Source organism: Cutibacterium granulosum (assembly GCF_900186975.1).
In the GTDB taxonomy this organism is placed as follows: domain Bacteria; phylum Actinomycetota; class Actinomycetes; order Propionibacteriales; family Propionibacteriaceae; genus Cutibacterium; species Cutibacterium granulosum.
The window spans coordinates 1,153,106-1,268,448 of sequence record NZ_LT906441.1 but is presented as its reverse complement, the minus strand read 5'-3'; the positions used below and the strand labels follow the sequence as shown (position 1 = coordinate 1,268,448).

Genomic DNA, 115,343 nt, shown 5'->3' with positions numbered 1-115,343 from the left:
CGACGTTCGTCTCGACTGGTGTGTCGTCATCCAGTTCGTGCAGGCTGGCTGCCTTCACGGCGCTCACTGCCCTGCTCCTTCGAGGGCCGGGGAATCAGACTCGGAAGTGCCCAGGGCATCGACCAGTTCGGACTCGATGCGCTCGATGAGCTCGTCACTCACCGACTCCACACCGATACGCCGCACGATGTCGGTGAAGAATCCGTGCACCACTAGGCGACGGGCCTCGATCTCGTCGATGCCACGGGCCTGCAGGTAGAACAGCTGATCGGCGTCGAATCGTCCGGTGGATGCGGAGTGCCCGGCTCCGCGGATGCGTCCGGTCTGGATCTCCAGGTTCGGCACGGCGTCGGCACGGCAACCCTCGGTGAGCACGAGGTTCTTGTTAGATTCGAAGGTCTCGATGTCCTCGGCGGTGGGACGGATGAGCACGTCCCCGATCCACACCGAGTGGGCATCCTGGCCCTGCAGACATCCGCGGTAGTCCACGTGTGACACGCTGCGCGGCTCGTTGTGGTCGACGAACAGCCGATGCTCGACGTGCTGATCGGCGTCGACGAAGTAGGCGCCAAGATCGGTGAGGTCTCCACCCGGGGCGGTGTATCGGGCTGTCTGGCTCACACGAACCGCCTTGCCGCCGAACGATGCCTGGGCGGTGCGCACGACGGCGTCCCGCCCGATCTCGAAGGCGATCTGGGCACCGTGGACGGCGTCGGCCTCCCACTCCTGGATGAACAGGACGACGACATGGGCCCCGTCGGCGACCCGGAAGGTCCAGTTCTCACCGAGCTGGGCCGACCCGCGGTAGCGCACGATGACCGTCGCACGAGCGTTGTGCCCGATCTCCACGACGACGTTCTGGAATGCTGCCTCATCGACGCCGGTTCCGGTGAGGGTGATCTCGACCGGGGAGTCGAGTTCCGCCTCGGCCGGAACGACGATGTGGCGGGGGGCATGAGTGGAATTGGCCGCGGCCATCATCGAGATGCGATCCTGTGGCGTCTCGGCGAGGTCGTGGAGCCGGGCAGGATCGAGTTCGTCCACCTGCACCGATTCCGGCGCGTCGATCGTCCAGTCGAGGCGCACCGTGGTCGTCTGCTCGGCCAGCACGGCAGCGAATTCGGAGATGGGGGTGAATCGCCAGATCTCCTCGTGCCCGGTGGGCATGGGATGATCGGCAACCTGCCAGGACGGGGTGGGATGGAGATGGGACTCGACGTCGCCTTCAACGGTGACGTTGTGTTCCTTGTCGGTTGGAGCCGACGAGCTCTGAGGTGCGCTCAACGCAATCTGCCTTTCTGAGAATGTCTGATGTGCGTGCCGGCGTCAGCCGACGGCACCTTCCATCTGAATTTCGATGAGCCGGTTGAGCTCGAGGGCGTACTCCATCGGCAGTTCCTTGGCGATGGGTTCGACGAATCCACGCACGATCATGGCCATCGCCTCCTCCTCGGTCATTCCACGCTGCATGAGGTAGAAGAGTTGGTCCTCGCTCACCTTCGACACCGTCGCCTCGTGGGCCATCGACACCTCGTCGGTACGGATGTCGTTGTAGGGATAGGTGTCGGAGCGCGAGATGTCATCGACGAGTAGGGCGTCACAACGCACGGCCGACGAGGAGTGGTGTGCCCGCTTGTTGACACGCACCAGGCCACGGTAGGCCGAGCGTCCACCTCCCTGGGAGATCGACTTGGAGACGATCGTGGAGGACGTGTGGGGTGCCATGTGCACCATCTTGGCGCCGGTGTCCTGGTACTGACCCTCGGAGGCGAAGGCCACCGAGAGCGCCTCACCCTTGGCATTGGGCCCCATGAGATAGCAGGCCGGGTACTTCATGTTGGCCTTGGACCCAATGTTGCCGTCGATCCACTCCATCGTGCCGCCCTCCTCGACGTAGGCACGCTGGGTGACGAGGTTGTAGACGTTGTTGGACCAGTTCTGGATGGTCGTGTACCGGCATCGGGCGTTCTTCTTGACGATGATCTCCACGATGGCGGCGTGCAGGGAGTCCGACTTGTAGATCGGTGCGGTGCATCCCTCGACGTAGTGCACGTAGGAGTCCTCGTCGGCAATGATGAGGGTGCGCTCGAACTGACCGAGGTTCTCGGTGTTCATGCGGAAGTACGCCTGCAACGGGATGGTGCAGTGCACCCCCTTGGGCACGTAGATGAACGATCCACCCGACCACACGGCGGTGTTGAGGGCAGCGAACTTGTTGTCGCCGGCTGGCACTGCGGTACCGAAGTACTCCTCGAACAGTTCCGGGTACTCTCGCAGGGCGGTGTCGGTGTCGAGGAAGATGACGCCCTGACGTTCGAGTTCCTCATTGATCTTGTTGTAGACGACCTCGGACTCGTACTGGGCGGCAACACCGGCCACCAGGCGATCCTTCTCGGCCTCGGGAATGCCCAGACGGTCGTAGGTGGTGCGGATGTCGTCGGGAAGGTCGTCCCAGGACTCGGCCTGCCGATCCGAGGCACGCACGAAGTACTTGATGTCGTCGAAGTTGACCGAGTCCAGGTTGACTCCCCAGGTCGGCATCGGCTTGCGATCAAAGATGTGCAACGCCTTGAGTCGGCGTTGCAGCATCCACTCCGGTTCATTCTTCAGCGTGGAGATGCCCCGGACGACGTCCTCGGAGAGCCCACGCTGGGATGCCGCGGCATAGGCGTCGGAATCGTGCCAGCCGTACTTGTAGCCTGACAGCGCAGCGATGTGCTCGTCCTGGCTCTCCCCGGTGCCGGGCAGGGCGGCGTCGGAGGTGGTGTTGTCTACCTGGGTCATTGATCAGCCTTTCGGATGGATCACTCATCGGTGGAAGCCGGGGTGGCCGCACAATGACGCAGTGTCCTTTGCCACGACCGGATCCGCAGGCTCAGTTTTCACGCAGCCATTGTTGCGTAAATGCCGAGCTCGTCAAAGTTTGCCGCTTGTGGACTGCGGGGGCAACGGATTTCGCCGGCGAATGAGATCGACGTCGATGGGGACGTGTGTGGTGCACACCCCATCGCCGTGCGCAATGGTGGCAAGCCGTTGCACCCGCGAACCCAGAAGTTCGGAGAACAGCTGGGTCTCGGCCTCACACATCTGCGGGAAGGCCTTGGCCACCTCGGCCACCGGGCAGTTGTGCTGGCAGATCTGCTGGCCAACGGCAGCCGGAACCGTGGAGGCGGCGTAGCCATCGGCGGACAGGGCCTCTGCCAACGCCTCAACGGGATCTCGCCGAGGGTCCTGCTCGCGCAGCGTCCGGTACCTGGCCTCGATGTCGTCCACCCGAGCCTGGGCGACGGCGTTGAGGGCGTCGGGACCACCGGCCCGGGCGAGCTGCCGCAAGGCAGCGATGGCAAGCGCGTCATAGGCCGTGTAGTAGTCGGCGCGACCGGAATCGGTGAGGCAGAACACCCGGGACGGACGTCCTCTCCCCCGAGCCCCGAAGACTCGCTGTTCCCGGGACTCGACGACCCCGTCCTCGGTGAGGGTGGTGAGATGACGACGGACTGCCGCGGCAGTGAGACCCAGTCGGTCGGCAAGCTCAGCAGCCGTTGACGGGCCATTGTGCAGAATCGACGAGATGACGCGCTGCCGGGTCGAACCATCCGGAACCACACCATGCTGAGCAGTACCCGGTTCCAGCGTGAAGTGGGCAGAATTCTGCCCACTCGCAACGTCACCAAGGGGCTGTACCGCCGGGGTTGCGTCGGCCGGCGTCAGGGCGTCAGAGGATTCCACAACTCCATTGTTGCGTAATTTGGTTTCTTCGCAACCCGTCCTCGCAGACCAACGCCATCAGCGTACTGGCGAATCCGCCATTCCTCACTCATGTGGTGGTTGACAAGGACGAGGACGAGGCTCTTCGGGGAGCGCTCACCTTCACTGAGCTGTCCACAAACGCTCACCCACAGTGAGCGTTTCCCCTGGTTTTTGTGGCGTTGCCCACACAGTATGCCGAGATCGCTGACACCACGACATCACCCTCCTACCATGAGATTGAACCCCTGCACGGATGCCGGGGACGCGATTTTCAGAGACGAAGAAGGTGAGCCGTATGGCCACGAATTCTCTCCAGGGTTCCAGCGAGCCTGTCATGTCCAGAAATCACCGGTGGGCCGCCGGGCTGGCACTGCTGGCACTTTTCCTCACCGGGTGCAGCTCATCAAGCGGGCGGGCCGGCGGTGGCGGCGAGGCCAACCTCAAACTTCCGCCCCTCGACGAGCAGGTCGGTTCGGTGTCTGGCACCACCTTGTTGTGGATCGGCCTGGCCGTGTGCGTGCTGGGCCTGGTCTTCGGCCTGACGACGTACTCGAAACTACGCAAACTTCCGGTGCACCAGGCCATGCATGAGGTCTCCGAGCTCATCTACACCACGTGCAAGACGTACCTCAAGCAGCAAGCCAAGTTCCTCATGGTGCTCTGGGCGTTCATCGCCATCGTCATCGTCGTGTACTTCCTGTTCCTGGAGCACATGGGTGCCAAGGTGCTCATCATCCTGCTGTTCAGCCTCATCGGCATGGCCGGATCATTCGGGGTGGCCTGGTACGGCATTCGCGTCAACACCTTCGCCAACTCACGCACGGCACACGCCTCGCTCAAGGGTCGCCCGTTCGAGTGCTTCGACATTCCGCTGCGTTCGGGCATGAGCATCGGCATGGTGCTCATCAGTGTCGAGCTGTTCATGATGCTGGCGATCATGCTCCTGCTGCCCGGCGACCTGGCCGGCCCATGCTTCATCGGCTTCGCCATCGGTGAGTCGCTGGGAGCTGCCTGCCTGCGTATCGCCGGCGGCATCTTCACCAAGATCGCCGACGTGGGCGCGGACCTCATGAAGATCGCCTTCCACATCAAGGAGGACGACGCCCGTAACCCCGGCGTCATCGCCGACTGCACCGGTGACAACGCCGGTGACTCGGTGGGGCCGTCGGCCGATGGATTCGAGACCTACGGCGTCACCGGGGTCGCCCTGGTGACATTCATCCTCGGCGCGGTACCCAACCAGTCCGAACAGGTGCAGCTGCTGGTGTGGATCTTCGTGGTACGAGTCGTCATGTTGGTGGCGAGCTACCTGTCATACCTCGTCAACAACGCCATCGCCCGTGCGAAGTACGGCAAGGTTGACGAGTTCGACTTCGAGAAACCCCTGTCGAGTCTGGTGTGGATCACCTCGGCGATGTCGATCCTGCTCACGGCCCTGACGACGTGGTGGATGCTCGGCGGCATGGGTGACGGCACCATGTGGTGGAAACTCACCGTCATCATCTCGTGCGGCACCCTGGCCGGAGCCCTCATCCCCGAACTGGTCAAGGCCTTCACCTCCACCAACTCCCGTCACGTGCGCGAGGTCGTCACCAGCGCCAAGGAGGGCGGGGCGTCGCTGGACATCCTGTCGGGTCTGGTGGCCGGCAACTTCTCCGGGTACTGGCTGGGTGTGGCGATCGTCGCCCTCATGGGTGCCGCATTCCTGGTGTCGGGAACCGGATCGGGCTTGGGTGACATGGGTGCGATGAGCGAGGTGAAGTGGGCCGTCTTCGCTTTCGGTCTGGTGGCCTTCGGTTTCCTCGGCATGGGTGCGGTGACGATTGCCGTCGACTCCTACGGACCCGTCACCGACAACGCCCAGAGCGTCTACGAGCTGTCGACCATTGAGGAGCTGCCAGACATCGACGAGCAGGTGAAGGCCGAGTTCGGCTTCACTCCCCGGTGGAAGGTGGCCAAGCACTTCCTGGAGGCTCAGGATGGGGCGGGAAACACCTTCAAGGCCACCGCCAAGCCAGTGCTCATCGGGACGGCCGTCGTCGGCGCGACGACGATGATCTTCTCGATCATCATGATGCTCACCGATGGCTTGCAGAACACCACCGAGGTGACCAAGCTCGGCCTCACCCATGCCCCGTTCCTGCTGGGTCTCATCACCGGTGGAGCCATCATCTACTGGTTCTCCGGGGCCTCCATGCAGGCCGTCACCACCGGCGCCTACCGGGCCGTGGAGTACATCAAGGCCAACATGAAGCTGGATGCCACGGCCACCAAGGCCTCCGCCGAGGACTCGACCCGCGTCGTGCAGATCTGCACCGAGTACGCCCAGAAGGGCATGATCAACATCTTCCTGGCGGTGTTCTTCTCCGCCCTGGCCTTCGCCTTCGTCGATCCCTACTTCTTCATCGGCTACCTCATCTCGATCGCCGTCTTCGGCTTGTACCAGGCGATCTTCATGGCCAACGCCGGTGGTGCCTGGGACAACGCCAAGAAGATCGTCGAGGTGGATCTGGACGCCAAGGGAACACCACTGCACGACGCCTCGGTGGTCGGTGACACCGTGGGTGATCCGTTCAAGGACACCTCCTCGGTGGCCCTCAACCCAGTCATCAAGTTCACCACCCTGTTCGGCCTGCTTGCCGTGGAACTCGCCGTCTCGATCGGGGCCGGCCCACTCACCCACATCCTGGCCGTGATGTTCTTCCTCATCGCCGCGTTCTTCGTGTACCGCTCGTTCTACGACATGCGTATTCGTCGCACCGACGACGACTTCGTCTCCTTCGACGACGTCCCCCACGTCGATGACGGGCCAGCGGCGGTCGCCGGAGCCGGGCACGAGACGTCGCCCTCGAGTGATCCGAGGCCACGTCGAGTGGATCCGGAGCACTGACAACCGGATCACAAAGTCATCCGTCCCCGTGGCGGGCAGGAGGGCGTGCCAATCCCATGGCGCGCCCTCCTGCTGTCGTGATAGGGGTTCTCGTGACCGGATTCGGTGCCCACCGGATCTGGACTTGACCGCACTGATGTGGGAAAGTCGGTGAATGGTCAGACCTACTCATGCCGTGGGTGTCTGACGCAGGGAGAGGTGGGGACCATGCCGCATCAGCGTGTCATCCGATACCTGTCGGCTGACGACCTGGCTGACGGGCTTGCGCTCCGTCTGGTTCGGGCCATACTCCGTCGCCAGGACACCCAGGGTGAGGTGCATCTGTGCGTCACCGGCGGCCAGGCTGCCATCCGGGTGTACGAGTGCCTGCACGACGTGGACGAACGCACCTCGGTGGATCCGTCCCGACTGCACGTGTGGTGGAGCGATGACGCATTCGTCCCCACCGGCGATGCACAGCGCACATCGTTGCGCACCCTGCCGTTGCTGCTCACCGCCTTTCACCTGGACCCCTCACGCACCCACCCCATCCCGACGATGGATGGCAAGGATGATGCCGACGACGCCGCCTACGCCTATGCCCAGGAATTGGGCAACACCATCTTCGACATCTGCCTGTTGGACGTGGGGGAAAGCGGTGCGGTGGCGTCGCTCTTCGCCGACGATCCCTTGTTCTCCCCACACACGACGGCACTGGCGGTGGGGGTGACGGCCTCGCCCACTCCCGCCACTGAACGGATCTCGCTCACCCTCCCCGAGATCAATCGTTCCCACCAGGTGTGGCTCATCGCATCGGGTGCGCACAAGGCCAAGGCAGTCAATGAGTCCTTGCTGGAAGGGTCGCAACTGCCAGCTGCCCTGGCCCATGGCACCGAGGAGACGCTGTGGTGGACCGACCAGTTGGCAGCTGCGCAATTGCCGAGTTACAACTGCTCGCTGTGAACCCTGCCGCGTGAAGGACCCGCAGGGATCACACGTACCCCTGCCCTCCAGCACTGGCCGACGTCGTACTGCCCCGCCCAGATCATGAATCGACGATCTGGGTGCCAACATGCACTACCGCCTTGGACGCCGGGAACGACTCTGGAAGACAGCGTCTACGATGACGTCATGGACAAGACGACACAGACTCCCCCGGCGCACCAGAAATCGTGGCAACGCTGGGTCGGGCTGGTGGCGCGGCTCATCCTGGGAGTCACACTCATCGTTGCGGGACTGCTGAAGGTCACTGCCGTGGACTCGAGCATCGCCGCGGTACGTACCTATCGCATCGTCTCGTGGGATTTCGCGAAAGTCATTGGCACCGCCATGCCGGTTGTCGAGATCATCGTGGGGCTGGCCATCCTCGTGGGACTTCTCACTCGATGGTCGGCCCTGCTCGGTGCACTGGCCATGGTGGCGTTCATCGCCGGGATTGCATCGGTGTGGGCTCGCGGGATCAGCCTCGACTGCGGATGTTTCGGCGGGGGCGGGTTGCGCCAGGATCCCTGGCCCACCGTGGTCCACGGTTACATCAAGGACATCGTGCGTGACACCGGCCTGTTCCTGTGTGGTCTGTGGTTGGTCATCCATCCGCGTACCGCGCTGTCCTTGGACGGTTGGATGAGCGCACCGGACGCTGCCATGCCGCCCGAGGAGCCTGCGACCCCTGAACGCGCGTCACAGCAGTAGAACAGCGTGGTCGATGGGCGGTGAACACGTGTTTTTGCCGTCTCGTCTATCCTGAACTCGTCACCATGAGTCAACCCCTGGAGCACCAATGAGCCAGAACTCCTCCCGCCGCGAAGCAATGCGGGCCCAGCAGCAGGCCCAGGAGGCTGCCGCACGACGCCGCAAGATCGTCGGCATCGTCGCGGGCATCCTCGTCGTCGCCATCATCGCCGCTGTCGTCATCTGGGCCGTCAATCGGGACAAGGGATCTGAGGAAGCCACCGGACCTCAGGTGAAGCCGCCGAGTGCCACCGGCTCTGCCCATGCCTACGTCGTCAACAAGGGCAAGGCCAAGAAGGGTGCCCCGGTGCTCAAGGTGTACGAGGACTTCCAGTGCCCGGTCTGCAAGCAGGTGGAGGACATCTTCGGCAAGAAGTTCGAGGCCTTGGCAGCCTCCGGTGACATCGAGTTGCAGTGGCAGACCCTCACTTTTCTAGACGATAAAATACCTGGTGAGTCTTCTCAGCGCTCTGCAGTTGCCACCGCTTGTGCTGACACTGTTGGCAAAATCGCTCCATATCACGACGTCGTTTTCGCCCACCAACCAGAAGAGGGCACCGGCTACACCGACGACCAGCTGCGCGGCGCCTTCGCCAAGGATGCCGGAATCACTGGCGCCGATCTCACCAAATTCCAGAAGTGCTATGACACCAAGGCCACCAAGGACTTCGCCACGAATGCTGCCGAGGAGGGGCTGAAGGAAGGCATGAAGCTCGAGAAGAAATTCGGGACTCCATTCATGACAGTTGACGGAAAACCCTGGAATGACTGGACGAACTTGGCAGAAGCCAATCAGAACCAGCTGCTAGACGCCATCAAGAAGGCCGCCAAGTGAACCTTTCACCCTGCCCCACGTGGGTTCGGGTCCACCACTGCTGACGAATGACTCGCGGGTGGCAGGTGAGTGACTGCCACCCGCGAACCCCCACCATGCGAAGCCATCGAGAACCCGGGTCATGACGCCCCTGGACGCGGTGTGGATGCGAACAACAGTCTCAGCATTCACACCGCGTCCGTCGCATTCACTAGACTTCAGGCCATGACGTCACAGACCCACGAAGAAAACGGCACGCCGACTCGCGGCGTGGTGCCCGACAAGCCAGCCCTGGAGGGGCTCGAAGCCAAATGGGGCAAGGTCTGGGAGGACGAGCAGCTCTACGCATTCCATGGCGACCAGGTGGAGTCCCGCGAGGCAGTGTTCTCCATCGACACCCCGCCGCCGACCGTCTCGGGACATCTGCATCCCGGGCACGTGTTCTCCTACACCCACACCGACACCATCGCTCGTTACCAGCGGATGCGGGGCAAGAAGGTCTTCTACCCGATGGGCTGGGATGACAACGGCCTGCCCACCGAACGTCGCGTCCAGAACTACTACGGTGTGCGCTGTGACCCGTCGTTGCCCTACGACCCGGACTTCGAGCCACCGGCCAAGCCGGATCCCAAGCACCAGATCTCCATCTCGCGTCGCAACTTCGTGGAACTGTGCGTCAAGTTGACCGCAGTCGATGAGAAGACCTTCCAGGACCTGTGGCGTTCCGTCGGCCTGTCGGTGGACTGGAATCAGCTCTACACAACGATCTCACCGGAATCCCAGCGCATCGCCCAGTTGGCGTTCCTGCGCAATCACGCCCGCGGTGAGGCCTACCTCAACGACGCCCCGACCCTGTGGGACGTCACCTACCAGACGGCGGTGGCCCAGGCCGAGTTGGAGGCCCGCGACTACCCCGGTGCCTATCACCGACTGGCCTTCCATCGCGACAATGGTGACGACGTCTTCATCGAGACGACTCGCCCAGAGCTCCTGGCGGCCTGCTGCGCCCTCATCGCCCACCCCGACGACGAGCGCTACCAGCATCTGTTCGGCACCACCGTCACCACACCGTTGTACGGGGTCGAGGTGCCGGTGATCGCCCACCCGGCTGCCGAGATGGACAAGGGCGCCGGCATCGCCATGTGCTGCACCTTCGGTGACCTCACCGACGTGCAGTGGTGGCGGGAGCTGCAGCTGCCGACTCGCACCATCATGGGACGCGACGGACGTATCATCCGCGAGACGCCGGACTGGATCGTCAACACCGAGGCCTACGAACAGATTGCCGGCAAGACGGCCTTCACCGCCCGCAAACTCGTCGTGGAGGCCGTGACGGCATCCGGTGAGATGGACGGTGATCCCCGGCCCACCGAGCGCAAGGCGAACTTCTACGAGAAGGGCGACAAGCCCCTGGAGATCATCGGCACCCGCCAGTGGTACATCCGCAACGGCGGCCGCGACGAGGAGCTGCGTGCCCAGCTGCTGGAACGTGGCCGCGAACTGGACTGGGTGCCCGAGCACATGCGGCACCGCTACGAGAACTGGGTCGAGGGACTCAACGGTGACTGGCTCATCAGCCGTCAGCGCTTCTTCGGGGTGCCGTTCCCGGTGTGGTACCGGCTCGACGAGCAGGGCGAGCCCGACTACGAGCACCCGATCGTGCCTGCCGAGGACGAGCTGCCGGTCGACCCGGCCTCCCAGGCCCCGCAGGGCTACCAGGAGGAGCAGCGCGGCCAGGCTGGTGGGTTCATCGGCGACCCGGACGTCATGGACACCTGGGCGACCAGCTCACTGACCCCGCAGCTGGTGACCGGCTGGCAGCGAGACGATGACCTGTTCGCCAAGACCTTCCCGATGGACTTCGCCCCCGAGGCTCACGACATCATCCGCACCTGGGTGTTCTCCCGTATCGTGCGTGCCCATCTGGAGAATGGCGTGTTGCCGTGGAAACGTGCCGCGATCTCCGGGTTCGTCACGGATCCCGATCGCAAGAAGATGAGCAAGTCCAAGGGCAACACGGTGGTGCCCACCGAGATCATCGAGCAGTTCGGTGCCGATGCGGTGCGTTGGCGTGCGGCGATGGCACGGCCCGGCATGGACTCCCCCTTCGACAAGGCACAGATGAAGGTGGGTCGTCGTCTGGCGATGAAGGTCCTCAACGCGTCGAAGTTCGTGCTGGGTTTCGGTGCGGGCGGCAAGCTCACCGACGTGACGAATCCCGCCGACCTGGCAATGCTGGCTGGGTTGCGCCATCTCATCGTCACGGTCACCGAGGCTTTCGAGCAGTTCAACTACACCGCTGCCCTGGAGGCCTCCGAGCAGTTCTTCTGGACGTTCTGCGACGACTACCTGGAACTCGTCAAGGAACGTGCCTACGACTCCGACGGCGCCGATGAGGCCGGTGCGCTGAGCGCTCGCACCGCGCTGCGCACTGCCCTGGACGTCCTGCTGCGGCTCTTCGCGCCGTTCCTGCCGTTCGTCACCGAGGAGGTGTGGAGCTGGTGGAAACCTGGCTCGGTACACATCGCCTCGTGGCCGATTCCCGAGGAACTGCCCTGTGCCGGTGACGTGGAGCTGCTCGAGGACATCTCGGCGGCCCTGGTCGAGCTGCGCGGCGTGAAGTCCACCCACAAGAAGCCGATGCGCACCCCGATCCTGCACGCCACGGTGAGCGCCCCGGCATCCATGATCGAGCATCTCAAGTTGGTGCAGACCGATCTGGCGTACGTCTCCAAGACCGAGAAGTTCACCTGGGTCGAGGGCGGTGAGGAGCTGAGCCTGGAGGCTGAGCTCGGCGAGCCGCCGGCCAAGAGGAAGTAAGGCCGCATCGCTGACGTCCGTCAGAAGGACGCCAGCGCAGAACGGGCGTTGGTGTGAGGTTCGCGCCAACGCCCGTTCCCGCACCACGCACATTTCACGTCCCGGCAAGGCATGTCACCGGCCAGAGACTTTGATCCCCTCCGGGGCCCTGACCACTCGACCTGGTAGGTCAGTGCTGAACGAGCGGTGCGGAACAGCCGAGCGGCATGGGCAATACTCGGTGCGGGACAGCACGAGCAGTGCGGGCAACACGCAGTACGGGACACCACAGGAGGCACAGGGCAACACAGGTATGCAGGGCAGCACGAGTGGTGACCCGCCCCCGCGAGGCAGACGGGTCACCGCTGCATGTGATGGCTTCGTCAGCGCGGCACGACCCCGCCAGGATCGGGGCAGCTTCCGTCAGGGCACGGGGGCTGCCCAGGCGTCGTTGCGACGGTTCAGGGGAAGACCGGCCGCTTCGTCAGTGACGGGGCTGCCTCACCAGGATTGGGGGCAGGATTGCGGGCTTCCTGTCAGGCTGCCCGCGGCTCACTCCTCCACCGGACCACCGAAAGCTGCCGGCGGCATGGCAGGTGGGATGGCAGCCGGCCGCTCACCCAGCTGGGCGATGCAGTAATCGATGGCGGCATCGAGCTGGACGTCGCGATCGGACTCCCAGTCCTCCGGGCGAACGGTCACGGTGATGTCCGGATCGACGCCGTGGTTCTCCACGCCCCACCCGTAGTCGCCGTACCATCCGGCATAGCGCGGCTGGGTGACCTCGGTGCCGTCGACCAGGTCGAAGCGTCCGTCGATACCAACCACACCACCCCAGGACCGCTCCCCCACGATCGGGGCATATCCCATGGCCTGGGTGACAGCCGAGACGATGTCACCGTCCGAACCGGCCCACTGGTTGGTCACCATGACGATCGGACCGCGCACGGCGTTCTGCGGATACGTGGCGGGGGTGTCATACCATTTGCCGAAGTCCCAGCCGAGCACCTGGCGCGACAGCCGCTCCACGACGAGCTGGGAGGTGTGGCCGCCGTGGTTGAAGCGCACATCGGCAACAACCCCTTCGTGGCGAGTGGCCTCGACGATCTGACGGTGCAGCTCGGCCCATCCGTTGGAGACCATGTCTGGTACGTGCAGGTAGCCCAGCCGCCCACCGGATCGTTCCTCGACATAGCGGCGTCGGGAGGCGACCCAGTCGTGGTAGCGCAATGGGGCCTCATCGGCCATGGGTACCACGGCCACCCGACGCGCCTGGTCCCCGGTACGCACGGTGAGTTCCACCGTGTGCCCGGCAGAGCCCTCCAAGGCCTCGCCCAGGCTGAGATCGTGCCCGAGCTTGTTGCCGTCCACGGCCACGATGACATCGCCGTCTCGCACTGCCACCCCGGCGGCACGCAACGGGGACCAGGCCAGCGGGTCCGACGACTCACCGGGCACGACACGCACGATCGGCACCCCATCGTCGGTGGGGACACCGTAGTCGGCTCCGAGCAGTCCAGCGCGCAGACTCGGGTCACCGTCGAGCCCGGCTGGCGAGACGTAGGAGTGTGAGGTGTTGAGCTCGCCAACGGTCTCCCAGAGGATGTCGTACAGGTCGTCGACGCTGTGAATCCGATCGACCAGTGGACGGTACCGACGCAGCACCGCCTCCCAGTCGACGCCATTCATGTCGTCACGCCAGTAGTGGGTGGCCATGAGACGGCCATTCTCGTCGAACATCTGACGCCACTCGTCACGCGGGGTGATGCGTCGACGCAATCGCATGAGATCAACGGCAACGTGGGCGGGATCCTCGGCATCCACCTTGTGATCGCTGGGCACGACGCTGACCTCGTCCTTGTGACGCACGATGAGTCGTTCCCCGTCACCGGAGACGGCGAAGGTGTCGACGGCCTCGACGATCCTCTCGATGCGCCGGGAGGCGAACCCGTAATGGACGAGGGCGTCGGCGGGAGCCTCTCCGGTGACCCCGGCACGGGCGGCTCCGAGTTCACCACCCCGATCGGCCTCCTCGATCCACACGACACCGTCCTTGACGGCAGTCAGGCTGCGATACCGACCCGAGGCAACCGGGAAGGGCACCAGACGCTCCTCGAAACCATCACTGTCCAGTTCGCAGGTGACCGTGGGTGCATGGTCCGAGTCACCAGCGGCGTTGGCGAGGGCCTTCGCCTTGGCGTCCTGCACCTCGCTGATCCGCCATCCTTCGGGAACCGGTCCGAACGGTGAGGGTTCACTCGCCGACAGGGGCGCAAGCCACGGTCGGATGGTGTGCCCGAAGGACAGGTCGAAGGTCTGACCGTCGTAATGCGGGTCGAAGGTGCGTGCGGAGAGCATGACGAGGTACTTGCCGTCAGCTGTGAACACCGGGTTGGAGTCGTCGAAGGTGCCCTTGGTGAGTTGGAATGACTCGCCGAGCCCGTGTTCGTCCCAGCAGAAGATTGCTCCGCAGCTGTCCTCACCGTCGCGTGCCTGACGCCACACCAGGTACCGTCCGTCCGGGGACCATGCCAGTCCGGTGGCCTCGCCCTGTGCGGAGCGACCCACCTGACGTACCTGGCCGGATTCCACCGTGACGATGAGAACACGTCCGTCGTGGCTCACCACGGCGATCTTGTCACCGGCCGGGGAGGGCTCCAGCCAGAGCACCATGCCCAACTGCCCTGCGGCAATTCGACGTGGCTCCCCGGTGTCGCGGTAGCCACTGCCGTCCAGGGCAGCCACCTCCAGGCAGTCGTCGTCGGTGACGTCACTGGCCCACACCCCCAGGCCGGTGTTGCCCAGCGCTTTGGGGGAACGCACTCGGGCCGTGGCGTCGGCGGACAGTGCACGTGCCGGGCCACTGCGATGGGTGAGGTAGTAGGCGGCTCCACGCCACTCGAGCAGGGACCCGTCCCCACCGAAGTCCGAGGTGATCGACTGCAGCCGGTCCGTGGGATCGACCGAGACCGGGGCGGGTGCACCGATGCCCAGCTCCACATCGATCTGGTCGGAATGGGCGTCCAAACCGTCCATGACGTACAGCTGGCCATGCGCATGGTAGACGATCGTCGTGCCGTCGGTGCGCGGGTCACGCACGTAGCCGTGTTCCTCGGAGTGGTGGGTGTGCTGGCGCAGATCGGCACCGTGGGCGTTGACCGACCACAGTTGGGCCTGTTCGGTGGGATTGTCGGGCAGCACCGCCCCCATGTCGGAGCTGAAGATGAGTCTGCCGTCGATCCAGCCGACTCCGTACCGTCCAGCCTCGACGTCAATGCCGTCATGGTCCTCGCCATCTCGCAGCAGACGCGTGAACTCGTCCTGCCCAGCGGCCCGCAGCCAGATCTGCCCGGCGGTGCCGCCTCGATAGCGCTTCCACTTGGAGCAGTCACCGGAGTTCGGGGTGACGGTGGCGATGTCACCCTCCGGTGAGATCGCCAGATCCATGCCGGGTCCGTATTCCAGTCGCTCGATCTGACCGTCCAGACTCACCGTGTACAGCCACATGAGGCCAACGTCATTGGTCTGGTGCGGGGAGCAGAAGACGATGTGGTCCTCGTCGAGCCAGCCGATCGTCAACAGTTTGCGAGCACCGAGCCAGGTGAGTCGGTGCTGTTGCCCACTGGCCAGGTCGAGTACGTACACCTCGGGACGCTGGGCCAGGTATGACGTCCACGCAATGCGCGTGCCCGACGGCGAGAACCGAGGATTGCGTACCGGGACATGGTCAGTGGTGACGCGGCTGGCGCGTCCTCCGGTGACGGGGACCAGCCATAGATCGTCGTCAGCGGTGAACACCACCAGGTCATCGTGAATGTCGGGGTATCGCAGATAGCCAGATGCCATGAATTGAGCCTAGCCGAGCGATGGAACACTTGGGGGGCATCTCTCGATAGAATTGTCGATACCGTATTCGACACTGCTGACCCGTGAGACAAGGAGTGACCATGGCAGGCAAGTTCAAGGCGGCGAAAAGGGCAGTCGGGGCCGCAGCCGCGTTCATTCCCGTGGCCCAACGCGCCTGGGACACCCTCAACGAGAACGACCGTGCCGCCAAGGCCCTGCACACCGGAGTCGATGGAATTCGCCGATGGGCGATGTCTCGCACCCGCACGGGTCAGCTGACCCTCACGGCCAAGGCCATTCGACAGTATGCCCGGCAGTCACGAGATCCCCGGGCCAGCCAGTGGATCGCCAAGGCCGACGAGATTGATCGGCTCGTCCCGGTGCTCGATCGTCAGAACGGCGCTCAGCGCAGGAAGACCTTGGACCAGCTCAGGAGAAGCGCCGATCAGGTCCTGGACGAGGTGGCGCACCACACCAATTTCACGGACGTCTGAGGATCCAAGCTGGACCTGCTGCCACGCCACGTCGGCCTCTCCCCACGACCAGGCGACCCGGTTCATGGCGACGCCGGCGCAGGCACCGGGCAGGCAAGGCCCGCGGGATCGAATCCGTCAGGCAGACGCCTGCTGGGTCGAGTCCGTCAGGCGGACAGCCTGCCGCGGGCCACTCGAGCCCGGGAGGAGTACTTGCACCGAGCGAGGCCACGCACGGCGTCTGCGGTGACGACGACTCGTGCCACGTCCTGACGCGACGGCACCTCGTACATGACCTCCATGAGGGTCTCCTCGAGGATGGCACGTAGTCCACGAGCGCCCGTGCCCCGTTCCAAGGCCTTGTCGGCAACCGCGCCGATGGCCTCCTCGGTGAACTCGAGTTGCACGCCATCAAGCTCGAAAAGTTTCTCGAACTGCTGAGTGAGCGCATTGCACGGCTCGGTGAGAATGCTCATGAGAGCTTCACGATCCAACGGGTCCACCGTCGTGATCATGGGCAGTCGCCCAATGAACTCCGGGATGAGCCCGAACTTGTGCAGGTCCTCCGGGGTCGCCTGGGAGAGCAGGTCGTCCTCATCGACGACGTCGCAGCCGTCATCGACGTTGAACCCGACCGGACGGGCCCCAACACGCTGATTGATGATGTCCTCCAACCCAGCGAATGCCCCCGCGACGATGAAGAGAATGTTCGTCGTGTCAATCTGCAGGAAGTCCTGGTGCGGATGCTTGCGTCCACCCTGGGGCGGCACTGAGGCAGTCGTCCCCTCGAGGATCTTCAGCAGGGCCTGCTGGACGCCCTCACCCGACACATCACGGGTGATGGAGGGATTCTCGGACTTGCGGGCGACCTTGTCGATCTCGTCAATGTAGATGATTCCGGTTTCGGCGCGTTTGATGTCGAAATCAGCGGCCTGGATGAGTTTGAGGAGAATGTTCTCCACGTCCTCACCGACATACCCGGCTTCCGTGAGAGCTGTGGCGTCCGCCATGGCGAATGGCACATTGAGCCTGCGCGCCAAGATCTGGGCAAGATACGTCTTGCCACATCCAGTTGGTCCCAGCAGCAGGATGTTCGACTTGCCCAGTTCGATGTCGTCATCCTCGGCACGCCGGGCGTGGGACACCTCGGTGGCGGCGTGGATGCGCTTGTAGTGGTTGTACACCGCCACGGAGAGGGTACGTTTTGCTCGTTCCTGACCGATGACGTAGGTGTCGAGGAATTCGCACATCTCCCGTGGCCGAGGCAGATCCTCCAAGGAGGTCGTCTGGGACGACTCAGCAAATTCCTCCTCGATGATCTCATTGCACAAGTCGATGCACTCATCACAGATGTACACCCCGGGCCCGGCAATGAGCTTCTTCACGAGTTTCTGACTCTTGCCACAGAAGGAGCACTTGAACAGATCACTGCTCTCTCCCAGACGCGACATGCGGTTTCCACCCATCAGGATCAGATGTATTCGTCACGCGGAACACTGAAGAATACTTTTTACCGTTCAATGAACTTTAGCTCGCGGTGTGGTCCGGACAAAAATCTCGAATTGTCTGTGGACGAAACCACGGCATGGGGTATGCAAGGTGGTGGACAACTCCGGTGCCCACCACCTTCAGCACGTGCTCAGGCCATCACGGCCTCTCAGGCCACTCCGAAGATCTCGTCAATGAGACCGTACTCCTTGGCCTCGGGCGCCGTGAGGTACTTGTCGCGGTCGACGTCCTTGGACACCTGCTCCACACTCTGCCCAGTGGCCTCGGAGAGCATGGTTTCCATGAGACGACGAATTCGCTGGATCTCGTTGTCCAAGATCTCGATGTCGGTGGCCTGACCGTACGTGGCCTGCCCCATCGCTGGCTGATGGATGAGGATGGTCGAGTTCGGCAGCGCAAACCGCTTGCCCTTGGTACCAGCAGCCAACAACACGGCAGCAGCCGAGGCAGCCATTCCCAGGCAGACGGTCTGCACGTCGGGACGCACATACTTCATCGTGTCGTAGATGGCGCTCATCGCCGAGAACGAGCCGCCGGGTGAGTTGATGTACATGCTGATGGTGCGCTCCGGATCCATCGACTGCAGGCACAGCAGCTGGGCCATGACGGCATTGGCGATGTCATCGGTCACCGGGGTGCCAAGGAAGATGATGCGATCCTCGAAGAGCTTGGTGTAGGGGTCGACCCGGCGCACGCCGTAGGAGGTGCGCTCCTCCCACTGCGGGATGTAGTAGTCCATGGACGGGTTCATCGGCGCGGTGCCGGACGGTGTCGACTCGGATTCGCGCAGTGCAGCACCCGCCTGGGCTGCGTTGAAGTCAGCCATGTCGAAAAGATTCATGTCAGTCCTCACTTGCTGGGGGCGTCCTGGCTCAGATGAGCCGCGCTGGCATAGACGTGGTCGATGAAGCCATAGTCGAGTGCCTCGGCAGCGGTGAACCAGTGGTCCCGCTCGGAGTCCTCGATGATCTTCTCGACGCTCTGGCCGGTGTGCTCGGCGTTGATCTCGGCCATCTCACGCTTGGTGTCCTTGAGGAACTTCGCATTAATGGAGATCTCGGTGGCAGTGCCGCCCACACCGCCCAGCGGCTGGTGCATGAGGATCTTGGCGTGTGGCAGGGCGTAACGCTTGCCCTTCGTGCCGGCGGTGAGCAGGAACTGCCCCATGGAGGCAGCCATACCCATGGCAACGGTGACGACGTCGTTGGAGATCCATTCCATGGTGTCGTAGATCGCCATGCCGGCAGAGATCGATCCACCTGGGGAGTTGATGTACAGGTAGATGTCGGCGTTCGGGTCCTCGGCATTGAGCAGGAGCATCTGCGCGCACAGGGCGTTGGCATTCTCGTCCTTGACCTCCGAGCCAAGGAAGATGATCCGGTTGCGCAGCAGGGACTGGTAGACGTTGTCCGTCATGCCGACTCCAGCAGACGCGGCGTCAGCCATCCGGGGCATGTCCGGCGCAGTGGGTGCATTCATCTCGTTCACGCCTACGAAACTACCGCGTCAGATCAACACATTCGACGATCACCCCACCTTTTCGCCACAAGCCGGTTCACACTCGGACCATTCGGGGTGATCGTGGACCGTCCGCATGATCGTGGGCCCTCCGAGCTCGTGCACCTGGTCCGTGCGCACGAGAACTGGTCGCGGCCGAGCTCGTACGCACTGCGGCCAGCCAACCTCGTCACCACCACCCTCGCCGCTCACCGAGCCGCTCGGGCCGAGCGCATGGAGACGAGCACGAACGGCACCTGGTGCATGGCGACGACCTCCGCCCGGGCCGAACTCATGGAGACGAGGGGTCAGGAATGAGTCGAGGGTCAGGAATGCTTCGACGGGGCGGGCGGCCCCACCGCCTCCTCGGGATCGTTGGAGATCAGCGCGTTGACCCACCGCGAGTTGGGATCGTGGTCCAGCAGCAGAGACTTCACGAGCAGCGAGCAGGGCAGGGCGATGAGTGTGCCCAGTGCTCCGAAGCACCACCCCCACAGCAGCAGGGAGACGAATGACATCGTCGGCGTGAGCCCCACCGCATCACCGGCAAACTTGGGCTGGATGATCGACTGGATGACGAAGTTGAGCACGCTGTAGGAGACGATGACGGCCACGCAGGCGACCCAACCGTCTTGGAAGAAGGCCAGCATGGCCGGGGGGAGCAGTCCGACGATGAAGCCGATGTTGGGAATGTAGTTCGTGAGGAAGCTGAACAGTGCCCACACCCCGGCCAGCGGCACATCGATGATGATCAACGCCACCCAGTCGAAACCCGCCACGATGAGGCCGAAGACCGTGGTCACGAGCCAGTAACGGCGGATGCCGTGGGCGAAATCGCTGAGTCCCAGTGCCATCCGGGGCTTGCTCAGGGCGGTGAGCTCAAGGCGTCGGTGCATGGACGGGGTGTCCATCACCATGAAGATCATTCCCGTGAGGATGACGACGATGAGGGTGACGACGCTCGACGTGTCGGAAAGCACCGAGGACGTCACCGAGATGATCTTGCTCGTGTCGATTCCCTTGAGCTTCTCGGCGATGGCGTCCTCGCTGAAGCCGATCTTCGCCAACCCTCGAACGCTTTCCTCGTAGGTGCTCACCATCTGGGGCATGTACTTCTGCAATTCGGTGACGGTGGCAGCCACCGACCATCCCATCCCGACGAATCCCAGGGCCAGGACGATGAGTACCGTCAGCCCAGACGTGAGGGCGCCGAGCCAGGAGGGGAAGGAATGCTTCACCATCCATCGGTGAATCGGGTATGCCGTGATGAGCATGTTGAGCGCAAAGAACATGGGCGCAGCAACGTCGGAGAGCTCGTGCAACAGGCTGAGCACCAGCCATCCGGCAGCAGTGGTGATGAGAACGACGGTGATCGACGGCAGCGGTCGATGGACGACGGCATCGGGATCATCGGCACGACGCTTGTCGACGGCGTCCACCAGGGCAGAAGCCGCCTTCATGATGTCGCGCTGGTTGGCCTCCTCGGTGGCCACGACCTCCGCACGCAGCTCCTTCTTGAACTGCTCGGTGGATTGACGCACTGCCTCGTCCTCGGCAGCCTTGCGCTCCCTGCGGGCCACTTCTCGGCGTCGAGCGTTGTCGTTGATCCGTGTCCCTGACCAGAGGTCTCGAAGCTTCTGAGGCAATTCCATGTGCTCTCCTGCAGCAGAAATAGGGGACGGGACCAGCGCACGTGTGTGGCCGACCCGGTGAGAGATGCGTCATGACGGATACGCCGGTCTCATTCTGACAGAGTGGCAGCCAGTGCCCAAAGCGCGCCAGGTGACAGCTCTCTGACGAGGATTTCCGCACCGGACCGAACCCCTCTTCTCCCGGGAGACGGCACGGGCACCCCACTGTTGTGGGGTGCCCGTGATTCTGCGTCACTGTGCCGAGGGATCAGTCCTTCTCGGCGTCCTTCTTGTCCGCGGTCTTCTTCGCCGTGGCTTTCTTGGCGGTCGATTTCTTGGTTGTGGTCTTCTTGGCGGCTGGCTTCTTGGTCGACTTGGCCTTGGTGCTCGACTTCTTGGCCTCGTCATCAGCCTTGGAGCTCTTGGCGTCGGCAGCCTCGTCAGCGGTGTCGGCCTGGGAATCCTCAGCGGGCTTCTCATCCTCGGCCGGCTCGATGACGGCCCCGTCGGGACCGATGTGCTCAAGGTCGAGGACGGTGCCATCGGAATCCTTGACGGTGGCCTTGGCGACCATGTCGGCGAGGGCCTTGCCGCGACGAATCTCCTGCATCCACTCACCAACGAGGTTCTGCTCCATCATGCGCTGGGCCTCGACCTCCGGGGAGGTGCCATTGGCCTGGGCCTTCTGGAAGAGCAACTGGGTGAGGTCGTCCTGCTCGATCTCGAACTCGCCGTCCTCGGCAGCCTTGTCCAGGATGAGCTGGGCACGCAGGGCGTCGATGGAACGCTTCTCGATCTCTGCCCAGAAGTCGTCCTCGTTGTCCACGTCCTCCTCGGAGTCCTCGAGGTACTGCTCAACCGTGAGACCGGCCTGGGCGAGCTGCTGGGTGACCTGCGTGCGGCGAGCCTCGATCTGGGACTCGACGACCTTCTCGGGCAGGTCGAAGGACGTCTTGGTAAGCAGGGCCTCCAAGACGTTGTCCCGGGCGTCGGCAACCTGGCTCAGGCGAGCCTGGTTCTCCATGGACGTGCGCAGGTCCGCGCGCATCTCCTCGACGGTGTCGAACTGGCTGACGAGCTGGGCGAACTCCTCGTCAACCTCCGGGAGCTCCTGCTCGGACACCTTGGTGACGGTGACCTTGATGTCGGCCTCCTCACCGCGCAGTGCGCCGCCGACCAGGGTGGAGTGGAAGGTGGCGTCCTCGCCGGCCTTGAGCCCGATGACGGCGTCGTCAAGGCCCTCCAGCATGCCCTCGGCACCAACCTTGTAGGTGATGCCCTCGGCAGTGGCGTCCTCGAGGATCTCACCATCCTTGGAGCCTTCGAGGTTGATGACGGTGATGTCGCCCTTGTCGGCGGCACGATCCACCTCGGTGGTGGTGGCGAAGCGCTCACGCAGCAGCTCGACCTGCTTGTCGATGTCCTCGTCGGCGACAGAGAGCACCGGCACCTCGGCGGTGACCTCGGAGGCATCGGGAACCTCGAAGTCAGGACGCACGTCCACCTCGGCGGTGAACTCGACGAGTTCACCATCCTCCAGCTTGGTGACGTCGACCTCGGGCTGGCCCAGGGGAACGATCTCATTGTCCTGGATGGCCTGGTTGTAGGCCTCCGGGAGAGCATCGTTGATGGCCTGCTGCAGTACGGCGCCGCGGCCGAAGCGCTGGTCGATCACCGGGGCGGGAACCTTGCCCTTGCGAAAGCCGGGAACGCTCACCTGGGAGGCGATGTCCTTGTAGGCCTGGTCGAGAGTGGGCTTGAGCTCATCAAACGTCATCGTGATGGTGAGCTTCACCCGGGTGGGGCTGAGCTGCTCGAGGGTGCTGGGCACGAAAGGTCTCCTGAGTGGTCCGATATTTCCTCCGCCGGTTGGGCGGACACATGCTCAGCAATTCTAGCGAGATGGGTGGATGGTATCCAAGCCCGGTACCCACATGGGTCCAGCCATCACAGGACAATTCAGTGTTCGCCGGCTTGACTGGTGGGTTCGTCGGTGCCCACACGTCGCAGACATGGGATGCTCGGAAAACTGGAAAAGGCCCCTTGCGGGGCCTTCTGGAGCGGATGACGAGAATCGAACTCGCGTAGCCAGTTTGGAAGACTGGGGCTCTACCATTGAGCTACATCCGCATGTTCCACACGGAACTTGATCAACTGTACACGACCTGAGCGGACGCGTCACATCGTGGAGCGCCGCTTCATGACTCCTCCAGCAGCGGCAACGATCTCAACCCCCGTTCCAGATGCCAGGTGACGTAGGCCGAGACCAGACCAGCCGCCTCACGGATGACCACCATCGGCACGTCACGAACCGCGGGCCAGTCCCCCACCAGCAGGGCCTGAAGATAGGCAAGGGTCTCTGGACGTGGATGTGGGGTGGCGGGCGGCTGGCAATCCGCACACACCACTCCCCCCAAGCTCGGGGAGAATCCGGCGTGCGGCCCAGGACGCCCACACACGACGCAGTCCTGCAGGTCGGGTGCGTACCCGGCTGCCGACAACGCTCGCAGCAGGTAGGAGTCCATGATGGTCTCCGCAGGGCGCCGCCCGTCAGGGGTCCCATGACCCAAGGTGCGTAGTCCGCCCGCCAACAGGCGGTACTGGACCGGGTCGGGCTCCTTCTCCACCGGTACCAACCGATCGGCGGTCTCCACCATGACCTCGGCGGCGGTGAACAACTGGTAGTCCAGCCGCAGCGGACGTGAGTATGCGGTGATCGTCTCCACCTGCGAGACGACGTCCAGACTGCGTCCGACGACCAGTTGCAGGTCGACGTGGTTGAACGGGTCGAGTCGTCCGCCAAACTTGCTGGACGTGCGACGAACGCCTCGCGCCACGGCACGAATCTTTCCGTGGTCCCGCGACAGCATCGAGATGATGCGGTCGGCCTCACCGAGCTTGTAGGTGCGTAGCACGACGGCACGATCACGATAGGTGGGCATGCATCCCATTATGTGCCCGCACCACCAGCGCACCGCCTGCGTCCTGGAGCAACACCGTCGCGCCACCAATCCACCTTGCCATCAGGAGCGCCACCGGATCATCTGGAATGCTCACCAAGTCATCAGGAGTGCTCACCCATCTGGGGCTTCACCGGAACGGCTGCAATGGGGCGCGGCAGGTCACGAGGAGTCGGTCAACCGCTGTTTGGCAAGTGCTTTGGCCACTCGGAGTCCACCAACTAACATGGCCCCATGTGAATTTCGGTGTTCTTCTCATGCTCGCAGTGTCCATCTCGATCCAACTCGGAAACACGTTCGCCGCAGTTCTCTTTCCCACCGTCGGCCCGATGGGAACCATGACACTGCGCATGGTGATCGCAGCACTGCTACTGGCACCGGTGGCCCGTCCCAAGATTCACAGCCACACCCGCTCCGACTGGATCTCAGTCCTTGAACTTGCCGTGTGCTTGGGCGGTCTCAACATCTGCATCTACTACGCCCTGTCACACCTGCCCATCGGTGTCGCCGTCACCGTGGAGTTCCTCGGACCACTCACCCTTGCTGCCCTGGGCAGCCGCTCGTGGCGAGACGGTATCGCCATTCTCCTCGCCCTCACCGGCGTGGCAACGGTCTCTGGGGCGATCAACGCCGACTGGAGCCAGCTCGACCTCTTCGGGCTGGGCATGGGCCTGGCCGCCGGAGCCTTCTGGGGCCTGTACGTCAATGTGGCCCAGCGAGTCGGACGCACCTGGCCACAGGTCGAAGGGTTGTGGTGGGCCATCCTCATCATCGGTGTCGGCGTGACACCGTTCGGCATCGCCCAGGCCGGCTCCCACCTCGTCGCACCGAAGATGCTGCTCGCCGGCGCAGGAGTCGCCCTTCTCAGCTCGGCACTGCCCTACAGCCTCGAGATGTACGCGCTGCGCCGCATCAAGCAGAAGGTGTACGGGATCATCGTCGGTCTGGAGCCCGTGGTGGCAGCCCTTGCCGGCCTCATCGTGCTGCACCAGCACCTTTCCGGCACCCAGATCGGCGGTATAGCCCTGGTCATCGTCGCCGGCTGGCTCGTCCTGGCCCGTGACAAGTCCGAGGAGCAGACGCTCACCGTCGAGGCCGGGCAGGACGATGGAGGCAAGGACGTGGCTGCGGAGGATCCGGCACCTGCCGGAGCCGCGGCCGCGACCACGGCAGAGGCCGATGCACATGCCCACGCTGACCACTCATCGGCATCTGCCGAGCCGCACAACAACGCATGATCCCCTGTGGTCGTGAGGTTCTGGCCCCAGCCAGTCCGCCCCCGTGCCTGAATCTGCCCCGTGTCTGAATCTGCCCCCGTGCCTGGCGTGACCGACCCCGCGCCTCGCTGCAGTTGACTCCGACCTTGGCCAAGTAGGCTGGCTCCATGCCATCGACCTCTCGTCCTGCCAAGCACGGCCCCACCCCCCATCCTTCGGGTGCCCGTCCGCCGAGACTTCCCGCCGAACTCATCCCCCGCCATGTCGCCATCGTCATGGACGGCAATGGTCGATGGGCCAAACAGCGCGGTCTCAAACGCACCGACGGGCACGCCCAAGGGGAGTTCGCCCTCTTCGACGTCATCGAAGGGGCCATCGAGATGGGCATCCCGTATCTCTCCGCATATGCGTTCTCCACCGAGAACTGGAAGCGCTCTCCCGAGGAGGTCCGCTGGCTCATGGGTTTCAATCGCGACGTCATCCACCGCCGCCGCGACCAACTCGACGCCCTGGGGGTACGGATCCGATGGGCCGGACGCCGCCCGAAACTGTGGAAGTCCGTCATCAGGGAGCTGACGCAGGCCCAGGAGCTGAGCGCCGACAACACGGTGCTCACCCTGCAGTTCTGCGTCAACTACGGGGGACGCGCCGAGATCGTCGACGCCACGCGTGAGATCGCCCGTCAGGCCGCCGAGGGCCGGATCGACCCCGACCACATCTCGGAGAAGACCTTCCGCACCCACCTCGACGAGCCCGAGATCCCCGACGTCGACCTGTTCTGGCGATCGTCGGGCGAACAGCGACTCTCCAACTTCCTGCTCTGGCAGAACGCGTATTCCGAAATGGTGTTCTCCGACAAGTTGTGGCCCGACGTCGACCGTCGTGATCTGTGGGAGGCAGTCGTCGAGTACGCCTCCCGCGACCGCCGCTTCGGCGGGGCCATCCCCAACGAGGTCGCCGGGAGCGCGGACGAACGACGCTGAGTGTTGACCCGGCAAGTGAGTGCTGACCCCGGCATGTGCGTCATCCAAGAACCCCGGTTGCCCAGCGGTTCGGCCTGTTCTGCTCGAGGGGCATCGGAATCCAGTTCACGACAGTGCGCTGCCCGTACCCCGGTTCAGAACCCCAACCGATTGAGGTACCTGGGGTCGGACTGCCAGTCCTCCAGCACCTTGACCTGAAGGTCCAGATGCACGGGGGTGCCCAGCAGGGCCGAGATGTGGCTGCGGGCCCGAGTGCCGACCTCGCGAATGTGTGAACCCTTGGCGCCGATGAGGATGCCCTTCTGGGAATTGCGCTCCACGACGATGTTGGCCACGACGTCCAGCAGCGGGCGATCCTGCGGACGTCCCTCCCGGTTGCCCATCTCGACGATCTCCACCGCCACCGAGTGCGGCAACTCGTCACGCAGATCCTCCAGGGCCGCCTCACGAATGAGCTCGGCCACCAGCGTCTCGGTGGGCTCATCGGTGATCTCGCCATCGGGATAGTACGCCGGCCCCTCCGGCAACAGGTCGATGACGATGTCACGCACCTCGTCGACCTGGCTTCCCTCCAGGGCCGAGCACGGCACGATCTCGGCGAACGTCACGCCGGTCTGCTGCTCCAGCTCGGTGATCGAGGCAAGGTGCTCGGCCATCCGCCCCGAGCTCACCAGATCGGATTTCGTGGCCAGGGCGATGAGTGTGGGCCGGTGGGCGAGTTCGGCGATCTGGGAGACGAGGTAGGCGTCACCCGGCCCGATGCGCTGGTTGGACGGCAGGCACACCCCGATGACGTCCACCTGCGACCAGGTGTCGAAGACGAGGTCGTTGAGCCGTTCGCCCAGCAGGGTACGCGGTTTGTGCAGACCGGGGGTGTCGATGAGGACGAGCTGGGCCTGCGCCGTGCTCACCACGCCACGGATGACGTGGCGAGTGGTCTGCGGCTTGGAACTCGAAATGGCGATCTTGGAGCCGACCAGGGCATTCGTCAGCGTCGACTTGCCGGCATTGGGACGGCCCACCAGGCACATGAACCCGGAGTGGAAACCGGGGGTGGTGGCCTCGGCGACCCGTGCCGCGACGTAGTCGACGTCGCTGAGGCTCTCCTCGTCGCCATCCATGAGATCGGCCAAGGACGGCATCTGCTCATCGGTCATCGTCGTTCTCCTGTTCCATGCTGTCCTCGGGTGCCCGGCGTACGACGTACGTGGCCACCTGGTGACGTCGTCCCGTGGTCTTGTCGGCAGTGATCTGCAAACCCTCCCACACGATGGAGGACCCAGCGATGGGAACCACGGAAAGTTCCTTGGCGACCAGACCACCGACCGTCTCGACGTCGTCGTCGTCGACATCGAGGTCGAAGAGCTTGCCCAGATCATCGACCTGCATGCGAGTCGGCACCCGGAACACCCCGTCCTCGAGCTGCTCGGTCTGGGTGGGCTCGGGATCGTACTCGTCGATGATCTCGCCGACGATCTCCTCCAGGATGTCCTCGATGGTGGCAAGTCCCGCCGTCCCGCCGAACTCGTCCACGACGACGGTGATGTGGTTGCGGGCCATCTGCATGTCCTTGAGCACCCCGTCGACCGGGCGGGAGTCCGGGGAGAACACCGCAGGGCGCATGATGGACGACACGGTCTCACTGCGATCGGCGTCCGGCTTGTCCTGCAGCCGCTTGACGATGTCCTTGAGGTACAGCACCCCCTGAACGTCGTCCAACCCCGCGCCGATGACCGGGATGCGGGAGAATCCGGACCGCAGCGCCAGGGAAAGGGCCTGACGCAGATTCCTGTCTGCCTTGATGAAGACGACGTCGGTGCGCGGAACCATGACTTCCTTGAGCAGGGTGTCACCCAGGTCGAACACCGAATGGATCATGTCGCGTTCGTCGGCCTCGATGAGGTCGCTGGACTCCGCGTAGTCAACCATTTCGCGCAGTTCCGACTCCGTGGTGAATGGTCCGTCGGCAAAACCCTTCCCGGGGGTCACGGCATTTCCCACCAGGATGAGCACCTGCGCCACCGGGGCCAGGACGGTTGCCATCCCGGCCCACAGACGTGACCAGAACATGCACACCTTGACGTCGTGCTGTTTGCCCAGGGTCCGTGGGGTGACACCCCACATGAGGAAGCTCACCGCGACCATGATCGCCCCGCTCACCAGGACCTGCTGCCACACGGCGTCGAACTGTCCGAAGATGACGACGGCCACCAACAGCACCGAGGCAATCTCGGCACAGGTGCGCAGCAGTGTCGAGGCATTGACGTAGGGAGCCGGGTCGGAGGTCATGTCGATCAACCGGCGATGGGAGGCTCTGCCGTCCTCGGCGAGTTCCACGGCCCTACTGTGCGACAGATGGTCCAAGGCAGCTTCGGCATTGGCACACAGACTCGCGATGATCGCGAACAGCAGTGCCAGGACGAGGTCGATCCACTGATTCTGGGTCATTGGCCACCCGCCTGACGGTGTTCGTCCCAGGCGGCGATGATCTCGTCGTTGAGGCCGAACATGATGCGTTTCTCCTCGGGCTCGGCATGGTCATGGCCCAACAGGTGCAGCAGACCGTGGATGAGCAGGTACTCCGCCTCACCGTCGGGGGTACGACCGTTCTCGGGAGCCTGGTGGGCCGTGACGGCAGGACACAGGACGATGTCACCGAGCACCCCGGTGGGTGGTGTCTGCCCGTCGGCCGGGACACGAAGCTCGTCCATGGGGAAACTCAGCACGTCGGTCGGGCCGGGAAGCCCCATGAACTTCTCGTGGTAGGCCGACATGGCCGTCTCGTCCACGAGAAGGATCGACAGTTCGGCACTGGGATGGATCCGCAACCAGTCCAGGGCAAAGGTCGCCAGGCCCACCAGTCGCTGTTCGTCAACCTTCTGGTCGGATTCGTTGATGATGTCGATCATGCATTCCTCCTGGGGGTTGCGTGGTCCCCGTCCTCACTGGTCCGCAGGTGCGTGGTGCCGGACTGACGCTCGGTGATGGTTGCCATGTGGGTCCTGGCATCTGCGATGACCCTGCCCGGACCTCTGCTCCCCGAGTCATGTTCCATCTTCTGTGCATCGTAGTGGTCGTAGGCGGCGACGATACGTCCCACCAGTTCGTGGCGTACCACGTCGGTGCTGGTGAGATTGCAGAAGGCGATGTCGTCGACACCGTCCAGGATTCCCCGTACCACTCGCAGGCCCGACTGCATCGAACCGGGAAGGTCGGTCTGGGTGATGTCTCCGGTGACGACGATCTTCGACCCGAACCCCAGTCGGGTGAGGAACATCTTCATCTGCTGTGGCGAGGTGTTCTGGGCCTCGTCGAGGATGACGAAGGCGTCGTTGAGGGTACGACCACGCATGTACGCCAACGGAGCCACCTCGACGGTACCCGAATCCATGAGCCTGGGGACGGCGTCCGAACCCACCATGTCGCGCAGCGCGTCATGGAGCGGACGCAGGTACGGGTCGATCTTCTCGGTGAGGGTACCGGGCAGGAACCCCATCTTCTCGCCGGCCTCCACTGCTGGACGAGTGAGGATGATCCGGCTCACCTTCTTGGCATGCAGTGCCTGCACCGCCTTGGCCATGGCCAGATACGTCTTCCCGGTGCCGGCCGGGCCAATCCCGAAGACGATGGTGTTGGCATCCATGGCGTCGACGTAACGCTTCTGGTTGCGAGTCTTGGGGCGGATGACGTGGCCGTGATGGCTGATGATGTCGGCCGTCATCACCTGCGCCGGGGCCTCGCCCTTGCGGGTCATGGTGACGATGCGATCGACGTCATCGATGCGCAGTGAATGCCCGGTGCGCAGAATCGTCACCATCTCGGTGAGGACCTCGGTGGCCTCACTCACATGATCCGGGGAACCGGACAGACGGACCTCATTGCCACGTACCAGGATCTCCGCGTCCAGATCGTCCTCCAGCCGACGCAGGAATTCGTCACTGGGGCCAACCAGACTGATCATGGGGACACCGGCGGGAACGGTGAAAACGCGAGTGGCAGGTGCATTGGGTGTTGTGGTGCTCAGGACAATCTCCATGGGTGCTCGCGTGCCAGATACCCTTCAACTGTAGTCGAGTACCGTACAGCGTCGAGAACCCGAGCATCCCACCCGGCCATGACGAGACTCCCGGGGCCTGCACATCGGTGGACGTACAGTTTCAGACGCAGCGACCGGGCAGCTTGGGCTGTGGACGGCATGGGATCCGGCGAGCACTGGACGGGGAATGGAGGCACGCATGGGCATGGGGTGGATCGACGATGCCGCATATGTCCTGGGCAGTGAGCTGTCGGTGGCGCAGACGCTCGGTACGGGGATGCGCACCTCGGTGGCCCGCTGCTGGGTGGACGGTTCGACAACGGCCACTGGCGGTGCCCGCACCGTGATCGCCAAGTGCTTTCACTCCCAGGCCATGTCACACAACTCCGGTGGGTTGGGGATCGTCCGGGAGATTGCCGGGTTGCGCAGTCTGGCGAATGCACCACTGTGCTACGCGGCCGACCAGGACCTGGGCGTGGTGGTCATGGAGGATGTGCCAGGCACGAGTCTGGGAACCATTCTGGCTGGCAACGACCCCTCGGCCGCGCTGGCCGCCGCCGAGATGTGGGGACGGGCGACAGCGACTGTGATGGCGGCATCGAGGCAGGAAACTTCTGATCGCCCGACACGCGACAGGGTCGTCGCATTTCAGGACGCCATCCGTCGCCTCGACCCCCAGACACGCTCAACGGGCGGGCCAGCCTCTCCTCGTCTGCCAGCGCGTGGCCTGACGACACTGTGCGCGGCACTGGGACTCGACGTGCCCGACGATGCCGAACTCGAGATGTTCGCGGCACTACGTGGCAGTGAGACGGCTGAGGTCGTCACCCAGGCCGATCCACGTCCCGGCAATGTGCTCATCACCGATCACGCCAGATTCGTCGACTACGAAGCAGCCTCCGTTCACCACCCGGCAGTCGACGTCGTCAATCTGGTGATGCCGTGGGCCAGTTGTGATGGTCTCGTGGGAGTTCCCACAGAGTTCGTCGCTGCCGTGCGCGACGGATTCCTGGCTGGTTCCCGTCATGCTGGTTCGTGGCTGGCCGATGAACCAATGATCGGCCTGGCGGGGACGGCGGCAACACTTCAGCTGACCGAGCTGTCCCTGGACTCGCTTCGTCGAGACCGCCTGGATCAACGCAGCGACATGGCCAGGGGTGCGATGGTGTACCGCTGGTCATGGACCGCAGCACATGGCACGCTGACACCGATCATCGCCGATCTGTGCGGGCGGATGGCGCAGCGTGCAGTTCGGGACTGGGGATGGCCCGAGCACCTGAGTGTTGCACACTGTTTTTCACCCGAGAATCTCAGGTGCCAGGGACGACCGATGTGATCAAGGCCATGTCCACCCGCTTGGAGTTGGGTGGCGTCACCATCTTCACCGCCCGGCGAACTCGTCACACACCTTGACCAGTTCGGACGTGATGAGCGGCTCGAAGGCGGAGTGGCCGGCCATGACGATGCGCAGGTCCGCCGTCGGCAGGGCACGTTTGAGATCCACCGCCGTGGTCGCCGGGCAGCACATGTCGTAGCGGCCCTGGACGATGACCGTCGGGATGTCTGCCAACAGATTCGCGTTGCGGATGAGCTGGCCCTCCGTCATGAATCCGTGGTTGACGAAGTAGTGGTTCTCGATGCGGGCGAAGGCCAGGGCGTACTCGGGATCAGCCATCTCGTCGACGTGGGACTGCTGGTATCCCAGCGTCGTCGTCGCAGCCTCCCAGCTCGTCCATGCCACGGCTGCCGGTCCGTGGACGGCCGGGCTCGGGTCCCACAGCAGGTCGTAGTAGGCCGAGATGTTGTCCTGGGAGAAGTCATGGCCGGCGCGGCGCAGTGGCTCGCAGAACTTGGCCCACAGGTCCGGGAAGACGTTGGAGGCACCTTCGTTGTAGTACCAGTCCAGCTCGTTCTGGCGCAGGGTGAAGATGCCACGCAGCACGAGCTCGCTCACCGCCTCGGGATGGGTCTCGGCATAGGCCAGGGCCAGACACGAACCCCATGAACCGCCGAACACCTGCCATGTGTCGATGCCAAGTGCCGTGCGCACCCGTTCGCAGTCGTCGACGAGATTCCACGTCGTGTTGGTCGCCATGTCGGCTGACGTCTGGGCCGAGGCGATGTGCGGGGTGGACAGGCCACAGCCACGCTGGTCGATGACGACGATCCGGTAGGCCTGCGGATCGAAGAAGCGACGACGCTCGGTGCCACCACCGCCACCGGGGCCACCATGCAGGAAGATCACCGGTTTGCCCTCGGGATTGCCGCACTGCTCGACGTAGATCTGCTGGCCATCGCCCAGATCCAACATCCGGGTGTCGTAGGGCTCGATCTCGGGATACAGCTGGGCCTGCGGCTTGATGCCGAGTTCGCTCGTGGCGACGGTCATGACTCCTCCTCAGGTGTGCGGTGAGATCGACGATAGCAGCACCACCCGCCAGCCCGGCGAACCCAGCAGAGCCCGTGAGCACCAAGGCGCGGGAACGTCCTCGGCGTCATGCCGGATTGCCCCGAAAAGCGCTGGGAATGGCCCTGAGGAGTGCATTCACCGATGTCTGGCCGCGGGGCCTAAAATGCTCTGGCGTGACAACCAACGAGACCACTCGTACCCCGAGAACTGCCGTGTACGCCGATCGTGGCTCCGGCTACTTCGACATCATCCTGGCAATGATGTGCGTCACCGTGATCATCAGCAACATCGGTGGTTCCAAGGGCGTGCAACTCGGCCCGATCACCACCGACGGCGGCTTCTTCCTCTTTCCGCTCGCCTACGTCCTGGGCGACATCACCACCGAGGTGTACGGCATGAAGGCCGCCCGTCGTGCCATCGCCATGGGATTCATCATGGCCCTGATGGCGGTGCTGTGTTTCTGGGTCATCATCGCCCTGCCCGGATTCGACGACGACTACTCCCGCATGCACGACGCCCAGATCGCCGGGGCCCTGGGGCCCGTCTGGCAGATCGTCGCCGCCGGGCTGTGCGGATTCGTGTGCGGTCAACTCACGAACTCGTTCATCATGACGCGAATGAAGGACCGCTGGCTCGAACGCGGCCTCATCGGGCGTCTTATGAGCTCCACCGGCGTGGGCGAGCTCGTCGACACCGTCATCTTCTGCACCATCGCCGCCCCGGTGGTGGGCATCTCCAGCTTCGGCCAGTGGCTCAACTACGCCTTCTTCGGTTTTCTGTGGAAGACCCTCGTCGAGTACGCCTTCATCCCCGTGACGCGCCGGGTGATCGGGGTCATCAAGAAGCATGAACCGAGCTACCAAGCACGGCTGGCCGAGCAGACTGGGGCGTCCGGGCCGACAGTGCAGCGCTGAGAGGCGTCACCGTGCCGTTGGCACCAGACGTCCACCGTGGGCATTCCATCGGCCCATGAACTCTGCCTCGAAATCGTCGAGTTCGCCACTGGCCATGGCGGCACGGATGCCGTCGACCAGACGTACCGTCCACCGTTCGTTGTGGATCGTCGCCAAGGTGTTGGCGAGCAGCTCCTTGGCCTTGAAGAGGTGGTGCAGGTAGGCGCGGGTGACATGGGTGCAGGTGTAGCAGTCACAGCCCTTCTCCAACGGCCTGAAATCGTGACGGAACGGCGCGGTGTTGACGTTGTAGCGTCCGTCGGCGGTGTAAATGGCAGCATTGCGCGCCACCCGGGAGGGGTTGACGCAGTCGAAGGTGTCGGCACCGGCCCGACACGCGGCGAAGAGATCGTCGGGTTCGGAGATGCCGAGCAGGTGACGAGGACGATCCTCCGGCAACTCGTCGGCGCACCAGCCGACGATCGTGCCAAGATTGGCCTTCTCGATGGCCCCACCAATGCCGAACCCGTCGAAGCGCTGCCCCTCGACGCTCATCGAGGAGAGATCGCGGCAGGCCTTGCGACGTAGATCCTCGTACTGGGCCCCCTGGATGACGCCGTAGAGGGCCTGGTAGGGACGCTCGGCACGCTCGGCGCTCAGACGTCGATGCTCGGCCAGGCAGCGCTCGGCCCACCGCCGGGTGCGTTCCAGGGCCTCCTCCTGGTAGGCGCGGGTGTTGAGCAGGGTCGTGAGCTCGTCGAAGGCCATCATGACGTCGGCCCCCAGCCGGTGCTGGATCGACATCGAGACCTCCGGGGTGAACCGGTGCAGGTCGCCGTTGAGCGGGCTGCGGAAGGTGACACCACCGTCGTCGACCATGGCCTTGCGGTCCCGATCGGCTGCGATGACGTCGGCCTCGGTGAGCTGGGAGACGTCCATGGCAAGGGTCTTCTTGAACCCGGCCCCCAGGCTCAGCACCTGAAACCCCCCAGAGTCGGTGAAAGTGGGGCCATCCCAGGCCATGAACCGGCCCACTCCCCCGGCCTCGTCCACCAGATCGGGGCCAGGCTGCAGGAAGAGGTGGTAGGCATTGGCCAGCACGGCCTGGGCACCCAGATCGGTGAGCTGATCGGGGGTGAGCGCCTTGACGCTGGCCTTGGTGCCCACGACGATGAACGCCGGGGTCGCGATGTCGCCGTGCGGTGTGTGGATGATGCCGGTACGCCCCAACCCGTTGTCCAGCCGTGACGTCACCTGGAAGCCAAATGTCATGGCAGCCATTCTTGCAGGAATGACACCGCGGCCCATCTGGCCAGGGGGAGGAGCCACCGTGTGACGGCGAACACTACACTCCGAATGGTGAATCTCGGTGTGCTTCTCATGCTTGCCACAGCGCTGTCCGTCCAGCTGGGCGGTGCCGTCGCGGCAACCCTCATCCCCCAGGTCGGCCCGATGGGCACCGTGGCGTTGCGAATCACGATCGCCACGCTCATCATCGCCCCCATCGCTCGCCCACGACTGCGTGGCCACAGCCGCACCGACTGGATCAACGTCCTCGTCCTGGGACTGTGCCTGGGCGGCATGAACACATCGTTCTACTTCGCCCTGGGACATCTGCCCTACGGCGTGGCCGTCACCGTCGAGTTCCTGGGCCCGCTCACCTTGGCTGCCCTGGGCAGCAGGTCGTGGCGCGACGTCGTCGCCATCATCATGGCCCTGCTCGGCGTTGCTGGCGTCTCGGGAGCCATCGGAGCTCGCTGGAGCCAGTTGAGCCTGTTCGGTATCGGCATGGCACTGCTCGCCGGACTGTGCTGGGCGCTGTACGCCAAGGCGGCCCAGCGGGTGGGCGGTGCCTGGCGCCAGCTCGAGGGGCTGTGGTTCGCCATGGTGCTGTGCACCCTCATCCAACTGCCCCTCGGCATCGCGCAGGCGGGGGCGAACCTGCTGCACTCGACAACACTGCTCCTGGGGCTGACCGTCGCCATCCTCAGCTCCGCCCTGCCGTACAGCTTCGAGATGTACGCCCTGCGCCGCATCAGCACCAAGGTCTACGGCATCATCGTCGGTTTCGAACCGATGCTCGCTGCACTGGCCGGACTGGTCATCCTGCACCAACGCCTCACCGGTTGGCAGATCGGCGGAATGGCGCTGGTCATCGTGGCCGGGTGGCTCGTCCTGGCACGCGAACGTACGGGCTCGGTCAAGGTCACTGCCAGCGACGACACCATCCAACCCGAGGACTCCCCAGCACCACGACCCAACAGCCACGGTTCCCGGGCGTCCGACCGGCACACACGGCCGTGACGCCCGCCGCCCAACCAGCAAGGTGTGGCCCCCTCCCACTGCCCCCATTCATCGGCACGATTTCATCGCCTGGGCCCCTTCATCGGCCCCGATCGGTGCCGAGCCACCGATTCTCGTTGGCCATTCAGACGTCAGGCACACATTGGGTGGACGCGGATACGCTGGAACCAACACACACCTCGGCCCGGAAAGGACGACTGATGGACAATCGTGGAGCTGCAACCGTCGAGGCGCTCATCGCCAAGGGGGTCGAGATCCCCAATCCCAGCACCGTCGACATCACCGACGACGTCGATCCCGATCTCATCAGTGCCGAGGGTGTCGTCATCCATCCGGGGTGCCGGATTCGTGGTTCCCGTACCGTCATCTCGTCCGGGTCGATCCTCGGGGCCGAAGCCCCGATGACGATCGAGAACTGCCGGCTGGGCAGGAGCGTCGAGCTCAAGGGTGGATTCGCCCAGGACGCCGTCTTCCTGGACGGGGCGTCGATGGGATCGGGAGCGCATGTGCGCGGCGGATGTCTGCTGGAGGAGCAGGCGAACGGTGCACACACCGTCGGGCTCAAGCAGACGATCCTCTTCCCGTTCGTCACGCTGGGCAGCCTCATCAACTTCTGTGACGCCATGCTCACCGGCGGTACGTCACGCTCCGACCACTCCGAGGTGGGCTCGTCGTACATTCACTTCAACTTCACCCCGGACGGCGACAAGACCACGGCCTCTCTGTTCGGCGACGTACCGCGCGGGGTACTGCTCGACCAGCCCCCGATCTTCCTGGGCGGCCAGGGTGGAGCGGTCGGCCCGGTGAGGACTGGCTTCGGGACCGTCGTCGGGGCCGGCGCCGTGTTGCGAGCGGATGTGCCCGATGACGGCATGCTCGTACTGCCCGAAGCCCCGGCGGGAGTGAATCGGCCGGTGGAGACGGCTTCGTACCGCAAATTGGCAGCCGTCCTCGCCAAGAACATCACCTATCTGGGCAATCTGTCGGCCCTGGAATCGTGGTACCGCCAAGTGCGACGACTCTTCCTCACCCGACTCGAGTACGGCGACGCCATCCTGGCTGGTGCCCTGGACTGCCTGGCCTCGGCGCGTGCCGAACGAATCAAGCGACTGGGCCGTCTCATCGAGAAGGTGAGGCCAGACACCCCGGAACGTCAGGAGCTCGTCGACAATCATGCGGAGTTGCTGGCCGCGCTGACGGTTGCCGACGGACCAGCTCCAGCACACGTCATCCGCAAGTTCGGGGCGGCCTCTGGTGACGGCGTGGAATATCTGGATGCCATCGCGACATTGAATGATGAGGAACGTCATGACGTCACCGCATGGTTGAGCGCAATCGTGGCGGAGCAGCACAGGACTGCTGCGCAGACCATCCCTGCCCTGTCGGCACAGTTCTGAACGTCCGCATCATCACGCACGTCGCGTGGCACGATGGAACCACAGCATTTTCACCGCAGGAGGAGTCCACATGTCCTTGTTCAAATTTGTCGCCCGCGCCGCCGCTGCCGCCCCCATGGTCAAGGGTGGCCTCAATGCCGCACAGAACGCCGACCAGCTCACCGGGATCATCGAGGAGTTCATTGACTCCCTCCCCCAGCAGGTCAAGTCACAGCTGAGCGACGTCGAGCCGACCCTGCTCGCCAAGATCAACGGTTGCACGATGGTTGCCGCCTCCGCAGCCATGGTGCTGGGGATCAAGCCGCGCACCGCCGCCACCATTCTTGCCCTGCAGCTCGTGCCGACCACCCTTGCCGGCCATCCCTTCTGGAACTACGAGGGCGACGCCCGTGCGCAGCAGATCGACGAGTTCGTGCGCAACGTCGGCTACGCCGGCGGCCTGCTCGCCATCGCGACCGCTGCGAAGAAGTCCAAGAAGAAGTGAAACTGCGGACGTTGCCCGTCGTCGCGAGTGTGAGTCGAGGACATAACTCGAGCGACTGAGAAACCATGATTCTGGCCCCGGTTGACGCCGGGGCCGGGTCGCACACCGGCCTCTCGACATCCTCACCATCGTACCCCGACCCTTCGACATCGTCACCAGGGGCGGACCCATCACGATCACCGTGGAACCGTGAGACGGTTTTCTGCGAGAATTGACGCGGCGCCCTCGACGAGTGCCGAGCACCATGCTCGGGTGTGCCTGAACCAGGTGTCATGCACACCTGCTCACCTCACAAGGCTTCAGCCGCTCAGTCCCCCGCGAGGATCCTCAGCTGTGCCAGTCCAACCACACCAGCCGTCGAGGTGCGCAGCACCCCGTCGGAGACGAGGATCGGGAGCGCGCCGGCGTCGACGAAGGCATCCAACTCGTCGGGGCTGATGCCACCCTCGGGACCGACGATGAACATGACCTCGCCTCCAGCGGGAATCTGGCTGGGGTCCACCGTGGTCTCGGCCGATTCGTGCAGGACGAAGGTGCGTTCCGTCTTGCGGATGCGTTGGCATATCTGTCGGGTGGTGGCAAAACGCACTGGGGGGATCGTGAGCCTGCGCGACTGTTTGGTCGCCTCACGGGCGGTGGCCTGCCACTTGGCCACTCCCTTGTCCCGTTTGTCCACCGACCATCGTGAGATGGATCGGGAGGCCTGCCAGGCGATGATCTCGTCCGCGCCCATCTCGGTGAGGGTCTCCACGGCACGATCCGCGCGATCCCCCTTGGCCAGGGCTTGCACGGCCACCCAGCGGTGTGCATGCTCGGCGGATCGCAGAGTCTCCGCGACACGCACCTGCACACACCGCTTTGCGACGCCCACGACCGGCCCACGTACTGCGAGTCCCTGGCCATTGGTGACCAGGACGGATTCCCCGACCTCGATGCGTCGCACCACGGCAGCATGATGGGCCTCGGATCCCGTGATCTCCACGAGGTCGCCGACGGCCGGGGGCTGGTCACCCGACGTGGCAGGGCCCAGATCTGCGATGAAGCAGGCGTCACTCATCCGCCGAAGGCCTCACGCAGCCGGGAGAACACCTTCTTGCCCCCCGAGGAGGAGTGCACAGACACGGCCGGGCTGGTCTCCTCGCGCATCTCGGCAAGCCGATGCAGCAGTTCCTCCTGCTCGTGATCGAGCTTGGTCGGGGTCTGGACGATGACCTCGACGACGAGATCACCGCGTCCGGATGCCCGCAGGCGTGGCACACCGCGTTCCTCAATCGTCACCTTGGTCCCGGACTGGGTGCCGGCGGGTATGTCCAGATCGACGCTGCCCAGGGCCTTGTCCATGTCGTCACGATCGGCCTCGAGGGTACGTACCGGAATGGTTGTCCCCAGGGCAGCGGCCGTCATGGGCACCGAGATCGTCATCTCGAGGTTCTGCCCATTGCGACGGAACACGTCATGCCTGGCCACGGTGAGCTCCACGTAGAGATCACCAGCCGGGCCACCACCGGGGCCGACCTCCCCCTGGGACTCCAGGTGGATGCGGTTGCCATCAGCCACACCTGCTGGAATGCGCACATTGATCGTACGAGTGGTGCGTACCCGCCCCTCACCGGAGCACTCCTGGCAGGGATGGGGGATGACCGTGCCGAAACCGCGACAGACTGGGCAGGGCTGAGCGGTGCGAATGTTGCCCAGGAAGGAACGCTGCACCGAGATGACCTCACCGGAACCCTTGCAGTTCTCACAGGTCGTGGGTTGCGAACCGTCCTGGGAGCCGTTGCCCTGACATGTGGGACACACCACTGCGGTGTCGACGTCCAACGGTTTGGTGATGCCGAAGACGGCCTCGGCAAGGGTGAGGCGCAACCGCACCAGAGCGTCCTGTCCGCGCCGGGTTCGGGAGCGTGGTCCACGGCTGGATCCGCCGAACGGGCTGGCATCGCCGAACATGGCGTCGACCAGATTGGTGAAATCGAATCCACCACTGCTGAAACCGTCGAATCCGCCGCCACGGGAGTTGGGGTCACCGCCCCGGTCGAAGACGGCCCGCTTCTGCGGGTCCTGGAGCACCTCGTAGGCCTCCTGAACCAGCTTGAACTCATCCTCCGAGCCCGGTCCGGCGACATCGGGGTGCAGTTTCATCGCCTTGCGGCGATATGCCTTCTTGATCTGCTCGGCACTGGCATCCCGCGGGACGCCAAGGACCTCGTAGTAGTCCGTGCTCAATTCGCATTCATCCTTCTGCCAGGAAACGTCCGACGTAACGGGCCACGGCACGCACCGTGGCCATGGTTGACGGGTAGTCCATTCGGGTGGGCCCCACGACACCCAGGCTCGCAAGCATGTCGGCCTCACCGTAGGGGCTGGCGATGAGACTCGTCGACTGGAACGACTGATCCACGTTCTCCGAACCGATGCGCACCGTCACCTCACCCAGGTCGCCGCTCACCTCGCCCAGCAGACGCAGCAGCACCACCTGTTCCTCGAGCGCCTCCAGGATGGGCCGCACCGTGGTGGGAAACTGCGCCCCGAAGGCGGTGAGGTTCGGCACCCCGGCCACCACGACGCGAGAGGACGTGTCGGTGGCCAGCACCTCCAGGACGGCGGCTGTCACGGCGGCCGTGTGACTGGTGGCGTCGGGATGAGCACGATCCACCATCTGCGACAGCAGGTCGGCAGCCTCGGCCACGGGATGCCCCACGACCGCGGTACCGATCCGATCCCGCAGTACGAGGAGATCCTGCTCGTCATGGGCTGGCAGTTCGATGGTGCGCTGCTCGACGGTGCCGGAGGAGAGGATCACGACGACGAGGACCCGATCGGCCGACAGACTCACCAGTTCCAGGTGACGTACGGTGGCCGAAGTGGTCACCGGATACTGCATGATGGCCACCTGACGAGTGACCTGGGCCAGCAACCGCACGGTTCGGGTGACGATGTCGTCCAGGTCGACCGCACCATTCATGAAGGTGGCGATGGCCCTCTTCTCGGGTGTGGAGAGTGGCTTGACCGTTGCAATACGATCGACGAACATGCGATATCCCTTGTCGGTGGGGATCCGCCCGGCGCTGGTGTGGGGATGGGTGATGTATCCCTCGTCCTCCAGGACAGCCATGTCATTGCGCACGGTTGCCGGTGAGACCTTCAGACCATGCCTCTCGACAAGGGCCTTCGACCCCACCGGCTCCTTGCTGGAGACGTAGTCGGTGATGATGGCCTTGAGGACCTCGAGCTTGCGATCGTCAAGCACTTGTTCCTCCTCATCTGGTGGTCTCGCCCACATGCGCCGACTTCGCGACGAGTACACGTCTCGCACACGTGCACCACAGATTCTGGCACTCAACGTGTGCGAGTGCCAGTCTAGTGGCCCGGGAACGGGATTCCACCCTGCTGGTCCCGAGCAGCGAGCCGTGCAGCCCGGCCACTCACCCAGAGCCGGCGTCCGCATCCCTCTCAGGTCATCACCGTGATCGACGCGGCCAGATGGGCATGAGACAATCCACACCATGGCATCTGACATTCAGTGGTGTGCTGTGAGCTCCCATGTGTGGACGACGAGGGTCGACCCCGAGTCGGTGACCATCGGCCTGGTCATGGGATCGGAACACCTGCTCATGGTTGACTCCGGGTCGACATCCCAGCAGGGGCACGACCTGGCCCTCTCGGCAGCCATGGCCTTGGGCAGGCCGGTGGACCGACTGGTCATCACCCATCACCACGACGACCACGTCGGTGGCCTGCGCGGCGTGGCCCGGTGCGCGAAGGAGTCGGGGGTCGCCGTGGAGTCCTGGATGCACCGCACTGCTGTCGAGCACGGCCCCACCCCCGCCATCGACCATCCCATCTCGCTGATGGCGTACCTGGATCTGGGAGGTGTCACCGCCGAGATCCTGCACCCGGGGGCGGCACACACCGACGGTGATCTCACCGTTCGGGTTCCGGAGGACCACATCACCTTCATGGGTGATCTCATCGAGACCTCCGGGCCACCACAGGCCGACTCGACGACCGACTTCTGGGACTGGGCGGGAGCCATCGACATGGTGATGAACGTCACGGACGCCAAGGACCGCTACATTCCCGGTCATGGCGACCCGACCGACGACCAGGGCGTCATGGCGCAGCGCAACGCCATCTGGGGGCTCGTCAGCGCAGTGCGGGAGGCCATGGAGCATGGCCGGGCACCCGAGTCCGCACTCGACGACATTCCCGCAGGGCTGGATCGTGCCACGGTGACCGGGTGGATCGCACCGATCACAGATCAACTGACTGCCCGGGGAATCACCCGCGAGGGACTGCTGCCGCTCACCAACCGGTGACGCGGGGCGTGCCTCACCACCTCACCAACGAAACGACGTTCGTTCCGCGAGCACCGCAGAGTCGATCATGGACATCCCCTCATACTGCGCGGTGCGGCAGTGACGACCACGTCAGTTCTCCTCCAACGCCTGGGCGGCGATCTGCCAGGACCGCTCATCGCTGGCCGCGATGATGACGCCACGTTGTTTGGTGTGTCGCGCGGTGTAGTCCGCTCCGCCGGCGACGCGCACCACTCCCCCGCACTCGGTGACCATGAGGGATCCGGGCAGATGGTCCCAAGGATGGATGTGGAACCAGCAGGCCACGTCCTGCTCCCCCAGACAGATCAGCGGATAGTCCACGCCACAGCAGGAATGTGCTTCCGCCCACGTGAGTGACGCACTCGACCGCCGGTTGTGGGGGTAGGCCGTCACGGCACGGACCACGTTCCGGTTGGCAGTCACCTGCCGAGCGGAATCCGGGAGGCTGAGCAGCTGGGCCGAGTCCGGAACGTCGGGTTCGATCGTCTCTGAGGCAGGATGCCGCCGATTCGGCGTCACCGGTTCACCGTCGCAGACGAGCCCGTTGCCACGCTCGGCGATCCACATGTGCCCCAGCTGCGGCTGCCAGATCCATGACCGGGTCGTCACCCCGTGCTGCACCTCGGCGACCATGACGGCATGATGCGTCGACCCGTTGACGTAGTTCTTCGTCCCATCGATGGGGTCGATGACCCAGGCCAGCTCGGCGGTGGGAAGCTCCTGCAGCACCGAGGCATCATCATGCACCGATTCCTCACCGACGACGATCCCGCCACCGGCAGAGGTCAACAGGCGCGACAGTTCGCCTTCCGCCTGACGATCGAGGTCCGTGACGAGGTCGCCGGGTGCCTTCTCGTGAATCTGGTCGGGGGAAAGCCGCCGAAACCCCGGATCGATCACTCGTGCGCTGACCCCACGAATGATCTCGGCAACCTCGGCAGTCGTGACACTCACTGCAATTCCTCCAGATGATCGGCCGTGACGAAGTCGATGAGCTTCTCCATCTCCATGTTGAACCTGGGATCGAGATCGTGCCAGTCGCGCACTCGCCCAAGAATCGCCTGCCAAGCCTTGCCGACGTCCTTCTGGCTCTGGTGTGGCAGCCCCAACCGTTTGAGGGTGCCCAGCTTGAAGTCCTCGTCCATGGGCACCTCGGGCCAGGTCTTGCGGCCAATCCGCTCCGGTTTGATCGCCTGCCAGATGTCGATGAAACGATGGCCCGTGATCATGACGTAGTCACCGTAGCCACCGCGTCGCACCTCCTCGGCCACCCGGGACTCCTTGGTGCCAGCGACGAGATGGTCGACGAGCACCCCCAGCCGGTGCCCTTTCCTGGGGCGAAACTGCGCGACGATGTCGACGAGATCGTCCATGCCGCCCATGTACTCCACGACGACGCCGACGTGGCGTAGGTCGTCTCCCCAGATCTTCTCGACCAGCTCGGCGTCATGACGCCCTTCGACGTAGATGCGTGAGGGAAGGGCGATTCGGGATGGCTCAGGCTCGTCACTCACCAGCGACCCGGAGGCGGTGTGGGTCGGGCGAGCCGCACCCTGACGTGGCGGGACGCGCAGGGTGACGGGTTTGCCGTCGATCCAGAATCCCGGCCCCACCGGGAAGGATCGGTGATGACCACGGCGGTCCTCGACGACCACGAGCCCGTTCTCCCAGCCGACGATGGCCCCCACATAGCCCGATGAGGGGTCCTCGACAACCATTCCCAGCTCCATGGGCACGTCGACGCTGGTGGGTCTGCCCGCTTTCTGCCAGCCGGGCACCAACACGTCCTTGCCGTATCGATCAATCACCGTTCAAGCCTATCGAGAGGTGCAGGGTTCAGTCACCGGCAAGGAGCAGGTCGGTGATGATGCGATCGGCGACGAGTCGTCCGTCCAGGGTGAGCTGCAACCGCCCCCCGATGATCTCGCCCTGGCCTCGTTCGACGATCTGTCCGACGAATCTGCGTTCGGCTGGGGTGAGCCGGGACAGTTCCAGCCCGTCGGCAAGTCGGAGCTGCAACAGGACGGTCTCCTCATGGCGTTGCTCGTCGGTGAGGCGTTCGCTTCCCTCGATGGGCAGCCGTCCTGCCATGAGTGCCTCGTGGTAGCGCCTGGGGTGCTTGACGTTCCACCACCGCACACCGTTGACGTGGGAGTGTGCACCAGGCCCCACGCCCCACCAGTCGCGCCCGAGCCAGTAGCCCATGTTGTGTCTGCTGCGGTGATCGCGCCCGGCGCGGGGGCGAGCCCAGTTGGAGATCTCATAGTTGACGAATCCCGCCTCGGTGAGCACCTGCTCGGTGATGAGGTACTTGTCGGCCAGATCGTCCTCGTCGGTCATGGGCAGTTCGCCACGGCGTACCCGAGCCGCGAATCGGGTTCCCTCCTCGACGATGAGCGAGTAGGCGGACAGGTGGTCCACATCCGCCTCCAGAGCCGATTCGAGGCTGGCTCGCCACGAGTCGACGGATTCCCCGGGAGTGCCGAAGATGAGGTCGAGCGAGATGTCGTCGAATCCCACCTCACGGGCCAGACGCGCCATGTGCACCGCCCGTTGTGGGGTGTGGTGGCGATCCAGCAGGGCCAGGACGCGCTCGTCGGCGGACTGCATGCCCATGGACAGCCGATTGACACCACCCTCGAGCAGGCCGTTGAGCACCTGGGCGTCCAAGGTTTCCGGATTGGCCTCGGTCGTCACCTCGGCATCCGGGCACAGACCCCACAAATCGCGCACATGCCCAACGAGCTCACCCAGTTGCGAGGGGCGGAGCATGGTGGGGGTGCCCCCACCGAAGAACACCGTGCTCACCGGGGGCACGTCGGCACCATGCCCATGCTTGTCAGCCCCGTCCGTGGGAATTTCTCCCCTCGGCACGTCGGCCCCACGTCGTTGCATACCGTGGGACAGATGCGCTGCAGCAAGGTCCAGCTCACGATGTGCCGCGGCGAGGTAGTCATCCACCGCAGTACTCCCCATCGACGAGAGCACATAGGTGTTGAAGTCGCAGTAGCCGCACCGACTCGAGCAGAACGGCACGTGCAGATAGACCCCCCACGGCTCGCTGACTGCGAGCTCGACGTCTTCTCCTCTGGCGGTTCCCGAGGATCCGCCAGCGTTGCCGGAGCGGGGATCGGCAGAATCACGGCGGGTTCCCGTCACCGGGGCTTCCCCAGCCATCCGCACCGACGTCGTTGCCCTCTCGCAGGTCGCCGGGACGTCCGGCGCACAGGGCCCGTCATCAGGGCTGGCACACGCCTTGTCGCAGCCAGGATGTCCTCCCGGCAACTGCAACGGCTCTTCAGACATGACGTCTCCCAATCGACGAGGATGCACCCGTGGTATTTCTGCGTGTGCGCAGCGACGATCCCACATCACGTGTCACCACGCGAGTTGACCAACACAAAATCCACACGGGTCATTGAACATGTCGCGGCGCCATTCGGGTTACCCTGTGCACCATGAACATTTCTCGACGTCATCTGCTGGGCGGAATAGCCGCAACCGCCGTCCTGTCCGCATGTGGATCCAACTCCGGTGGCGTCGACAATGGGTCGGCCAATGCCTCCAGCCGAACCGGCACGGCAAAACTCACCCAGTGGTACCACGAGTACGGTGAGAAGGGCGTCCGGGACGCCGTGCAGCGTTACGCCGCCGACTACAAGAAGTCCGAGGTCTCCGTGAAGTGGAACCCGGGCGATGCCTACATGAAACTGCTCTCGACGACGCTGCTGTCGGGATCGGGAGTGCCAGACGTCTTCGAGTCCGAGAACGGCGCCACCCTTGACATGATCCAGCAGGGCCAGGTCACCGATCTCACCGAGCTCATCGGCGATGACAAGGACAAGTTCTCCTCCCGCGTCCTGGATCGCATGACCTTGAACGGCAAGATCTACGCCATCCCGATGGCGGTGGACATGCAGATGCTGTACTACCGTCCGTCGCTGCTGGAGAAGGCCAAGGTGTCGGCTCCCAAGACCTTTGCCGAACTCGCCGAGGCCGCCAAGGCCGTCCGGACCGACTCCATGGGAGGGTTCTTCGCCGGCAATGACGGTGGTCTCGGGGTGCTCGCCAACCAGATCATCTGGTCCTGCGGCCTGGAGCAGCTCAACTCCGAACGCACCGACCTGGGCTTCCTGGAGAAGGAGTTCTTCGACGCCGTCACCGCATTCCGGGAGTTCTTCAACTCCGGCGCCCTGCTGCACAGTGCCTCCAAGGACTGGTTCGACGCCTCCCCGTTCGTCAACGAGGAGACCGCCATGCAATGGGGCGGCCTGTGGTCGCTCAACGACGTGAAGAAGAAATGGGGCGAGGACGTCGGCGCCGTCGCCTTCCCGGCCTTCGGCTCCACCGGACGCCAGTCGGTGCCGTTCGGTGCCTTCGGTTCCTGCGTGGCAACAGTGGGTGCCAACAACGACGTCGAGGCCGCCAAGGCGTTCAACCGGTGGCTGTGGATCGATCAGACCGACAAGCAGGTTGACTTCGCCGACTCCTATGGAACGCACGTGCCCGCTCGCACCGACCTGGTCTCCCAGGCCACCCAGATCTCCGAGGGGATCGGCAAGCAGGCCGCCACCATGGTCGACGAGTGCGGTCACGCCTCCGACCTGTTCTGGACCAGCGCCATTGCCGAGGCCTTCAACGCCGCCCTGACCAACGTCGTCAAGAAGGGTGCCGAGCCCAGGAAGGCCTTCGAACAGGTGCGCCGGACCGCGCGCACCGAGCTGGAGCGCGTCAAGAAGTGAGCCATCCTCATGCAGCAAGGAAGACGCACTCACAACACGAGAGAACCTTGGTTGCCCGTCTGCGCGGTCGTCAGGGACGCAACCTGTGGTTCGGGTTGTTCATCGCACCATTTCTCATTGGTCTGATCGTCTTCGTCTACGTCCCGATCGGCTGGAGCGCCGTTCTGTCGTTCTTCGACGCCCGGGCCACCTTGCACCCGACGACATTCGTGGGGTGGCGCAACTACCGGTACCTGCTGTCGGACCCCCTGTTCCGCGACTCACTGCTGGTGTTCACCGTCTTTGCCCTGTTCATCGTCCCGCTGACATATCTCTGTTCCTTGGCGCTGGCCCTTGCGCTGGACAATGTCACCCGGTTTCGGGCTTTCTTCCGCTCGGCATTCTTTCTTCCGGCAGCCTGCTCGTACGTCGTCGCGGCGATGGTGTGGCGGCTGAGTTTCTTCAATGGCGCCCGGTTCGGGTTCGTCAACTCCATCCTGCACCGGTTCGGCGCCGATCAGATCAATTGGCTCGGCGGACAGGGCTACTGGTACTGGATCGCTCTGGTCTCGCTGCGCCTGTGGCTGCAGGTGGGCTACTACATGATTCTGCTCATAGCTGGGCTCAATCGTATTTCGCCGAGCACCTATGCGGCTGCGGCCCTCGACGGGGCCGGACGGTGGCAGACCCTGCGTCACATCACCCTGCCGCAGTTGCGCGCCACCTCGGCAGCCGTCCTCATACTGCTGCTCATTGGCGCCTTCCATGCCTTCGACGAGTTCTACAACATGCTTGCCAGTGCTGGCGCCTACCCACCGTATGCCCGTCCACCACTGGTGCACCTGTACTCGATCAGTGTTGGCGGGGCCCAGCAGGACCTGGGACTCGGTGGTGCCGGAACCGTCATCCTCACTGCCGTCATCGTCGTGTTCGGAGTGCTCCAGAATCGTCTCACGGGAATGGGTAGGAGGATGTCATGAACATGGTGCGTGGTCATCGTGGCAAGGGGCTGCACCTGGCGAAAGTCGTCCTCCTGTTCCTTCTTGCGCTGCTGTTCCTCCTGCCGTTCTACGTCATCTTCCGCAATGCGTTCACCAGCGAGGAAGGTTTTGTCTCGGCCCAGTGGACGTGGGTCCCGGACAATCTGCACATCAGTGTTCTCTCCGAGCTCTTCGACGATCCGGACCTGGATTTCGCCTCGGCCATGGTGCATTCTGCCGTGCAGTCGGTGGGCCAGACGGTGTTGACGATCCTGGTGAGCTTCATGGCTGGCTACGCTCTGGCCCGATTCGACAACAAGGTGGCCGATGTCGTTGTCAAACTCACGGTGCTCACCCTCATGGTTCCCACCGCCGTCACCTTCGTGCCGAGTTTCATCATGACGAGTCAGCTGGGATGGATCGACTCCTATCGCGGGCTCATCATCCCCATGTCATTCTCCGCCTTTGCCACCTACCTCTTTCGCGCCAGTCTCATGGAATTTCCCCAGGAGCTGGAGGAGGCCGCATTGTTGGATGGGGCAAATCCGTGGACGACGATGTGGCGTATCGTTGCACCCAATTGTCTGGGCATCATTGCTGCGGTGTCCACCATCACGTTCATTGGCGCATGGAATGCCTTTCTGTGGCCGCTGCTGGTGGCCCGTGACAACACCCACACCGTACAGCTGACCCTCAGCTCGTTCATGACGAGTCAGGGGGTGGACTACTCCCGACTGTTCGCCGGAGCCCTGGTGGCCGTCCTTCCGGTGGCCATCGTCTTCCTGTTCCTGCAACGTTTCCTCGTGCAGGGCATCGAGACCTCTGGCCTGGACTGACCTCGCAGCCTGACCCCCACCATGGTTCGGGAAGCTACACGCCCGTCCACGACCACACCGTTTCCGACACACAGCACCGACCGAACACATCGTGAGACCACCCACCCAGTTGAACCCATCACGCACACTGAAGACATGGAGACTGTTGACATGAGCACCTTGACGCCGCGTGAACCTGCGCCGCCCTCGCGCATGCACAATGCCTTGTCCAGTGGGGCAACCATGCTGGGCATCGTCGCCATCATGTGGATCCTGGAGGGGATCGACGTCGTCCTGGGCAACAGTCTCGACAACCTGGGGATCCACGCCCACACCAGCGCCGGGCTGTGGCAGATCTTCCTGGCACCGTGGCTGCACTACGGATGGGCACACCTCACCAGCAACTCCGTGCCGCTGTTCGTCCTGGGTTGGCTGGTCCTGGTGCGATCCAGGCGGGACTGGGCAATTTCCGCCGTCGTCATCATCATCTGCTCCGGGCTGGCAGCCTGGGCATTCAGCCCGCCGGGATCGATCACCCTGGGGGCCTCCGGGGTGATCTTCGGTTGGCTGGCGTTCCTGCTCGTCAAGGGCCTGTTCACACACAAACTCAGTGACATCGTCATCGCGGTGATGGTCTTCCTGGTGTACGGATCGGTGTTGTGGGGAGTGCTTCCCGGCACGTCCGGGGTGTCGTGGCAGGGCCACATGGGTGGTGCCATCGGCGGTGTCGCCTCCGCCTCGCTGCTGCACCGTCATCGAGAGCCAGCAGCGGTGACCAGCTCGTACCCCACCAACCCGTACCGATGAAATACCGATGGTGCCTGTGAAGGACCGACGGGGTCAGGGGTGCGCCAGCCATCTTCATGGATTTCTCTCGCGCCCCTCGAGTCAGCACCTCATGATCGACAGATCTGTGCACCGATGACATGGTCTGCCTCGCGCCCCCGAGTCAACGCCTCATGGGTACGCACCACGCATGTGTGAGCTGCCTCGGTGGGTGACGATGGATCACCGGTTCATCGCCCCACCCGTGCCATGGACTCCAGGCCCATGACCCCCAGCCCCGGTGACCACGGGATCAGGGCGCGACACGTTGATTCCTTGGCCGGGGCGACAGCCGTGGTAACTTCACGAGGGTGAGTAGCCTGCCCTTCGTCTCCGACACCTTTGCCGCCGATCGGTGGCGTCAGATGGACGTCGACCTGACCGACATGACCTTTCACCGTCTCATCTCGCGTGGGGAGGTCGATGGTGCACCGGCAGGTGAGGACCTGCCCGTCATGCGAATCGCCTTCGACCGGCCCAGCCTGCGCAATGCCTTCCGCCCGCACACCGTTGACGAGCTCTACCGTTGCCTGGACATCGCACGGTGTTCTCCCGACGTGGCAGCCGTCATCCTCACCGCCAATGGCCCCTCCCCCAAGGACGGCGGGTACTCGTTCTGCTCGGGTGGCGACCAGCGCATTCGGGGGGCGGCTGGCTACCAGTACGAGACGACGCAGAGTTCCTCCGACGACGACCTGGCCACCTCGGCACGTCGGGAACGCATCGAGAAGGGCAAGCTCGGCCGGCTGCACATCCTCGAGGTGCAGCGGCTCATGCGCGCCACCCCCAAACCGATCATTGCCGCCATCCCCGGCTGGACCACCGGGGGCGGGCACTCCCTCATGGTGGTGGCCGACCTTGCCGTGGCGAGCCGGGAGCATGCGCAGTTCAAGCAGGTCGACGCCAATGTGGGGTCCTTCGACGCAGGGTACGGATCGGCTCTGCTGGCCCGCCAGGTGGGCGACAAGCGTGCCCGTGAGATCTTCATGCTGGCGCAGACCTACGACGCCGAACAGGCCGAGAGCTGGGGCGTCATCAACCGTGCCGTGCCGCACGTCGAACTGGAGACCACAGCAATCGACTGGGGTCTCACGATCGCCGGGAAATCACCGCAGGCCATTCGGATGCTCAAGTATGCCTTCAACATGGTCGACGACGGCATCGCAGGCCAGCAGGCCTTCGCCGGTGAGGCCACCCGACTGGCCTACATGACCGAGGAGGCCCAGGAGGGCCGGGACTCCTTCCTGGAGCACCGCCCGGCGAACTGGTCGTCGTTCCCCTACTACTTCTGAGCTCCCCCACGTGCATCGACTGGAAGGACGGGCATCCCATGGGAATTGAGCTCACCGCTCGGGTACGAGCGATTCCGGTGGCTCGCACTGCCGAGGACGTCGCTTGGCTTGCCGGACGCCTGGAGAAGTTCTTCGCAGGCGCCACGAATGCCATCTACGCTCCGGTCGGAGGCGACGAGAATCCGGTGACCGTGTTGCAGGACGTCGAGGCCCGCACGGTGTGGATGCCCGAGGACGCCGGACTCATCATGCGTACCTCCGGGTCGACGACCGGGTCGGGACGACTCGTGGGTCTGTCGGCGGCTCAGATGCGCGCCTCCGCTGCAGCGACCGAGGCACGGCTGGGTGGACCGTGCAGCTGGGTGCTCGCCCTGGCCCCGCATCACATCGCTGGTCTGCAGGTCGTGGCTCGGGCCCTGCTCAGCGAACGTGAGGTCGTCACCTGCGAGAGCAGGGTGGATGCCGAATCCATCGTTGCGGCCATTGACCGGGCACATGCCGCACATCCCGACGGCCGGGTGGCGGTCTCCCTGGTGCCCACCCAGCTCGCCAGGCTCCTCGCCGACGAGCAGGCGACGGCAGCCCTGGCTCGGTGCACCGCCGTGCTGCTGGGCGGCGCCGCCGCATCACAGGAGTTGCTGATCCAGGCGGATGCCGCGGCAATCACCGTGCTCACCACCTATGGCATGAGCGAGACGTGCGGCGGGTGCGTCTACGACGGCGTGCCGCTGGAGGGAGTACAGGTCGATCTTGCCGCGGACGGGCGGATCGGCATCAGTGGCCCGATGGTCATGAGCGGGTACCTTGACGAGGGACCGGTGGGCGAACGGCTGGTCACCAACGACCTGGGCCACTGGCAGGACGGTCGCCTCATCATCGACGGCCGTGCCGACGACGTCATCAACTCCGGAGCACTGAAGATCCCGGCCGACGTGGTGGCCAGGGAGATCATGGCCACCGGCATGGTGCGTGAGGCAGTCGTCGTCGGAATTGACGATGACACCTGGGGCCAGATGGTGTGCGCCGTCGTCGTACCGGGCCGTGGTTGGAAGGGTTCGCAGGAATTACGCAACCTGGTGGGGCGTCGCATTGGCCGGGTCCGCTCCCCCCGCGTCGTCGTCGAAACGGACGACCTACCCATGCTGGCTTCCGGCAAGGTCGATCGCAAGGCTGCGACCCTGCTCGCCCAGCAGCGGACGGCCGAGGGAATGGCCTGGTTGGCCACCTCGAACGAGAACGACTCCGCCCCTGCCGACACACGATGAGGTACCACATGACCGTTCTGCCCTGTTCCGACGGAATCACCGCACTGCCGGGTGCGCAATGGCTGGCGGAGGTGCTGGCCTGGGTTCCCGATGGTGTCGATCCGTGGGTGTGGTTGGCCCCGGACGAGGACGACGCCCCGGCCATGGTGGCCTGGTACGAGCAGTGCCGCTTCACCGCACGCGGTGAGAATGGGATCGAGCAGGCTTGGCGGCAGATGGTCGACTGGGCCCGGGAACAGCCCGAGGGCACATGCCCCATTGCGATTGGTTCCTTTCCCTTCGATCGGTCAGACGGTGGATTCCTCGTCGTTCCGCAGGTACTCATCATGCGTCGTCATGTGGGCGCCCCGACTCAGGTCTTCGGGGCCGAGGAACCGTTGACACGCGCCAGGACGTGCTGGCCACACGACGACAGTCACGCTGCGGCGCGGCCTGTCGACGGCAACCTCGAGATCGATGGGCTGAGCAGCGAAGCTTCGTCGCTGTGTCGCGAGACCGTAGGTGCGAATGGACACATCGTCACGTCCACACCAGTGATCACCGAGGAGGAGTGGACGACGACCGTCCATCGTGCGGTCGACGAACTCACCTCCGATCGGGGACTGCAAAAGGTCGTCCTGGCTGGGGCGCAGGACCTCACCAGTGACGTGCCCATGAATCGCTCACACGTGGCTGCAACCCTGGCAAGGCGTTTCCCGGGATGCTGGACCTACAGCGCCGACGGTCTGGTGGGTGCCACCCCGGAGCTGCTCGTCGACTGCAGGGACGGCCTGTTCCGTTCCCGGGTGCTTGCTGGAACGCGCAAACCCGAATGGGCCGACGAGCTGCTCGATGATCCGAAGGAACAGCATGAGCACGAACTCGCAGTGACTTCGGTACTGGACAAGCTGGCTGACGCCGGGGTCGGCACGCCTGCGGTTCACGGACCGTTCCAGCTGCGACTGACCAACGTCGTGCACTTGGCGACCGACATCACCGCGCACGTCGACGGGTCGAATGCCGCCCGGATTGTTGACGCCATGCACCCCACTGCCGCGGTGTGTGGTGCGCCCCGAGGTCAGGCTCGTGAACTCATTGCCGAGGTGGAGACGTTGGATCGCGGACGTTTTGCCGGGCCCGTGGGGTGGATGGACACCACCGGAGCAGGCCAGTGGGCGTTGGCGCTACGCTGCGGACAGTTCAGCACGGATTCTCATCAGGTTCGTCTCTTTGCCGGGGCAGGCATCATGCCCACCTCGGACCCGCACCATGAGTGGATCGAGATCGGGGCGAAGATGCAGGCCTTCTCCTCCGTCCTGGAGACCCAGCACTGAGAATCAAGGAGATCTGGCCCACGACTGTCAGCTCGCCCAAGGCGATCAGAAACCTTCTGCACTCACTCTCGATTTTGAAGGTGTAGTCAGGTTTTCGAGTCCGCTCACGTCACTTCGCAGTCATCAGCTGACAGGATCCAGCTCACTCAATCAATGAGACATTGAACCACGTGTTCGGGAAGACAGGCCGAGAGATATGCACGATCGTGCAATGGAGAAGGGAAGACACTGCACATAATATATGGTCTTCCGCATTCACCATCACCACCCACGGATACATATAGCCTTCTCACAGATCTCATCGTCGAGACAGAAAGTGATCCATGAAACTCACCACAGCCCTTCGCAACATCACCATTGCCGCCAGCGCAGCCACCATCGCCTTGGTACCGCTGGCCGGTGCCCAGGCCCACGCTGCCCCGGCGGCCGATGCCTCCGCCCATGCCACGTCTACGGACTCCGGATACTCGGGATACACTCCCGAGGAGGCCGCATTCCTCAAGACCGTGGAGGTCAAGGGCAGCCCGGGCGGCGTCCCCGCCGGCAACGACGCCCCCGCCAAGAAACTCACCTACACCGCATCCCTGTACTCCGCAGCCCACCCCGGCACGAACCCCTCGGGTGCCAATGACTTCTCCTGCAAACCCAAGAAAGGACAGAACCCCGTAGTCCTCATCCCGGGTACCAACACCGATGCATACACAGCCTGGTCGATGTACACCCCACAGCTGCGCGCCCGCGGATTCTGCGCCTTCTCGGCGAACTTCAACGGCCTGCCCTGGCTGTCGAGCGTCGACTACACCGGCGACATCCGCACCTCTGCGAAGGCCACCTCGATCTTCATCGATCGCGTGCTGCGCGAAACCGGCTCCAAGAAGGTCGACATCATCGGATGGTCCCAGGGCGGCGGATCCCAGCCGAACTACTACATCCAGAAGCTCGGCGGCGACAAGAAGGTCGGCAAGATGATCGGCATCGCCCCTGCCAACCACGGCGTTGGCGGCCCAGCCATCTCCAAATGGATCAACGAAGCCCTCCCCCACAAGGCCCACACAAGGATCGAGGACATCGCCGAATCGGTCCACATGGCAGCCTATCCCCAGCAGATGGGCTCCTCGCAGCTCATGAAGGAGCTGTACCACAACGGCAAGGTCACCCGTCCGGGCGTGCAGTACATCAACATCGAGGGCAAGTACGACTACGTCGTGGCACCCTACACCAACGCATTCATCCATGAACCCGGCGTGAAGAACATCACCGTCCAGGACACCTGCCCGCAAGACCACGCGACCCACGTGAACTTCCCCTACGACACCAACGTGTCCCAGATGGTGTTCAACGCACTCGACCCCGACAACGCCAAACCCGTCAAGTGCAAGCCACAGCCCTTCATCGGCTGATTCTCCTCAAACATAACCATTTCTCTGCTGTGGGGCCCTCAATGCCGAGGACCCCACAGTCGATTGTGCACCTACCTTCCAGTATCAATCCGTAGGTCATGAGGAATGAAATCCCCAGCATCAAGATGACGGCTTATGTCAGGGCCTCTTGCCCAGCCAGTGCCAGTTCAATGCCTCTTTCATATTGAAGTATATGGCAACTTAAAACTGTCGAATTGCGATTCCATAGAACAAAGATTAGGCAATTGACACCCGGCACCAACTTCTAAAATCAGGACATATTGAAATCCCTGCAGCACACCTGGTGGATCCGGAGTGGTCTACCCATTTCTTCCATGCCTGCAGTGTAGGGACGACCGATGTCATTTCTGATCCAGGTCCTCTGGAAATAACTCTGTACACACAACAGCAGCGTCATGAACCACATCGCGGGAACCACCAAAGGTAAGATCTAGGCTATCTCGTGTGGGAGGCGCATCTGTCAAAGGCCACTCTAGGCACTGGATCATTCCCACCAAGCGCTCCATCGATTACATACGACACTCGCAGTCTGGAACCTCGTCTGCAGGATTATCTTTCACCAACTTGTCCCTTGATTACATTGTGGCTCAGTGACACGAATTGGAGAACAAACATTCCATGACGATCGGAAGGCCCCCGCTCAAGCGGGGGCCTTCTCCTGTTCGCCGCGTCACAGTCGTGACGTCATGGACGTTTCACCAAGAAGTGACTCACTTGTTGTGGTTGTTGATCCAGTCAACGGTGATCTTGATGGGCTCGTTCTTGACGGGCTCGTTGTAGATCTCGTGCATGAGACCGGTCCACAGGTAGGAGGTCTTGTCCTTCGAACCGATGGCGTTGAGCCAGTTGTCGTCGAGGTACGGAGGCATGAGGCCGTCCGCCTCGCCATGCATGATCAACGTCGGCTCCTTGAAGGTAGGAGCGTTGAAGGCGTTGTAGAGCTGACCAACGGCCATCTGCTGGATCATACCCGGAGTCATGAACTTGTTGATGAGCGGATCGTACTTGTAGTCATCGGCAACTGCGCGGTCGGTGCACACACCCTTGCCCGGAGCGAGGTTGTAGACCTTGGGGCGAACACTGGTGATCGGCGACGGAACGGCGAAGTTACCCGGATCCTTCAGAGCGAGGGGCAGAAGCTTGGACTGGTAGCTCGTGACCTGCTGCAGAGGAAGCTTCGTGGTCGGGTTCGGCTTGGCCTTCTTCTCGGCTGCGGTGAGATTCGGGGAGGTGATTCGCTCTGCCTTCTGCGAGTTCTTCTCAGTGGTGGGGTTGATGAAGATGCCGCCACCGCTGGAGACGATGCCCTTGACATCACCAGGGTACTTGATGCCGTAGGACTGAACGGTCATGGCGCCCAAGGAATGCCCAACGAGGAAGACGTTCTGTCCGGGGTTTTCCTTCTTGGCCATGTGGACAAGAGTGTGGATGTCACCAACGAAATTGTGCCAGTCGTCAATGTGCCCACGCGGAATGGTGTTGTTGACGTAGGGGTTGGCGCTCTTGCCGTGACCGCGGTTGTCAATGCGGTAGACGGTGTAGCCCGCCTCGTTGAGCTTCTTGGTGATGTAGTCGTAGCGGCTGTGGTGCTCGGTGGCACCGTGGACGACGACAACGACACCCTTGGCGTTCTCGACGGCGTTGGTCTCCTCGAAGAGCATCGTGCCGTACTTGTCCTGCGACGTGATGTAGCGCGTGGTCGTGGTGACCTTCGGAGCGGCGGCCTTGGCGACGGCAACCGGGGCGTCGGTGGTCGGGGCAGCCTGAGCAGGGGCCGTGAGACCGGTGACTGCCATCCCCGCAGCAGCGACAACGGCCAACGCGTTGCGTGCCACATGAGTCTTCTTTGACATGTATTTTCCTCCTTGGCTTCATCCCACAATGCTGTGGAACATAAATACCTTGCAGAGATCTAAAGTATTTTCGTCTGTCTGGGGTTGCACATATCAGGCACGCAACCCGTGGTGATCTCTTGTCGATGAGGCACATCAACCTTCATCGTCAGATATCTGTCGCACGCCTGGGAGAGACCGGCACCGCTGTCAGTGCACCAGCGCCCGGTGGGAGCACCGCGTCACCAAACGTTCTGCGATGCCGGTCTCGTTCAGATCTCGTTCATCCCTGATCGAGATCGTCGTTCATCGGCTCACTTGTCGTGGTTGTCAATCCAGTCGATGACCATGTCGATGGGCTGATCCTTGACGGGCTCGTTGAAGACCTCGTGCATGAGTCCACTCCACACGTAGGCGGTCTTGTCGTTGGAGCTGATGGCGTTCTGCCAGTTGACATCGTAGTACGGCGGGACGAGGCCGTCGGACTGGCCGTGCATGATGAGTGTCGGGGTCTTGAAGTCGTGTGCGTTGATCGAGTTGTAGACTTGGGCCACGCCCATCTGCTCGATCATGCCCGCAGTGAGATCCTTGTTGTTCAGCGGATCGGCCACGTAGTCGTCAACGACGGCCTGGTCGGTGCACACACCGCCACTGAACGGGTTCTTGATGTGGATGGTCCGCGAGGCGGCCGTGACGGAAGGGGCGGTGAAGTTACGACGGTTCTTCAGGACCTTCGGCAGGAGCTTGCTCTGGTAGCTGGTCAGAGCGGGCAGCGGGATGTTCTCGGTCTTGGCCGGCTTGGCGTTGCGCTCTGCCTCGGTCAGGTTGTCCGCGACGATCGTCTGCGGGTACTGGGTGCTCTTGCCCCACGGGTTCATGAAGATGCCACCGCCATTGGAGACGATGCCGTCAACATCGCCAGGGTATTCGATGCCGTAGGATTGCACGGCCATGGCACCCATCGAGTGACCGATGAGGAAGCTCTTCTTGCCCGGGTTCTCGCTCTTGGCAATACCCACCAGCTGATGGACATCGGCAATGAGGCTGTGCCAGTTGTCGATGTGAGCGCGCGGCACGGCATTCTTGACATACGGAGCAGCACTACGGCCGTGCCCACGATGATCAAGACGGTAGACGGTGTACCCAGCGTCATTGAGACGCTTGGTGATGTAGTCATAACGCCCCTGATGCTCAGCAGCACCATGAACGATCACGACAACACCCTTGGCATTGGCAACAGCATTCTTCTTGGTGAAGATCTTGGTGCCATACTTGTCAGTCGACGTCATGTACTTCGTCGTGACAGTGACCTGGTTCTCGACAGCCTGCTGTGCGATCGACGGCTGAGCAGGAGAGTCGGATGCCGAGGCCATGGTGCCCGTGGTGGCGATTCCTCCGAATGCCAAGCTGGCGGCGGCTACGACAGCGAGGGTGCGCTTCTTCACATCAGTCTTCATTGACATGTATTTCCTTCCTTGGCCTCGTCCCACTCTCGTTGTGGGTCGCGAATACCGTTACAGATATCCAAGAAGTTTTTGAACCTTCCGACAAGACGTTTTCCCATAGTTGACCATTTGCTTATGGTCGAACCATTTTCCATGAACAAACGTCAACCATGCACCTGGTCTCCCATCACACTGTCGGCAGGTGCACCTCGACGAGGCTGGTACCCCGGAAATGCCTACCGAGAACGTCGTCCATCACCATGCAGGGATCTGGGGCCAGACCGTCGGAACCAGTCGCCGTGAGGTCGACGGTGGTACATGGAACCCCCACCGCTTGGGCAAAAGCAGTGAGGTCAAGATTCTGTGGGGTGAGGAAGAATCGTTGCAGCATCGGCCGAGGTGCTCGGGCATGCTCCAGCCCGGCAAAGATCGCTCCCCCGTGGTCGTCGAGGACGATGACCTGAAGGTCCAGTGGTTCCTGGCCAGCAGCCTGCAGCAGGGCCATGGCATCGTGTGCGAAGGTCAGGTCTCCCAGGACGACGCGCACTGGCCTGCCGGTGCCCATCGCAATTCCCATGGCGGTGCTCATGGTTCCATCGATCCCGGCGAGACCCCGGTTGGCATACGCCTGCGCAGGGATGGCAGCAGGGGCAGCATGTCTGTCGAAACTTCGAATGACGTCGGAGGCACCGATGACCAAGGCAGGTGCGGACTCCTGGGCGGACGCCTGCCAGATGGTTGCGCAGACGGACTGCTTGATGCTCGGGGATACACCTTCTCGATCAGCCCGCTCCCACCGCTCCACCCACGTCTCGTCACGCTCGGGGACGTCGAGCTGCACGGGCAGATGAACGGCGCGGGCGACACCGGCGACATCCGTCCACCGCGCACGATCGGTGAGCACGGTGACTCCTGGACCGGCCAGGAGACGCGACACCGGTCGGGAGAGGGTCGGGTGCCCCAGCACGAGCACCCCCTCCACCTCTGAGGCCAACGGCCCGGTGAGGAGGGTCTGGTAGTCGGTGAGGGCATTGTCACCGCAACGAGCCTGCGAGGTGGGTTCGGCGAGCAGCGGCCATCCACCCTCCTCGGCAAGTTCTCGCGCCAGAGGGCCAGCTCCGTCACCGGCGACAACGACGGTGTGCACCGGCATGGTCAATGGGACAGCTGGGCGCAGCGGTGGTGGTTCAAGGACGGCTCGGGGCGACTCGGCATCGTGTGTGGGCTGCCACGGGGAATCGGGCACCAGGGGGTCGTCAAAACTAACGTTGAGATGCACTGGGCCAGGATCATCGGTGAGGGTGCCTCGCGCCGCACTCACAGCGCGCAGCACCACCGCGTCCAGCCGATCATCGGCCGGGAAGCCCGCCGGCACACTGAGCTGCCACCTGGGTGCCGGGCCGAAGATGCCGGTCTGCACCGTTGTCTGGTTGGCCCCGGTGTGCCACATCTGTGCTGGACGATCCGCCGAGATGACGATCATCGGCACCCCCGCCGCATCGGCCTCGGCAACCGCAGGATGCAGATTGGCCACCGCCGTGCCAGACGTGGTGACGACGGCAGCAGGTCGACCGACCTTGCCCAACCCCAGAGCCACGAATCCAGCGGATCGCTCGTCCAGACGCACCGTGAGGTGCAGCATGCCCGCCTCATCGGCGGCAGCAAGGGCATAGGAGAGCGGTGCATCACGCGATCCGGGGCAGACGATGACGTCGGTGACGCCATGGGCCACCAATGCCGAGACGATTCTGCGGGCGACGTCGGTTGAACTCACCAAGGACTCCTTTCACACATGCAGCCACGTGCCCCCACCCAGCACCTTCCCGGTGGGGCAGCACCAAGGTATCCGTCTTTCGTGGGGCTTGGCTCACGAGCAGCGCTGGACGAGGCACACTCTGCAGCTGCCTGTTTCCGACGTACATGTCACCCTGGCCCCGGTGGGGCTAGGAACGACCCGACTCGCTGCGCAGGACGGCGATCGTGGCGTCGAGACGTTGCGTCCAGCGGCGTCGGAGATCCGCACCGGCATTCCCGGTGCCAGCACTGTCAACGCATCCACTGGCACCGTGCGCGTCATCGGCGTACATATCGTCGGTCCGTACTTCCGGGCCGTCGGTCCATGCTGCCGGGCTCACCTCGGCGTGTCCCACCGGCAGCGTCCCATTGTGGGGAAGGAGTGAGGGGGTGGCAAGGTCACCGTCGAACAGACGTACCGTACCGAGCCCGCAGGCGTGGTCGAGCCGCTCCATCTGCCCGGCCAGCTGAGTCGCCATGCCGATCCCGATGCTCGTGTCCAGGGCCGAGGAGACGACTGCGGGCAGCCCGGCCTGCTCAACGATCCGTGTCGCGCGACGCACCCCACCCAGGGGCTGCACCTTGACGATGAGGATGTCGGCTGCCTGAGCCCTCGCCACGGCCAGGGGGTCCTCGGCGCGACGCACCGACTCGTCGGCGGCGATGGGTACCTCGGCCGTGCGACGTACCTGGGCGAGTTCTGGGACGCTCGGGCATGGCTGTTCGACGTACTCCAGCCCTCCCGCTGCTCGCTCGAGCTCATCGATGGCGCGTCTGGCCTGCTCGACGTCCCAACTCGCATTCGCGTCCACCCGGATCCGTCCCGAGCCGATTGCGTCGCGCACCGCCTCGAGGCGGGCACAGTCCTCGGCCAGTGAGGTGCCGGGGTCGGCGACCTTCACCTTGGCGGTCAGACATCCCGAATCGGTGACGATCTGCCAGGCACGCTGCGGACTCGTCACCGGGACCGTGACGTTGACGCCGACCTTCTCACGCCTGGGTGGGGGCATCGGCACCGTTGCCGCCTCCACACCGGCACGCAACCAGGTCGAGGACTCCTGGGCGTCGTAGTCCCAGAACGGCGACCACTCCCCCCATCCAGCCGGACCGTGCAGCACCATGCCCTCCCGCACCAGAATCCGACGGAACCTCATGGTGAGCGGCACCGACCACACACCGAGTTCATCGATTCCCCGGTCTGCGAGCCAGCCGGGGACAGGTAGGTGGTACAGCTGCAGAGTCACTTCTTCTCAGACCCCTCACCGGTACGCAGCGCGGCGACGAAAGCCTCCTGGGGCACCTCGACCGAGCCCACCATCTTCATGCGCTTCTTGCCGGCCTTCTGCTTCTCCAGGAGCTTGCGTTTGCGCGAGATGTCACCGCCGTAGCACTTGGCGAGAACGTCCTTGCGCACGGCTCGGATGGTCTCCCGGGCAATGACGTGGGATCCGATGGCAGCCTGGATGGGCACCTCGAACTGCTGACGCGGAATGAGCTCCTTGAGCTTGCTGGCCATGGCCACGCCGTAGGAATAGGCCTTGTCGCGGTGGACGATCGAGCTGAACGCGTCCACCGGATCCCCATTGAGCAGGATGTCCACCTTGACCAGGTCGGAGGACTCCTCACCGACCTCGTGATAGTCGAGGGAGGCATACCCCTTGGTGCGCGACTTGAGCTGGTCGAAGAAGTCGAAGACGATCTCCGAGAGCGGCAACCGGTAACGGATCTCGATACGGTCGCTGGAGAGGTACTGCAATCCCTGCTGCACCCCACGTCGCTGCTGGCACAGCTCCAGGATGGCGCCGATGAACTCCGCAGGAGACAGGATGGTGGCGTCCACCATGGGCTCGTGGACCTCGGCGATCCTGCCCTCGGTGGGGTACTCCGAGGGATTGGTGACGACGACGTCCGAACCGTCCTCCAGGACGACGTGGTAGACGACCGACGGGGCGGTACTGATGAGGTTGAGGTTGAACTCACGCTCCAGACGCTCCCGCACGATCTCCATGTGCAGCAGCCCGAGGAAACCGACCCGGAAACCGAATCCCAGGGCGGTCGAGGTCTCCGGCTCGTAGACCAAGGCGGCATCGTTGAGCTGGAGCTTGTCCAGGGCATCGCGCAGGTCGGGAAAGTCCTTGGCGTCGATGGGGAACAACCCGGAGTACACCATGGGCCGCGGATGCTGGTAGCCGCCCAGATCCTCAGCAGCGGGCTCCGTGGCCAAGGTGACGGTGTCGCCCACCCGGGACTGACGCACGTCCTTCACGCCGGTGATGAGATAACCCACCTCCCCGGCACCCAGACCCTTGGCCGGCGTCATTTCCGGGGAGATGACACCGATCTCCAACACCTCGTGGGTGGCGCGGGTGCTCATCATGAGGATCTTGGTGCGGGCCGAGAGCTGGCCGTCGACAACGCGCACATAGGTGACGACGCCCCGGTAGGTGTCGTAGACCGAGTCGAAGATGAGGGCGCGGGCCGGGACGTCGGACTCACCCTGCGGGCCGGGGACCACCTCGACGATCCGATCGAGGAGTTCACGAACGCCGTCCCCGGTCTTGGCCGAGACACGCAGCACGTCGTCGGGATCACACCCGATGATGCCGGCGATCTCCTCGGCATGCTTGTCGGGCTCGGCGCCGGGCAGGTCGATCTTGTTGAGGACCGGGATGATCTCCAGGTCGGCCTCGAGAGCCAGGTACAGGTTGGCCAGGGTCTGGGCCTCGATACCTTGGGCCGCGTCGACGAGCAGGATGGCACCTTCGCAGGCCTGCAGGGAACGCGACACCTCGTAGGTGAAGTCCACGTGCCCGGGGGTGTCGATCATGTTGAGCACGTAGCTGGCGCCGTCCACCTGCCACGGCATGCGCACCGCCTGGGATTTGATGGTGATGCCGCGTTCCCGCTCGATGTCCATCCGGTCGAGATACTGGGCGCGGGCATCACGTTCGGCCAGTACCCCCGTGATCTGCAGCATGCGGTCGGCCAAGGTCGACTTGCCGTGGTCGATGTGCGCAATGATGCAGAAGTTACGGATGAGCGACTGTTCGGTACTGCCAGGCTGCGGCGTGGACGCTGACATCTGCTCCCTTTGACAATTCTGGACGGCATGAGTGGTGTGCACCGGCAGTGCTCCACCACGACGGATCGCGCTGGTCACGAGGCAACCCGTCATGACAGTCTCTCACGTCACGATGCCTCACGTGACGGACTGGTCCTCAGACCCAGGTCACGCAGCATCCACCGCGATTTGAGGCACGGGGCGGCAAACTGGTAATCTTGCCTCTCGCGTCTGTGCAAGCCATCATTGCGCCTGCGCACGTCGCCATCAATCATATCGTCATCTCGAGAAAACAGAGGCTGCCCAGTGCCCAACATCAAGTCGCAGGTCAAGCGCGTGAAGACCAACGAGAAGGCTCGCCAGCGCAACAAGGCCGTCAAGTCTGCCCTGCGCACCCATGTGCGCAACTTCCGTCGCGCTGCCGAGGCCGGTGACGCCGAGAAGGCAACCCAGTACGCCAAACTGGCCAACCGTCAGCTCGACAAGGCGGTCTCCAAGGGCGTCATCCACAAGAACCAGGCCAAGAACCGCAAGTCGTCGATCTCCAAGAAGCTCAACAAGCTCGCCTGAGTCTCTTTCTCCGAACTCATCCTCGTGGGTGAGTATCTCACCCCAGCACAGCGCCTTGACCCACTGGGTGGTCAGGGCGCTTTTGCTCGTGCGGTTCCACGTTTCTGATCCTGAGGGCGCAGAGCAGTGTGGCGAGGCGGGGGCGGCCACCATCGGCAGTGCGAATCGCACTCGTGAGCTCCGGAGCACCGGGGAGCGCGACACGGCAGCTCCCCACCGAGCGTCAGCGGCCCACCCGGGCCTGTTCCACCTCGAGCACCATGGCCTCCAGTGCGTAGTGCGCGTCCACGGCTGCTCCCTTGACGGCGGCATCGGCCTGCACGACGTGGCGTAGGGCCCGTGCCACCGCGGCGGAGTCCCAGTGCCGACGCTGCGCCTCCAGATCCTTGATCTTCCACGGCGGCACACCGATGACGGCGGCGATCTCGGTGTTGGCCATCCTGCGTGTCCGCGCATCGAGGTAGCGCCCCAGGTTGCGCAGGCTGCCTGCCATCACGGTCGTGATGTACGTCGGTGACACCCCGGAGTCCAGGGCCCAGCGCAGATCTTCCAGCGCCTTGTCGACGTGGCCTGCCATGATCGCATCGGCGACGGCATAGGAGGTCACCTCGGCGCGTCCCCCGAAGTAGATGGACACCTGTTGGGAGTCGACGTGACCGTCGCTGTCGTCGGCCAGCTGCTGCACGGCTGCTGCCAAGGTACGAAGATCGTTGCCCAAGGCACGATGCAGGGAGTCGATGGCCGCACGATCCATTCTGAGTCTCGCACCACGTGCCTCATGGGCGATGAAATCGGGAATCTTCCACGGCTTCACCTGATCGGCCTTGACGGTCGTCACCTTGGCCTTGCGCAGTTTGTTGAGCAGACCTCTGCCCTTGTTGCCGCCGGGATGATCCATGATGAGGCACAGGTCATCGGACGGTTGCGCAGCCACGGATGCGACGAGATCGAAAAGGTCCTTGTCCACCTCGCTCAAGGCGTGGACGACGACGATCGTCGTCTGTGCGAACAACGATCCGCCAGTGGCCTCGGTGAAGGACCCGACGTCCATCCCAGCACCGTCGAGTTCGATGAGCTCGGCATCGGGGGCCTGTCGGCGGGCGTCGCGGACCCTGGTGTTGACTGCCCGTTCCCGCAACAGCTGTTCTGGGCCAACAACCAGCAACGACGTCCCAAAGACCGATCCACTCACGTGTTCATCATCTCATCTGGCGAGCAGTTCAGTGCGTGCGCAGCCAGGAGGATCGGCGCTGCAGCAGCTCGACGGGGGCAGATTCGTTGCGCGGGCCGGGAATTTCCCGATACAGCTGGGCCCAGGCAGCCTGCGGGGTGAGGCTGTGGGATCGTCCGAACTCCAGCAGTTGGCTGGCGATCATACGGCGGAGTTCCTTGGGATCGTCGATCTCGTCGAAGGCCGAGCCGCCAAGTCGCTGCACCTCGATGAGTTCCTCCCGACGGGTCTGACGCTCCTGGGCCTCGTGGACTGCCCGGGCCGCACGTCGCTGCTGGGCAACCTTCTTGGCCTGTTCGGCGCGGGTCTTCTCGTCTCGAGCCAACAGGGCGCGTTCCTGGGCCGGAGTGAGCAGGCCGTCCAGGGAGAACAACCCATCGTCACCCGAGTCCCCCGTCGTGGGGGCATAGGTGTCGATGACCTCTCCGAGGATTGCGTCCGAGGCCACTGCGCGCCATCCTCGGGACTCGCCGTCGGGCTCGGTACGCGTACGGTTGGCCTCCTCCAGCTCATCGCCTTCCTGGGGCGGTCCTATGACGTGGTCACGCTGCTCCTCCATCTGGGAGGCCAGGGCGGTGAGCCTGCTCACCGCGGGCAGGAACACGGTCGCGCGTTCCCGGCGATTGCGGGCACGCACCACTCGCCCCACCATCTGGGCGAAGAACAGTGGGGTGGACGCCGTCGTGGAGTAGATGAGCACGGCGGCATCGGGAACATCGACGCCCTCGGTGATGAGACGCACACAAACGGCACATATCGCATCGGGGTTGTCGCGGTACTCGGCGAGCTTGCGCGAGGAGGAGGCGTCCTCGCTGAGGATCACCGACGCAGTATTGCCGGTGACGTGCTTCCACACCTCGGCGTATTCCTTGGCGACCTTCTGGTTGGAGGCTGGGATGAGTACCTTGGCGTGTGGGATCCGGTTGGACTCACGCAGGTGGTTGACCCGTGCCCAGGCCGATGCCATGACGTGGGCGATCCACTCACCGTCGGGGTCCAGGGCGGTACGCCACGCCATGTCCTCATTGGTTCTGGTGAGCTCGGAATCACCCAGGATTGCCGTGTGCTCCTCACCCTCGGTGTCGGTCCAGGTGGATCGCCCGGAATAGGTGGCGAAGGTCACCGGTCGCACCACCCCGTCACGCAGGGCCTGCTCGTAACCGTAGGAGTAGTCGGAGACCGATTCGTAGACGCCGTCTCCCACCTCCTCGTAGCGCACATGGGCGATGTGCGCCTCATCGGAACGAAACGGTGTTCCGGTGACCCCGAGGCGGCGGCGAGCTCCGGTGAAGGCATCGAGGACGGCCGAGCCCCAGCTCATGACATCGCCGGCATGGTGGATCTCGTCGAAGATCACAAGGGTGCGTTGGGAGGTGGCTCGGCCAGCGTGCAGACCTGGATTCTGAGCCACCTGGGCATAGGTGACGACGCAGCCGTGTGCGTCGGAGGGCAACCGCTCGGAATTGGGGGTGTCCCGCAGGTCGAACCCGAGCGCACGCGCCGCCAGGATCCACTGGGAGCGCAGATGGTCGGTCGGGCACACGACGATGACGCGATTTATGACGTGGTCCTGCCACAGATGGGCGGCCACCGCCAAGGTGAACGTCGTCTTTCCCGCACCAGGGGTGGCACACACCAACCAGTCGGACGGGTTGGCTGCGATGTACTCATCCAGTGCCTCGCGCTGCCAGGTCCGTAGCCTGATGGGCATTCTGGGACCCTTGGTCGAAAAACGTGACGCCACCTGCTCCCCCTTCATCGGCACAACTCGCCACCCACGGGCACCCACTGACCAAGTCCATCCACCGGCCCTCGATCATTTGGACACGAATCTTCCTGAGTGGCCGCCACCCGGACCACATTCGATCTGGTTTCCCGTGGGAAGAATGCGGCGAGAATCACCGGCCGTCCACAGTAGCAGGCCCGGTCGGCAGAACGTCGGGCAGAACGTCGCCACGCTGAAACCCGCCGCTCTCATCCCATCGCACCATGTGTGCCGCGTGTCGCCAGGGAATCACCACTGCTGTGTATCGCGATCGACCCGTCCCGATCGGTGCGCATGGTCTGCATGCCCAATTCGCGGGCAAGGTTGAGGGCTTTCGCGGAGGGATGACCGTAGGAGTTGTCGAGCCCTGCCGATGCCACGGCAAGACGGGCGCCAGTCGCGGTCCAGAACCGACGGTCCTGTCGTGCCGAACCATGATGTGGCATGACGAGCACGTCGCAACCCAGATCAGGGTGTCGTCGCATCGCCGCCTGTTGACCGCCTGGTTCGATGTCGCCGGTCACCAACGCTCGCAGCCCACCACTGCTGGCACGGACCAGCACCGAGGAGTCGTTCTCCTTGCTGGACTCACCCGAGCCAGCCTCCTCCGCCTCGATGAGCGGGGAATCGAGAACCTCGACCGTGGCCTCCCCCACCGTGCGGATCTCTCCGGGGGCCGCACGGCTCACCTCGATACCGTGCTCGGACATGCGGTGCTGCAGCTCCTTCGCGGTGGTGACCGGCGAGTCGAGATCGGAGACGATGGCCTGGTCGACGCCGAACCCGGTGAGGACGGCATCAATGCCCCCGACGTGATCTGCGTGGTAGTGGCTCAGGACGACCAGCGGAATCTGGTTGACGTGCAGGTCCGCGACGCAGTCGTGCAGGGGCTGGGATTCGGGCCCCGCGTCGATGAGCACGGCAGCACCGTGGCCAGCGTTGACGAGGGTGGCGCTGCCCTGACCCACGTCGCACACGACGACCTGCCACTCGCCGGGCCATCCTGGCACCGGAGGCCGGATGATCGACGCCAGGACGACTCCGATGAGGGCGAGGATCGTGGCCCACCATCGTCGAAGCACCCACGGAGTGATCCAGGCGAGCCCCAGACAGATGCCGGCCAGGACGCCGAGCGCCAGCGGGGTGACCGGCCACTGCAGCTGCCCGGCTGGAGCAGTGGCCCCCACATGGGCGATCCACAGCACCGGCTGGACGCACCACCCGGCCAACCATCCTGCGGGGACCCCCAGCGGGACCCACAGGCTGGCGGCGATGGCAGCGCTCATCCCCAAGATCGTTGCCGGCCCCACGAATGGAGCCGCAGCGAGGTTGGCGAGCAGCCCGGTGACACTGACACTGTGTGACAGGGAGGTGACGAGGGGCTGGGTCGCAAGTTGTGCCGCCCAGGGGACGACCAGTGCCATGGCGACAGGTTGCGTGGCCCACTGCATGACCTTGACCCATCGAGTGGACCACCACAGGATCCCTGCCGTTGCCGCCACCGACAGCCAGAATCCGATGGAGCGCACCAGCCAAGGATCTGCGAAGGCAAGAATCGTCATGGCAACGGCGAGGGATCGTATCCCCGCTGAGCGATCGAACGACACCTCTGCGGCGCTGAGAGCGACGATTCCCATCGCTGCAGCCCTCATCACCGATGGCTCGGATCGGCAGATGAGGACGAAGAGCACCACCCCGAGCACGGACATGACCCGCAGCCATCCTCGCCGCAGTCCCAACCAGGATCCCGACCACCACAGCAGTGTCATGGTCGAGGCCAGATTTGCCCCCGAGACCGCCATGAGATGGGTCAGTGCCGTTGCCCTGAACTCCTCAGACATCTGGGAGTCCACGGCAGCCGTGTCGCCCACCACCAGGGAGGGGACGAGGGCGCGCTGCCGTTGTGGGCTGAATCGGCAGGCCTGCACCAGGGCATCTCGTATGTGATTGACCCGGGCGTCGAGCCAGTTGGCCTGCGTGAGTACGGTCAGGTTCTTGACGGCGATACGTCCCGCCTGCGAATCGGTCGGTCTCACCGGTGCCAGCCGACCGGTGACCTCGACATGTTGGCCCACCGCGGTGTGGCACAGCAGATCGGTGTCGTTGCCGCTCAGGGTGATGGCTGCCCGCTGGGAGACAGTGTGTCCGCGGGTCGTGACCTGTACCGTGCGAGCGGGGAGGAAGGCCAGTTGCGGCCGGGGACCCTTCGCTGCCACGACTCTGCAGTCCCCCGTGATGACGACCCGAGCAGTGGTCATGGCTCGCTGTTCGGACACGGCTCCGACCCCCGTGTGGTGCAGCGCCTCCTGCCGCGCACCAGCAGTGACGGCAACGGTGAGGGTGACGAGCGCCACGATCGTCACCGCAACGTGCCCACGCAGGAGGGCCAGCAGCCCCAGGCACAGGCTGATCGCTGCCAGAAAAACCCACCACGTACGGTGCCCTGCGGTGGCGATGGCAGCGGCAATGACGGCTCCAGCTGCCACCGGAACCATTCGCAGGTCAGGGCTGGACACGGACCCTGTCCTTGAGTTTGGCGAACTTCTTGGGCCCGATCCCGTCGATCTCCTGCAGTTCGTCGACGCTGGTGAAGCGTCCATGCTCCTGGCGCCAGGTGAAGATGCGCTCAGCCATGACCGGACCCACCCCGTCGATGGTCTGCAGCTGCTCCACGGTGGCCGTGTTGAGGTCCACCAGGTCACCGGAGGCCGGACCGCCCTGAGTTGCCGCACCATTGCCACCTGGCACGGCTGCCGCTCCAGACAGTGTGCCGCCACCCGGTGCCGGTTGCCCTGGAGATCCGCCGCCACCCTGGACGCCTGAGGGGACGATGACCTTGCCATTCCCAGAGGCGGGGATGAGGATCTGGCATCCGTCGCACACCGGCTGTGCCATGTTGAGTGACCCCGGATGGGCTCCGGACGCCATCCCCCCAGCCGCGTCGATGGCATCGATGATGCGGCCGTTGACGGGGATCTCGTGTACTCCCGGATCGTTGACCCTGCCGATGACGTGCACCCGAATGCTCGACGGCGTGGCAGGTGCCATCGTATTGGGATCTGGCGTCGAGTTCACCGGGGACGCGGAGCCCTGTGGGCTCCCCGAGGCGGCGAGCACCGGCTGGGTGGCGGCAATCTCGGTCGGTCGGGAGCGCATGAGCTGCACGGCGACGACCACCAGGATCAGAACGAGCACCACGCCGATGGCCGACAGATGGGCGCGTGTCACCCGACGATGAGGAGCGGGGTCCTCGCCGTCTCGATCGACTTGCCCGGCGTCCTCCTCGTCATGTCGGGAGGGAAGCTCGGCCAACAGGTTGTCCAACCGGTCTCGAAATGCATCGTTCACATGAGGATTGTCGGTGCCTCAGCCGTCGATCCGGCACGTCACGGCACATCTGTGGATGACGAATTGGTGCCTGCGGAAACTGTCCACAGGCACCAATGGGTTCGGGTCCATGCGTCAGCACATCATCATGGTTGACGCACGGTGCGAATCATTTGACGACCAGTGACATCATCCTCGGCAGTCGGGCGATGACCTTGACGATGCTCTTGTCGGCAACGAACCGTTTGACATTGGCATCCGCCAGCGCGAGCTGCCTGGCCTGGTCCTCGTCAACATCCGGGCTCACCTGGATCTTGCCACGCACCTTGCCGTTGACCTGAACGACCATCGTCACCTCGTCGGCGACGAGCAGAGCAGGATCGGCAGTCGGCCACGAGGAACTCGCCACCGAGGGCTGGTGACCGAGCAGTTCCCACATGTCCTCGGCCACGTAGGGGGCGAACAGGCTCATGGCCTGGGCCGCGAAGGTCACGGCCTCGCGTACTGCAGGATCATCGGCACCGCAGCCGGTGTCGATGGCCTTGCGCACGGCGTTGATGAGCTCCATGCAGCGCGCCACGATGACGTTGAACCGCTGTCCCTCGACCAGGGTGGTGATCTCGGAGATCATCTTGTGGGTGATCTTGCGCAACGCCACGTCGCCGGTGGTGACGTCGACCCCCGGATCGGAGGTGACGTCGTCGGCAACCCGCCACGCACGCTGCAGGAACTTCAGGCTGGCCCCCGGCGAGACGTCTGCCCAGTCGATGTCCTCCTCGGGTGGACCGGCGAAGATGACCGTGGTGCGCACGGCGTCAACACCGAACTCGTCGATCTGTTTGCCCAGGTCCACCCCGTTGCCCAGGGACTTCGACATGGCCTTGCCCTCATTGACGACCTGCCCCTGGTTCATGAGTTTGGTGAACGGCTCGTCGAAGTCGACCAGTCCGAGGTCGTGCAGGACCTTGGTGAAGAACCGGGAGTACAGCAGGTGCATCGTGGCGTGCTCGACACCGCCGACGTACTGTGACACCGGCATCCACCGACGCACTGCCTCACCATCGAATGCTCCTTGGGAGTACTGCGGGTTGCAGTAGCGCAGGAAGTACCACGAGGAGTCCACGAAGGTGTCCATGGTGTCGGTGTCACGCTCGGCCGGGCCGCCACACCTGGGACAGTTCACCTCACGCCACTGCCGAGCCTCGACACCTGCCAACGGCGAGGTGCCCTTGGGAGCCAGATCGGCACCGCGCAGATCGGGCAGCTTCACCGGCAACTGCTCATCGGGAACGGGGACGTCACCGCAGGCCTGGCAGTGGATGATGGGGATCGGGCAGCCCCAGAAACGCTGCCGGCTGAGCAGCCAGTCACGCAACCGGTAGGTGACGGTCGGCTCACCAATCCTGCGATCGGTGAGGAACTCACACACCTTCGCGATGGCCTCGGCCTTGTTCTCCAGACCGTCGAGCACGCCAGAATTCTGGTAGGCACCATCACCCGTGGTCGCCACCCCGGACTCGCGTGGATCTGCCTGCCCGGTGTCGATGACCGGGATCACCCCGATGCCATAGCGTCGTGCGAAGTCGAGGTCTCGCTGGTCGTGCGCGGGCACGGCCATGACGGCACCAGTACCGTAGTCGGAGAGCACATAGTCGCCGGCCCACACCGGGATCTTCGCACCATTGACCGGGTTGGTGGCCGACACGCCCAGGTAGACGCCGGTCTTCTCGTGCTCGGTGGACTGACGCTCGATCTCGGTCTGCTTCTTCACCTGCTCGAGGTACTCCTCGAAGGCTGGACGTTGCTCGTCGGAGACGATCTCGTCAGCCAGTTGGGCGTCGGGGGCGACGACCATGAACGTGGCGCCGAACAGGGTGTCCGGGCGAGTGGTGAACACACGGACCGGCTCGTCGCGCCCATCGATGCGGAAGTCGACGTAGGCACCCTCGGATCGTCCGATCCAGTTGCGCTGCATGGTGAGGACGCGATCGGGCCAGTTGCCCTCGAGCCGGTCCATGTCGTCGAGCAGACGCTGGGCGTAGTCGGTGATCCTGAAGTACCACTGATTGAGCTGACGCTTGGTGACGACGGCGCCACAACGGTCGCAGCGGCCGTCCTTGACCTGCTCGTTGGCCAGCACGGTCTGGTCGTTGGGGCACCAGTTGGCCCACGAATCCTTGCGGTAGGCCAGCCCCTTCCTGAAGAACTGCAGGAAGAGCCACTGGGTCCAGCGGTAGTACTCCTCGTCGGAGGTGTGCAGTCGCTTGCTCCAGTCGAAGGAGATGCCGTAGCGGCGGAATGAGGCCGCCTGGGTGTCGATGTTGTGGTAGGTCCACTGCGCAGGATGGCTGTCATGCTTGATGGCGGCATTCTCAGCGGGCAGCCCGAAGGAGTCCCAACCCACCGGGTGTAGCACGTCATAGCCCTTGAGACGCCAGTACCGTGCCGTGACGTCGCCAATGGCGAAGGCCTCGGCGTGTCCCATGTGCAGATCACCGGAGGGGTAGGCGAACATGTCCAGCAGGTAGCGGCGTTCCCGGGACCCGTCGTCCACGACCTTGAACGTGTCGTGCTCCTGCCAGTAGGTGGACCACTTCTGCTGAGACGCAACGGCGTCGTATCCCCGAGCCGCGGCCTGTCCAGAATCGCTCACAATCAATACCTCCAGGTCACTGCGTGCCCTCCGGCACACACATGGCCACGACTCTACCGAAAAGGCAGGCACCCGGTGACCTGCGTCTACACAGGTGGGCAGTATCCGCCCCGGAAGCACGGGACAGGCCTCACGATCCTCGCCCCACCCTGCTCGATTGGGCATCCACACCCTTCCGGCAGTCGTCGCGACCACTCAGGCGCACGGGCGCGGTGCGGCAACGCTGAGTGATTCGTCCGTTCCCTCGCCGAGCGCCATCACGGCGGGATCCCGTGGCATGACATCCCATGTGTGGGGAGCGAGCAACGCTCGATACGACATCTCCAATGCTGCGATGAGGGACGTACCTGCAGGTTGGCTGGATGGGTCCGCACGGTGAATGAGACGGGCCCGTTCCAAGCTCACCGACTCCAACGCTCCGTCGCCACACAGCCAACAGGCCTGGCCGTGCAGTGCCAGCACGGCCAGGGCATGATCGTCCGGGCAGTGCGTGAGAACCTGGGACCACAGCTCAGCGTGTTTGCGGGCACCGTCTCGCGGGGTTGTCTCCCACAGGTGCCGAGCCACCTCGTCGTTCTCCAGACAGATGACCAGCTGCCAAGCCTGCTCGGCGGACGGTGCAGCACCAGTCGCCACCACACCATCACGCACCTTCTGTGCCAGAGCCGTCTGCTCATCACTGCTGAGATGCGCCACCTGCTGCTGGACTGCCAACCGCACCGGGTGCTCGATGCGAAGCTGGCTGGGGTGGGCCGGGCCCACGGCTTCGGCGAGGCTGGACCTGTTCGGCAGCACGGCAAGTCCGCGATAGACCGCTTCAGCATGAACTCTGCTGCCATTCGCCACCCGGTGGCCAGGACAGTCGTCGGCACAGGAGATTCCCTGCCACATCACCTGGTCGGTGACCACAGCCTCCAGTACCCGGCTACGTGTGAGCAGGGGAAGGCCGTTGCGCAGGATGGTCAGGCCCTGATGCACGTCCTGGCTGAATACCACCATGAGCATGTCACAGGATGGGTACGCCGTCTCTATTGCGCCGGGGCCGGCAAGGAAACCAGCACGTGTCGACAGGGGCAGGAGATCCATGCGAGCCACCAATCCTTCGGCGGAGCAGCCGGGCGGACCGACGATGAGGGTCACCAGGCTTTCCTCGGGTTGGAACCCCAACAGATGAGGAAGAAGGTGGATCGCGTCGTCGATGGAAGTGATACGTAACGGTTCCTGGGAAGATCTCATACCCATGTTGTCGTGGTGACTCGCCGAATCCGGCACATCACGAACGCAGCTGTGGACAACGCACCTGCGAGTCGCGCATCCCCTGTGGATGAACGTCACGAGGCATCACCACGCAGAACACTCTGCTGGAAGGTCCTGCAGGATGCAGCAGACAGCACCGGACATCGTCGCGCGGCGCGCACTGCATGGTGCGAACGCGGGGCACGTACTCTTGAACTCATGAGCCAGCCGAACATCAGTCAGTACCGGCCTCCCAGACGACGCGCCGGATGGCTCATAGCCGTCCTGGTCGCTGCCTTGGTCGTGGGGCTCGGCGTCACGGCGTGGAAGGTGACGAACGAACCTCAGCTGGCTGCACCGTCGGCCACTCCTTCCGACGGCGTCGATGATCCCAGCACGCCGAGTCCGCACAGCACCGTGGCCCCCTCGATGCCTGGGCACATCCCAACCGGGTCACCGAGCCCGACACAGTCGACGCCATTCGTTGCACACAACGGGGAGGTCAAGGGCACGTGGCGGATCGACTCGACCGAATGGCACCAGGACGAGGTGGTGCTCACCGTCTCCATCACCGTGTCACAGGGGACCCTGGACGACTACAGCTTCTTCATGATGACCGACGACACCGCCACCGTGAACCGTCCGGAGACCTCGAGCGATCCCCGGGACATCTCGACGGGGACCGTCGAGCAGGGCCGCACCGTCACTGGGACGCTCACCATCGCGACGCAACGGAAGAACTCCATGATCGTTCTGGCACAGAACGGCGGCGCGACGGCCATCTCGGCCCTTGAGGTCGTGGGCTGAGAACCTCACCTGCCCCGGCAACCACGCATGAAGCTCGCCTGACCCCACCAGCACACGTCAGATCTGACCGGCCATCACCCGAGTCTTCCTCAAATGACCTCGATCCTGGGGTACTCCGGTCGCCACATCGTCTGGAATATCGTGTCCACCGGGTTGTCGAGGTCCTTCTGGGCAAGACCTTCCTGACTGGCCTGCTGGGCCACGGCCATACCAACCCGTGCCGAGATCGGACGCAGCTGGTCGATGTCGGGCAGCAGTGACTCCCCGAGCTTTCGGGGCCGTCCCACCTTGGCCAGGGCCTTCGCAGCAGCAGAGATCATCGAGTCGGAGACGAGCTTGGCATTCGAGGCGATGACGCCGAGCCCTACTCCCGGGAAGATGAGTGCATTGTTCGCCTGAGCAATGTGATACGTGGTGCCGCGGTACTGAACCGGATCGAACGGTGAGCCGGTTGCGATGAGGGCAGAACCGCCAGTCCACTCGATGAGGTCGGAGGGAATCGCCTCGGCACGTGAGATCGGATTCGACAGCGGCATGATGATCGGACGATCACAGTGCCGAGCCATGTCCTTGACGATCTTTTCGTCGAAGGCACCCTGTTGAGCTGAGGTACCAATGAGAATGGTCGGTTTGACGTTGCGGACGACGTCACTGAGTTCATACTTTCCGGGGGTTTCCGTGTGCCATCCGGACAACTCCGAGGCCGACCGGGCAAAGGGCTCCTGGAAATCGCGCATCGGGATTCCTTCCCGCAGCAGTCCGCGTGAACCGAGGGCCCAGAAATGACTGCGTGCCTCGCTCTCACTCATGCCTTCTTCCATCATGAGTTTGATACCGAGTTCGGCTATTCCCACGCCGGCCGTGCCGGCACCGTGGACGACGATCCGATGATCGGAAAGCTTGATCCCCGACACCTTCACGGCACTGACCAGGGCCGCCAGCACCACAGCAGCCGTGCCTTGGATGTCGTCATTGAATGTGCAGTAGTCATCACGGTATCGATCCAGGATTCGGGTGGCATTTGCCGCTCCGAAATCCTCCCAGTGAATCATGGCATTCGGATACCGATCATGGGCTGTGGTGAGGAATTTGTCGATGAACTGGTCATACTTCTCGCCACGGACCCGGCCATGACGGACTCCGAGGTATCCATCGTCATTGAGCAATTCCATGTTGTCGGTTCCCACGTCCAGCACGACGGGCAGAACACGATGCGGATGGATTCCGGCAGCTGCCGTGTACACCGCAAGTTTTCCAATGGTGATGGCAACCCCACCGACACCTTGATCACCGATTCCAAGGATTCCCTCGGAATCAGTGACGACGATGAGGTCGACCTCGTCGGAATCATGCCCCATGGCAGCCAAGGATTCCTCGATGCCATCAGGATCGTCGATGGACAGGAAGATGCCGCGTGGCCGGTGGTACCAGTAACTGTACTGCTCGATCGCCTGGCCGATGGTCGGCGTGTAGACGATGGGGAGCATCTCCTCGATGTGCTCGCCCAACAGCCGGAAGTACAACACCTCGTTGCGATCATGCATGGCGGTGAGGAACAGGTACTTGCTCAACGCATCCGGCTGAGCACGGTACTGGGAGTAGACGCGTCTGAGTTGGTCCTCGATGTCAACAACCTGTGAGGGAAGCAGACCGGTGAGATCCAGTGCCTCCCGTTCTGCAGTGGTGAAGGCTGTTCCGCGGTTGATCAATGCATTGCCGAGTACATCAGTCCCGCGGGCAGCAATGCGAAGCACTTCCCCGTCGGGATTTTCGACGAACTCAAAAGAACTTGTCATGGCTCATACGCTAGTGCTCCACGTCTTCGTCGGGGCACCGCAACTACTCACGGGGGCAGCACATAGACATACGTGCACACCTTCGAACGATTGTGCACCGTGACCGGCATTCCCCAGCACTGACCTGGATGTGCCGGCCACGGTGAAAACTGTCTGGTCCTGCTCAGATCTCTGAGCAGCCCGGCAGATCAGATGTCCAGGCTCGACAGGCTGTCCTTGAGACGCTCGGCGGAAGCGTGCAACTTGGTGATCTCACCATCGCTCATCGGTACCGGGACGACTCCTTCGATACCTTCGCGCGAGACGATGCACGGCATGGACAGGGCGACGTTCTTGACGCCGTGGACGTCGTCGATCACGCTGGACAGCGGGAGGATCGAGCGGTTCGCTCCCAGCAGGGCCTCGGCAAGTCGAGCACCAGTCAGGCCGATGGCGTAGTTGGTTGCTCCCTTGCCCTCGATGATCTTGTATGCGGCGAAGGCTGCCTCGTGGGCAAGGTCGTCGAGCACCTCGTCGGTGAAGACGGACTCGCCGTCCACCTTCCATTCGTGGATCGGCACGCCGGAGATCTGCGCGATGGACCACAGCGGGAACTCCGAGTCGCCGTGCTCACCGACGATGGTGGCGTGCACGTGACGCTGTGCCACATTGGCCCACTGACGGATGAGCCAGCGCAGCCGAGAGGTGTCGAGCATGGTTCCGGTCGAGAACACTCGGCTGGAAGGCAGTCCAGAGATGTCCTGAGCGACGACGGTGAGGACATCGCACGGGTTGGTGACCAGGACGAACAGCGCATTGGGCGACTGTTCGAGCAGCTGGGGCATGAGGGACTTGAGGATTCCGGCGTTGACACCGGCTAGATCGAGCCTGGTCTGACCGGGCTTCTGCTTGGCGCCAGCAGTGATGAAGACAATGTCAGAGTTGACGGTGTCCTTGATGTCGGCACCACCCATGACCGATGCCGGGGTGAACTGGGTGCCGTGAGCCAGGTCGGCGACCTCAGCCTCCACCTTGTCCTTGTTGATGTCGTAGAGACAGACGATGTCGGCCGAACCGCGAATGAGACAGGCATAGGCCAGCGAGCTGCCGACACTTCCAGCACCGATAACCGAGATCTTGCGACGATTGACTGCTTTCAAGGTCATGTCTCAATTCTATTCGAAAAAATCGTCAGAACCAGATGAGTGTTCCTCCAGTAGAACGTCCAAATATTTGGTGAATTGTGACCCATGTCACTCCGGTAGGGTGACAAGGACATGCCGTGGAACACCCCCCTGCCGAGTGCCCCAGGAGTGTGGACGCATCGATCCGCCACGATCTCGCGGGACACCTGACCTGGGCAGCGGCGGCGAGGACGAAAACGGCGGGTGTAGCACCGAGGACGAGCCTCAGGGGAGGCCCACACTGCCGCTGTCTCAGCTCCGACCGGTGGCGACCGTCCACGCTGCGAGAAGGTCGGCGGCGGCCTGACGCGGATCAGGTTGGCCGCAGATGGCCGAGACGACGCTCATACCGTCGCAGTGGATACGGGCCAGATCGGCGGCGTCGTCGGCCTTGACGCCACCGATGGCACACACCGGCCACGGACTGACCTTGATGACCTCGGCAAGACGCCTCAGCCCCAAGTCGTCGGCCTCGGGCTTCGTCCCCGTGGCATGCAGTGCCCCCACGCCCAGATAGTCGACGATGTCCTCACCAGCAGCGATGGCTGCCCTGACATGTTCGGGGCTCTGGGCCGACAGTCCGAGCAGGCGGTCGGGGCCGATGATGCGCCGCGCCGTGGCAACGTCGGTGTCGGACTGGCCGACGTGGGCACCGGCTGCCCCGATGGTCTCGACGAGGTGCACCCGGTCATCGATCAGCAGTGGGACTCCTGCGCCGGCGAGCACGTCCACCAGACGCCGCCCCAGGACGACGAAGTCGTCATCACCGAGGTGGTGGTCCCGCAGTTGGACCAGGGTCGCTCCCCCATCCACGGCCTGCCGTACCGTCTCGACGACGCCGTCCGCGCCACCACACTGATCGGTGTCGGTGACCAGGTACACCGACAGGTCGAAGTCAGGCCTGGACACAGCGGATTCCTCCCTGCTCGGCAACCTCGTCGGGAGTGACGAGGTACAGCTCGTCGATGAGGGCGATGGCGAAGGAGCCGGGGGCGACGGTGCGCCGGGCAGCACGCTCGGCAGCCACGCACATCATCGCCGTGGCGGCCGTGGCGGCGACGAGACGATCGGACTCGGCAGCGGCGAAGGCCGCCATGAGGGCTCCCAAGGAGCAGCCGACACCGGTGACCAGGGTCATCCACTCATGACCCGCCGTGACGGTGGCCACCCGGGCACCGTCAGTGATGCGATCGACCGGCCCGGAGACGGCAACGACGCACTCGTTGGCTCGGGCGAGCTCTCGGGCAGCTGGCAGGGCGGCTTCGGTGGTGTCGACGGCGTCGGTGCCCCGCCCACCCTCACCCGTGCCGTGGAGGGCCAGGATCTCGGAGGCGTTGCCACGAATGATGGCGGGATGACTTGCGGCCAGGCAGTCGCGCACGATCTGGCCACGCCACGGCAGCGTGCACGCCACTGGGTCGAGCACCCATTTTCCGGCAGCTGTGCCGGCAGCCTGTTTCATGGCCTCGGCGGTCTCGGGGTAGGGGGTGCCAGAGTTCACCAGGACTCCCTCAGCCATCTGGGCGAAGATCCCGGATTCCTGGGCGTTGTCGACCATCGCCGGTGAGGCGCCAGCAGCAAGTAGCACATTGGCAGTGAAGTTCGTCACAACGATATTGGTGAGGCACTGCGTCACCGGATTGGCTTTTCGCATGGCCGTCACCGCCTCGGCAACGCGGCTGGTGAAAATGGACTCGTCAGTCATTGGTCTCCCTTCGTCGGCATGACCCGGACAGGTTCAGCGGTCGACAACCAGATCTCATCCAGATGCCCTCTCAGCCCCGACGGGCTCCCGCGCTGGGTACAGCCTAACGCTGGGACGGCAGGACGGCAGCAGCCGTCGGGATCATCACTGGCCCACCCATCCCTCGTCTGGGCTGTGGGCTTCGTCAGGGCTGTGGGCCAGGAGCGACACCGCATAGTGCAGCCCACATGCCGTTGTCCCAGGGAAAACACCTCTGAGCAGGCGGCGCTGGTCGGTGGACAACCACTCAGTTCCCAACCCGGCGCGCCACCTGCGGGTAATCGGTGACGACGGCTTCGGCGTCCACTCCGACGACGACGTCTGCCCCGGCGTCGACCCCGTGGGCCACGCAGTGGGCATCGACGCTGGCGTAGTGCTGCTCCGACGCGGTGACGTGCAGGGAGGGGAGTTCCACCCGCGCCACGATCAGGTTCGTGGACGGCACTGCACCCTCGAGCAGACCCAGCCGTCGGATCGGCATGGTGCAGGTGAGGGGGCACTGTTCAAGATCGCAGTCGAGTGCCGCCGAGAGGTCGGTGTCCGGCGCGATTCCCGGCGAGGCGAGGCCGGATGGTTGCGTGCCGGAGGTGGTGGCCTTGTCGCGCCACTGACCGTTCCTCCGGCGAACGAGGCGCAGCGTCCTGCCCCACCCGTTGCCTGCCACCTCGATGGTGATCTCGCGGGTGATCCAGTGTGAGTCCGTGATCAGTTCCCATCGGGCGGCGTAGTGCGGACATTCCTGCACACCGGTGGCATCCAGATGGTTGCGGTGAAAGGCCACGGTTGCGGTGTTGACGAGATCGGGCTCGTCCCAACCACGCCATGCGTACGTCCGCTTCCTCGCCCACATGAGCATCACCCCACCCATCACCACACAGTTTCGCCAAAGAGGATCGGTCCCAGAATACGGATGCCGGGGCAGGAAATCGTGGCAACGAGAAATACGGGGACAAAAAATGGACTGCTCACAATTGAGCAGTCCATTCATGATGTGGAGCATAGGGGATTCGAACCCCTGACCTCTTCCATGCCATGGAAGCGCGCTACCAACTGCGCCAATGCCCCAAACCTGGGAATCATTCCTGACCCAAGTTCTTCCCGGCTCGCCGGGCGACTCGTAAAACTTTAGCGGACATGGATTCAAAATGCAAAATCGGCCACTCAGGGGCGTGTGCAGCCTCAACTCACCGTCGCGTTGTACGCCATGAGCCGCCACGGTGACGTGAATCCCCTGCGTTGCCGTTCCTCAGCGTCCAGATGATCCAAGACGATCCAGCCGCAGTTGGCCAGTCCACCGAACTGACGCGATGCGGCATAGTCACCACCCATGAGATAGGCCGCAGCCGTACGCAACGCGAACCCGTGCGAGACGAGCACCACAGTCTGCCCGGCATGCTCACCCACGGCGTCCGCACACACGGCGATGATGCGCTCGGCGACCTCGCCGGCACTTTCCCCGCCTGGCCGCACGTAGTCGTCGCGAGCCGTCATGCCAGCGGCGTACGTGGGATCGTTCCGACGCAGCTGGCTGGCCTTTTCACCTGACCATACACCAACGTCGATCTCCACCAGTCGCCCGTCCTCACGCACCGACACCCCGGCTGCCGAGGCGATGGCCTCAGCCGTGTGTCGAGCCCGCTGCAGCGGTGAGGAGAGGACGGCAGCAGGCTCCATGGCGGCAATGACCGGCGCGGTGGCGGCAACCTGCCGTCGACCCACCTCGTCCAGGTCGATGTCGAGACGGCCCTGCAGCCGTCCCTGAACGTTGTAGGACGTGCGTCCATGCCGAACGAGGACGAGCCGTGTCCGCCCACTCACTGGCCAGCAATCCGCTCGTCGGACGATTCGCCAGTAACCTCACCGAAGACGTTGTCAGTCGGCTTGCCCTCGGCGGTGAGCCCCTCGACGGCAGAATCCTGGAACTCCGCAGCGTCGATTCCCTGGGTCCCGGACTCGGCGGCACCGGCGCCCCCATGTTCGGGAAGTTGGAGGTCGATGTGCGGGCAGTCCTTCCACAGCCGCTGCAGGGAGTACTGCTCACGCTCGTCCACCTGCTGGATGTGCACCATGACGTCACGGAAGTCCAGCAGGATCCACCGCTTCTCGGCCTCGCCCTCCGAGCGTGTCGGCCGGAGACCCTCGGCGGCGAGTCGGGCCTGGATCTCGTCATTGATCGCATCTGCCTGCGGTTCGTTGGCTGCCGTGACGAGCAGGAAGACGTCGGTGTAGGCAATGTGCTCCGACACGTCGAGGGCGACGATGTCTCGCCCCGCCTTGTCGAACGCGGCACGTGCGGCGTGGCGGGCGATGTCAATGGCAAGCTGTGTGGCGGTCAATGATCCTCCGTGGGGTCAGGCCTGGTAGAGGCCACGTTTGTTGATGTACTGCACGATGCCGTCGGGCACCAGGTACCAGATCGGTAGATTACTCGTGACACGTCGCCGGCAATCCGTCGAGGAGATCGCCATGGCTGGCACCTCGAGCAGGGTGACCTTGTCGGCCGGCAGATGCGAGATGTCCTCCGGCGTCAACGGCACACCGGGACGCGAGACACCGATGAAGGTGGCCAGGTCGAACAGCTCGTCGGCTCCGCGCCAGGTGAGGATCTGGCGCAGCGCGTCGGCACCGGTGATGAAGAACAGGTCGACGTCGTCTCCACGTTCCCGGCGCAGGTCACGCAATGTGTCGACGGTGTAGGTCTCCCCCTGCCGGTCGATGTCCACCCGCGAGACCGAGAACGAGGGGTTGGAGGCCGTTGCGATGACCGTCATGAGGTACCGGTCCTCACGGTGGGAGACCTTGCGGTCCTTCTTCTGCCACGGCACACCGGTGGGCACGAAGACCACCTCGTCCAGACTGAACCGCGCAGCCACCTCCGAGGCCGCCACCAGGTGCCCGTGGTGAATCGGGTCGAAAGTGCCGCCCATCACCCCCAGCCGGTAGCGTCGTCCGTTGTGTGGACGGGCCAGACCCAGTTCCGTCGACTCCATCAGATCCACGACCTCACACTGGCAATTCGCTGACATGGTGCACGATGCACGCTCCAGACGTGGGGGCCGCGTCATTGCGAGTCATGCACATGGCTCCTCAGCTTATCGAAAACACCTGCCACTGGCATCGGATCAGGATCGGATCTGGCCGGTACCGACGACACGGTAACTGGTCGTCGTCATTTCCGGTAGTCCCATGGGGCCTCGGGCATGCATCTTCTGGGTGGAGATGCCGATCTCGGCGCCGAACCCGAACTGTCCACCGTCGACGAATCTGCTGGACGCATTGACGAGGACGGCTGCCGCGTCAACCATCGCGGTGAACTCCTGGGCGGCCACCACCGAATTGGTGACGATCGTCTCGGAGTGTCCGGTGCCGTACTGCGCAATGTGCGCGATGGCCTCGTCCAGGTTGTCGACGACCTTCACAGCGAGGTCCAAGGAGAGGTACTCCGCCTCGTACTCCTCGGCGGTGGCCGGGACGATGCGGTTGTCGAGGGCGACAGCACGTGGATCGCCGTGCAGGGTGACGCCGTCGGCCACCATCTGATCGGTGAGGGCTGCGATGGCCTGCGGGGCGATGTCGGCATGGATGAGCACCGTCTCGATGGCATTGCAGACGCTGGGCCGCTGCACCTTGGCATTGCGGGCGATGCGCAGGGCCATGTCGAGATCGGCGTCGGCGTCGATGACGAGGTGACAGTTGCCCAACCCGGTCTCGATGACGGGCACCGCCGAGCCGGTGACCACCCGCTGGATGAGCCCCTTGCCACCACGCGGAATGAGCAGGTCAACCAGTCCGCGAGCCTGCATCATCTCGCCGGTGACCTCATGACCACCTTCCACGAGGCTGACGAGATCTGCGGGCATTCCCGCCCGGGTCAGCCCGGCGCGCAGGGCGGCGACGATGGCTCGGTTGGAGTCGAGCGCCGATGAGGAGCCCCGCAGCAGAGCCACGTTTCCCGACTTGAGACAGATTCCGGCAGCATCGGTGGTGACGTTCGGACGGGCCTCGTAGATGATCCCGATGACGCCGATGGGAACCCGGACCTGCTCGATGTGGACCCCCTGGGGAGTCGTCCAGCCGCGCACCACCTCACCGACCGGATCGGCGAGTCGAGCCAGGTCCTCCAATCCGCACGCCATCGCCTCGACCCGCTGCGGGGTGAGGGTGAGGCGGTCGAGCATGGCCTGGGACATTCCAGCGGTACGGCCTCGGGAGACATCGGTCTCGTTGGCGGTGAGGATAGTGGCGCTGTCGGTGCGCACCTGCTCGGCCATGGCACGCAGGGCGGCGTCCTTGGTGGCACGATCGGCGCGACGCAGCTGGGGGCAGACGGCCTTGGCCGCTTGGGCCTGGCTCACGAAAGCGGTGGTCATGACCTGATGGTAGAGCCAGATCAGTTCGAAGCGGCAATTGGTCCACCAGGAGAGCAGGTGACGCAGCAGTACGAGCCTCCATCTGCCACCATGCCGCTGCCCCCATGGCATGGGGTTGACGAGGGCCGGGGGTGAGAGACGGGTGGAGCGCAACGAACTGGCTCGGCGACGATCCGGCAACAGGGGCGGGACCCGTCGATGAGGCTGCCAGGCGATGGGTCCTGGGTCTGCCGTTCAGCTGCGACGGCGTCTGCGGGAGAGCACCATCGCGTCGCGATGCACCACCTCGCGGGAGGCGCCCGGGCCGAACTCGGTGGCCAGCCAGGAGCTCGACCGTCCTCGCATGGCTCGCACCTCCTGGCCACCGTAGGAGGCGATGCCCCGCCCAACAGGTTCGCCGTCCGGCCCGATGAGCAGCACCGGATCCCCGGGCTGGAAGTCGCCGTGCACCGTCGTCACACCGACGGCGAGCAGTGAGGCGTGCCGTTCACGCAGGGCGGTCACCGCTCCGGAGTCGATGTGGATCTCCCCCTGTGGGGACGCGGCATGCGCCAGCCAGAGCAGCCGTCTGGGGCGATGCACCAGGGACGGGGCGAAATAGGTGCCGACATCCTCACCGGCCATCGCCTCCCCGGCCAGATCGGCTCGGGTGAGCACCACCGGAATCCCCGACCCGGCTGCGGTGCCGGCAGCGTCGAGCTTGGTCGTCATGCCTCCGGTGCCCACCGCGGATCCGCCCCCGTGGGTCTGCACCTGCAGGTCAGCCGTGTCAGTGACCAGGGCGATGCGTTCGGCCCCCGGCGTCGACGGTGGCGCGGTGTAGAGGCTGTCGACGTCGGAGAGCAGGACGAGCGCCTCGGCGCGCACCAGTTCGGCGACCAGCGCTGCCAGACGGTCGTTGTCGCCGAACTGGATCTCGCTGGTGGCCACCGTGTCGTTCTCGTTGACGATGGGCACTACCCCCAGCGACAGCAGTCTGGTGAGTGTGGCCGAGGCGTTGCGGTAGCCGCGGGGCCGCACGAGGTCGTGCACGGTGAGCAGCACCTGGCCCACCTGCAGGTCGTGCTCGGCGAACCGCTGCGCATAGTGGGCCAGCAGGATTCCCTGTCCCACCGAGGCGGCCGCCTGTTTGCCGGCCAGGTCCCTGGGGCGGTGTGGCATGCCCAAGGCGGGGAATCCGGTGGCGATGGCCCCGGAGCTCACCAGGATCGGTTCCCTGCCGTCTAGACGTGCTCGTGCGACGACGTCGACCAACTCGTCCACCCTCGCCACGTCGATCCCGCCGCCGGGGGCCGTCAGTGACGACGACCCAACCTTGACGACGATGCGGTGCGCGGCGGCGATGACATTGCGTGCGGACGTGGTCATTGCTGATTCCAGTTCGGATCCTGCTCGGCGACCTCGGCGCGCCACGAGCGTCCAGTGGTGTCGCGACCGACGACGCCGAACTCCTCGCGGGCCTTGTGGTACTCCCGATCCATCTCACGGCGTCGGGTCGCCGAGGGCCGCTCCCCCTGCAGACGCTGGTCCTGGCCGCGCCGCGACAGGATCTCGGCACCGGCCTCGATCTGTGGGGCGAAGTCGAAGATCACCGCGTCCTCACCACCGATCGCCACGGCATCACCGGCCAGGGCCCCCTGGACGAGCAGTTCCTCCTCCACGCCGAGCCGGTTGAGACGGTCGGAGAGGTAACCCACGGCCTCGGGATTGTTGAAATCGGTCTGGGCAACCCAGTGAGTCGGTTTGGCACCGGTGACCCGCCACAGGAAACCGCCGTTGCCGTCACCCTGACGTTTCACCTCGAACTCCTTGGCTGGCGCGGAGGTCGCCCTGGGACGGATGACGATGCGTTCGGGTTCCGGATCGGGTTGCGCGGCACGCGCCTGCTCCACCAGCTCGGCCATGGCGTAGACGAGTGGTTTGAGCCCCGCACCAGACTTGGTGGAAATGGGGAAGACCGGGAGGCCACGAGCCTCGATGTCGGCCTTGACCATCTCGGCGAGGTCATCGCCGTCGGGTACGTCCACCTTGTTGAGAGCCACCAGACGAGGGCGATCCTCCAGACCGCCGTGCGCCGCCAGCTCACCCTCGATGACGTCGAGGTCGCTGATCGGATCACGTCCGGGTTCATAGGTGGCGCAGTCGATGACGTGGACGATGGCTCGACACCGTTCGATGTGACGCAGGAAGTCAAATCCCAGTCCCCTGCCCTGGGAGGCACCGGGGATGAGTCCGGGCACGTCGGCCACGGTGTACGTCGTCTCACCGGCCACGACGACGCCGAGGTTCGGCACCAGGGTGGTGAACGGGTAGTCGGCGATCTTAGGGCGTGCCCGCGAGATCGCCGCGATGAGGCTCGACTTGCCAGCCGAGGGGAACCCGACCAGGCCGACGTCGGCGACGACCTTGAGTTCGAACCTGATCCGGCGCTGCTCGCCCTCCTCGCCCAGCAGGGCGAAACCGGGAGCCTTGCGGGCCGCCGACGCCAGGGCAGCGTTGCCCAGCCCGCCGCGTCCCCCAGCAGCAACGGTGAGCTGTGCCCCAGCTCCCGTGAGGTCGGCGAGCGTCTCGCCAGTCTCGACATCGGAGACGACCGTGCCGTCGGGCACCATGAGCACGACGTCGGCACCGTTGGCACCGTTTTGGTCGTCACCACGACCGGGCTCACCATTGGTGGCCTTGCGGGTGGACAGCCGGTGATAGTCGACGAGGGTGGTGAGCTGTGGATCGACGCGCACGATCACCGACCCGCCGTTGCCACCGTTGCCACCGTTGGGTCCACCCAGCGGTTTGAACTTCTCCCGTTTGATCGAGGCGCAGCCGTGGCCGCCGTTGCCGGCGACGGCAAGGATCGTGGCGCGGTCGACGAAGGACGGAATGGCCATGGGACGTCTCCTGGGAAAATCGCGGGGTGAATTCAGCCTACCCGTGCGGGGCTGACCAGACGAAGGTTGCCCGCCGGGGAGGCACCGAGACCTGCAGCCCCGCCCGGGGAATGGGCTGGTACCGGACACAAAGAGGCCCGAACCGCCTTGGCGGCTCGGGCTCTCGTGATATGGAAACCGGGAGGATCAGGCCTCGACCGGATTCACACTGACGACGCGACGACCCCGGCGGGAGCCGAACTCGACAGCGCCTTCACGCAGTGCGAAGAGAGTGTCGTCGCCACCACGACCGACACCATCTCCGGGATGGAAGTGGGTACCGCGCTGACGCACGATGATCTCACCAGCATTGACGATCTGGCCGCCGTAACGCTTGACGCCGAGACGCTGAGCGTTCGAGTCACGACCGTTGCGCGAGGAGGACGCGCCCTTCTTGTGTGCCATGTCTGTCTACCTTCAGCCTTCGATTCCGGTGACCTTGACCTGGGTGTACTTCTGGCGATGCCCCTGACGTCGCAGGTAACCGGTCTTGTTCTTGTACTTGAGGATGCGGACCTTGGGGCCCTTGGTCTCGCCGAGCACCTCGGCGGTGACCTTGGCCTTGCCCAAGCCATCCTTGTCCGAGGTGACAGACTCGCCGTCCACCAGCAGAAGCGGGGTCAGCTCAATGCTGCTACCCACCTCGTCGGCGACCTTGTCGATCTCGACGATGTCACCCACTGCCACCTTGTGCTGGCGGCCGCCACTACGCACGATCGCGTACACGCCTGACCTACTCTCGTTGTTGTCTTCATCACGGGACCGGAACCAGCGGCCCCGGAAAAACTTCGTCTGACGCCGACGCGATACACGCGCGCCAAACCGGCTGCCTACTATACGTGAGCACAATCCGCGAAGCAAACCGGCATCGGAAGCTCACACGGTCGGTACGTTATGCCACGTGACGCGCTCTGTTCCACTTCAGTCGAAGCCGAAAACCAGTACACCAGGATCACCAAAGGCGGCACCGGCTCCATTTGTCCCTGTCATTCGACGATGGGGTCCTTGTCATCGGATGCATCAAAATTTCATGAAGTATTCATCATACGTTCATGTCATTGTCGGCTGATTTCTCCTCCACCCCGCTAGACATGTGAAGGCTTCCACCACTGGTGGAGACCATCACTCATCATCTCTTCGGGAGCTACTGTGACTATCTTCGAAGGTCGGCGAAACCACCGAAACGTTCTGCGCGCTGTGACTGCTGTCGCTGCACTTGCCATCACTGCCCCATCACTGAGTGCCTGTGGTGGCTCCGACTCCAGTTCCGAGGCGCCCAGCTCGTCGAAGAAATGGGTTTCAGCGGTCTCCGCGGACAAGGGCGGTGGCATGGACGCCTTGGAGAAGGACGCCAAGGCCGAGGGCACGCTCAACGTCATCGCTCTACCGCACAACTGGTCGAACTACGGTCAGGTGATCGAGGGGTTCAAGAAGAAGTACCCCGATATCAAGGTCAACGAGCTCAACCCCAATGCTTCATCGGCTGAGGAGATCAGTGCCGCCAAGACCAATGCCGGCACCAACAAGGCCCCTGACGTCTTCGACCTCGGCATCGGTGTGGCTACCACCAACACCGACAAGTTCGCCCCCTACAAGGTTGCCTCCTTCAACGACATCCCAGCGGGAGCCAAGGACTCCAACGGTGCATTCGTGGGTGACTACACCGGTCTCATGACGCTGGGCTACAACAAGACCAAGTACGGCTCGATCGACGTCAACAACCTCAAGAAGTCCCTCAGCGACCCGAAGTTCAAGGGCACGGTTGCCCTCAATGGCAAACCTGCTGAGGCTGGTTCCGCCCAGAACGGATTCCTCGCCGTCAATCTCAACCAAGGTGGGTCCTTGGACGACTTCCAGCCCGGCTTGGACTTCTTCAAGGCCCTCAAGGACGCCGGTAGCCTCAACACCATTGACGTCACCGATGCCACCATCGACTCCGGCCAGACCGGCGTCGTCTTTGACTGGTCGTACAATCAGGCGGCCATCAAGGAGCGTCTGAGCAAGCAGCAGAATGTCGACTGGGAGGTGCTCACCCTGCCCAACGGCGAAGTGGAGCAGTACTACAACCAGGCCGTCAACAAGGACGCCCCACACCCGGCAGCTGCACGGCTGTGGGAGGAGTACCTCTACAGCCCCGATGCCCAGAACGAGTGGATGCGCGGTGGAGCCATTCCGTCCCTGCTCGAGAAGATGAAGAAGGACGGCACCGTCGACAAGGACGCTCTGGCGAAGTTGCCGGAGATCAAGAAGCCGGTGACCTACACCTCCAAGCAGGCTGATGCCATGACGACCTGGCTTGGCAAGAACTGGCCCAAGACCATCGGAAACTGAGTTTTCCATGACCGGCTCTCCTGCTCGCTCCCACGCTGCCGCCACCACCGATGTGCAGGAGCGTGGGACTGATGCATCACATCCCAAAGCGCAACTGCAACGGGCAACACCCCAATCCAGAAGACGTATCTCGCCACTGTGGGGAACCAGCCTGTTCTTCCTCTACGTGGCAGCCTTCCTCGTGCTTCCGACGATCCTCATCGCCGTCAGCGCCTTCCAGGATTCCGACGGAACCTTCTCCACCACGAACTTCTCGGTGCTCACCGAGGCCAACACCGTGGAGGCGTTCGGTACCTCTCTACTGGTGTCGCTGGCTTCAGCGCTCATCAGTGCGATCATCGGTGGGGCGGCCGCCAATGCCTTGGAGGTGCTGTCACAGACCAGGCCACTGCTGCGTCGTCTGGTGACTTCGCTGTGCTCGGTGCTGGCACAGTTCGGCGGTGTCATGCTGGCCTTCGCCTTCATCGCCACCATCGGCGTCACCGGGGTGCTCACCCAGTTGCTCAAGACCATGTTCGGTGTGGAAATTGACCCGACCTGGCTGTCGACCCTGCCCGGGCTCACCCTGGTCTACTGCTACTTCCAGATCCCTCTCATGATCATTGTCTTCCTACCGGCCCTGGACGGTGTGCGTCCACAGTGGCGCGAGGCCAATGCCGTTTTTGGTGGCAGCACCTGGACATACTGGACGAAGGTGGCCGGTCCAATTCTGTGGCCGGCATTTCTCGGCTCGGTGATCTTGCTGTTCGCCAACGCGTTCTCGTCCTTTGCGACGGCCGCAGCGCTGTTCTCGCAGCGTTCCATTCTCGTTCCGCTGATGATCCAGTCGAACATGAGCAATGAGCTCGACACCACCCAGCAGGGGTCTGCTGCCATGTTGGCCCTGGCGATGATCGTCGTCGTCGCCATCGCGATGGCCCTCAACTGGATGCTGTCCGCCAAGTCGGAGAGGTGGTCACGGCAATGAACCGCTCAACTACCGGCAGGTGCCATGAAGCAGGCCACTGGCTTCTCCTCATCCTGGTGCTGCTCTTCTTCCTCATCCCGTTGGTCTCGCTGTTCCTCTACAGCATCCACCGACCATTGGCCGCCACCGATGCGTGGACCTTCGACTCCTGGGCCACTCTCTTTGGTGGGTCGGACGGCAGCGTCGACCTCACGGAGCTGGGCAATGGTCTGGCGAATTCAGCCATCGCAGCCGTCATCACGGTGGCGATCATGCTCATCATCCTGCTGCCGACAATGGTCATCACCAGGTTGAGCTCTCATCGGATGGGCAAGGTGGTGGAGTTCGTCTGCATGCTGCCACTGGCCATTCCAGCCATTGCCCTGGTGGTGGGTCTGGGACCCATCTACCGTTTTCTTTCCACGACCATCCTGTCCACCGATGGGTACTGGCTGGCCCTGGCCTACGTCATCCTCGTACTCCCCTACGCTTACCGTGCTCTGGACGCTGGATTGCGTCAGCTCGACGTCCGAACCCTCTTCGAGGCGTCCCAGACATTCGGTAGTTCATGGTTGGGCACGATGGTCAAGGTGATCATTCCCAACTTGCGCACCGCGATTCTCTCGGCCTGCTTCGTGTCGATCGCGGTGGTGCTGGGTGAGTACACCTTGGCTGCGCTGCTGGGCCGTAGCAATCTGCAGAATGCTCTATTCGTCATGAACCAGAACGACTCGTTCATCGCTGCAGCCATGGCGTTGCTGGCAATGGTGTTTGCCATCGTGCTGCTCATGAGCATCGACGTGGTGAGTGCAGCTGCCAACAAGAAGTACCAGAAGGGTTCGAAACGATGAATACTCGTGCGGACGCCGTCGGCGTCACCATGGAGAATGTGGTCAAGAAGTACGGTCAGACGACCGCCCTGCGCGACTTCGGTCTCGTCGTCGAGTCTGGGGAGATGGTCGTCCTGCTCGGGCCGTCCGGCTGTGGCAAGACGACTGCTCTGCGTTGCCTGGCCGGTCTCGAGTCGGTCAATGGAGGGCGGATCCTTGTCGGTGATCGGGACATCACCCACGTGCCGGTTCAGAAGCGTGAGATGGCCATGGTCTTCCAGTCGTACTCCCTCTTTCCACATCTCAACGCCCTCGACAACGTGGCCTTCGGCCTGCGCAACAAGAAAGTGGGCAAATCCGCAGCTCGTACGCAGGCCCAGGAAGCCCTAGAACTGGTGGGACTGGCCGACCAGGTGGGCAAGTACGTCCACCAGATGTCGGGTGGCCAGCAGCAGCGAGTCGCTCTGGCTCGCGCTCTGGCCGTCAAGCCCCAGGTTCTGCTGCTCGACGAGCCACTGTCAGCTCTGGACGCCAAGGTTCGGGTCCAGCTGCGCGAGGAGATTCGTCGTATCCAACTCGACGTGGGGATGACCACCTTGTTCGTCACCCACGACCAGGAGGAAGCCTTGGCCATCGCCGATCGGGTGGGCGTCATGCATGGCGGACGAATTGCCCAGCTCGATGCACCCGAGAAGATCTACAACGAGCCGAACACACCATTCGTCGCCAAATTCATTGGCGTGACGAACAAGGTCCGTGCCCATTCCGACGGTACGACAGCTCAGTTTGGTGACAATCAACTCCCTCTGCTACCTGGCTCAGCCACCGGCGAGGTTGACGTACTCATCCGCCCCGAACACATGCGACTCGAACCGACTTCACGTGCCAATCGTGATGCCACGGTGGCCTCAGTGTCGTTCCTGGGAGCGTTCGCCCGAGTCAACCTCACCACATCCGCTGGCACCGGGATCGTCGTCCAGACGCCGGCGGCAGCCAGCTCCCACCTGAGCGCTGGGGATGGTGTGCACATCGAGCTCACCGGCGCACCCGTGTTGGCCGAGTCGCCTGAGGAACTCACTACGGCGTAACCTACTCACCCGGTGCACAACACACGTCAAGGCCCCAACCACGAGTGGTTGGGGCCTTGTGTCTGACAACGATCGAAAGGCCAGTATGAGGCGAATTGGCCCCACGGTACTGTCGGCCGCGAATGTCAATCGATCAGAGAGGAATCGCGTACCGAATCTGGATCAGTGGAAGGAGTCACCACAGGCGCAGGTGCTGGTGGCATTGGGGTTGTCGATGGTGAAGCCCTGCTTCTCGATGGTGTCCATGAAGTCGATGGTGGCGCCGGAGAGGTAGGGGGCACTCATCCGGTCGGTGACGACGTTGACGCCGTCGTAGCTCTTGACGATGTCGCCGTCCAGCTGACGCTCGTCGAAGAACAGCTGGTATCGCAGCCCGGAGCATCCGCCCGGCTGGACGGCCAGACGCAGGGCGAGGTCGGTGCGCCCCTCCTGCTCGAGCAGGGACTTCACCTTGGCGGTGGCTGCATCGGTGAGGATGATGCCCTGGGTCTCTGTCGTGGTGTCGGTCATATCTGTCTCCTGTATGGACGGTTGCGAACCCGTCCTGGTTGAGGATGGAACTGCATGTTTTCAGCTCTGGTGACGGCACCGGCCGAGGAGATCGTCTCCCGCGTCCCATCTGCAGTCACGTGGCGTCCATCGTAACCAGACCACACTGGAATGGCCAGATCCCAAGGGACGAAATCACTCGTATCGCGTTCAGCCGAGTACCGTCCCATGACGTTGAGGGCCGTGGCGAAAAATGCACGCCACCATGACAGGTGCGTCGCGGACAATCCCTCGACAGCACCAGGTGCCACCGAGGACGGCTGGACCTGTCACCAGCACCAGGTACGCGCAACCGGGAGCGTACGAGCAGTGATCCACTGTGGGTCGACGGCCACCAGCTGAGCCTCGGGATCCAGAACCTCGCCCTCGAACAAGGCCTGGGCGTCCTCGATACCGGTCTGTCGCAACTCGCGCGACGACGCGGTGACCGATCCGGCAACGACGATGACGGGAACCATGTGCCCAGCTGCCAGTTGGGTCACCGTCGTGACGACCTCCCCACCCATGGTGCCGAAGTTCAACTCAGTGCATCCCGTGACGACGAGGTCGGCAGCATCCATGGTGGCGGCAGCATGGGCGTGTTCCATGAGCAACGCAGGGCCAGTGCAGACTCGCCCGCCGCGTGCCATGACGGCCATACCCAACCCACCAGCCGCACCAGCTCCCGGTGTCTGGCCGGAGGAATCGTCGCCCGTGAGCTCTCCTGCCCATTCGCACAGCTCGCGATCCCTGCGCAGCATCTCGTCTGCGTCCATGAGCTCGGCGCGTCCTTCGGTGGAGACCACCCCGCGCAGACCGGTGAGCTGGGTCTCGGCATCTCGACTGTTCACCACCAGTGTCGTGCGCTCCAGCCAGGAGTCACCGGCCTCAACTGCTCCGCGTCCGCCGTCTCGCCACGGCACCTGCCCCAGCTCCAGGACGATGTGTTCATCAGGGCTCGTCAGCTCATCCACGACATTCGCCAACACCGCCGAGGACTCGTTCCACCGCCGTTGGCCCAGGTCGGGCAGCTCAGGACGTATCAGCACCTGCCCTGCCGCTCGAGCCACGGTGACGTCAATGTCATTGCCGCTCAAAGCATCTGCCTCACCACAGGAACTTCTGGAGGAAGGTGCCCGGGCAGGAGTGGTCTGCCCGCCATCACCGACCACCTCGTCGCCGACGAGAGCAGAGCCGGAAACCACAACGTGCTCCAGACGCGCGTGATGGGCATCTGCCCATGCCTGGGAGAACCCTGCACCGCACACGCCCACCGGAACGACGGCCACCTGGGCGTCAAGCTGACTCCATGCCCTCCCCAACGCAGTACCGACGGTTGCCGAGGAAAGCTGCCCCCAGCCGTCGGTCACCACGAGAACACGCACGGGTCAGCCCGGGATGAGCCCGTCGCGAGAGACGTTCTCATCGAGCCACACGGTGATCTCGTCGATCGTGGAGGAGATGTCGGGGATGATGAGGTCGGAGTCCGTGACGGTGGCCTCGGACACGGGCTTCCCATGAGTACGCACCCGGTTGACGAGTTCGGTCAGAGCGGCGGTGAGAGCGCTCTGGTCCGCGGCGTCAACGGCCTTCTCCACCTTGGCGTCGATGACGTTGAGGTCTCCGAGCTCACTCTCGGGCACCTCCCACTGGCCCTCACCAACAATCCGAACGATCATCAGTGATCCCCTCCTGAGGTCTGCGATCGGTTCCCAGCGCTCGAGCCGGATGGGCCAGCCTCCAGTTGTTCGGGCTGGCTGCCATTCTCGATCGCAATTTTCTTCTTCAGCTCGGCAAGGTCATTCTCGACGGCCGAGGAACTCGCGAACTGGTTGAGTTCTCGGTCGATGTCATCGCCGCCCAGACCGGTGACATCATCGATGACGCCGGTGGCCATGAGTTCATCGACGGCACCGGCCCGGGCCTGGAGCTGCATCGTCTTGTCCTCGGCACGCTGGATGGCCATGCCGACGTCACCCATCTCCTCGCCCAGACCGCTGAAGGCGTCATTGATGCGGTTCTGGGCCTCAGCCGCAGAGTAGGTGGCCTTGAGGGTCTCCTTCTTGGTGCGGAAGGCGTCGACCTTCGCCTGCAGGCGCTGCTGGCCGGCAATGAGTTTCTCCTCCTGTTCCTGCAGGGAGGCGTACTGATTCTGCATCTCCTGAAGCTGCGTGGTGACCTCACCCTTGCGCCGCAGTGCCTCGCGTGCCAGATCCTCACGTCCCTGTTCCAGTGCGCGTTTCGCCTGGTTCTCGAGTCGATCGGATTCCTGGGCGAGCTGGCGCATCCGCAGCTCCAGACGCTTGCGGCTGGTGGCCACGTCGGCAATGCCGCGACGGACCTTCTGCAGCAACTCGAGCTGCTTCTGATAGGAGTAGTCCAAGGTGTCACGCGGGTCCTCGACCTTGTCGAGAGCCTTGTTGGCCTTCGACCGGAAAACCGTGGACAGCCGCTCAAAAATACCTGCCATGAGTGGTGTCGGATCCTTCCCCTTCAATGCATGTCGCAGCGCCAACGTCACACGACGTCGAGACGACGACACGTCAAGCCTACGGGACGGGCAAACCCACCGAGGCAGTGGCGTGTCGTCAGGGCAATTGTGGCACGACACGCCCTGGGCTCCACACACTGTGCTCCACACACACTGGGCCCAACATCGGAATCGTTGCCGTGGGACGCGTCTCGACGGCGCCCGTCCCCACGCCGTACAATGGCAACTCGGCCCGTGCACGGCCAGCTCTCGTCGACGTACGACGGCAACCATCGGACACGTCCAGACATTGGCAGGGCCGATGCGCCAGACCCGGCACGAGCCAACCAACACTGCACATCGACCCAACACACCGACATCGAGGACGACCGTGGGACTGTTCCGCCCCTATGAACAGGGCCAGACCAAGACCGAGACCGACAGGTCCTCCCCCAAGGAGGCAGCGGCCCCAGAACCTGCCTCCTCGCAGGATGAGCATGCCGAGACGAGTGGCACCTCCTCAAACCAGTCGACGAGACGAGACACGTCAGCGGGACAGGGCAGTGCCGCCTCCAAGGCTCACCAGCCCAAGGGCGCGCCAACCCCCACCAGGGCCGAGGCCGAGGCCGCGCGCCGGGAACGGCTCAATCCCTCCCTGTCGCCCAAGGAGCAGCGTCGCCGCGACCGTCGCGTACGTCAGGAGAAGCGTCTGGAGGCCATGCAGGCTGCAGAACGACGCCCCGAACGTGGTCTCATCCGCGACTACGTCGACAGTCGGTGGACGTTCAGCGAGTTCCTCATGCCGGTCTTCCTCATCGTCATGGCGGTGTGGCTGGCCATCCTCATCTTCGCCCCCCGGGCCATTGCAGCGGTCAACCTGCTCTCCCTGGCCATGCTCGTGGCGATGCTGGGCTGGATCATCGATTCCTGGCGGCTGTGGGCCGGCGTGAAGAAGCAACTCAACACCAAGTACCCCGGAGTCTCGCGCAAGGGTCTGCTGAGCTACCTCAACAACCGTGCCATGACCCCACGACGGTGGCGCAACCCCGTTCCTCGGGTGGAGCGTGGGTCACACCGGAGGGCGTGAGACTCCGCCCAGAAATTCATGGAACAACAATCCTTGGAACACCTCGGTGCAGCATGGCCGGTCCGGCACTGGTGCGTGCCATAGTGGTTCACCGCTGGCCGATTTCCGCGATCGACGGGGCGTCAAGACCCGCCATCTGCTTGCTTGGACAGCATGGCTCTGATTGGGTGAATCCATGAGTTTCTCGTGGTTGCTGTCCCAACCCCACCCCTCCGTGCATTCTGCCGAGGATCTGGCCCAGATCGGTGCCAACCAGTCCTTCGAGACCCGTGAGGAGGCCGAGGAATGGCTGAGCCAGGCGTGGCCGGAACTTGAGGAGATCGGGGTGGAGGCCGTCACCCTGCTGTCGAACGACGAGACCGTGTACGGTCCGATGCCTCTGTCACAGGGATGAGGGCCGTCTCCAACCGGGACGTGCGCGAGCACTGTCCCAGCGAAGCATCCAGTGACCAAGGGACCTTGGCATCGCGGCTGGCCGTGCTGCCGGGCACCAGCTGACAGCTCACTTACTTGTGCAATTTTTCACAATCAGCAGTCACGAGGTATGTGGATCGTATCCACATTCACTCCAGTCCACTAGGCTGGCGTCGATCACCCCGCATCGGTGAGCGCTCACCAATGCCTCGTTTGGCGAGGATCACCGCACGGGGACGTCGCGACTGCTCGCAGCGCTCGAGTGCGATCATGTGTCATCTGAAAGGATTCATCCAGTGCCCACTTCCGTCCACCTTCCCGTCACTGCCCGTCCCGCACTACGTGTGTCTCGATCCGCATCGGGGGCCGACGTCGTCGTCGCTGCCCTGATCGGTGCCGAGGGGTCAGCGACTGCGAAGATCGTGGGACTGGCTCCACGAGCCGTCAAGGAGGCCGAGACGTCCCTGGGCACCGACTTGGCGTCTCTGGCCATCCGGATGGGTGGCTCCCCCAAGCCGGGAAGCACCGCCGTCCTGCCCTGGAAATCCGGCTCCCTGATCCTCGTCGGTGCCGGTGAGACTGCCCCCGCCGATGAGGATCTGCGCCAGGCCGCCGGCTGGGGCGTGCGAGCCGCAGCCGAGTTGGCTGGGGACAAGGGCGTCAAGGTCGCCATCGACATGGGTATTGGATCTGCCGAGGGCGTGCGCATCGCCGCCGAGGGTGCACTCCTGGGCGCGTACCACATTTCCCGGATCACCGAGTCCGAGTGCGTCGACCCCATCGCCGAGGTGACGATCGTCTCCCAGGCCCGTGGTGCCAAGCCCGAGCTGCGCAAGGCCGAGATCATGGCAGACGCCGTCTTCCTGGCCCGCGACTGGATCAACACTCCGGCCAATCTGCTCTACCCCGAGTCATTCGCCACCTCCGCGACCGAAGAGCTGGGCGACATCGCCAACCTCTCTGTCGACGTGCTCGACGAGAAGGCACTGGCCAGTGGCGGCTACGGCGGCCTGTTGGCCGTGGGCAAGGGGTCCAACCGCAAGCCCCGTCTGGTTCGTGCCGACTACCACCCCGAAGGCGCGTCAACCACCCTGGCGCTCGTCGGCAAGGGCATCACCTTCGACTCCGGTGGCCTCAACATCAAGACCGCCGATGGCATGTACACCATGAAGTGCGACATGGGTGGAGCCGCTGCCGTGCTCGCTGCGATCAAGGCAATCGCTCGCCTCGAACTGCCGATCCACGTCATCGGCTACGGCTGCATGGCCGAGAACATGCCATCCGGCAAGGCATGGCGTCCTTCCGACGTCGTCACCATCCATGGCGGTCGTACGGTGGAGAACTCCAACTCCGACGCCGAGGGACGCATCGTCATGGCCGACGGCCTGGCCCGCAGCACCGAGGACAACCCCGACATGGTCGTCGACATCGCCACCCTCACCGGAGCCTGCATGGTTGCCCTGGGCACCAGCTGGGCCGGTCTCATGACCTCCTCCACCGAGGCTGCCGACACCCTGCTGGACGCCTCGGAGGCTGCCGGCGAGAACTTCTGGGAGCTGCCCATCACCGACGAGGTGCGCGAGGGGCTGCACTCCGACATCGCAGACACCAAGTCGTCCGGGAGCCGTGCCGGTGGTGCCATGGGTGCCGCGGCCTTCCTGCAGGGATTCGTGAGCCCGCAGGCCGACTGGGCCCATCTGGACATCGCCGGGCCAGCATTCAATGAGTCCAAGGCACACGACTACACCCCCTTGGGCGGCACCGGATTCGGGGTTCGGACGCTTGTTCACCTTGCGGCGAACCTGGCCTCGTGAGAGATACTGCACATTTTCGGTCGGGAAGCTAGGCTGAGTTCATACATAGCGCGGCTTGCGAAGGAGCTCCACACTCATGTCGACCGAAGTAACTCTTCCTGCCCTCGGTGAGTCGGTCACCGAGGGCACCATTTCCCGCTGGCTCAAAACCGTTGGCGACACCATCGAGGCAGACGAACCACTGGTCGAGGTCTCGACCGACAAGGTCGACACCGAAGTCCCCTCCCCCGCCACCGGCACCCTGCTGGAAATCCGCGTCCAGGAAGACGAGGACGCCGAAGTCGGCTCCGTCCTCGCCATCATCGGCGAGCAGTCCGAGGTGTCGGGTTCCGACTCCCCCGCCGAGCCGGAACCTGCTGCGGCCAGCGATCCTGGTCCTGACCCGTCCGCCCAGCAGGCCTCGACGGACCCTGCTGGAACGGCCAACGGTACCGAGGTGACTCTCCCCGCTCTGGGGGAGTCGGTCACCGAGGGCACCATTTCCCGCTGGCTCAAAGCCGTTGGCGACACCATCGAGGCAGACGAACCACTGGTCGAGGTCTCGACCGACAAGGTCGACACCGAAGTCCCCTCCCCCGCCACCGGCACCCTGCTGGAAATCCGCGTCCAGGAAGACGAGGACGCCGAAGTCGGCTCCGTCCTCGCCATCATCGGCGATGCCTCAACCGTCTCGACTGAGCTGCCCACAGCCCCCCAGCCCCCAGCCGCCGAACCGGAGCCCAAGCAGGAGGCGCCCGCCCCCGCACCGGAGGCCACGTCCGAGTCCGCTGCCCCGGAACCGCCGGCTTCCGCGCCGGCCGCGTCTGCCACCAACGAGGTGGCCCCACGTGCCACCGACCCGTCCTCCACCGTCTACGTCACCCCGCTGGTGCGCAAGCTGGCACGTGAGAACAACGTCGACCTGTCCACCCTCACCGGCACTGGCGTCGGCGGACGTATCCGCAAACAGGACGTGCTGGACGCCGCCCAGGCCAAGGAGTCGTCATCGGCACCGGCTCAGCCGGCCACCGATGCACCTGCTGGCCCCGCTGCTGGGTCGGCTCGCTCGGCCGCCCAGGAGGTCTCCCCGGAGGCTGCCGCCCTGCGTGGCACCACCGAGAAGATGAGCCGCCTGCGCAAGGTCATCGCCTCGCGCATGGTGGAGTCCCTGCAGGTCTCCGCCCAGCTCACCGCGACCGTCGAGGTGGACATGACTGCCGTCTCGCGCATCCGCAGGGCCGAGAAGAATGCCTTCAAGGCTCGTGAGGGGGTTGGCCTGTCGTATCTGCCGTTCATCACCAAGGCCGTCGTCGAGGCGCTCAAGCAGAACCCGAGGTTCAACGCCAACATCGACACCGAGGCCGGGACGATCACCTACGGTGCCTCGGAGAACATCGGCATCGCCGTGGACACCCCGCGTGGCCTGCTGGTGCCGGTCATCCGGGACGCCGGTGACCTCAACATCTCCGGCCTGGCCCACCAGATCTCCGATCTGGCTGCCCGTACCCGCAACAACGAGGTCACGCCCGACGAGCTGGCCGGTGGTACCTTCACCATCACCGATTACGGCTCGTACGGCGCCCTGTTCGACACCCCGATCGTCAACCAGCCCGAGGCTGCCATCCTCGGCACCGGGGCCCTGGTGAAGCGTCCGGTCGTCGTCACCAACGAGTTCGACGAGGACACCATCGTCATCCGCGACATGATGTACCTCTCACTGTCCTACGATCACCGCCTCATCGACAGTGCCGTGGCCGCACGTTTCCTCTCGAGCATCAAGGCTCGCCTTGAGGAGGGCGACTTCTCCGGAGAGTTCTGAGAGGTCCAAGAAGCGTTGGGGCTCGGGACGGTTCACACGTCCCGAGCCCCAACTGCTGTCTACTCAGAACAGCAGGTCGAGGATCTGGTGTCCCAGCTCACGGAATCGAGGATGGTCCGTCGAACGGGGACGCGGCAGGTCCACCTCGATGTCGGCGACGACGTGCGCCGGACGCGGGGAGAAGACGACGACCCGGTCCGAGAGCAGCAGGGCCTCCTCGACGTCGTGGGTGACCATGATCCCGGTGAACCCCTGTGCCTGCCAGAGATGCTCTATCTCCTTCTGCAGGGTGGACCGGGTGAGCGCATCGAGCTTACCCAGCGGCTCGTCGAGCAGCAGCACCTCCGGGCTCGTCACCAAGGCACGTGCCAGGGAAGCGCGTTGGGCCATGCCGCCGGACAGCTCCGACGGTACGGCATTGCGGAAGCCGTCCAGGCTCACCTTCTCGAGCATGGCGTCAACCCGTCGCATCCACTGCGGGTCCTTGGCGTGCCCCTGGATCGTCGGACCCAAGGCGACATTCTGCTCGACGGTCATCCACGGCAGCAGGGTCGGGTCCTGGAAGACCAGCCCACGGCGTGGGTCCGGGCCGGTGATCCGGTACCCGTCGACGTAGATGTTGCCCGACACCGGAGCCTCGAGACCAGCTATGAGCCGCAGCAGGGTCGACTTGCCCGAACCCGACGGCCCGACCAGGCTCACGAACGTCCCCGGCCGCACCGACAGACTGACGTCGTCGATGACAGGCAGTGGGGTGCCGTGGTTGAGGAAGGCATGCGTCACATTGAGCACGTCAACCGCACCGGTGACGGCAGTACCTGCCCGATCGGGTGCCGATTGATCTGATGATTCCACGCTGGTCTGCGCCCGAACATCCTCGGCCGGTTCGGAGGAGTTCGCAGCAGGGGTCTGTGATGTCGTGAGGTCTTTTACCATCGGGTGAGGTCCTTCTGCCAGGCCAGGACACGATTACGGATGGCCAGTTCCACGGTGAGCAGGGTGCCGCACAGGATCACCATGATGGCGATCGCGGAGTACATGGCCGGGTAGGCGCTCCACCCCTTCTTCCAGTTGATGTACCAGCCGAGACCGGAGTTCACACCCAACGTCTCGGCAATCGTCAGGGTGACGAAGGCGGTGGGCAGTGCCATGAAGATGCCATCGAAGATGTTGGGCAGGGCAGCTGGCAGGCTCACCTTGAGCACGAGGAACTTCGGGGAGGCCCCCAACGTCTGGCACACGTCGAAATAGCTCTTGGGCACCGATCGAATGCCGGCGTTCGTGAGCACGGTGACCGGGAACCAGACCGTGATCGAGATGAGGAACACCGCCGCCCAGAACGTGTTGGGGAACATGAGGAAGACGATGGGGATCCATGCCAGGGTCGGCACCGGGCCGATGTACTTGACGATCGGGTTGAGCCAGTAACCGGCCTTGCGCGACCATCCCATCCACAGGCCGGTGAGCAGGCCGAGCACACCGCCGATGAGCAGGCCGAGGAACAGCAGCAAGGTTGAGTTGCCGATGGCCTGCCCCAGCAGGACTCGGTCGGACCAGGCTTCGGTGAGCAGCTGGCCGGGCGGGGGCACGTAGGGCGGGCGCAGGACGGCGAACTTGGCGGTGAGCACGTCCAGGGCAACCGTGACGACGCCCACGGCGATCCACCACGGTGTCCACCTGCCGAGGAATCGGGACACGGACAGCCGCGCACCGTGCGTGGCCCCAGCGGCCAAGGCCCACAGCACCCCGAAGATCACCGCCACTGCGCCAGTGATCACGGCCAGTGGCACCTGGCCATGCACGATGAACTCGGTGGTGTCCGGGGTGAGCAGGATGACGAGCGTCGTCGCCACCCACAACGCCACGTTGACACCAACGGCCACGTGGCTCGCCTTGCGCGCCCTGTGACGCCGGGTGAGTTCATCGATCACTCGCGTGGAATGGACGATCTCATGGTCCCGTGAGGCCAGACGCGTCGGATCAGCTCTCCCCGTCGCCGACGACAGATCGGTCGTCAGCGACGGGGTTGCAGCGGATTCAGTCTGCGCCGTCACCAGTCCAACCCCAGGGTTGTGAACGATGCGTCCACCAGCTGCTGCGGATCGGTGTCCTCACGCAGGTAACCGGTCTTCTTGAACTTCTTGACGCCCGGCAGCAGGGCGTCCTTGAGCCTGGTCACCGACGGTTCCCAGGAGTACGTCTTGAGCAGCCGCTCAATGGTGTCGACGTCACCGGCAACGCTCTTGGTCTCGACCTCGATCTTGGCCACCTCGGCCTCATGACCCTTGACGTAGCGCGCACCGCGGCACCAGGCCTCGACGAGTTTGCGAGCCAGTGGTGTCTCGTTCTTGACGAAGTTGCCGTTGAGGGCGGTGCAGCAGCAGAACTCCTGGGCATTCGTGCCCTTCATGTTGCTGGAGAGCTCCACGCCGTACCCCTTGAGCAGCGGCAGGTAGGCGATGGGGTCGGAGGTTGCGATGGCGTCCACCTCACCGCGTTTCAGGGCATCGGCCAGAACCGACGGCTCCATGACCTTCCAGTTCACCTCCTTGGCCTCGGGCAGCGGGTTGATGCCCGCGTCGAGCAGATCCATGGAGAAGAACATCGTCGCCGAGGCGTGGAGGTTGGGGATACCGATCGTCGCGCCCTTGAGCTTGGAGACTTCGGTGAACTTGGAGTCCTTGAGGACGATGAGACGCAGGCACCCACCATGGAGCCCGGCAACGAATTTGACGTTCTGACCCTGTTCGACCGGTTTCAGCCAGGAGTAGAAGATGCCCGAGGAGGCGTCGTACTGGCCCGATCCCACGGCAGCCTTGATGTCCTCGTCACCGACGGTACGTTTGAGCGTGACGTCGAGTCCGGCGTCGTCGAAGAAGCCCTTCTCCTTGGCCACGATCGATGGGGCATCACAGATGTCACCGCCATAGATCAACGTCAACGGGCGATTGGCCACCTCGCCTGACGCACTCTTCCTGCCCTTGTGGTACGCGACGGGCGCACCAATGCCCACCCCGACCAGCAGGCCAGCGGCAAGTCCACCGCCCACTCCGGCGAGCACAGAACGGCGACTCACCGATCCTGAATCGTGCTGGGAGTCCTCAGCCTGAAGCTTGGCTCCCGAGGGCAGGGTCGTGGCTTCATCCTGAGCAGGGCTGGACGCATCATGAGAGCTGGAGTGACCAAGGTTGTCGGGTTTCTCGGAACCAGAATCTGGCTGGGTCATACCGTTCCCCTTCCATAGCGATATGGAACATCAACGTGCCCACCAGTGCACCTATTCCCATGGGCATGCACGTTTTTGCTCGCAGGGGACAGCGCAAGGACACCTCGGTGGTGTCGCCACGATCGCGGGGCTTCGGGAGATTCCCGACAACACCCTGCAAAGTCTCAGGAATCTGGGTATGTGAGGAGAAACTGATTCAAGCAGTGGGGGGCTCAGAAGGGTTCCGTGTTTCGGGGTAGTTCCTTCTTCATCGCGTCCAGAGCTTCCTCGACGATGTTGAGCATCGCTGCTTGGGCAGCATCGGGATTTCGGGCGGCAACGGCATCGGCCACCTCACGATGCCATGCGATGGCCTGCAGATTTGGTTCGAAGGGCATGAGTTCGGTACGGCCTTCCAGCAACGACGACACCGAGTGCCGCAAAGTTGCGAACATCGGGTTGTCGCTGGCACTCAACAAGGTTGAGTGGAACTCCTCATCGGCGATGAGGTAGGTCTCCAGATCTCGCATCGCAGCGGCCTGGGTCATTCGTGTCACAGCCACGGACATGGTGATGCTGTCCTGCTGTGTGGCACGGGTGCAGGCCATGGCAGCTGCCACCGGTTCCACGGCCGCTCTCAACTGGCTGATCCATTCCAGGGTCTGCGGGCGACGTCGTCCCTCCAACCCCCACCGGATCACTCGTGGGTGCAGGACGTTCCAGTCGCTGCGTGCCGAGACGAGGACACCCACCCGGCGACGTGGCACGACGAGTCCCAGGGACTCCAGCACCCGCATGGCCTCACGGGAGACCGATCGGGAGACGTTGAACTCAGTGCCAATGTGGTCCAGCCGCAGGACGTCACCCGGCTGCAGGTGACCGTTGACGATGCGTCGCCCCAGGGAATCGACGACATCGACGGCAAGTGAGTGAACAGCCATGGCGGAATGGTACCGGACTGCCACCACTCGGATGATCGTGCCCTACAGATCGTGTCAGCTTGATGTCGCGATTGAGATCATTTTTAACGGGCACACCTCTTGTATTCGTATGATTTTTTGGATTACCCTGAGCAGGTCAATGATGACTGGTCCAAGGAGGATCACCATGAGTGCACCCACATGTCGCCCCACCCATGTCGCACTGCCCATCGTCGTCATGGGAGTGTGCGGCGCCGGAAAGTCCGTCATCGGGGCGCAGTTGGCCGATGTGCTCGGGCTGCCCTTCCTCGACGGGGACGACCTGCACCCCGCAGCGAACGTCGCCAAGATGTCCCGGGGGCTCTCCCTCACCGATGAGGACCGCAAGCCCTGGCTGACTGCCGTCGGATCCTGGTTGACCGATCACCGCAGCCCTGGTGCCGTGACGGCCTGCTCGGCCCTCAAGCGCAGCTACCGTGACCAGCTGCGCGCTGCCTGCCCCGACATCGTCTTCATTCATCTGGCCGGCGACCAGCACATCGTCATCGACCGGGTGGCATCCCGCCCGGACCATTTCATGCCGCCAAGCCTTGTCGCCTCGCAGTACCAGACCCTGGAGCCGCTGCAGGACGACGAGACTGGGATCACCCTGAACTTCGACCAGCCCGTCGACGATCTCGTGCACGCCGCCAGACAATGGCTGGGAACCGCAACCGCGGCATGATCGAGACGGACGCGGCCTGACGTCCTCGTCCGGCCGAGACCATCGATCCCGCCTCAATCTCCACCAACCACCCCACGCCCCCGCACCGCTCACAGAGGAGCACCTCATGCCAATCGCCATGGCCACCACGACGCCGACCTCGCCGGGGTGGCAGCTCATCACGGCAGCCCTCATCGGATTCGCCGTCATCGTGCTGCTCATCACCCGATTCAAGTTGCACCCCTTCCTCTCCCTCACGATCGGGGCGCTCACCGTCGGCGCCATCGCTGGCATGGGCATGGAGGGGATGCTCGCGTCATATTCCACTGGAGTCGGGACGACGGTGGCCTCGGTGGGCGTCCTCATCGCCCTGGGAGCGATCATCGGCAAGCTTCTGGCCGACTCCGGGGGCGCGGACACCATCGTGGACACACTGGTCGGCAACACCAACCCCCGGGCCATCCCGTGGGCCATGGCTCTGGTCGGCGCAATCATCGGTCTGCCGATGTTCTTCGAGATCGGCCTGGTGCTCCTGGTGCCGGTGATCCTGCTCACCGCGAAGAAGTCCAGGCTGCCACTCATGAAGGTGGCCATCCCGACCCTGGCCGGTCTGTCGACGATGCATGCCCTGGTACCGCCGCATCCTGGCCCGCTGGCTGCGATCGGGCTGCTCAAGGCCGACCTCGGCACCACACTGTGGATGGGCATCCTCATCGCCGTCCCCACCGTCGTCATCGCCGGACCGCTGTTCGGCAACCTCGCCGCCAGATGGGTGCCCGTGTCTGCTCCAGACCTGTTCACCTCCTCAGATTCCGAGACCTCCGTCGGCATCGCTCCACGCCGACCGGGCTTCGTCATCACCCTCGTCACCGTCCTGCTGCCAGTCGTCCTCATGATGGGCAAGGCACTGAGTGACATCCTGGCCGCCGAGGGCAGTGGAGTACGCATGGCATTCGACTTCGTCGGTCAGCCCATGTTCGCCCTGCTGCTGACCGCGCTCATCGCGTTGTTCACGTTGGGACACGGTTCGGGAATGACGCGTGAGCAGATCAGCGCGTCGGTGGGGGCATCCCTGCCGCCGATTGCCGGGATCCTGCTCATCGTCGCTGCTGGCGGTGGATTCAAGCAGGTGCTCATCGACACCGGTATCGGCACCATGCTCGCCCAGTCGATCCTGGGTTCCCGACTGTCCCCAATCCTGCTGGCCTGGGCCGTGGCGGTCGTCATTCGCCTGGCCACCGGGTCGGCAACCGTCGCCACGGTGACCGCAGCCGGCATCCTGGAACCGGTGGCCGCCGCCCTGCCACCCACGCATGCCGCCATGCTCGTGCTGGCGATCGGTGCCGGGTCGGTGTTCTTCTCCCACGTCAATGACGCCGGATTCTGGCTCATCAAGGAGTACTTCGGCATCTCGGTGGGTGAGAACATCAAGACGTGGTCGCTCATGGAGACGGTGCTCTCGGTCGTGGCCCTGTGCCTCGTCCTGCTGCTGTCGCTGATCATCTGATGCACCACCTCCCACCCGCCCTGTTCCACTGACCGATCGTCCTTCGGCACTCCCACCGCCGAGGGCGGTTCCTCCGACCACCTGACCCACGACATCGACTTCGAGCAATCACTCGCGAAAGGAATCACCATGGCCATTGGCATGATCGGTCTGGGACGCATGGGCAACCACATGCGGTCCCGGCTGCGCAGCAAGGACATCGAGACCATCGGCTACGACATCGACCCCGAGGTGAGCGACGTCTCCTCCATCGCGGAGCTCTGCGACGGTCTGGGCAGCGGGCCGCGCGTCATCTGGCTCATGCTGCCCAACCAGCTCGTCGACGAAACGATCGAGACCCTCGTCCCGTTGCTGCGTGCCGATGACATCGTCATCGATGGTGGCAACAGCCGGTGGACGCTGGACGCCCCACGCGCCGAACGACTCGCCGCCCATGGCGTCTCCTACCTCGACTGTGGGGTCTCCGGTGGTGTCTGGGGCGAGACGAACGGCTACGGGATCATGATTGGTGGCCCGCAGGAGGCAGTACGCACGGTGTGGCCGGTGCTGCAGGCGCTGGCTCCCGAGGACGGCGGTCTGGTGCACGCCGGCGGGGTGGGTGCCGGACACTTCGCCAAAATGGTGCACAACGGCATTGAGTACGCCATGATGCAGGCCTACGCCGAAGGCTACGAGCTGCTGTGCGCCGACTCCCCCGTCACCGACGTGCCCGCTGTCTTCGACGCATGGCGGCAGGGAACGGTCATCCGCTCCTGGCTGCTCGACCTGTGCTCAACCGCTCTGGCGGACGAACCGGATCTGGCATCGATCCGCGGCTGGGCCGACGACTCGGGCGAGGGACGGTGGACGGTCGAGGAGGCCATCGACCGTGCCGTCCCCATGCCTGCCATCTCGGCCGCCCTGTTCGCGCGTTTCTCGTCGCGTCAGGACGACGCCCCGGCCATGAAACTCATCGCCGCCATGCGCAACCAGTTCGGAGGACATGCCGTCCACAACTCGTGAGTACGCGGTGTCCTGGTGGCTGGTGCCAGATGCACCTGTCTGGGTGCAGCAGAAGGGCACGGTTTGCCTCACGGCGAACCCCCCCGCTCGGAAAACCTTGCGTCCACTCATCCCCTGCGCCGGCGCGATGCCACGTCTGCTGGAGGTGCAGTGGCCTGTCTCGAGTTCTCCCCACGACGAAATCGCGTCGCTGGCAGTACCCCATGCTGCGAGGATCACGTGACTAGGATCGATACGTGAGCGTCAACGAATTCATCCCCACTCAGCAGCCCGGAGCAGCCGATCACGCTGGAACGGCTCGTCATGAATCTGGCGGCACCGTGGCAGCAGATCGCGCAACCTCGCCACTGGGCGCGCCCCACTCAGCCCAGGGAGCGGTGAGGCACCCGGTCGGACTGGATTTCGAGTACCTGGGCCTCACCGACACTCCCCCCACTCGGGGCGAGTACCGCGCCACGTGGGATCATCAGCGGCAGGTGCACGCCCAGGTCAGCTCACACCAGCGTCCCAACACCGTCATCTACGTCGAGCACGATCCCGTCTACACCGCAGGACGGCGCACTCGTCCCGAGGCCTACCCCTTCGACGGCACCCCAGTGGTGGCGGTGGACCGTGGCGGTGAGATCACCTGGCACGGCCCCGGCCAGCTCGTCGGCTATCCCATCGTCTTCCTGCCGCGCGGGATCGGCGTCGTCGACTACGTGCGACGGGTGGAGGAGGCGATCATTCGGCTGCTCACCCACTACGGCCTGCACGCCGGACGGGTACCGGGGCGCACCGGGGTGTGGTTCCCCTCCGACGGTCACGGGCCGGAACGCAAGATCTGTGCCATCGGCATCCGTGTGTCACACCAGACTGCCCTGCACGGGTTTGCCTTCAACGTCGATCCCGACACTGCCGGGTTCGACAACATTATCCCGTGCGGCATTGCGGACGCCGACGTCACCACCCTGGCCAGGGAGCTGCGTCGCCTGCACGGACCAGACGCCGACGTTCCCACCCTCGTCGAGGTGGCCCGTCACCTCGAGCCGATCCTCACCGAGATGATGTCGTTCGAACCCTACGAGATGAGTCCGGACATCCCACGTCGCCCGCACCCGCAGTTCCTGCATCCCATGGGCGAGTGACCGCCCGGTCAGGTTCCTCGTAGTCCTGTCGCGACTCATCCGTCGCGACACGCATTCCGCAGATCGGCGAACTGTGCGCGACATCTGGGGTGGGCGGGCTGGTGAGGATAGACTCGCCCGCGTGAGTGTCGAAGCTGACGGACGCAAATTGCTGCGCGTCGAGGTCAAGAATTCCCAGACCCCGATCGAGAACAAGCCACGATGGATCCGCACCACCGCCACGATGGGCCCCGAGTACCGGGACATGCGCAATCGCATGGTCAACGCCGAGCTCCACACGGTGTGTCAGGAGGCCGGATGCCCGAACGTCTTCGAGTGTTGGGAGGATCGCGAGGCCACCTTCCTCATCGGTGGCGACAAGTGCACTCGACGCTGCGACTTCTGCCAGATCAACTCCGCCAAACCCGAGGGCTACGACGCCGATGAACCACGGCGAGTTGCCCAGTCCGTCGCCCAGATGGGACTGCGATACGCCACCGTCACCAGCGTGTGCCGTGACGACCTGCCCGACGAGGGAGCTTGGCTGTGCGCCGAGACGATCCGACAGATTCACGACACCAACCCCGAGGTCGGTGTGGAGATGCTGGCCCAGGACTTCTCCGGCAAGCCGGAGCTGCTGGACGTCGTCTTCGCGGCCGGACCCGAGGTGTTCGGACACAATCTGGAGACGGTCCCGCGGCTGTTCAAGCGTATTCGCCCCGGATTCCGGTACGAACGCTCCCTCGAGGCGCTGAACCGGGCCCATGACGCCGGACTCATCACCAAGTCCAACCTCATCCTGGGAATGGGTGAGACGCGCGAGGAGGTCTCGGAGGCGATGGCCGATCTGCGCACGGCCCACACCGACCTGCTCACCATCACCCAGTACCTGCGCCCCTCCAAACTCCAGCACCCCATCGACCGCTGGGTGACGCCCCAGGAATTCGATGAGTTGGCCGAGGAGGCTGAGGAACTGGGATTCGCCGGAGTCATGAGCGGACCCTTGGTGCGCTCCTCGTACCGCGCCGGGCGGCTGTACCGTCAAGCCATGGCTGCTCGTGGGGAGAAGCCCGTCACCATCGTCACCGGCTACCGGAACGGCACGGCTCCAGCCCCGTTCGCCGAGAAAGACTGAGCCAGGATCGCACACGTTCGTGACGGCATGCGCTGTGGGGTGGGACGCCGCGTCGAGCCCCGCAGCGCATGTCGCCAGATCCCCTCACACTGGAGCGACACATGTCACTACTCCGACCGAGCTGGCAGTCCACTGTGGCCCGGTTTCGCTGACGATGCCCCATCACCAGAGCCCCAGCTGTGTCACCTCATGAAGCACCCCGAACTGCGTCACCTCACCGCGTGAAGCACTGCCGAGCTGACAATTCCTGCTGACCACGTGCGGCAGCTACTCGCTCGTCAGCTGTCACGACCTTCTCCACACCAATGCCTGCCAACCGCTCGTCCGGCCACGTGCAGCATTGTCGTGAGTGAATGCGAGTGGCGGCGGGCACAGCCCACCGCCACATCAGTGCATGCCGTGACGAGCCAGCAACGACTCACCACGGTCGTGTTCAGTTGTTGTAGTGCGGTGCCTGGTCGATCTGCAGCTCGGCGTACTTCGTCTCCGGTGCGGAGATGTGGTACGGCTTGCCGGACTGCTTCCACACCAGGTCTGGGGTGCAGCGGACGTTCTGTCCCTCGGCCTCCAGAATGATGAATCCCCAAGCCAGACGACCTTGTTGACCTGCGGGCAGGGTGTAGGGCCCCACCTTCTGGTTGAGTTTCCAGTGCACCTCGTGCACATAGGTGAACCCGAAGGTGTTCGTCATGATCTTGGCGAGTTCACCCTCGCCCTTGACCTTGGCGGACACCTTGAAGGCCTGTTCCCGGGTCTGGGTGACCGTCTGGGTGACGGGCACGTCGACACTGTCGTGGTTGGCGACGCTTGCCGCATCGGTCTGCTTGAACCATCTGTCCCGGGCCGTCACGTAGGCACCGGTGTCACCAGGGGTCGAGCATGCCGTACCCGGCTTGTAGTCGTCATTCCAGCGTTGGGGCAGCTCGAAGTGGATGGCGTCCTCACCAGGTGCCGCGTCGGTGTCCGCAGCCTGTGCTGGGCTGGCGGCGAACGGCACCATGCATGTCGTGGCTGCTGCCAGAGCCGTCACGACTCGGACTCCAGCTCTCCCGAGGACGGTCATGCCTCAGGCCCCCAGCTGGTCGTTGTCACGAGTGCTGATGGCCACGTGACGCTCCTTGGGCAGAGTGGCGGTGAAGTGGTCGCCCTTGCCCTGCCAGGTGTGATCGGCGCCACACACCGTGTGCTCACCCTCGAAGTCGGAGACGAGCCAGCCGGCCTGCAGCACAGCGGTCTTGCCCGGAGCCAGGTTGTAGGGCCCGATGGTCTCGCCGACCTGGAAGGACTGGGAGCTGGAGTAGGAGGCCGAGATGCTGATGTGGATCACGTCGAGCAGTGGGAAGTCGACGCCGACCGAGACGTTCCAGTCGCGGGTCTTGGTCTCGGTGACGCTACGAGTCACCGGAATGGGCTCGTCATTGTAGTTCGAGACGGTCCATGTGCCAGCGGAGCCGTCGAAGTAGGTGCGCACCACCTTGACGGTCTGGCCGGTCTCACCGGGGGTGGAGCAGGAAGCACCGATGGTGGTGGGGTTGGCCGGCTGGGTCTTCCTCGGGTGGGCGGCGCTGGCCGGGGTGGCAATGAAAGCAGTGGTGGCAAGGGCACCAACCACGGCGGTCGACAATGCGGTGGACAGAATCTTCATGGTTTTCCTCCAGGTTTGAAATCGGAATACAAGCCAAGAAAGTAACGACTTGATGAATTATTGGTAACGAATCAGAAATCAGATTGGGTCGGAACAGGAAGTTTCCGGTAATTGTCCGGTGTGACGTCAACCTTACGAGTCGATCCATCCGAGGCGGTGATGACGGCCTCTGCCCAGAAACCCACCGGAGCGCTGGCAAGCGGCTGATTCTTCACTCGGCTGTAGGTGCCATCCTTGCCGCAGCTGATCTCGCTGTACTGCAGCGGTGCCACCGTGGTTCCGTAGTTGACGGTGACCTTCTCCCCCGGCTTGAGGTTGACCGGTTTGAGAGGGGTGCCCACTGGCATGTACGCGCGCTGCGCGGCACCGGCCGACTGCAGCCAGCCCTGTGGAAGGCGACCGCCATTGTCCATCCAGAAGGTGGTGCCGTTGTACTCGGCTCCGACGACGAAATCCGTCACCGGTTTGAACACATAGTCTGCCTTGGACCAGTTGCGGAACTGGGTGGAGTAACCAGCCTTGCGGATCGGCTCGGACACCTGCTTGACGTCATCGGGGTACCAGTGCAGCACCCCCCGCGGCTTGCAGGACTGCCCCTTCGTCGGCCAGGACGGATCGTGCTGCGGTTTGGTGGCGGGAGGGATCGAGGGGGCCTCATGGTCGTCGGCGACCTTCTCCAGGCTGGGACCGACCCAACTGTTGAACCGCTCGGACTCCTTCATGGGACGGGAGTTGGCACCTGCAGTGCGGGACGGAATCTTCATGGCCTGGTCGGAGATGCTGCCGTCCGCCTTGATCTTGTAGACGAAGGCGTACCGCTCGGCAGGCCCCCTGCCGCGGATGACGTTGGCGCTGCGCTCGTTGACGATGTGCCCACCATCACAGGTGAGGAACATCGAGATGAATTCCTTCTCAACAGTTCCGTACTCGACACGGATCGACTCACCGGACTCCAGATCGAACGGCCCGAAGGTCTCACCCTCGATCCAGCCGTTGGAGAGCTTGATGCCGATGTCAGACTTGGCAGTGGTGTTCCATCCCGAAGGCAGGGCGGCAGCCGAGTTGGCCTCGATCTTGTGGTTGACCCCCGTCTCCACCGTCGCAGTGTAGGGAACCTTCTGCTTGGTGCGGTTGGTGAACTGGATCGTTCCGTCACTGAGGTAACGACGACCGGTCTCACCGTAGTGCCATTCCGGGTAGCCATCGGCATGTGCCTGCTCGGCCGAGCACTTTTCGTACAGATGCGCGATGGGATACCCCTGGGGCATCGGGGGAACGTCAGCCTGCGCGGCAGGGGCAAGGGCTCCAGCCGCAGCAATGAGACTGGTGGTAACCCCTACGGCCATGAGAGTCGTGTGACGTCGGGATCGTGTGAGCTTCTTCATGAGTGACCTTCTGAGACGAGATGGGCGACGAGGACACCTTGCACTGAGGGCATGACGAGAAGAAGAACAACCACACTTTCTGGAAAAGCTCATCAGCCCGTCACGCCTGCTCGGTAAAAATACTAGGTAGCCACCACCAATGCTGTCAACCATGCGCAGATCCCCGGCAGCATGACTTTCAGCAGCCCGATTCAGCACCGTGACAACCAGAGAATCATCCCCACCTCATTTCCGAACAGCACCATCTGGAATTACCTGACACGATCCCTTGACATCGGGGGCCAACGTCTCCACCGAACCGGCTGGCGTGCACTGGCCTCATAGCGCGGTAGGCCCTTGCTACACGCCGAACGGGGTACAATCGCCACGCGACTGTCTGCCCACCAGACCGTCCACGACCACGTCGAGCAGCGAACACGTCGAGAATCGGGAGCCGCCCACCATGCCCAAGAGCCAGGCCGCCAAGGAACTCGCAGCCAAGCAGAAGGCACAGGCCAAGGCCGAGAAGCAGCGCCGCAAGGAGTCGTCCAATCCCAAGGATTGGGGGACGATGAAGCAGCTGAAGGAGAGTTTCAAGCTCACCCGTCAGGTCGATCCGTCGGTGATCTGGTGGACCTTGGGTGGCTTCGTGCTGGGCATCGTCGTGTTCCTCGTCATCGGCCTATTCGTCCCACCGCTGTGGCTGTGGATCGTCCTGGGCGTGCTCGTCGGGTTCTCGCTGGGCATGTGGGCCTTCCAGTGGCGTGCCAAGAAGGCGCTCTTCCTGCGTTACAAGGGACAGGCTGGATCCTCCGAGGTGGCCCTGTCGCTGCTCGACAAGAAGAAGTGGACCGTCGACATGGCGGTGGCCTTCACCCGGCAGCAGGACATGGTGCATCGCGTCGTCGGACCTGCCGGGATCGTGCTGGTCGGCGAAGGACGGATGTCCCAACTGCGTCCGCTCATGAACACCGAGACCAGGCGCCACGAGCAGGTGGCCTACGGCACCCCCGTCACCCAGATCTACGTCGGGGAGGGCAAGAACCAGGTGCAGCTCGAGGACTTGGGCAAGCACATCAAGAAACTTCCCAAGGCGCTGAGCGCCACCCAGGTGGACGACGTCAACTCACGCCTCAAGGCCCTGGACGCCATGCGGCCACGAGTCCCCGTGCCCAAGGGGCCGATGCCGACCTCGATGAAGGGTGCCCGCGCCGCGATGCGTGGCCGCTGATCCCGTGGCTGCCTCGAACATCGTCAATGCCGAGCACCTCAGCAAGGCGTACGGTACCCGGATCGTCCTCGACGACCTCTCCCTGGGACTGGCACAGGGCGACGTCATCGGTGTGGTCGGTCGCAACGGCGACGGCAAGTCGACCCTGCTGGGACTACTCACCGGAAGCATCCTGCCCGACGAGGGGAAGGTGACACAGACCAGGTCGACGTCCATCGGGGTGCTCGCCCAGGCCGAGCAGATCGTCCCCGGCCAGAGCGTGCGTGATCTCGTCCTGGACGGTGAACCCGACCATGTGTGGGCGTCCGATCCCCTGGCCCGCCCGATCGTCGAGCAGATGCTGGCCGACATCGATCTGGACGCGCAGACGGCGAACCTCTCGGGCGGGGAGCGACGACGCGCAGCCCTCGTCGCACTCATGCTGGGCAACCACGACCTGCTCGTGCTCGACGAGCCCACCAACCATCTGGACGTCGAGGCCGTCTCGTGGCTGGCCCAACACCTGCGCACCCTGCAGCAGCGGGGCACGGCCATGCTCGTCGTCTCCCACGACAGGTGGTTCCTCGACGAGGTGTGCACCCACATCTGGGAGGTGCACGACGCCACGGTGAACGCCTACGACGGCGGCTACTCGGCGTACACCCTGGCCCGGGTGGAGCGGGAACGTCAGGCAGCGGCCAACGAGGCACGCCGTCAGAACCTGGCGCGCAAGGAGCTCGCCTGGCTGCGCCGCGGCGCCCCGGCTCGCACGTCCAAACCGAAGTTCCGCATCGAGGCCGCCAACGCGCTCATCGCCGACGTCCCCGAGCCGCGTGACAAACTCTCCCTGGCCCGCTTCTCCGCCAGTCGGCTGGGCAAGGACGTCCTGGATCTCAAGGACGTCACCCTCACCCTGCCCGACGGACGTACCCTGCTCGATCACCTCACCTGGTCGATCGGGCCGGGGGAACGTATCGGGCTCATTGGGGTGAACGGGGCCGGGAAGTCCACCCTGCTCAACCTGCTGGACCGTCGGATCGAACCGACCAGTGGACGCGTCAAGCACGGCAAGACCCTGCGGATGGCTCACCTCACCCAGGAGGTGCACGAGCTCGACGGCGACGAACGGGTGCTGGACTCGGTGAAGCGACTCAAGGAGGAGACTCGCCTGGAGACCGGACGGGAGGCCACCGCTGCCAATCTTCTCGAGGAGTTCGGGTTCAGCGGGCAACGACTGGTCACCAGGGTGGGTGAGCTCTCCGGTGGGGAGCGGCGCCGCCTGCAGCTGCTGCGGCTGCTCATCGAGGAGCCCAATGTGCTGCTCTTGGACGAGCCGACCAATGATCTGGACATCGACACCCTGCGCGTGGTCGAGGACTACCTTGACCAGTGGCCGGGCACGCTGCTCGTCGTCTCCCACGACAGGTACTTCCTGGAACGGGTGTGTGACGTCACCTATGCGCTCATGGGCGACGGTTCGTGCGTCCTGCTGCCCGGCGGGATCGACCAGTACCTCGAGCATCGGCGTCGTCGTGATGCCGGACCGTCCAAGTCGGAACGAGCCGGTGCTGCCGAGCACGGCCCGCGGGAATCCGGACCAGACGATCCCGGCAGGAATGGGACTGCGGACGACACACCGCAGGTCAGTGCGGCGCAGTTGCGTCAGATCCAGAAGGACATGGCACGCTACGAGGGCAAGATGGACAAGGCGAAGGCAGCCTTGGACGACTTGTACCAGCAGATGGCCGAGGCAGCCACGGACTACGAGAAACTCACCGACCTGCAGGGGCAGGCCAATGAGGTGCAGGCAGGACTCGACGAGTTGGAGACTGCATGGCTCGAAGCTGCCCAGCAGATCGAGTGAGTCACACCTCCAGAAGTGCGTCACCCGGGCTCACCATGTTTTCGGGTTCAACCAGTGTGGTGAGGTCCTCGGCCGAGTTGTCG

96 protein-coding genes, 2 tRNA genes and 3 pseudogenes (2 of these 101 running past the window's edge) are annotated in these 115,343 nt (G+C 64.0%); 40 read left to right on the top strand and 61 right to left on the bottom strand.

What is annotated here, in order from left to right; genetic code table 11:
- The 4 genes from CKV91_RS05345 to CKV91_RS05330 all read right to left on the bottom strand — a co-directional run.
- Positions 1-58, bottom strand: the 5' portion of a protein-coding gene (locus CKV91_RS05345) for a non-heme iron oxygenase ferredoxin subunit (protein WP_231933846.1). It extends 260 nt beyond the left edge of the window; 58 of the gene's 318 nt are visible here — the first part of the coding sequence; the start codon lies at positions 56-58; its stop codon lies off the left edge, out of view.
- Positions 59-63: 5 nt separating this feature from the next.
- Positions 64-1,284, bottom strand: coding sequence for a SufB/SufD family protein (locus tag CKV91_RS05340; RefSeq protein WP_411791887.1), 1,221 nt, complete (start codon positions 1,282-1,284; stop codon positions 64-66).
- Between the two features lie 42 nt (positions 1,285-1,326).
- Positions 1,327-2,784 carry a Fe-S cluster assembly protein SufB gene (sufB, locus tag CKV91_RS05335; protein WP_065860721.1) on the bottom strand — a complete coding sequence of 486 codons (1,458 nt, stop codon included), beginning with the start codon at positions 2,782-2,784 and terminating at the stop codon, positions 1,327-1,329.
- 132 nt (positions 2,785-2,916) lie between these two features.
- Entirely contained in the window at positions 2,917-3,633 is a 717-nt protein-coding gene (locus CKV91_RS05330; protein ID WP_065860755.1) for a helix-turn-helix transcriptional regulator, read from the bottom strand.
- 451 nt (positions 3,634-4,084) lie between these two features.
- Here CKV91_RS05330 and CKV91_RS05325 point away from each other — a divergent pair, with 451 nt between their 5' ends.
- From CKV91_RS05325 to valS, 5 genes are all read left to right on the top strand, one after another.
- The gene (locus CKV91_RS05325) at positions 4,085-6,640 is read left to right on the top strand and encodes a sodium-translocating pyrophosphatase (RefSeq protein ID WP_095141086.1); all 2,556 of its coding nucleotides are present in this window, start codon (positions 4,085-4,087) and stop codon (positions 6,638-6,640) included.
- A 207-nt stretch (positions 6,641-6,847) separates the two neighbouring features.
- Positions 6,848-7,582: a 6-phosphogluconolactonase gene (gene pgl / locus CKV91_RS05320; RefSeq protein WP_065860720.1), complete on the top strand. Its 735-nt coding sequence runs from the start codon at positions 6,848-6,850 to the stop codon at positions 7,580-7,582.
- Between the two features lie 168 nt (positions 7,583-7,750).
- Positions 7,751-8,311 carry a DoxX family protein gene (locus tag CKV91_RS05315; protein ID WP_065860719.1) on the top strand — a complete coding sequence of 187 codons (561 nt, stop codon included), beginning with the start codon at positions 7,751-7,753 and terminating at the stop codon, positions 8,309-8,311.
- A gap of 88 nt (positions 8,312-8,399) precedes the next feature.
- The gene (locus CKV91_RS05310; RefSeq protein WP_065860718.1) at positions 8,400-9,185 is read left to right on the top strand and encodes a DsbA family protein; all 786 of its coding nucleotides are present in this window, start codon (positions 8,400-8,402) and stop codon (positions 9,183-9,185) included.
- Between the two features lie 204 nt (positions 9,186-9,389).
- Complete coding sequence (gene valS, locus CKV91_RS05305; protein ID WP_065860753.1) at positions 9,390-11,984, top strand: valine--tRNA ligase; 2,595 nt, start codon at positions 9,390-9,392, stop codon at positions 11,982-11,984.
- Positions 11,985-12,515: 531 nt separating this feature from the next.
- Here the strand turns inward: valS and CKV91_RS05300 are convergent.
- The gene (locus CKV91_RS05300; protein WP_065860717.1) at positions 12,516-15,809 is read right to left on the bottom strand and encodes a S41 family peptidase; all 3,294 of its coding nucleotides are present in this window, start codon (positions 15,807-15,809) and stop codon (positions 12,516-12,518) included.
- 101 nt (positions 15,810-15,910) lie between these two features.
- Between CKV91_RS05300 and CKV91_RS05295 the strand changes: the two genes are divergently transcribed.
- Positions 15,911-16,303 carry a hypothetical protein gene (locus tag CKV91_RS05295; protein ID WP_021105398.1) on the top strand — a complete coding sequence of 131 codons (393 nt, stop codon included), beginning with the start codon at positions 15,911-15,913 and terminating at the stop codon, positions 16,301-16,303.
- A gap of 146 nt (positions 16,304-16,449) precedes the next feature.
- On the opposite strand, the gene clpX is transcribed toward CKV91_RS05295, so the two are convergent.
- The 3 genes from clpX to CKV91_RS05280 all read right to left on the bottom strand — a co-directional run bounded on the left by clpX (position 16,450) and on the right by CKV91_RS05280 (position 19,246).
- Complete coding sequence (clpX, locus tag CKV91_RS05290; RefSeq protein ID WP_065860716.1) at positions 16,450-17,733, bottom strand: ATP-dependent Clp protease ATP-binding subunit ClpX; 1,284 nt, start codon at positions 17,731-17,733, stop codon at positions 16,450-16,452.
- A gap of 206 nt (positions 17,734-17,939) precedes the next feature.
- The gene (locus CKV91_RS05285) at positions 17,940-18,632 is read right to left on the bottom strand and encodes an ATP-dependent Clp protease proteolytic subunit (RefSeq protein ID WP_021103061.1); all 693 of its coding nucleotides are present in this window, start codon (positions 18,630-18,632) and stop codon (positions 17,940-17,942) included.
- Positions 18,633-18,640: 8 nt separating this feature from the next.
- Entirely contained in the window at positions 18,641-19,246 is a 606-nt protein-coding gene (locus CKV91_RS05280; protein ID WP_036904039.1) for an ATP-dependent Clp protease proteolytic subunit, read from the bottom strand.
- A 126-nt stretch (positions 19,247-19,372) separates the two neighbouring features.
- On the opposite strand from CKV91_RS05280, the gene CKV91_RS05275 reads away from it, so the two are divergent.
- Positions 19,373-19,606, top strand: coding sequence for a hypothetical protein (locus tag CKV91_RS05275; protein ID WP_155944877.1), 234 nt, complete (start codon positions 19,373-19,375; stop codon positions 19,604-19,606).
- Positions 19,607-19,614: 8 nt separating this feature from the next.
- Here the strand turns inward: CKV91_RS05275 and CKV91_RS05270 are convergent, their stop codons facing one another.
- The 4 genes from CKV91_RS05270 to recO all read right to left on the bottom strand — a co-directional run bounded on the left by CKV91_RS05270 (position 19,615) and on the right by recO (position 23,861).
- Positions 19,615-20,940, bottom strand: coding sequence for an AI-2E family transporter (locus tag CKV91_RS05270; protein WP_021105394.1), 1,326 nt, complete (start codon positions 20,938-20,940; stop codon positions 19,615-19,617).
- Positions 20,941-21,187: 247 nt separating this feature from the next.
- Positions 21,188-22,750 (bottom strand): trigger factor, encoded by a 1,563-nt coding sequence (tig, locus tag CKV91_RS05265; protein WP_065860715.1) that lies wholly within the window; start codon positions 22,748-22,750, stop codon positions 21,188-21,190.
- 225 nt (positions 22,751-22,975) lie between these two features.
- Positions 22,976-23,049, bottom strand: a tRNA-Gly gene (locus CKV91_RS05260).
- A gap of 68 nt (positions 23,050-23,117) precedes the next feature.
- A complete protein-coding gene (recO, locus tag CKV91_RS05255; RefSeq protein ID WP_021103056.1) occupies positions 23,118-23,861 on the bottom strand; it encodes a DNA repair protein RecO in 744 nt (247 codons plus the stop codon).
- Between the two features lie 275 nt (positions 23,862-24,136).
- Between recO and CKV91_RS05250 the strand changes: the two are divergent.
- Both CKV91_RS05250 and CKV91_RS05245 read left to right on the top strand, forming a co-directional pair.
- A pseudogene (locus CKV91_RS05250) lies at positions 24,137-24,955 on the top strand (EamA family transporter); the annotation flags it as partial.
- A 416-nt stretch (positions 24,956-25,371) separates the two neighbouring features.
- Positions 25,372-26,079 (top strand): isoprenyl transferase, encoded by a 708-nt coding sequence (locus CKV91_RS05245; protein ID WP_036904393.1) that lies wholly within the window; start codon positions 25,372-25,374, stop codon positions 26,077-26,079.
- Positions 26,080-26,213: 134 nt separating this feature from the next.
- Here the strand turns inward: CKV91_RS05245 and era are convergent, their stop codons facing one another.
- The 4 genes from era to CKV91_RS05225 are packed head-to-tail and all read right to left on the bottom strand — an operon-like array spanning position 26,214 to position 30,115.
- A complete protein-coding gene (gene era / locus CKV91_RS05240; protein WP_021105390.1) occupies positions 26,214-27,236 on the bottom strand; it encodes a GTPase Era in 1,023 nt (340 codons plus the stop codon).
- Positions 27,226-28,527, bottom strand: coding sequence for a hemolysin family protein (locus CKV91_RS05235; RefSeq protein WP_021105389.1), 1,302 nt, complete (start codon positions 28,525-28,527; stop codon positions 27,226-27,228). The genes era and CKV91_RS05235 overlap by 11 nt, the downstream gene beginning before the upstream one ends.
- Positions 28,524-28,988: an rRNA maturation RNase YbeY gene (gene ybeY, locus CKV91_RS05230; protein WP_021105388.1), complete on the bottom strand. Its 465-nt coding sequence runs from the start codon at positions 28,986-28,988 to the stop codon at positions 28,524-28,526. The genes CKV91_RS05235 and ybeY overlap by 4 nt, the downstream gene beginning before the upstream one ends.
- Entirely contained in the window at positions 28,985-30,115 is a 1,131-nt protein-coding gene (locus tag CKV91_RS05225) for a PhoH family protein (protein WP_021105387.1), read from the bottom strand. Before CKV91_RS05225 ends, ybeY begins: the two co-directional genes overlap by 4 nt.
- A 199-nt stretch (positions 30,116-30,314) precedes the next feature.
- On the opposite strand from CKV91_RS05225, the gene CKV91_RS05220 reads away from it, so the two are divergent.
- Positions 30,315-31,451, top strand: a complete 1,137-nt coding sequence (locus tag CKV91_RS05220; protein WP_036957290.1) for a phosphotransferase — start codon at positions 30,315-30,317, stop codon at positions 31,449-31,451.
- 45 nt (positions 31,452-31,496) lie between these two features.
- On the opposite strand, the gene pip is transcribed toward CKV91_RS05220, so the two are convergent.
- The gene (gene pip / locus CKV91_RS05215; protein ID WP_021105385.1) at positions 31,497-32,504 is read right to left on the bottom strand and encodes a prolyl aminopeptidase; all 1,008 of its coding nucleotides are present in this window, start codon (positions 32,502-32,504) and stop codon (positions 31,497-31,499) included.
- 194 nt (positions 32,505-32,698) lie between these two features.
- Here pip and CKV91_RS05210 point away from each other — a divergent pair, with 194 nt between their 5' ends.
- Positions 32,699-33,439, top strand: coding sequence for a queuosine precursor transporter (locus tag CKV91_RS05210; RefSeq protein ID WP_021105384.1), 741 nt, complete (start codon positions 32,699-32,701; stop codon positions 33,437-33,439).
- 6 nt (positions 33,440-33,445) lie between these two features.
- Here the strand turns inward: CKV91_RS05210 and tgt are convergent, their stop codons facing one another.
- Positions 33,446-34,690: a tRNA guanosine(34) transglycosylase Tgt gene (tgt, locus tag CKV91_RS05205; protein ID WP_021105383.1), complete on the bottom strand. Its 1,245-nt coding sequence runs from the start codon at positions 34,688-34,690 to the stop codon at positions 33,446-33,448.
- Positions 34,691-34,774: 84 nt separating this feature from the next.
- Between tgt and CKV91_RS05200 the strand changes: the two are divergent.
- The 3 genes and pseudogenes from CKV91_RS05200 to CKV91_RS05190 all read left to right on the top strand — a co-directional run.
- A pseudogene (locus CKV91_RS05200) lies at positions 34,775-35,608 on the top strand (EamA family transporter); the annotation flags it as partial.
- 314 nt (positions 35,609-35,922) lie between these two features.
- On the top strand, positions 35,923-37,119 hold the full coding sequence (locus tag CKV91_RS05195; protein WP_021105381.1) for a UDP-N-acetylglucosamine: 1,197 nt from the start codon (positions 35,923-35,925) through the stop codon (positions 37,117-37,119).
- A 70-nt stretch (positions 37,120-37,189) separates the two neighbouring features.
- The gene (locus CKV91_RS05190; protein ID WP_021105380.1) at positions 37,190-37,603 is read left to right on the top strand and encodes a DoxX family protein; all 414 of its coding nucleotides are present in this window, start codon (positions 37,190-37,192) and stop codon (positions 37,601-37,603) included.
- 307 nt (positions 37,604-37,910) lie between these two features.
- Here the strand turns inward: CKV91_RS05190 and CKV91_RS05185 are convergent, their stop codons facing one another.
- Genes CKV91_RS05185 through hrcA form a run of 3 tightly spaced genes read right to left on the bottom strand, consistent with a single transcriptional unit; the run spans position 37,911 to position 40,853 of the window.
- A complete protein-coding gene (locus tag CKV91_RS05185) occupies positions 37,911-38,660 on the bottom strand; it encodes a 16S rRNA (uracil(1498)-N(3))-methyltransferase (protein WP_021105379.1) in 750 nt (249 codons plus the stop codon).
- Complete coding sequence (gene dnaJ / locus CKV91_RS05180; protein WP_021103039.1) at positions 38,657-39,829, bottom strand: molecular chaperone DnaJ; 1,173 nt, start codon at positions 39,827-39,829, stop codon at positions 38,657-38,659. The genes CKV91_RS05185 and dnaJ overlap by 4 nt, the downstream gene beginning before the upstream one ends.
- Before the next feature lie 7 nt (positions 39,830-39,836).
- Positions 39,837-40,853, bottom strand: coding sequence for a heat-inducible transcriptional repressor HrcA (gene hrcA / locus CKV91_RS05175; RefSeq protein ID WP_021105378.1), 1,017 nt, complete (start codon positions 40,851-40,853; stop codon positions 39,837-39,839).
- Between the two features lie 256 nt (positions 40,854-41,109).
- Here hrcA and CKV91_RS05170 point away from each other — a divergent pair, with 256 nt between their 5' ends.
- The gene (locus tag CKV91_RS05170) at positions 41,110-41,922 is read left to right on the top strand and encodes an MBL fold metallo-hydrolase (RefSeq protein WP_021105377.1); all 813 of its coding nucleotides are present in this window, start codon (positions 41,110-41,112) and stop codon (positions 41,920-41,922) included.
- Positions 41,923-42,033: 111 nt separating this feature from the next.
- On the opposite strand, the gene CKV91_RS05165 is transcribed toward CKV91_RS05170, so the two are convergent.
- Genes CKV91_RS05165 through hemW form a run of 3 tightly spaced genes read right to left on the bottom strand, consistent with a single transcriptional unit; the run spans position 42,034 to position 45,249 of the window.
- Positions 42,034-42,897, bottom strand: coding sequence for an inositol monophosphatase family protein (locus CKV91_RS05165; RefSeq protein WP_021105376.1), 864 nt, complete (start codon positions 42,895-42,897; stop codon positions 42,034-42,036).
- A complete protein-coding gene (locus tag CKV91_RS05160) occupies positions 42,894-43,751 on the bottom strand; it encodes a DUF3097 domain-containing protein (protein ID WP_021105375.1) in 858 nt (285 codons plus the stop codon). Before CKV91_RS05160 ends, CKV91_RS05165 begins: the two co-directional genes overlap by 4 nt.
- Before the next feature lie 28 nt (positions 43,752-43,779).
- Positions 43,780-45,249 (bottom strand): radical SAM family heme chaperone HemW, encoded by a 1,470-nt coding sequence (gene hemW / locus CKV91_RS05155; protein WP_231933693.1) that lies wholly within the window; start codon positions 45,247-45,249, stop codon positions 43,780-43,782.
- A 152-nt stretch (positions 45,250-45,401) separates the two neighbouring features.
- Here hemW and CKV91_RS05150 point away from each other — a divergent pair, with 152 nt between their 5' ends.
- From CKV91_RS05150 to CKV91_RS05115, 8 genes are all read left to right on the top strand, one after another.
- A complete protein-coding gene (locus CKV91_RS05150) occupies positions 45,402-46,685 on the top strand; it encodes an ABC transporter substrate-binding protein (RefSeq protein WP_021105373.1) in 1,284 nt (427 codons plus the stop codon).
- 47 nt (positions 46,686-46,732) lie between these two features.
- Entirely contained in the window at positions 46,733-47,644 is a 912-nt protein-coding gene (locus tag CKV91_RS05145; RefSeq protein WP_095140980.1) for a carbohydrate ABC transporter permease, read from the top strand.
- Positions 47,645-47,646: 2 nt separating this feature from the next.
- The gene (locus CKV91_RS05140) at positions 47,647-48,480 is read left to right on the top strand and encodes a carbohydrate ABC transporter permease (RefSeq protein WP_036957282.1); all 834 of its coding nucleotides are present in this window, start codon (positions 47,647-47,649) and stop codon (positions 48,478-48,480) included.
- Positions 48,481-48,702: 222 nt separating this feature from the next.
- The gene (locus tag CKV91_RS05135; protein WP_051254840.1) at positions 48,703-49,266 is read left to right on the top strand and encodes a rhomboid family intramembrane serine protease; all 564 of its coding nucleotides are present in this window, start codon (positions 48,703-48,705) and stop codon (positions 49,264-49,266) included.
- Between the two features lie 404 nt (positions 49,267-49,670).
- The gene (locus tag CKV91_RS05130) at positions 49,671-50,576 is read left to right on the top strand and encodes a 1,4-dihydroxy-2-naphthoyl-CoA synthase (protein WP_231933844.1); all 906 of its coding nucleotides are present in this window, start codon (positions 49,671-49,673) and stop codon (positions 50,574-50,576) included.
- Between the two features lie 38 nt (positions 50,577-50,614).
- Complete coding sequence (locus tag CKV91_RS05125) at positions 50,615-51,841, top strand: AMP-binding enzyme (RefSeq protein ID WP_021105369.1); 1,227 nt, start codon at positions 50,615-50,617, stop codon at positions 51,839-51,841.
- 143 nt (positions 51,842-51,984) lie between these two features.
- Positions 51,985-53,154 carry an isochorismate synthase gene (locus CKV91_RS05120; RefSeq protein WP_411430986.1) on the top strand — a complete coding sequence of 390 codons (1,170 nt, stop codon included), beginning with the start codon at positions 51,985-51,987 and terminating at the stop codon, positions 53,152-53,154.
- Positions 53,155-53,477: 323 nt separating this feature from the next.
- Positions 53,478-54,554 carry an esterase/lipase family protein gene (locus CKV91_RS05115; RefSeq protein WP_157738742.1) on the top strand — a complete coding sequence of 359 codons (1,077 nt, stop codon included), beginning with the start codon at positions 53,478-53,480 and terminating at the stop codon, positions 54,552-54,554.
- A gap of 731 nt (positions 54,555-55,285) precedes the next feature.
- Here the strand turns inward: CKV91_RS05115 and CKV91_RS05110 are convergent.
- The 5 genes from CKV91_RS05110 to lepA all read right to left on the bottom strand — a co-directional run bounded on the left by CKV91_RS05110 (position 55,286) and on the right by lepA (position 62,728).
- Positions 55,286-56,428, bottom strand: a complete 1,143-nt coding sequence (locus CKV91_RS05110) for an alpha/beta hydrolase (protein ID WP_021106080.1) — start codon at positions 56,426-56,428, stop codon at positions 55,286-55,288.
- Between the two features lie 293 nt (positions 56,429-56,721).
- A complete protein-coding gene (locus tag CKV91_RS05105) occupies positions 56,722-57,870 on the bottom strand; it encodes an alpha/beta hydrolase (protein WP_231933684.1) in 1,149 nt (382 codons plus the stop codon).
- 169 nt (positions 57,871-58,039) lie between these two features.
- The gene (menD, locus tag CKV91_RS05100; protein ID WP_065860711.1) at positions 58,040-59,629 is read right to left on the bottom strand and encodes a 2-succinyl-5-enolpyruvyl-6-hydroxy-3-cyclohexene-1-carboxylic-acid synthase; all 1,590 of its coding nucleotides are present in this window, start codon (positions 59,627-59,629) and stop codon (positions 58,040-58,042) included.
- 166 nt (positions 59,630-59,795) lie between these two features.
- Entirely contained in the window at positions 59,796-60,800 is a 1,005-nt protein-coding gene (locus CKV91_RS05095) for an o-succinylbenzoate synthase (RefSeq protein WP_036957808.1), read from the bottom strand.
- 86 nt (positions 60,801-60,886) lie between these two features.
- Entirely contained in the window at positions 60,887-62,728 is a 1,842-nt protein-coding gene (lepA, locus tag CKV91_RS05090; protein ID WP_021106082.1) for a translation elongation factor 4, read from the bottom strand.
- A gap of 285 nt (positions 62,729-63,013) precedes the next feature.
- Between lepA and rpsT the strand changes: the two genes are divergently transcribed.
- Positions 63,014-63,277 carry a 30S ribosomal protein S20 gene (rpsT, locus tag CKV91_RS05085; RefSeq protein WP_021104428.1) on the top strand — a complete coding sequence of 88 codons (264 nt, stop codon included), beginning with the start codon at positions 63,014-63,016 and terminating at the stop codon, positions 63,275-63,277.
- A 223-nt stretch (positions 63,278-63,500) separates the two neighbouring features.
- Here the strand turns inward: rpsT and holA are convergent, their stop codons facing one another.
- The 6 genes from holA to CKV91_RS05055 all read right to left on the bottom strand — a co-directional run bounded on the left by holA (position 63,501) and on the right by CKV91_RS05055 (position 73,489).
- The gene (gene holA / locus CKV91_RS05080; RefSeq protein ID WP_021104429.1) at positions 63,501-64,469 is read right to left on the bottom strand and encodes a DNA polymerase III subunit delta; all 969 of its coding nucleotides are present in this window, start codon (positions 64,467-64,469) and stop codon (positions 63,501-63,503) included.
- 28 nt (positions 64,470-64,497) lie between these two features.
- The gene (locus CKV91_RS05075; RefSeq protein WP_065860709.1) at positions 64,498-66,219 is read right to left on the bottom strand and encodes a DEAD/DEAH box helicase; all 1,722 of its coding nucleotides are present in this window, start codon (positions 66,217-66,219) and stop codon (positions 64,498-64,500) included.
- A 263-nt stretch (positions 66,220-66,482) separates the two neighbouring features.
- A complete protein-coding gene (locus tag CKV91_RS05070) occupies positions 66,483-68,789 on the bottom strand; it encodes a ComEC/Rec2 family competence protein (RefSeq protein ID WP_325168502.1) in 2,307 nt (768 codons plus the stop codon).
- Positions 68,776-69,621, bottom strand: a complete 846-nt coding sequence (locus CKV91_RS05065) for a helix-hairpin-helix domain-containing protein (RefSeq protein ID WP_065860708.1) — start codon at positions 69,619-69,621, stop codon at positions 68,776-68,778. Before CKV91_RS05065 ends, CKV91_RS05070 begins: the two co-directional genes overlap by 14 nt.
- 148 nt (positions 69,622-69,769) lie before the next feature.
- Positions 69,770-72,253 (bottom strand): leucine--tRNA ligase, encoded by a 2,484-nt coding sequence (leuS, locus tag CKV91_RS05060; RefSeq protein WP_065860707.1) that lies wholly within the window; start codon positions 72,251-72,253, stop codon positions 69,770-69,772.
- Positions 72,254-72,448: 195 nt separating this feature from the next.
- Positions 72,449-73,489, bottom strand: coding sequence for a DUF4192 family protein (locus CKV91_RS05055; protein WP_157738740.1), 1,041 nt, complete (start codon positions 73,487-73,489; stop codon positions 72,449-72,451).
- 219 nt (positions 73,490-73,708) lie between these two features.
- Between CKV91_RS05055 and CKV91_RS05050 the strand changes: the two genes are divergently transcribed.
- Positions 73,709-74,296 (top strand): hypothetical protein, encoded by a 588-nt coding sequence (locus CKV91_RS05050; protein WP_065860705.1) that lies wholly within the window; start codon positions 73,709-73,711, stop codon positions 74,294-74,296.
- 89 nt (positions 74,297-74,385) lie between these two features.
- On the opposite strand, the gene CKV91_RS05045 is transcribed toward CKV91_RS05050, so the two are convergent.
- The 14 genes and pseudogenes from CKV91_RS05045 to rplU form a co-directional block, all read right to left on the bottom strand.
- A complete protein-coding gene (locus CKV91_RS05045) occupies positions 74,386-76,092 on the bottom strand; it encodes an NAD-dependent malic enzyme (RefSeq protein WP_065860704.1) in 1,707 nt (568 codons plus the stop codon).
- Positions 76,093-76,280: 188 nt separating this feature from the next.
- Entirely contained in the window at positions 76,281-77,237 is a 957-nt protein-coding gene (locus tag CKV91_RS05040) for an L-lactate dehydrogenase (RefSeq protein ID WP_021104437.1), read from the bottom strand.
- A 270-nt stretch (positions 77,238-77,507) separates the two neighbouring features.
- On the bottom strand, positions 77,508-78,164 hold the full coding sequence (gene thiE, locus CKV91_RS05035) for a thiamine phosphate synthase (protein WP_021104438.1): 657 nt from the start codon (positions 78,162-78,164) through the stop codon (positions 77,508-77,510).
- Complete coding sequence (gene thiM, locus CKV91_RS05030; RefSeq protein WP_021104439.1) at positions 78,151-78,960, bottom strand: hydroxyethylthiazole kinase; 810 nt, start codon at positions 78,958-78,960, stop codon at positions 78,151-78,153. Before thiM ends, thiE begins: the two co-directional genes overlap by 14 nt.
- Before the next feature lie 286 nt (positions 78,961-79,246).
- On the bottom strand, positions 79,247-79,849 hold the full coding sequence (locus tag CKV91_RS05025) for a putative glycolipid-binding domain-containing protein (RefSeq protein WP_157738738.1): 603 nt from the start codon (positions 79,847-79,849) through the stop codon (positions 79,247-79,249).
- A gap of 142 nt (positions 79,850-79,991) precedes the next feature.
- Positions 79,992-80,064, bottom strand: a tRNA-Ala gene (locus tag CKV91_RS05020).
- A 114-nt stretch (positions 80,065-80,178) separates the two neighbouring features.
- The gene (locus CKV91_RS05015; protein WP_021104440.1) at positions 80,179-80,817 is read right to left on the bottom strand and encodes a histidine phosphatase family protein; all 639 of its coding nucleotides are present in this window, start codon (positions 80,815-80,817) and stop codon (positions 80,179-80,181) included.
- A gap of 125 nt (positions 80,818-80,942) precedes the next feature.
- A pseudogene (gene rsfS / locus CKV91_RS05010) lies at positions 80,943-81,335 on the bottom strand (ribosome silencing factor); the annotation flags it as partial.
- A gap of 15 nt (positions 81,336-81,350) precedes the next feature.
- Entirely contained in the window at positions 81,351-81,989 is a 639-nt protein-coding gene (nadD, locus tag CKV91_RS05005; protein ID WP_036904434.1) for a nicotinate-nucleotide adenylyltransferase, read from the bottom strand.
- A gap of 132 nt (positions 81,990-82,121) precedes the next feature.
- Entirely contained in the window at positions 82,122-83,369 is a 1,248-nt protein-coding gene (locus CKV91_RS05000; RefSeq protein WP_065860750.1) for a glutamate-5-semialdehyde dehydrogenase, read from the bottom strand.
- 234 nt (positions 83,370-83,603) lie between these two features.
- Positions 83,604-84,737 (bottom strand): glutamate 5-kinase, encoded by a 1,134-nt coding sequence (gene proB / locus CKV91_RS04995; protein ID WP_065860703.1) that lies wholly within the window; start codon positions 84,735-84,737, stop codon positions 83,604-83,606.
- On the bottom strand, positions 84,734-86,254 hold the full coding sequence (obgE, locus tag CKV91_RS04990) for a GTPase ObgE (RefSeq protein ID WP_065860702.1): 1,521 nt from the start codon (positions 86,252-86,254) through the stop codon (positions 84,734-84,736). Before obgE ends, proB begins: the two co-directional genes overlap by 4 nt.
- A 186-nt stretch (positions 86,255-86,440) precedes the next feature.
- The gene (rpmA, locus tag CKV91_RS04985) at positions 86,441-86,698 is read right to left on the bottom strand and encodes a 50S ribosomal protein L27 (RefSeq protein WP_021106098.1); all 258 of its coding nucleotides are present in this window, start codon (positions 86,696-86,698) and stop codon (positions 86,441-86,443) included.
- Positions 86,699-86,710: 12 nt separating this feature from the next.
- Entirely contained in the window at positions 86,711-87,019 is a 309-nt protein-coding gene (gene rplU, locus CKV91_RS04980; RefSeq protein ID WP_021106099.1) for a 50S ribosomal protein L21, read from the bottom strand.
- A gap of 471 nt (positions 87,020-87,490) precedes the next feature.
- On the opposite strand from rplU, the gene CKV91_RS04975 reads away from it, so the two are divergent.
- From CKV91_RS04975 to CKV91_RS04960, 4 genes are read left to right on the top strand one after another with little or no spacing between them, the layout of a single operon-like run.
- Positions 87,491-88,624, top strand: coding sequence for an ABC transporter substrate-binding protein (locus CKV91_RS04975; RefSeq protein ID WP_021106100.1), 1,134 nt, complete (start codon positions 87,491-87,493; stop codon positions 88,622-88,624).
- Positions 88,625-88,631: 7 nt separating this feature from the next.
- Complete coding sequence (locus CKV91_RS04970) at positions 88,632-89,591, top strand: ABC transporter permease (protein WP_021106101.1); 960 nt, start codon at positions 88,632-88,634, stop codon at positions 89,589-89,591.
- The gene (locus CKV91_RS04965; protein ID WP_021104450.1) at positions 89,588-90,421 is read left to right on the top strand and encodes an ABC transporter permease subunit; all 834 of its coding nucleotides are present in this window, start codon (positions 89,588-89,590) and stop codon (positions 90,419-90,421) included. The genes CKV91_RS04970 and CKV91_RS04965 overlap by 4 nt, the downstream gene beginning before the upstream one ends.
- Complete coding sequence (locus CKV91_RS04960; RefSeq protein ID WP_021104451.1) at positions 90,418-91,488, top strand: ABC transporter ATP-binding protein; 1,071 nt, start codon at positions 90,418-90,420, stop codon at positions 91,486-91,488. The genes CKV91_RS04965 and CKV91_RS04960 overlap by 4 nt, the downstream gene beginning before the upstream one ends.
- A gap of 162 nt (positions 91,489-91,650) precedes the next feature.
- Here the strand turns inward: CKV91_RS04960 and erpA are convergent, their stop codons facing one another.
- From erpA to CKV91_RS04940, 4 genes are all read right to left on the bottom strand, one after another.
- Positions 91,651-91,998 carry an iron-sulfur cluster insertion protein ErpA gene (gene erpA / locus CKV91_RS04955; protein ID WP_021104452.1) on the bottom strand — a complete coding sequence of 116 codons (348 nt, stop codon included), beginning with the start codon at positions 91,996-91,998 and terminating at the stop codon, positions 91,651-91,653.
- Positions 91,999-92,306: 308 nt separating this feature from the next.
- Complete coding sequence (locus CKV91_RS04950; protein WP_095140977.1) at positions 92,307-93,401, bottom strand: glycerate kinase; 1,095 nt, start codon at positions 93,399-93,401, stop codon at positions 92,307-92,309.
- Between the two features lie 3 nt (positions 93,402-93,404).
- On the bottom strand, positions 93,405-93,695 hold the full coding sequence (gene pspAA, locus CKV91_RS04945; RefSeq protein ID WP_065860700.1) for a PspA-associated protein PspAA: 291 nt from the start codon (positions 93,693-93,695) through the stop codon (positions 93,405-93,407).
- The gene (locus tag CKV91_RS04940; RefSeq protein ID WP_065860699.1) at positions 93,695-94,486 is read right to left on the bottom strand and encodes a PspA/IM30 family protein; all 792 of its coding nucleotides are present in this window, start codon (positions 94,484-94,486) and stop codon (positions 93,695-93,697) included. Before CKV91_RS04940 ends, pspAA begins: the two co-directional genes overlap by 1 nt.
- A gap of 391 nt (positions 94,487-94,877) precedes the next feature.
- On the opposite strand from CKV91_RS04940, the gene CKV91_RS09800 reads away from it, so the two are divergent.
- From CKV91_RS09800 to sucB, 4 genes are all read left to right on the top strand, one after another.
- Positions 94,878-95,573, top strand: a complete 696-nt coding sequence (locus CKV91_RS09800; RefSeq protein WP_065860698.1) for a DUF3043 domain-containing protein — start codon at positions 94,878-94,880, stop codon at positions 95,571-95,573.
- 175 nt (positions 95,574-95,748) lie between these two features.
- Positions 95,749-95,967 carry a hypothetical protein gene (locus tag CKV91_RS04930; RefSeq protein WP_065860697.1) on the top strand — a complete coding sequence of 73 codons (219 nt, stop codon included), beginning with the start codon at positions 95,749-95,751 and terminating at the stop codon, positions 95,965-95,967.
- A gap of 316 nt (positions 95,968-96,283) precedes the next feature.
- Positions 96,284-97,801 (top strand): leucyl aminopeptidase, encoded by a 1,518-nt coding sequence (locus CKV91_RS04925; protein WP_065860696.1) that lies wholly within the window; start codon positions 96,284-96,286, stop codon positions 97,799-97,801.
- 76 nt (positions 97,802-97,877) lie between these two features.
- Positions 97,878-99,599 (top strand): 2-oxoglutarate dehydrogenase, E2 component, dihydrolipoamide succinyltransferase, encoded by a 1,722-nt coding sequence (gene sucB, locus CKV91_RS04920; protein WP_095140975.1) that lies wholly within the window; start codon positions 97,878-97,880, stop codon positions 99,597-99,599.
- A 63-nt stretch (positions 99,600-99,662) separates the two neighbouring features.
- Here sucB and CKV91_RS04915 read toward each other — a convergent pair whose 3' ends face one another.
- The 4 genes from CKV91_RS04915 to CKV91_RS04900 all read right to left on the bottom strand — a co-directional run bounded on the left by CKV91_RS04915 (position 99,663) and on the right by CKV91_RS04900 (position 103,745).
- Positions 99,663-100,535 (bottom strand): ABC transporter ATP-binding protein, encoded by an 873-nt coding sequence (locus tag CKV91_RS04915; protein ID WP_095140974.1) that lies wholly within the window; start codon positions 100,533-100,535, stop codon positions 99,663-99,665.
- Positions 100,529-101,653, bottom strand: a complete 1,125-nt coding sequence (locus CKV91_RS04910) for an ABC transporter permease (RefSeq protein ID WP_231933681.1) — start codon at positions 101,651-101,653, stop codon at positions 100,529-100,531. The genes CKV91_RS04915 and CKV91_RS04910 overlap by 7 nt, the downstream gene beginning before the upstream one ends.
- A complete protein-coding gene (locus tag CKV91_RS04905) occupies positions 101,650-102,825 on the bottom strand; it encodes an ABC transporter substrate-binding protein (RefSeq protein WP_065860929.1) in 1,176 nt (391 codons plus the stop codon). Before CKV91_RS04905 ends, CKV91_RS04910 begins: the two co-directional genes overlap by 4 nt.
- A gap of 212 nt (positions 102,826-103,037) precedes the next feature.
- Positions 103,038-103,745: a FadR/GntR family transcriptional regulator gene (locus tag CKV91_RS04900; protein ID WP_036978250.1), complete on the bottom strand. Its 708-nt coding sequence runs from the start codon at positions 103,743-103,745 to the stop codon at positions 103,038-103,040.
- A gap of 166 nt (positions 103,746-103,911) precedes the next feature.
- Between CKV91_RS04900 and CKV91_RS04895 the strand changes: the two genes are divergently transcribed.
- From CKV91_RS04895 to lipA, 5 genes are all read left to right on the top strand, one after another.
- The gene (locus CKV91_RS04895) at positions 103,912-104,448 is read left to right on the top strand and encodes a gluconokinase (RefSeq protein WP_021104467.1); all 537 of its coding nucleotides are present in this window, start codon (positions 103,912-103,914) and stop codon (positions 104,446-104,448) included.
- Between the two features lie 106 nt (positions 104,449-104,554).
- Positions 104,555-105,934, top strand: a complete 1,380-nt coding sequence (locus CKV91_RS04890) for a GntT/GntP/DsdX family permease (RefSeq protein WP_065860928.1) — start codon at positions 104,555-104,557, stop codon at positions 105,932-105,934.
- A 129-nt stretch (positions 105,935-106,063) separates the two neighbouring features.
- The gene (gnd, locus tag CKV91_RS04885) at positions 106,064-106,936 is read left to right on the top strand and encodes a phosphogluconate dehydrogenase (NAD(+)-dependent, decarboxylating) (protein WP_021105992.1); all 873 of its coding nucleotides are present in this window, start codon (positions 106,064-106,066) and stop codon (positions 106,934-106,936) included.
- Positions 106,937-107,256: 320 nt separating this feature from the next.
- Positions 107,257-108,063: a lipoyl(octanoyl) transferase LipB gene (gene lipB / locus CKV91_RS04880; RefSeq protein WP_051254910.1), complete on the top strand. Its 807-nt coding sequence runs from the start codon at positions 107,257-107,259 to the stop codon at positions 108,061-108,063.
- Positions 108,064-108,184: 121 nt separating this feature from the next.
- Positions 108,185-109,177 carry a lipoyl synthase gene (lipA, locus tag CKV91_RS04875; protein WP_065860927.1) on the top strand — a complete coding sequence of 331 codons (993 nt, stop codon included), beginning with the start codon at positions 108,185-108,187 and terminating at the stop codon, positions 109,175-109,177.
- Between the two features lie 433 nt (positions 109,178-109,610).
- Here the strand turns inward: lipA and CKV91_RS04870 are convergent, their stop codons facing one another.
- From CKV91_RS04870 to CKV91_RS04860, 3 genes are all read right to left on the bottom strand, one after another.
- The gene (locus CKV91_RS04870) at positions 109,611-110,240 is read right to left on the bottom strand and encodes a hypothetical protein (RefSeq protein WP_036978264.1); all 630 of its coding nucleotides are present in this window, start codon (positions 110,238-110,240) and stop codon (positions 109,611-109,613) included.
- Positions 110,241-110,243: 3 nt separating this feature from the next.
- The gene (locus CKV91_RS04865) at positions 110,244-110,816 is read right to left on the bottom strand and encodes a hypothetical protein (protein WP_095141081.1); all 573 of its coding nucleotides are present in this window, start codon (positions 110,814-110,816) and stop codon (positions 110,244-110,246) included.
- Positions 110,817-110,893: 77 nt separating this feature from the next.
- Positions 110,894-112,207 (bottom strand): hypothetical protein, encoded by a 1,314-nt coding sequence (locus tag CKV91_RS04860; RefSeq protein WP_021104477.1) that lies wholly within the window; start codon positions 112,205-112,207, stop codon positions 110,894-110,896.
- A 442-nt stretch (positions 112,208-112,649) separates the two neighbouring features.
- On the opposite strand from CKV91_RS04860, the gene CKV91_RS04855 reads away from it, so the two are divergent.
- Together CKV91_RS04855 and CKV91_RS04850 are read left to right on the top strand one after the other, a co-directional pair.
- Positions 112,650-113,417, top strand: a complete 768-nt coding sequence (locus CKV91_RS04855; RefSeq protein ID WP_065860925.1) for a DUF4191 domain-containing protein — start codon at positions 112,650-112,652, stop codon at positions 113,415-113,417.
- Between the two features lie 4 nt (positions 113,418-113,421).
- Positions 113,422-115,260, top strand: coding sequence for an ABC-F family ATP-binding cassette domain-containing protein (locus CKV91_RS04850; protein ID WP_065860934.1), 1,839 nt, complete (start codon positions 113,422-113,424; stop codon positions 115,258-115,260).
- Position 115,261: 1 nt separating this feature from the next.
- Here the strand turns inward: CKV91_RS04850 and CKV91_RS04845 are convergent, their stop codons facing one another.
- Positions 115,262-115,343 carry the end of a PTS sugar transporter subunit IIA gene (locus CKV91_RS04845; RefSeq protein WP_095140973.1) on the bottom strand. Its footprint extends 368 nt past the window's final position, so only the last 82 of its 450 coding nucleotides appear in the window; its start codon lies beyond the right edge, outside the window; the stop codon is at positions 115,262-115,264.

Bases quoted from the DNA above. Each gene is read 5' to 3' on its own strand.
- CKV91_RS05185 (WP_021105379.1), bottom strand. From the start codon at position 38,660: ATGAGTGACGCCTGCTTCATCGCAGATCTGGGCCCTGCCACGTCGGGT.
- nadD (WP_036904434.1), bottom strand. From the start codon at position 81,989: ATGGAGTCGACGGAACTGGGTCTGGCCCGTCCACACAACGGACGACGC.
- CKV91_RS05040 (WP_021104437.1), bottom strand. From the start codon at position 77,237: ATGACCTTGAAAGCAGTCAATCGTCGCAAGATCTCGGTTATCGGTGCT.
- CKV91_RS05120 (WP_411430986.1), top strand. From the start codon at position 51,985: ATGGTGGCCTGGTACGAGCAGTGCCGCTTCACCGCACGCGGTGAGAAT.
- pip (WP_021105385.1), bottom strand. From the start codon at position 32,504: ATGACCGTCGCCACGAGCGAACTCGGCATCAAGCCGCAGGCCCAGCTG.
- rpmA (WP_021106098.1), bottom strand. From the start codon at position 86,698: ATGGCACACAAGAAGGGCGCGTCCTCCTCGCGCAACGGTCGTGACTCG.
- clpX (WP_065860716.1), bottom strand. From the start codon at position 17,733: ATGTCGCGTCTGGGAGAGAGCAGTGATCTGTTCAAGTGCTCCTTCTGT.
- CKV91_RS04970 (WP_021106101.1), top strand. From the start codon at position 88,632: ATGACCGGCTCTCCTGCTCGCTCCCACGCTGCCGCCACCACCGATGTG.
- CKV91_RS05130 (WP_231933844.1), top strand. From the start codon at position 49,671: ATGACCTTTCACCGTCTCATCTCGCGTGGGGAGGTCGATGGTGCACCG.
- CKV91_RS05075 (WP_065860709.1), bottom strand. From the start codon at position 66,219: ATGCCCATCAGGCTACGGACCTGGCAGCGCGAGGCACTGGATGAGTAC.
- CKV91_RS04900 (WP_036978250.1), bottom strand. From the start codon at position 103,745: ATGGCTGTTCACTCACTTGCCGTCGATGTCGTCGATTCCCTGGGGCGA.
- obgE (WP_065860702.1), bottom strand. From the start codon at position 86,254: ATGGCCATTCCGTCCTTCGTCGACCGCGCCACGATCCTTGCCGTCGCC.
- CKV91_RS05150 (WP_021105373.1), top strand. From the start codon at position 45,402: ATGAACATTTCTCGACGTCATCTGCTGGGCGGAATAGCCGCAACCGCC.
- CKV91_RS04960 (WP_021104451.1), top strand. From the start codon at position 90,418: ATGAATACTCGTGCGGACGCCGTCGGCGTCACCATGGAGAATGTGGTC.
- erpA (WP_021104452.1), bottom strand. From the start codon at position 91,998: ATGACCGACACCACGACAGAGACCCAGGGCATCATCCTCACCGATGCA.
- lepA (WP_021106082.1), bottom strand. From the start codon at position 62,728: ATGTCAGCGTCCACGCCGCAGCCTGGCAGTACCGAACAGTCGCTCATC.
- CKV91_RS04890 (WP_065860928.1), top strand. From the start codon at position 104,555: ATGCCAATCGCCATGGCCACCACGACGCCGACCTCGCCGGGGTGGCAG.
- era (WP_021105390.1), bottom strand. From the start codon at position 27,236: ATGACCGATGAGCAGATGCCGTCCTTGGCCGATCTCATGGATGGCGAC.
- pspAA (WP_065860700.1), bottom strand. From the start codon at position 93,695: ATGATCGTTCGGATTGTTGGTGAGGGCCAGTGGGAGGTGCCCGAGAGT.
- CKV91_RS04940 (WP_065860699.1), bottom strand. From the start codon at position 94,486: ATGGCAGGTATTTTTGAGCGGCTGTCCACGGTTTTCCGGTCGAAGGCC.
- CKV91_RS05270 (WP_021105394.1), bottom strand. From the start codon at position 20,940: ATGGAATTGCCTCAGAAGCTTCGAGACCTCTGGTCAGGGACACGGATC.
- CKV91_RS05285 (WP_021103061.1), bottom strand. From the start codon at position 18,632: ATGAATCTTTTCGACATGGCTGACTTCAACGCAGCCCAGGCGGGTGCT.
- CKV91_RS04965 (WP_021104450.1), top strand. From the start codon at position 89,588: ATGAACCGCTCAACTACCGGCAGGTGCCATGAAGCAGGCCACTGGCTT.
- CKV91_RS05245 (WP_036904393.1), top strand. From the start codon at position 25,372: ATGGACGGCAATGGTCGATGGGCCAAACAGCGCGGTCTCAAACGCACC.
- CKV91_RS04905 (WP_065860929.1), bottom strand. From the start codon at position 102,825: ATGACCCAGCCAGATTCTGGTTCCGAGAAACCCGACAACCTTGGTCAC.
- CKV91_RS05190 (WP_021105380.1), top strand. From the start codon at position 37,190: ATGTCCTTGTTCAAATTTGTCGCCCGCGCCGCCGCTGCCGCCCCCATG.
- CKV91_RS05125 (WP_021105369.1), top strand. From the start codon at position 50,615: ATGGGAATTGAGCTCACCGCTCGGGTACGAGCGATTCCGGTGGCTCGC.
- CKV91_RS05050 (WP_065860705.1), top strand. From the start codon at position 73,709: ATGAGCCAGCCGAACATCAGTCAGTACCGGCCTCCCAGACGACGCGCC.
- CKV91_RS05195 (WP_021105381.1), top strand. From the start codon at position 35,923: ATGGACAATCGTGGAGCTGCAACCGTCGAGGCGCTCATCGCCAAGGGG.
- CKV91_RS05055 (WP_157738740.1), bottom strand. From the start codon at position 73,489: ATGAGATCTTCCCAGGAACCGTTACGTATCACTTCCATCGACGACGCG.
- sucB (WP_095140975.1), top strand. From the start codon at position 97,878: ATGTCGACCGAAGTAACTCTTCCTGCCCTCGGTGAGTCGGTCACCGAG.
- CKV91_RS05025 (WP_157738738.1), bottom strand. From the start codon at position 79,849: ATGTGGGCGAGGAAGCGGACGTACGCATGGCGTGGTTGGGACGAGCCC.
- CKV91_RS04895 (WP_021104467.1), top strand. From the start codon at position 103,912: ATGAGTGCACCCACATGTCGCCCCACCCATGTCGCACTGCCCATCGTC.
- CKV91_RS05315 (WP_065860719.1), top strand. From the start codon at position 7,751: ATGGACAAGACGACACAGACTCCCCCGGCGCACCAGAAATCGTGGCAA.
- CKV91_RS05295 (WP_021105398.1), top strand. From the start codon at position 15,911: ATGGCAGGCAAGTTCAAGGCGGCGAAAAGGGCAGTCGGGGCCGCAGCC.
- CKV91_RS05220 (WP_036957290.1), top strand. From the start codon at position 30,315: ATGGGCATGGGGTGGATCGACGATGCCGCATATGTCCTGGGCAGTGAG.
- sufB (WP_065860721.1), bottom strand. From the start codon at position 2,784: ATGACCCAGGTAGACAACACCACCTCCGACGCCGCCCTGCCCGGCACC.
- CKV91_RS05095 (WP_036957808.1), bottom strand. From the start codon at position 60,800: ATGAGGTTCCGTCGGATTCTGGTGCGGGAGGGCATGGTGCTGCACGGT.
- CKV91_RS05225 (WP_021105387.1), bottom strand. From the start codon at position 30,115: ATGGAGATTGTCCTGAGCACCACAACACCCAATGCACCTGCCACTCGC.
- proB (WP_065860703.1), bottom strand. From the start codon at position 84,737: ATGACCACGTCCGCACGCAATGTCATCGCCGCCGCGCACCGCATCGTC.
- CKV91_RS04855 (WP_065860925.1), top strand. From the start codon at position 112,650: ATGCCCAAGAGCCAGGCCGCCAAGGAACTCGCAGCCAAGCAGAAGGCA.
- CKV91_RS05000 (WP_065860750.1), bottom strand. From the start codon at position 83,369: ATGACCACCGCTTTCGTGAGCCAGGCCCAAGCGGCCAAGGCCGTCTGC.
- valS (WP_065860753.1), top strand. From the start codon at position 9,390: ATGACGTCACAGACCCACGAAGAAAACGGCACGCCGACTCGCGGCGTG.
- CKV91_RS05280 (WP_036904039.1), bottom strand. From the start codon at position 19,246: ATGCCCCGGATGGCTGACGCCGCGTCTGCTGGAGTCGGCATGACGGAC.
- CKV91_RS05235 (WP_021105389.1), bottom strand. From the start codon at position 28,527: ATGACCCAGAATCAGTGGATCGACCTCGTCCTGGCACTGCTGTTCGCG.
- thiM (WP_021104439.1), bottom strand. From the start codon at position 78,960: ATGACTGACGAGTCCATTTTCACCAGCCGCGTTGCCGAGGCGGTGACG.
- CKV91_RS04860 (WP_021104477.1), bottom strand. From the start codon at position 112,207: ATGAAGAAGCTCACACGATCCCGACGTCACACGACTCTCATGGCCGTA.
- ybeY (WP_021105388.1), bottom strand. From the start codon at position 28,988: ATGATCGACATCATCAACGAATCCGACCAGAAGGTTGACGAACAGCGA.
- CKV91_RS05045 (WP_065860704.1), bottom strand. From the start codon at position 76,092: ATGACAAGTTCTTTTGAGTTCGTCGAAAATCCCGACGGGGAAGTGCTT.
- CKV91_RS05325 (WP_095141086.1), top strand. From the start codon at position 4,085: ATGTCCAGAAATCACCGGTGGGCCGCCGGGCTGGCACTGCTGGCACTT.
- CKV91_RS04915 (WP_095140974.1), bottom strand. From the start codon at position 100,535: ATGGTAAAAGACCTCACGACATCACAGACCCCTGCTGCGAACTCCTCC.
- CKV91_RS05110 (WP_021106080.1), bottom strand. From the start codon at position 56,428: ATGTCAAAGAAGACTCATGTGGCACGCAACGCGTTGGCCGTTGTCGCT.
- CKV91_RS05140 (WP_036957282.1), top strand. From the start codon at position 47,647: ATGGTGCGTGGTCATCGTGGCAAGGGGCTGCACCTGGCGAAAGTCGTC.
- hemW (WP_231933693.1), bottom strand. From the start codon at position 45,249: ATGTCTGAAGAGCCGTTGCAGTTGCCGGGAGGACATCCTGGCTGCGAC.
- CKV91_RS04870 (WP_036978264.1), bottom strand. From the start codon at position 110,240: ATGACCGTCCTCGGGAGAGCTGGAGTCCGAGTCGTGACGGCTCTGGCA.
- tgt (WP_021105383.1), bottom strand. From the start codon at position 34,690: ATGACATTTGGCTTCCAGGTGACGTCACGGCTGGACAACGGGTTGGGG.
- CKV91_RS05105 (WP_231933684.1), bottom strand. From the start codon at position 57,870: ATGTCAATGAAGACTGATGTGAAGAAGCGCACCCTCGCTGTCGTAGCC.
- CKV91_RS05115 (WP_157738742.1), top strand. From the start codon at position 53,478: ATGAAACTCACCACAGCCCTTCGCAACATCACCATTGCCGCCAGCGCA.
- recO (WP_021103056.1), bottom strand. From the start codon at position 23,861: ATGCCCACCTATCGTGATCGTGCCGTCGTGCTACGCACCTACAAGCTC.
- pgl (WP_065860720.1), top strand. From the start codon at position 6,848: ATGCCGCATCAGCGTGTCATCCGATACCTGTCGGCTGACGACCTGGCT.
- CKV91_RS05135 (WP_051254840.1), top strand. From the start codon at position 48,703: ATGCTGGGCATCGTCGCCATCATGTGGATCCTGGAGGGGATCGACGTC.
- CKV91_RS05300 (WP_065860717.1), bottom strand. From the start codon at position 15,809: ATGGCATCTGGCTATCTGCGATACCCCGACATTCACGATGACCTGGTG.
- CKV91_RS05310 (WP_065860718.1), top strand. From the start codon at position 8,400: ATGAGCCAGAACTCCTCCCGCCGCGAAGCAATGCGGGCCCAGCAGCAG.
- CKV91_RS04930 (WP_065860697.1), top strand. From the start codon at position 95,749: ATGAGTTTCTCGTGGTTGCTGTCCCAACCCCACCCCTCCGTGCATTCT.
- gnd (WP_021105992.1), top strand. From the start codon at position 106,064: ATGGCCATTGGCATGATCGGTCTGGGACGCATGGGCAACCACATGCGG.
- CKV91_RS05170 (WP_021105377.1), top strand. From the start codon at position 41,110: ATGGCATCTGACATTCAGTGGTGTGCTGTGAGCTCCCATGTGTGGACG.